This is a genomic window from Psychroflexus sp. MBR-150 (assembly GCF_053628795.1).
Genome location: NZ_JBRJHB010000002.1, coordinates 57,672 through 173,014, shown reverse-complemented (window position 1 = coordinate 173,014; position 115,343 = coordinate 57,672). Strand labels below are relative to the sequence as shown.

At 33.9% G+C, this 115,343-nt stretch carries 100 protein-coding genes, 4 tRNA genes, 1 other RNA gene and 1 pseudogene (1 of these 106 only partly in view); 58 read left to right on the top strand and 48 right to left on the bottom strand.

The genetic code is table 11. The annotated features are described in order from the left end of the window. The 3 genes in view from ACSSV5_RS01915 to ACSSV5_RS01905 are tightly spaced (at most 10 nt apart) and all read left to right on the top strand, a layout consistent with a single transcriptional unit that may run on beyond the window. A protein-coding gene (locus ACSSV5_RS01915; protein ID WP_211065546.1) for an LOG family protein crosses the window boundary here: on the top strand, positions 1-173 show its final stretch. Its footprint begins 514 nt before the window's first position; the window shows 173 of its 687 coding nt (coding positions 515-687); the start codon falls outside the window, past its left edge; the stop codon is at positions 171-173. A 10-nt stretch (positions 174-183) separates the two neighbouring features. Then, positions 184-1,434 (top strand): endonuclease/exonuclease/phosphatase family protein, encoded by a 1,251-nt coding sequence (locus ACSSV5_RS01910; protein WP_454244538.1) that lies wholly within the window; start codon positions 184-186, stop codon positions 1,432-1,434. Next, positions 1,431-4,235 carry a metalloprotease gene (locus ACSSV5_RS01905; protein WP_454244537.1) on the top strand — a complete coding sequence of 935 codons (2,805 nt, stop codon included), beginning with the start codon at positions 1,431-1,433 and terminating at the stop codon, positions 4,233-4,235. The genes ACSSV5_RS01910 and ACSSV5_RS01905 overlap by 4 nt, the downstream gene beginning before the upstream one ends. 22 nt (positions 4,236-4,257) lie before the next feature. On the opposite strand, the gene ACSSV5_RS01900 is transcribed toward ACSSV5_RS01905, so the two are convergent. Together ACSSV5_RS01900 and ACSSV5_RS01895 are read right to left on the bottom strand one after the other, a co-directional pair. Then, positions 4,258-5,190, bottom strand: coding sequence for a fasciclin domain-containing protein (locus ACSSV5_RS01900; protein ID WP_454244536.1), 933 nt, complete (start codon positions 5,188-5,190; stop codon positions 4,258-4,260). A gap of 255 nt (positions 5,191-5,445) precedes the next feature. Further along, positions 5,446-6,453: a 3-oxoacyl-ACP synthase III family protein gene (locus tag ACSSV5_RS01895; protein WP_454244535.1), complete on the bottom strand. Its 1,008-nt coding sequence runs from the start codon at positions 6,451-6,453 to the stop codon at positions 5,446-5,448. Between the two features lie 213 nt (positions 6,454-6,666). Between ACSSV5_RS01895 and ACSSV5_RS01890 the strand changes: the two genes are divergently transcribed. The 3 genes from ACSSV5_RS01890 to yaaA all read left to right on the top strand — a co-directional run bounded on the left by ACSSV5_RS01890 (position 6,667) and on the right by yaaA (position 9,141). After that, on the top strand, positions 6,667-7,239 hold the full coding sequence (locus ACSSV5_RS01890) for a PASTA domain-containing protein (protein ID WP_211065541.1): 573 nt from the start codon (positions 6,667-6,669) through the stop codon (positions 7,237-7,239). A gap of 14 nt (positions 7,240-7,253) precedes the next feature. Beyond that, positions 7,254-8,285 (top strand): RluA family pseudouridine synthase, encoded by a 1,032-nt coding sequence (locus ACSSV5_RS01885; protein WP_454244534.1) that lies wholly within the window; start codon positions 7,254-7,256, stop codon positions 8,283-8,285. A gap of 94 nt (positions 8,286-8,379) precedes the next feature. Then, on the top strand, positions 8,380-9,141 hold the full coding sequence (gene yaaA / locus ACSSV5_RS01880; RefSeq protein ID WP_211065539.1) for a peroxide stress protein YaaA: 762 nt from the start codon (positions 8,380-8,382) through the stop codon (positions 9,139-9,141). A 306-nt stretch (positions 9,142-9,447) separates the two neighbouring features. Here yaaA and der read toward each other — a convergent pair whose 3' ends face one another. Together der and ACSSV5_RS01870 are read right to left on the bottom strand one after the other, a co-directional pair. Continuing rightward, entirely contained in the window at positions 9,448-10,752 is a 1,305-nt protein-coding gene (der, locus tag ACSSV5_RS01875) for a ribosome biogenesis GTPase Der (protein ID WP_211065538.1), read from the bottom strand. Positions 10,753-10,940: 188 nt separating this feature from the next. After that, entirely contained in the window at positions 10,941-11,531 is a 591-nt protein-coding gene (locus ACSSV5_RS01870) for an acyl carrier protein phosphodiesterase (protein WP_454244533.1), read from the bottom strand. A gap of 93 nt (positions 11,532-11,624) precedes the next feature. Between ACSSV5_RS01870 and glmM the strand changes: the two genes are divergently transcribed. Then, complete coding sequence (gene glmM / locus ACSSV5_RS01865) at positions 11,625-13,007, top strand: phosphoglucosamine mutase (RefSeq protein ID WP_454244532.1); 1,383 nt, start codon at positions 11,625-11,627, stop codon at positions 13,005-13,007. A gap of 201 nt (positions 13,008-13,208) precedes the next feature. Here the strand turns inward: glmM and ACSSV5_RS01860 are convergent. The 15 genes from ACSSV5_RS01860 to rnpA all read right to left on the bottom strand — a co-directional run bounded on the left by ACSSV5_RS01860 (position 13,209) and on the right by rnpA (position 32,560). After that, a tRNA-Cys gene (locus ACSSV5_RS01860) sits at positions 13,209-13,279 on the bottom strand. Positions 13,280-13,322: 43 nt separating this feature from the next. Further along, entirely contained in the window at positions 13,323-13,685 is a 363-nt protein-coding gene (folB, locus tag ACSSV5_RS01855) for a dihydroneopterin aldolase (RefSeq protein ID WP_211065535.1), read from the bottom strand. Between the two features lie 14 nt (positions 13,686-13,699). Beyond that, positions 13,700-15,805, bottom strand: coding sequence for a gliding motility protein RemB (locus ACSSV5_RS01850; RefSeq protein WP_454244531.1), 2,106 nt, complete (start codon positions 15,803-15,805; stop codon positions 13,700-13,702). A gap of 107 nt (positions 15,806-15,912) precedes the next feature. Beyond that, complete coding sequence (locus ACSSV5_RS01845; RefSeq protein WP_454244530.1) at positions 15,913-16,623, bottom strand: energy transducer TonB; 711 nt, start codon at positions 16,621-16,623, stop codon at positions 15,913-15,915. A gap of 46 nt (positions 16,624-16,669) precedes the next feature. Then, positions 16,670-17,068 carry a VanZ family protein gene (locus ACSSV5_RS01840; protein WP_211065532.1) on the bottom strand — a complete coding sequence of 133 codons (399 nt, stop codon included), beginning with the start codon at positions 17,066-17,068 and terminating at the stop codon, positions 16,670-16,672. Then, positions 17,040-17,420 carry a glycine cleavage system protein GcvH gene (gcvH, locus tag ACSSV5_RS01835; RefSeq protein ID WP_211065531.1) on the bottom strand — a complete coding sequence of 127 codons (381 nt, stop codon included), beginning with the start codon at positions 17,418-17,420 and terminating at the stop codon, positions 17,040-17,042. Before gcvH ends, ACSSV5_RS01840 begins: the two co-directional genes overlap by 29 nt. A 20-nt stretch (positions 17,421-17,440) precedes the next feature. Continuing rightward, the gene (gene sov / locus ACSSV5_RS01830; RefSeq protein WP_454244583.1) at positions 17,441-24,619 is read right to left on the bottom strand and encodes a T9SS outer membrane translocon Sov/SprA; all 7,179 of its coding nucleotides are present in this window, start codon (positions 24,617-24,619) and stop codon (positions 17,441-17,443) included. Positions 24,620-24,693: 74 nt separating this feature from the next. Beyond that, a complete protein-coding gene (ruvA, locus tag ACSSV5_RS01825; RefSeq protein ID WP_211065530.1) occupies positions 24,694-25,275 on the bottom strand; it encodes a Holliday junction branch migration protein RuvA in 582 nt (193 codons plus the stop codon). A 116-nt stretch (positions 25,276-25,391) separates the two neighbouring features. After that, complete coding sequence (locus ACSSV5_RS01820; protein ID WP_454244529.1) at positions 25,392-27,683, bottom strand: NADP-dependent malic enzyme; 2,292 nt, start codon at positions 27,681-27,683, stop codon at positions 25,392-25,394. Between the two features lie 5 nt (positions 27,684-27,688). Beyond that, positions 27,689-29,209: a glutamate--tRNA ligase gene (gltX, locus tag ACSSV5_RS01815; protein WP_454244528.1), complete on the bottom strand. Its 1,521-nt coding sequence runs from the start codon at positions 29,207-29,209 to the stop codon at positions 27,689-27,691. Between the two features lie 334 nt (positions 29,210-29,543). Beyond that, positions 29,544-29,822 (bottom strand): Txe/YoeB family addiction module toxin, encoded by a 279-nt coding sequence (locus ACSSV5_RS01810; protein ID WP_454244527.1) that lies wholly within the window; start codon positions 29,820-29,822, stop codon positions 29,544-29,546. Further along, a complete protein-coding gene (locus tag ACSSV5_RS01805; RefSeq protein ID WP_454244526.1) occupies positions 29,798-30,034 on the bottom strand; it encodes a DUF2683 family protein in 237 nt (78 codons plus the stop codon). The genes ACSSV5_RS01810 and ACSSV5_RS01805 overlap by 25 nt, the downstream gene beginning before the upstream one ends. Positions 30,035-30,095: 61 nt before the next feature. Further along, positions 30,096-30,374 (bottom strand): TraR/DksA family transcriptional regulator, encoded by a 279-nt coding sequence (locus tag ACSSV5_RS01800; protein WP_211065526.1) that lies wholly within the window; start codon positions 30,372-30,374, stop codon positions 30,096-30,098. Between the two features lie 39 nt (positions 30,375-30,413). Further along, on the bottom strand, positions 30,414-32,042 hold the full coding sequence (locus ACSSV5_RS01795; RefSeq protein WP_454244525.1) for a S41 family peptidase: 1,629 nt from the start codon (positions 32,040-32,042) through the stop codon (positions 30,414-30,416). Between the two features lie 164 nt (positions 32,043-32,206). Further along, positions 32,207-32,560 carry a ribonuclease P protein component gene (gene rnpA, locus ACSSV5_RS01790; protein ID WP_454244524.1) on the bottom strand — a complete coding sequence of 118 codons (354 nt, stop codon included), beginning with the start codon at positions 32,558-32,560 and terminating at the stop codon, positions 32,207-32,209. Between the two features lie 89 nt (positions 32,561-32,649). Between rnpA and ACSSV5_RS01785 the strand changes: the two genes are divergently transcribed. The 5 genes from ACSSV5_RS01785 to ACSSV5_RS01765 all read left to right on the top strand — a co-directional run bounded on the left by ACSSV5_RS01785 (position 32,650) and on the right by ACSSV5_RS01765 (position 38,145). Next, positions 32,650-33,720 carry an anhydro-N-acetylmuramic acid kinase gene (locus tag ACSSV5_RS01785; protein ID WP_211065523.1) on the top strand — a complete coding sequence of 357 codons (1,071 nt, stop codon included), beginning with the start codon at positions 32,650-32,652 and terminating at the stop codon, positions 33,718-33,720. Positions 33,721-33,894: 174 nt separating this feature from the next. Further along, complete coding sequence (locus ACSSV5_RS01780) at positions 33,895-35,121, top strand: Glu/Leu/Phe/Val dehydrogenase dimerization domain-containing protein (RefSeq protein WP_454244523.1); 1,227 nt, start codon at positions 33,895-33,897, stop codon at positions 35,119-35,121. A 3-nt stretch (positions 35,122-35,124) separates the two neighbouring features. Further along, on the top strand, positions 35,125-36,510 hold the full coding sequence (nhaD, locus tag ACSSV5_RS01775; protein WP_454244522.1) for a sodium:proton antiporter NhaD: 1,386 nt from the start codon (positions 35,125-35,127) through the stop codon (positions 36,508-36,510). A gap of 153 nt (positions 36,511-36,663) precedes the next feature. Continuing rightward, positions 36,664-37,449, top strand: a complete 786-nt coding sequence (locus ACSSV5_RS01770) for a DUF547 domain-containing protein (RefSeq protein ID WP_454244521.1) — start codon at positions 36,664-36,666, stop codon at positions 37,447-37,449. Positions 37,450-37,452: 3 nt separating this feature from the next. Continuing rightward, a complete protein-coding gene (locus tag ACSSV5_RS01765) occupies positions 37,453-38,145 on the top strand; it encodes a TIGR04283 family arsenosugar biosynthesis glycosyltransferase (RefSeq protein ID WP_211065520.1) in 693 nt (230 codons plus the stop codon). 93 nt (positions 38,146-38,238) lie between these two features. Here the strand turns inward: ACSSV5_RS01765 and ACSSV5_RS01760 are convergent, their stop codons facing one another. From ACSSV5_RS01760 to ACSSV5_RS01750, 3 genes are read right to left on the bottom strand one after another with little or no spacing between them, the layout of a single operon-like run. Further along, positions 38,239-38,439 (bottom strand): hypothetical protein, encoded by a 201-nt coding sequence (locus ACSSV5_RS01760; protein WP_211065519.1) that lies wholly within the window; start codon positions 38,437-38,439, stop codon positions 38,239-38,241. 10 nt (positions 38,440-38,449) lie between these two features. Next, the gene (locus ACSSV5_RS01755) at positions 38,450-40,372 is read right to left on the bottom strand and encodes a T9SS type A sorting domain-containing protein (RefSeq protein WP_454244520.1); all 1,923 of its coding nucleotides are present in this window, start codon (positions 40,370-40,372) and stop codon (positions 38,450-38,452) included. Positions 40,373-40,411: 39 nt separating this feature from the next. After that, positions 40,412-40,858: a hypothetical protein gene (locus ACSSV5_RS01750; protein WP_454244519.1), complete on the bottom strand. Its 447-nt coding sequence runs from the start codon at positions 40,856-40,858 to the stop codon at positions 40,412-40,414. Positions 40,859-41,075: 217 nt separating this feature from the next. Here ACSSV5_RS01750 and dusB point away from each other — a divergent pair, with 217 nt between their 5' ends. Next, complete coding sequence (gene dusB, locus ACSSV5_RS01745; RefSeq protein ID WP_211066936.1) at positions 41,076-42,071, top strand: tRNA dihydrouridine synthase DusB; 996 nt, start codon at positions 41,076-41,078, stop codon at positions 42,069-42,071. Here the strand turns inward: dusB and ACSSV5_RS01740 are convergent. The 4 genes from ACSSV5_RS01740 to ACSSV5_RS01725 all read right to left on the bottom strand — a co-directional run bounded on the left by ACSSV5_RS01740 (position 42,068) and on the right by ACSSV5_RS01725 (position 47,302). Further along, positions 42,068-42,496 carry a lipocalin family protein gene (locus ACSSV5_RS01740; RefSeq protein ID WP_454244518.1) on the bottom strand — a complete coding sequence of 143 codons (429 nt, stop codon included), beginning with the start codon at positions 42,494-42,496 and terminating at the stop codon, positions 42,068-42,070. The two genes, dusB and ACSSV5_RS01740, sit on opposite strands and share 4 nt — an antisense overlap. A gap of 64 nt (positions 42,497-42,560) precedes the next feature. After that, positions 42,561-43,901, bottom strand: coding sequence for an MATE family efflux transporter (locus ACSSV5_RS01735; RefSeq protein ID WP_454244517.1), 1,341 nt, complete (start codon positions 43,899-43,901; stop codon positions 42,561-42,563). After that, the gene (gene hemH / locus ACSSV5_RS01730; RefSeq protein WP_211065516.1) at positions 43,898-44,938 is read right to left on the bottom strand and encodes a ferrochelatase; all 1,041 of its coding nucleotides are present in this window, start codon (positions 44,936-44,938) and stop codon (positions 43,898-43,900) included. The genes ACSSV5_RS01735 and hemH overlap by 4 nt, the downstream gene beginning before the upstream one ends. 399 nt (positions 44,939-45,337) lie before the next feature. Next, positions 45,338-47,302: a putative porin gene (locus ACSSV5_RS01725; RefSeq protein WP_454244516.1), complete on the bottom strand. Its 1,965-nt coding sequence runs from the start codon at positions 47,300-47,302 to the stop codon at positions 45,338-45,340. A gap of 90 nt (positions 47,303-47,392) precedes the next feature. Between ACSSV5_RS01725 and ACSSV5_RS01720 the strand changes: the two genes are divergently transcribed. Together ACSSV5_RS01720 and aat are read left to right on the top strand one after the other, a co-directional pair. Continuing rightward, entirely contained in the window at positions 47,393-48,745 is a 1,353-nt protein-coding gene (locus ACSSV5_RS01720; RefSeq protein WP_454244515.1) for a short-chain fatty acid transporter, read from the top strand. Positions 48,746-48,749: 4 nt separating this feature from the next. Beyond that, positions 48,750-49,394, top strand: coding sequence for a leucyl/phenylalanyl-tRNA--protein transferase (aat, locus tag ACSSV5_RS01715; RefSeq protein ID WP_211065514.1), 645 nt, complete (start codon positions 48,750-48,752; stop codon positions 49,392-49,394). A 286-nt stretch (positions 49,395-49,680) separates the two neighbouring features. Here the strand turns inward: aat and ACSSV5_RS01710 are convergent, their stop codons facing one another. Both ACSSV5_RS01710 and ACSSV5_RS01705 read right to left on the bottom strand, forming a co-directional pair. Then, the gene (locus ACSSV5_RS01710) at positions 49,681-50,631 is read right to left on the bottom strand and encodes a calcium/sodium antiporter (protein WP_454244514.1); all 951 of its coding nucleotides are present in this window, start codon (positions 50,629-50,631) and stop codon (positions 49,681-49,683) included. 64 nt (positions 50,632-50,695) lie between these two features. After that, complete coding sequence (locus tag ACSSV5_RS01705) at positions 50,696-51,670, bottom strand: c-type heme family protein (RefSeq protein ID WP_211065512.1); 975 nt, start codon at positions 51,668-51,670, stop codon at positions 50,696-50,698. A gap of 113 nt (positions 51,671-51,783) precedes the next feature. On the opposite strand from ACSSV5_RS01705, the gene ACSSV5_RS01700 reads away from it, so the two are divergent. From ACSSV5_RS01700 to ACSSV5_RS01670, 7 genes are all read left to right on the top strand, one after another. Next, entirely contained in the window at positions 51,784-52,233 is a 450-nt protein-coding gene (locus tag ACSSV5_RS01700; RefSeq protein ID WP_454244513.1) for a GatB/YqeY domain-containing protein, read from the top strand. 696 nt (positions 52,234-52,929) lie between these two features. Then, positions 52,930-53,003 (top strand) — tRNA-Arg (locus ACSSV5_RS01695). A 202-nt stretch (positions 53,004-53,205) separates the two neighbouring features. Beyond that, positions 53,206-53,685, top strand: a complete 480-nt coding sequence (locus ACSSV5_RS01690) for a DUF6495 family protein (protein ID WP_454244512.1) — start codon at positions 53,206-53,208, stop codon at positions 53,683-53,685. Positions 53,686-53,695: 10 nt separating this feature from the next. Then, positions 53,696-55,081, top strand: a complete 1,386-nt coding sequence (gene hisS, locus ACSSV5_RS01685; RefSeq protein WP_454244511.1) for a histidine--tRNA ligase — start codon at positions 53,696-53,698, stop codon at positions 55,079-55,081. Position 55,082: 1 nt separating this feature from the next. Beyond that, positions 55,083-56,045: a D-alanine--D-alanine ligase gene (locus ACSSV5_RS01680; RefSeq protein WP_454244510.1), complete on the top strand. Its 963-nt coding sequence runs from the start codon at positions 55,083-55,085 to the stop codon at positions 56,043-56,045. A 39-nt stretch (positions 56,046-56,084) separates the two neighbouring features. Then, positions 56,085-56,537 (top strand): pantetheine-phosphate adenylyltransferase, encoded by a 453-nt coding sequence (coaD, locus tag ACSSV5_RS01675; protein ID WP_211065508.1) that lies wholly within the window; start codon positions 56,085-56,087, stop codon positions 56,535-56,537. Between the two features lie 117 nt (positions 56,538-56,654). Next, entirely contained in the window at positions 56,655-58,892 is a 2,238-nt protein-coding gene (locus ACSSV5_RS01670) for a choice-of-anchor L domain-containing protein (protein WP_454244509.1), read from the top strand. 13 nt (positions 58,893-58,905) lie between these two features. Here the strand turns inward: ACSSV5_RS01670 and ACSSV5_RS01665 are convergent, their stop codons facing one another. Continuing rightward, on the bottom strand, positions 58,906-59,547 hold the full coding sequence (locus ACSSV5_RS01665) for an O-methyltransferase (RefSeq protein ID WP_211065506.1): 642 nt from the start codon (positions 59,545-59,547) through the stop codon (positions 58,906-58,908). After that, the gene (locus ACSSV5_RS01660; RefSeq protein WP_454244508.1) at positions 59,534-60,628 is read right to left on the bottom strand and encodes an amidohydrolase family protein; all 1,095 of its coding nucleotides are present in this window, start codon (positions 60,626-60,628) and stop codon (positions 59,534-59,536) included. The genes ACSSV5_RS01665 and ACSSV5_RS01660 overlap by 14 nt, the downstream gene beginning before the upstream one ends. Before the next feature lie 226 nt (positions 60,629-60,854). On the opposite strand from ACSSV5_RS01660, the gene ACSSV5_RS01655 reads away from it, so the two are divergent. From ACSSV5_RS01655 to ftsZ, 17 genes are all read left to right on the top strand, one after another. After that, positions 60,855-61,187 carry an ArsR/SmtB family transcription factor gene (locus tag ACSSV5_RS01655; protein WP_211065504.1) on the top strand — a complete coding sequence of 111 codons (333 nt, stop codon included), beginning with the start codon at positions 60,855-60,857 and terminating at the stop codon, positions 61,185-61,187. 45 nt (positions 61,188-61,232) lie between these two features. Continuing rightward, positions 61,233-61,706, top strand: a complete 474-nt coding sequence (locus tag ACSSV5_RS01650; RefSeq protein ID WP_211065503.1) for a DUF6428 family protein — start codon at positions 61,233-61,235, stop codon at positions 61,704-61,706. Positions 61,707-61,709: 3 nt separating this feature from the next. Next, positions 61,710-62,720, top strand: a complete 1,011-nt coding sequence (gene arsB, locus ACSSV5_RS01645; protein WP_454244507.1) for an ACR3 family arsenite efflux transporter — start codon at positions 61,710-61,712, stop codon at positions 62,718-62,720. 3 nt (positions 62,721-62,723) lie between these two features. Further along, complete coding sequence (locus ACSSV5_RS01640; RefSeq protein ID WP_211065501.1) at positions 62,724-63,326, top strand: low molecular weight phosphatase family protein; 603 nt, start codon at positions 62,724-62,726, stop codon at positions 63,324-63,326. A gap of 746 nt (positions 63,327-64,072) precedes the next feature. After that, positions 64,073-64,531, top strand: coding sequence for a division/cell wall cluster transcriptional repressor MraZ (mraZ, locus tag ACSSV5_RS01635; protein WP_211065500.1), 459 nt, complete (start codon positions 64,073-64,075; stop codon positions 64,529-64,531). Continuing rightward, positions 64,515-65,423: a 16S rRNA (cytosine(1402)-N(4))-methyltransferase RsmH gene (gene rsmH / locus ACSSV5_RS01630; RefSeq protein WP_454244506.1), complete on the top strand. Its 909-nt coding sequence runs from the start codon at positions 64,515-64,517 to the stop codon at positions 65,421-65,423. Before mraZ ends, rsmH begins: the two co-directional genes overlap by 17 nt. A gap of 2 nt (positions 65,424-65,425) precedes the next feature. Further along, positions 65,426-65,746 (top strand): FtsL-like putative cell division protein, encoded by a 321-nt coding sequence (locus ACSSV5_RS01625; protein ID WP_211065499.1) that lies wholly within the window; start codon positions 65,426-65,428, stop codon positions 65,744-65,746. Beyond that, a complete protein-coding gene (locus tag ACSSV5_RS01620) occupies positions 65,743-67,704 on the top strand; it encodes a penicillin-binding protein (RefSeq protein WP_454244505.1) in 1,962 nt (653 codons plus the stop codon). Before ACSSV5_RS01625 ends, ACSSV5_RS01620 begins: the two co-directional genes overlap by 4 nt. Then, positions 67,701-69,167, top strand: a complete 1,467-nt coding sequence (locus ACSSV5_RS01615; RefSeq protein WP_454244504.1) for a UDP-N-acetylmuramoyl-L-alanyl-D-glutamate--2,6-diaminopimelate ligase — start codon at positions 67,701-67,703, stop codon at positions 69,165-69,167. Before ACSSV5_RS01620 ends, ACSSV5_RS01615 begins: the two co-directional genes overlap by 4 nt. A gap of 2 nt (positions 69,168-69,169) precedes the next feature. After that, positions 69,170-70,384, top strand: a complete 1,215-nt coding sequence (mraY, locus tag ACSSV5_RS01610) for a phospho-N-acetylmuramoyl-pentapeptide-transferase (protein WP_454244503.1) — start codon at positions 69,170-69,172, stop codon at positions 70,382-70,384. Next, positions 70,384-71,718: a UDP-N-acetylmuramoyl-L-alanine--D-glutamate ligase gene (gene murD / locus ACSSV5_RS01605; RefSeq protein WP_454244502.1), complete on the top strand. Its 1,335-nt coding sequence runs from the start codon at positions 70,384-70,386 to the stop codon at positions 71,716-71,718. Before mraY ends, murD begins: the two co-directional genes overlap by 1 nt. 5 nt (positions 71,719-71,723) lie before the next feature. Beyond that, a complete protein-coding gene (locus ACSSV5_RS01600) occupies positions 71,724-72,956 on the top strand; it encodes an FtsW/RodA/SpoVE family cell cycle protein (RefSeq protein ID WP_454244501.1) in 1,233 nt (410 codons plus the stop codon). After that, positions 72,953-74,047 carry an undecaprenyldiphospho-muramoylpentapeptide beta-N-acetylglucosaminyltransferase gene (murG, locus tag ACSSV5_RS01595; protein WP_454244500.1) on the top strand — a complete coding sequence of 365 codons (1,095 nt, stop codon included), beginning with the start codon at positions 72,953-72,955 and terminating at the stop codon, positions 74,045-74,047. Before ACSSV5_RS01600 ends, murG begins: the two co-directional genes overlap by 4 nt. Further along, the gene (gene murC / locus ACSSV5_RS01590) at positions 74,044-75,399 is read left to right on the top strand and encodes a UDP-N-acetylmuramate--L-alanine ligase (RefSeq protein WP_211065493.1); all 1,356 of its coding nucleotides are present in this window, start codon (positions 74,044-74,046) and stop codon (positions 75,397-75,399) included. Before murG ends, murC begins: the two co-directional genes overlap by 4 nt. Further along, the gene (locus tag ACSSV5_RS01585; protein WP_211065492.1) at positions 75,389-76,111 is read left to right on the top strand and encodes a cell division protein FtsQ/DivIB; all 723 of its coding nucleotides are present in this window, start codon (positions 75,389-75,391) and stop codon (positions 76,109-76,111) included. The genes murC and ACSSV5_RS01585 overlap by 11 nt, the downstream gene beginning before the upstream one ends. A 3-nt stretch (positions 76,112-76,114) precedes the next feature. Beyond that, entirely contained in the window at positions 76,115-77,452 is a 1,338-nt protein-coding gene (gene ftsA / locus ACSSV5_RS01580; RefSeq protein WP_211065491.1) for a cell division protein FtsA, read from the top strand. 19 nt (positions 77,453-77,471) lie between these two features. Beyond that, positions 77,472-79,391, top strand: a complete 1,920-nt coding sequence (ftsZ, locus tag ACSSV5_RS01575; protein ID WP_454244499.1) for a cell division protein FtsZ — start codon at positions 77,472-77,474, stop codon at positions 79,389-79,391. A gap of 278 nt (positions 79,392-79,669) precedes the next feature. Here the strand turns inward: ftsZ and rlmB are convergent, their stop codons facing one another. The 8 genes from rlmB to ACSSV5_RS01535 form a co-directional block, all read right to left on the bottom strand. After that, entirely contained in the window at positions 79,670-80,389 is a 720-nt protein-coding gene (gene rlmB / locus ACSSV5_RS01570) for a 23S rRNA (guanosine(2251)-2'-O)-methyltransferase RlmB (RefSeq protein WP_454244498.1), read from the bottom strand. A 60-nt stretch (positions 80,390-80,449) separates the two neighbouring features. Then, the gene (locus tag ACSSV5_RS01565) at positions 80,450-81,394 is read right to left on the bottom strand and encodes a hypothetical protein (protein WP_454244497.1); all 945 of its coding nucleotides are present in this window, start codon (positions 81,392-81,394) and stop codon (positions 80,450-80,452) included. Positions 81,395-81,397: 3 nt separating this feature from the next. After that, a complete protein-coding gene (locus ACSSV5_RS01560) occupies positions 81,398-82,240 on the bottom strand; it encodes a hypothetical protein (RefSeq protein WP_454244496.1) in 843 nt (280 codons plus the stop codon). 12 nt (positions 82,241-82,252) lie between these two features. After that, positions 82,253-83,794 (bottom strand): SusD/RagB family nutrient-binding outer membrane lipoprotein, encoded by a 1,542-nt coding sequence (locus ACSSV5_RS01555; protein ID WP_454244495.1) that lies wholly within the window; start codon positions 83,792-83,794, stop codon positions 82,253-82,255. Positions 83,795-83,812: 18 nt separating this feature from the next. Continuing rightward, positions 83,813-86,911, bottom strand: a complete 3,099-nt coding sequence (locus ACSSV5_RS01550; protein ID WP_454244494.1) for a SusC/RagA family TonB-linked outer membrane protein — start codon at positions 86,909-86,911, stop codon at positions 83,813-83,815. 120 nt (positions 86,912-87,031) lie between these two features. Further along, entirely contained in the window at positions 87,032-88,687 is a 1,656-nt protein-coding gene (locus ACSSV5_RS01545) for a hypothetical protein (RefSeq protein WP_454244493.1), read from the bottom strand. A gap of 42 nt (positions 88,688-88,729) precedes the next feature. Beyond that, positions 88,730-90,232, bottom strand: coding sequence for an OmpP1/FadL family transporter (locus ACSSV5_RS01540; protein WP_454244492.1), 1,503 nt, complete (start codon positions 90,230-90,232; stop codon positions 88,730-88,732). A 72-nt stretch (positions 90,233-90,304) separates the two neighbouring features. Then, entirely contained in the window at positions 90,305-91,408 is a 1,104-nt protein-coding gene (locus tag ACSSV5_RS01535; protein WP_454244491.1) for a hypothetical protein, read from the bottom strand. 102 nt (positions 91,409-91,510) lie between these two features. Between ACSSV5_RS01535 and proS the strand changes: the two genes are divergently transcribed. From proS to ACSSV5_RS01500, 7 genes are all read left to right on the top strand, one after another. Further along, positions 91,511-92,989, top strand: a complete 1,479-nt coding sequence (proS, locus tag ACSSV5_RS01530; protein ID WP_454244490.1) for a proline--tRNA ligase — start codon at positions 91,511-91,513, stop codon at positions 92,987-92,989. A 65-nt stretch (positions 92,990-93,054) separates the two neighbouring features. After that, positions 93,055-93,126: transfer RNA gene (locus tag ACSSV5_RS01525), tRNA-Glu, on the top strand. A gap of 26 nt (positions 93,127-93,152) precedes the next feature. Further along, positions 93,153-93,224: transfer RNA gene (locus tag ACSSV5_RS01520), tRNA-Glu, on the top strand. A gap of 38 nt (positions 93,225-93,262) precedes the next feature. Next, positions 93,263-93,514 (top strand): 30S ribosomal protein S20, encoded by a 252-nt coding sequence (gene rpsT / locus ACSSV5_RS01515; protein WP_211065479.1) that lies wholly within the window; start codon positions 93,263-93,265, stop codon positions 93,512-93,514. Between the two features lie 131 nt (positions 93,515-93,645). Then, the gene (locus ACSSV5_RS01510) at positions 93,646-94,131 is read left to right on the top strand and encodes an acetyl-CoA carboxylase biotin carboxyl carrier protein subunit (RefSeq protein WP_211065478.1); all 486 of its coding nucleotides are present in this window, start codon (positions 93,646-93,648) and stop codon (positions 94,129-94,131) included. Positions 94,132-94,150: 19 nt separating this feature from the next. After that, on the top strand, positions 94,151-95,602 hold the full coding sequence (gene accC, locus ACSSV5_RS01505) for an acetyl-CoA carboxylase biotin carboxylase subunit (protein ID WP_454244489.1): 1,452 nt from the start codon (positions 94,151-94,153) through the stop codon (positions 95,600-95,602). A gap of 6 nt (positions 95,603-95,608) precedes the next feature. After that, on the top strand, positions 95,609-97,150 hold the full coding sequence (locus tag ACSSV5_RS01500) for an acyl-CoA carboxylase subunit beta (protein ID WP_454244488.1): 1,542 nt from the start codon (positions 95,609-95,611) through the stop codon (positions 97,148-97,150). A gap of 269 nt (positions 97,151-97,419) precedes the next feature. Here ACSSV5_RS01500 and fsa read toward each other — a convergent pair whose 3' ends face one another. From fsa to ffs, 3 genes are all read right to left on the bottom strand, one after another. After that, positions 97,420-98,076 carry a fructose-6-phosphate aldolase gene (gene fsa / locus ACSSV5_RS01495; protein ID WP_454244487.1) on the bottom strand — a complete coding sequence of 219 codons (657 nt, stop codon included), beginning with the start codon at positions 98,074-98,076 and terminating at the stop codon, positions 97,420-97,422. A gap of 10 nt (positions 98,077-98,086) precedes the next feature. Then, a complete protein-coding gene (locus tag ACSSV5_RS01490; RefSeq protein ID WP_454244486.1) occupies positions 98,087-98,890 on the bottom strand; it encodes an SDR family oxidoreductase in 804 nt (267 codons plus the stop codon). 50 nt (positions 98,891-98,940) lie between these two features. Further along, positions 98,941-99,039: signal recognition particle sRNA small type (gene ffs, locus ACSSV5_RS01485), an RNA gene on the bottom strand. A 90-nt stretch (positions 99,040-99,129) separates the two neighbouring features. Here ffs and ACSSV5_RS01480 point away from each other — a divergent pair. From ACSSV5_RS01480 to ACSSV5_RS01460, 5 genes and pseudogenes are all read left to right on the top strand, one after another. After that, positions 99,130-100,158, top strand: a complete 1,029-nt coding sequence (locus tag ACSSV5_RS01480) for a glutaminyl-peptide cyclotransferase (RefSeq protein ID WP_454244485.1) — start codon at positions 99,130-99,132, stop codon at positions 100,156-100,158. A 73-nt stretch (positions 100,159-100,231) separates the two neighbouring features. Next, the gene (locus ACSSV5_RS01475) at positions 100,232-100,483 is read left to right on the top strand and encodes a type II toxin-antitoxin system ParD family antitoxin (protein ID WP_211065473.1); all 252 of its coding nucleotides are present in this window, start codon (positions 100,232-100,234) and stop codon (positions 100,481-100,483) included. After that, positions 100,476-100,775, top strand: a complete 300-nt coding sequence (locus tag ACSSV5_RS01470) for a type II toxin-antitoxin system RelE/ParE family toxin (RefSeq protein ID WP_211065472.1) — start codon at positions 100,476-100,478, stop codon at positions 100,773-100,775. The genes ACSSV5_RS01475 and ACSSV5_RS01470 overlap by 8 nt, the downstream gene beginning before the upstream one ends. 55 nt (positions 100,776-100,830) lie before the next feature. Further along, positions 100,831-100,938 (top strand): annotated as a pseudogene (locus ACSSV5_RS01465) (glutaminyl-peptide cyclotransferase); the annotation flags it as partial. A 26-nt stretch (positions 100,939-100,964) separates the two neighbouring features. After that, positions 100,965-102,527 carry a hypothetical protein gene (locus ACSSV5_RS01460; protein ID WP_454244484.1) on the top strand — a complete coding sequence of 521 codons (1,563 nt, stop codon included), beginning with the start codon at positions 100,965-100,967 and terminating at the stop codon, positions 102,525-102,527. 4 nt (positions 102,528-102,531) lie between these two features. Here the strand turns inward: ACSSV5_RS01460 and ACSSV5_RS01455 are convergent, their stop codons facing one another. From ACSSV5_RS01455 to ACSSV5_RS01445, 3 genes are all read right to left on the bottom strand, one after another. Beyond that, complete coding sequence (locus ACSSV5_RS01455) at positions 102,532-102,726, bottom strand: T9SS type A sorting domain-containing protein (RefSeq protein WP_454244483.1); 195 nt, start codon at positions 102,724-102,726, stop codon at positions 102,532-102,534. Between the two features lie 102 nt (positions 102,727-102,828). Further along, the gene (locus ACSSV5_RS01450; RefSeq protein WP_454244482.1) at positions 102,829-103,233 is read right to left on the bottom strand and encodes a DUF2059 domain-containing protein; all 405 of its coding nucleotides are present in this window, start codon (positions 103,231-103,233) and stop codon (positions 102,829-102,831) included. Positions 103,234-103,267: 34 nt separating this feature from the next. Continuing rightward, a complete protein-coding gene (locus ACSSV5_RS01445) occupies positions 103,268-104,554 on the bottom strand; it encodes a serine hydroxymethyltransferase (protein ID WP_454244481.1) in 1,287 nt (428 codons plus the stop codon). A 113-nt stretch (positions 104,555-104,667) separates the two neighbouring features. On the opposite strand from ACSSV5_RS01445, the gene fahA reads away from it, so the two are divergent. Then, on the top strand, positions 104,668-105,954 hold the full coding sequence (gene fahA / locus ACSSV5_RS01440) for a fumarylacetoacetase (protein WP_454244480.1): 1,287 nt from the start codon (positions 104,668-104,670) through the stop codon (positions 105,952-105,954). Positions 105,955-106,036: 82 nt separating this feature from the next. On the opposite strand, the gene pepT is transcribed toward fahA, so the two are convergent. Continuing rightward, positions 106,037-107,281 (bottom strand): peptidase T, encoded by a 1,245-nt coding sequence (pepT, locus tag ACSSV5_RS01435; RefSeq protein ID WP_454244479.1) that lies wholly within the window; start codon positions 107,279-107,281, stop codon positions 106,037-106,039. An 84-nt stretch (positions 107,282-107,365) separates the two neighbouring features. Here pepT and ACSSV5_RS01430 point away from each other — a divergent pair, with 84 nt between their 5' ends. From ACSSV5_RS01430 to ACSSV5_RS01420, 3 genes are read left to right on the top strand one after another with little or no spacing between them, the layout of a single operon-like run. After that, a complete protein-coding gene (locus ACSSV5_RS01430) occupies positions 107,366-108,388 on the top strand; it encodes a quinone-dependent dihydroorotate dehydrogenase (protein ID WP_454244478.1) in 1,023 nt (340 codons plus the stop codon). After that, positions 108,381-109,004 (top strand): LysE family translocator, encoded by a 624-nt coding sequence (locus tag ACSSV5_RS01425; RefSeq protein ID WP_211065466.1) that lies wholly within the window; start codon positions 108,381-108,383, stop codon positions 109,002-109,004. Before ACSSV5_RS01430 ends, ACSSV5_RS01425 begins: the two co-directional genes overlap by 8 nt. Next, a complete protein-coding gene (locus ACSSV5_RS01420) occupies positions 108,994-109,365 on the top strand; it encodes an MmcQ/YjbR family DNA-binding protein (protein ID WP_211065465.1) in 372 nt (123 codons plus the stop codon). The genes ACSSV5_RS01425 and ACSSV5_RS01420 overlap by 11 nt, the downstream gene beginning before the upstream one ends. Positions 109,366-109,691: 326 nt before the next feature. Here ACSSV5_RS01420 and ACSSV5_RS01415 read toward each other — a convergent pair whose 3' ends face one another. Further along, positions 109,692-109,910, bottom strand: coding sequence for a hypothetical protein (locus ACSSV5_RS01415; RefSeq protein ID WP_211065464.1), 219 nt, complete (start codon positions 109,908-109,910; stop codon positions 109,692-109,694). Positions 109,911-110,011: 101 nt separating this feature from the next. After that, the gene (gene pheT / locus ACSSV5_RS01410; RefSeq protein WP_454244477.1) at positions 110,012-112,435 is read right to left on the bottom strand and encodes a phenylalanine--tRNA ligase subunit beta; all 2,424 of its coding nucleotides are present in this window, start codon (positions 112,433-112,435) and stop codon (positions 110,012-110,014) included. 115 nt (positions 112,436-112,550) lie between these two features. Between pheT and ACSSV5_RS01405 the strand changes: the two genes are divergently transcribed. The 3 genes from ACSSV5_RS01405 to ACSSV5_RS01395 are packed head-to-tail and all read left to right on the top strand — an operon-like array spanning position 112,551 to position 114,327. Next, positions 112,551-113,312 carry a DUF6503 family protein gene (locus ACSSV5_RS01405; RefSeq protein ID WP_247653532.1) on the top strand — a complete coding sequence of 254 codons (762 nt, stop codon included), beginning with the start codon at positions 112,551-112,553 and terminating at the stop codon, positions 113,310-113,312. Positions 113,313-113,371: 59 nt separating this feature from the next. Further along, entirely contained in the window at positions 113,372-113,869 is a 498-nt protein-coding gene (gene parS, locus ACSSV5_RS01400) for a type II RES/Xre toxin-antitoxin system antitoxin (protein WP_454244476.1), read from the top strand. Continuing rightward, positions 113,869-114,327: an RES family NAD+ phosphorylase gene (locus ACSSV5_RS01395; RefSeq protein WP_454244475.1), complete on the top strand. Its 459-nt coding sequence runs from the start codon at positions 113,869-113,871 to the stop codon at positions 114,325-114,327. The genes parS and ACSSV5_RS01395 overlap by 1 nt, the downstream gene beginning before the upstream one ends. Here the strand turns inward: ACSSV5_RS01395 and ACSSV5_RS01390 are convergent. Further along, a complete protein-coding gene (locus ACSSV5_RS01390) occupies positions 114,324-115,214 on the bottom strand; it encodes an endonuclease/exonuclease/phosphatase family protein (RefSeq protein WP_454244474.1) in 891 nt (296 codons plus the stop codon). The two genes, ACSSV5_RS01395 and ACSSV5_RS01390, sit on opposite strands and share 4 nt — an antisense overlap. Positions 115,215-115,343: the final 129 nt, after the last annotated feature.

Here is a 115,343-nt window from a genome sequence, read left to right as displayed (position 1 = left end):
GCAAAGACTTTTGGTCTGGGCTTATTGATTGGATTAAATCAGTAATGGTGACTGAATTTGCAACGGTAAATGCAATTGACTTAGATTTGATTCATCTTGTAGATGATGAAGATGAAGTGATTGATATTTTAGATCAGTTTTACAACAAATACGAGCTTAGTCCGAATTTCTGATTTTAGAGAAATGCGAAGTGTGATATATGTTGGTTTGATGCTGTTTTGGGTTTTGACCGCTTGGTCTCAAAACACAGCTAAGATTATGTTTTACAATCTTTTAGATTTTCCTGAAGCACCACCTGATAATCGGGAATTGATTTTAAAAGATATAATAGACCAAGTGCAACCTGATGTGTTTATGGTTGCAGAACTACAAAACCAAAATGGAGCTGATCTAATTCTCAACCAAGCATTAAACGATACGCAAAATATTTATGCTGCTGCACCTTTTGTTTTTAATACTTCGGGTAGTGGTGGTACGATTAATCAATTGCTGTTTTATAATACACAAAAATTTGGTTTAGAGTTAACGGATATCATTCAAACTTCGCTACGAGATATCAATCGATATCAGTTGAAAGCTTTGACGGATCAAAATCAAACCAACCCGATAATTATTGATTTTTTTGTAGCACATTTTAAAGCCAGTCAAGGTGATTCTAACGAGCAAATTCGTTTTGATATGGCTTTAGATTTTACTAATTATATCAATGCCCATTTAAGTGCAAATGCCAATGTGATTTTGGCTGGAGATTTTAATTTTTACACTGCCAATGAAAGTGGATTTCAGCAATTATTTATTGGAAATACTATTATACCTATGCACGATCCCGTCAATCAATTAGGCGATTGGCATATCAATTCTACATATTCTGATGTGCATTCACAAAGCACAAGAGTAAGCAACTCTAACTTTAACGGTTTTGGTGCTGGCGGTGGATTAGATGATCGTTTTGATTTTATATTTGTTTCTGGAAATTTTTTAGATGTCAACAACCAAGCCCATTATATTGATGGCACTTATCAAGTTTTTGGTAATAATAGTAATTGTTTTAATAAAAATGTAAACGACACAACTTGTTCAGGGATTTTTTCTCAAAACATCAGAAATTTACTTTGGAATATGAGTGATCACTTGCCTGTTGTGATGGATTTAGAATTTGAACAAAATTTTCTGAACACAATCCATTTTTCTGATTCAAGTATATTCAAATTACCCGAAGGCAATATTGTTGACAATACTTTATTTTTAGAAATTTCAGCCACTCATATATCTGAAATAAAACAGCTCAATATCTACAACACTCTTGGACAACAAATGAAAACATTAGACGTTTTGAAATCAACAATGCGCATTTCTATGGATGATTTGTCAAATGGCATTTATATTTTGAAAGCCAACCGAGGAAATGCTTTAAAATTTGTAGTCTTACATTGAAAACATTCAAATTTTTATATCTCTTTTTTGGTATTACTTCTATTGCATTTTCACAACACGAGATGCAAGTTGAAGCTACTTTGTTGGATGATGCCAAAACCTTATCGATACAACAGCAGATAAATTTTAAAAATGAAACAGGAAAGCCTTTAGAATATATCTATTTATACGATTGGGTTAATGCTTTTTCTGATAAACAAAGTGCTTTAGGGCAGTGTTTTTCAGAAGAGTTTGTGAGAAAATTTCACTTTGCAGGAGAAGAAGAACGCGGTGGAACATTGATAAAAAGCCTCAACCATAATGAAAAAGAATTAATTTGGAAACGACCAAGCAAATATCCTGATGTTATTCAAATAAAACTTGATAAGACCTTACAAAATGAAGAGTCTTACAAAATAAACATTTCGTATTTTGTGAAAGTACCTGATGCCAAATTCACCAATTTTGGGGTTGATGGCGATCAACTAAAGCTAAAATATTGGCTATTAAAACCTGCATTTTATAAAGATCGATGGTTTATATATTCTCATCGACGGCTTTTTGATATGCCACAACAAGTTTTAGATTTAAAGTTAAAATTCAAAATGCCTTCATCTTATAATTTAGTTTCCTCTTTAAAAGATGAAATTGTTTACAAATCTAACAATCAAAACATTTACGAATTTCCAAAACAAAAGATTGTTGACACGGATATTTATTTACAACAAATTTCAGATTTTGACATCAATCAAACAGATTTTTCGACGCTGATCACCAATATCGATTCAGATGACCTTCAGCCCGAAGTCAAATCTATTATTTCTTATAGAGTTTTAGAGTTTTTAAATCAAAACCTAGGCAAATATCCATTTGAAAATATATTGGTATCCGAAGAAGATTATCAAATCGCCCCAGTATATGGGTTAAACCAATTACCAGATTTTATTCGTCCATTTCCTGACGGATTTCAATATGATATAAAATTGATGAAAGCCGTAACTGCAAAGTATTTAAAAAACACTATTCTTATCAACACTAGAGAAGATAAATGGATTATAGATGCCATCCAAATCGGGTTGATGATAGATTATGTCAACACCTATTATCCTGAAATGAAATTGCTTGGTAAGCTAAGTGATTTTTATGTTATCAAGTGGTTTCACGTAGCCGATTTAGACTTTAATTATCAATATGATTTTTTATATAAAAATGTAACACGCAACAATATCCAGCAATCTTTAAATACACCACAAGATTCTTTGATTAGATTTAATCAAAAAATAGCCAATCCTTATCAAGCAGGATTGGGGATAAATTTTTTAAAACATTACACCTCTAATGAAGAGATTAAAAATGGAATACAATCTTTTTATAAACAACAAAAACTTAAGTTTTCTCAAGTCGAGGATTTTAGAAATCACCTCAGCCAAAACACTTCAAAAAATATAGATTGGTTTTTTGAAGATTATATCAATTTAAAAAGCCCTATTGATTTTAAATTCAAATCTTTAAGACGAGACGATGATTCCTTGAAAATACAAATATCAAACATCAACAATACAAAAGTTCCCGTATCTTTATTTTGGTTAAAAGATAAAAATGTTTTAGATAAATTATGGGTTAAACCCTTTGATAGCATAGCCGAAATTACGGTAGCTAGAAAAAATGCCGACCGTTTAGCTTTGAATTATGATGGTGTTATTCCAGAAGTTAACCAAAAAAACAACTATAAACCCATCACAAAATTATTAGGTAAACCCATTCAATTTAAACTTTTTGATGATATAGAAAACCCAAAATATAATCAAGTTTTTGCTATACCAGAATTTTCATACAATATTTATGATGGCGTTTCTATTGGACCTAAATTTTTTAATGGTAGCGTTTTGCCTAAGCCTTTAGAATACAAAATTAAACCTAAATATGGATTGAAAAGCAATTCGATAGTTGGTTCATTGTCTGTTAATTATACATCTTGGCAATATGATCAAGATTTATATGGAATCACTATGGGTGCAAATGGATCGCGTTTTTCTTATAACTATGATTTGTTTTATGAGCGTTATTCAGGATTTTTAACCCTAATGTATCGCAATAATAAAGACCGTAGAAGCAATAAACGACAGTATTTTACCATTCGTTCTGTAAATGTTCGTCGGGATAAGGATATCAGCAATACAGTTGATGATCCAGATTACAATGTTTTTAATGCAAGATATACTTATCAAAATAAAAATTTAGATCGATTTTTTGTGGCTTCAATCGATTATGAAATCGCTCAAAAGTTCAGTAAAGTATTTGCAACTGCTACTTTTAGAAGACTTTATGAAAACAATAGACAGATTAATATGAGATTGTTTTTAGGAACATTCTTATTTAATGACACCCGTGATTCTGACTTTTTTAGCTTTGCTTTAGATCGGCCTTCAGACTATATGTTTGATCTAAATTATTACGGTCGTAGTGAAGAAAGTGGATTATTTAGCCAACAATTTATTATGGCAGATGGTGGTTTTAAATCTAAATTGCAACCTAGTTTTGCTAACAAATGGATAACTACACTCAATACAAGCACTACGATTTGGAATTGGATTTTTGTTTACGGTGATGCCGGTCTTGTAGGTAACAAATATGAGTCAACCAAATTCTTATACGATTCAGGGATACGATTAAATTTTGTAGAAGATTATTTTGAACTATATTTTCCCGTTTATTCAAGTCAAGGCTGGGAGTTTCAGGAAAATTATGACGAAAAAATCAGATTTATTGTCAGTATTGATTTAAAAACTTTATTCAAATTATTTACCAGAAAATGGTATTAGAATTATCTATTCCGATAAAAAATTAAGGTAAAATAACTTTATCTACAACATGCATTACCCCGTTAGTGGCTTGTATATTTGTGATGAAAATGTTGATATTTCTACCACTTTGATCAGTAATAGTATCGGTAGATGCATCAATATTAAAACTACTTCCTAATGTTTCTACAGTAGTATTGGCTGAAAAATCTTCGGCTCTGATAACATTTGAAGCCACAATATGTGTGTTTAGTGTTGAAGTCAATGTATTGGCATCCATATCCATGAGTGACTCAAGTTCAAGCTCTACAAATAAGTCTTCAAAAGCCTGATTGTTAGGAGCAAATAGTGTGAATGGAGCTGGGTTGTCTGAGCTGCTCAAGGTGCTGATAAAATCTGGTTGATTTTCTTGAGTTAAAGCCGATACTAATGTTGAAAAATTGTTGTCAGCATTCAAAAAAGTTACAATACTTGGCTGTGGTATAACTTGATCTACAACATGCACCACACCATTTGAGGCATTGATGTCTGGTTCTGTAACATTTGATGAACCGTTTAAGCTTATTCCAGCATCAACATTGACATAAATATTCAAAAAATCAGAATCACCTGTTATAGATTCTGTGGCATTGGTAAATTCGTATCCTGTTTCAAGGTCTGTTGATTCTGCTTTGCCACTCAAAACATGATTGAGTAAAATTTGAGAAATCTCTTCATTGCTAAGATTTGCTATATCTAAAGCTTGAAAGGCTTGATCTGTTGGAGCAAAAATGGTAAAGACACCACTATCTATAGTTTGGTCAAGTTGTGTATCAATTAGTAATTGCTCTAAGGTGTTATGGTTTGGGCTTTCTGCAATAATTTCAAAAATTGAAGGTGTATTGTCTATAATTTGACCAGCTTCATCATCGCTACAAGAAGTCATTGCTGATATCACTATAAAAATAGCAATTAGTGTTTTGATTTTACATTTCATAAGTGAAAAATTTGTGCAAATTTAATTATGTTTTTGTTTGTTTGATGTATAACCTTTGTTAATACCTAAGAAATTATTAAGAAATAAAAAAAAGTTAAATTGATATTATATCAGGTTAAATATTGTTAATAAAAGTAACTTATTTCAATAAAAATCGTTTCATATAATAAGACATTGCATTTATTTGAATTAGCCTTTAATAGATACAATTTTTTTAACATTAAACCTTTGATAATATCATCAAGGGTTTTTTGTTTACCACTTTATGATGGCGCTTGCCCAAGTAAAACCACTTCCAAAAGCTGCTAAAACTACAATGTCATCTGTTTTTATCTTATTGTTTTCCCAAGCTTCTGTAAGAGCAATAGGTATAGATGCTGCAGTAGTATTGCCGTATTTTTGAATATTGTTGTGCACTTGGTCGTTACTCAACTTAAATTTTTTCTGAATAAATTGAGCGATTCTCAAGTTAGCTTGATGCGGAATTAACATATCAATATCTTTAGCCGATAAGTTATTATGAGCTAAACCTTCGTTGATGACTTCTGAAAATCTTACAACAGCATTTTTAAACACCAATTGACCATTCATTTGTGGATAATACGGAATATTTTCTTGTGGATTTTCTTTAATTATTTCAGGCACCCAATATTTTGTGCTCGGTCCAATTAGCGATAACTCTTCAACAAACTTACCTTCAGAATGTAGATGTGTAGATAAAACACCTTTGTTTTTGTTTTCACATCGGGTTAAAACAGCAGCACCAGCACCATCTCCAAAAAGCACAGAAACGTTTCGACCTCGTGTGGTCATATCTAATCCACCGCTGTGATTTTCACTTCCAATGACAAGAATATTTTTATACATCCCTGTTTTGATAAATTGGTCGGCAACAGATAAAGCATAAACAAATCCGCTACATTGGTTTCTGACATCTAAAGCAGGACAAGTTGATATGTCAAGCATATCTTGGACTTGAACTCCGCAACCAGGAAAATAATAGTCTGGACTTAGTGTAGCAAAGACAATAAAGTCGATATCGTCTTTATCAATATTTGCACGTTCAAGTGCGATTTTTGCAGCTTTGTATCCCATAACCGCCGTGGTGTTGCCGTCGCCTTTTTTGATATGTCTTCGTTCCTTTATGCCTGTGCGTTCTTGGATCCATTCGTCAGTGGTATCCATAATTTTTGTAAGATCGTGATTGGTGACAACGTTTTCAGGAACGTATTTGCCTACTCCAGATATTTGTGATTGATACATATTTTATTGAATTGAAAATGCAATGTAAGTATATTTAGGTTTTTAAAATCAGTTAAATTCTAACAATAATTATGCACGCATAATAAATATATGATTAGATTTAAACCTGATCCTTGTAAATTCCTCAATCAGATCTTGAGATTTTTATTTTCGATAGAATCAAAAATCATTCATAACTTCATTTCACTATATTTGCCTTATATAATTTAAAATATGAGTTTTTTTAATTTTTTATTCAGTAAAACGTTTTTAAAAAATCTAGTTTTAGCTGTAATCCTAACTATCGTTTTAATCATTGGCTTGTTCTATTGGCTGAATTATTACACCAACCATGATGAATATATAGAAGTTCCAGATTTGAGTAAATTAGAAATGGATATTGTTGAAAAAAAATTAGACCAACTCAATTTGAGGTATGTCATTATGGATTCAACCGCTTACAATCCAGATTATCCCTCGTTTTCTGTTGTAGAACAAGATCCCAAACCAGGTCAATCGGTCAAAGAAAACCGTAAAATATATTTGACCATAAATCCGAAAGATTACGCTTTAGTGAGCATTCCAGAAAACATCATCGGAAATACCAAAAGACAAGTTTTGCCAACCTTAAAATCTTTAGGATTTAAAATTGGTGAAATTACTACAAAACCAGACATTGCAAAAGATGTAGTTTTAGAGCTGAAACATCAAGACAAAACATTAAAACCAGGCGATAAACTTAAAAAAACTAGTGTTGTAGATATTGTTGTAGGCGATGGGAGTTTAGATTATTCAGAATCAAATTAGATAAAATTCAAATGATGATGAATGACAATCAAAACGAAAACAACGACGATCTTTTTGAGCACTATCATTTTATTGCTGCAAAAGGTCAGGAGCCGTTACGAGTGGATAAGTTTTTGATGAATTTTATTGAAAATGCCTCAAGAAATAAAATTCAAAAAGCTGCAAAATCGGGTAATATTTTTGTCAATTCAGAAACCGTTAAACCCAATCATAAAGTTAAAGCTGGCGATGAAGTCAAGGTTTTAATGTCTTATCCACCTTATGAAAATTTATTAGAACCCGAAAATATTCCTATTGACATTGTTTATGAAGATGATGATTTGTTGGTGGTCAATAAAGAAGCAGGAATGGTAGTTCATCCAGGGCATGGCAACTATTCAGGCACGTTGATTAATGCACTGGTATATCATTTTGATAACCTACCCAACAACAGCTCAAACCGACCAGGTTTAGTGCATCGCATTGATAAGGAAACCAGCGGACTTTTGGTGGTGGCCAAAACCGAAGAAGCTATGACGCATCTCAGCAAACAGTTTTTTCACAAAACCAGTCAACGCGAATATGTGGCTTTAGTTTGGGGCGATGTTAAAGATGATGAAGGTACAATAGAAGGCAACATTGGGCGACATCCCAAAAACAGATTACAAAATACAGTTTATGAAAGTGATAAAGCTGAATATGGCAAACCGGCTATCACACATTACAAAGTTATTGAGCGTTTCGGCTATGTGACTTTGGTGTCTTGTCAACTTGAAACAGGGCGAACCCATCAAATTCGTGTTCATATGAAATACATTGGCCATACTTTGTTTAACGATTCCCGCTATGGTGGCGACAGAATTTTAAAAGGTACTAGCTTCACAAAATACAAACAATTTGTAGAAAACTGTTTTAAAGTTTTGCCACGACAAGCACTTCACGCTAAAACCTTAGGATTTGAACATCCAAAAACAGGTGAATATTTATCATTTTCAACAAACTTGCCTGATGATATGCAAGCTTGTATTGACAAGTGGCGAAATTATGCAAAACACGCTAAACATTAAGATCATTAGATTTCCCTATTCTAATATCTTAATTTTCTATAAAACAAAATCGTTTTGATGCTGTTTTTCTATTAAATTTACATCAAAAACGATTATGAAAATATTACTTTCTCCTGCTAAATCTTTAAATTTAGAACAAGATTTACCGACAAAAAACTATACAACACCACAGTTTTTAGATAAAACTGAAAAAATACATAAGGTTTTAAAACAATCTTCCAAAAATGATTTAAAAGATTTAATGTCAATCAGTGACAAATTAGCTGAATTAAACCACACAAGATTTCAAGATTTTTCTATAAATCATCAGCCTCAAAATTCTAGACCCGCAATTTACACCTTTGATGGCGATGTGTATGACGGTATAGATGCTTACCAATTATCGAAAAGTGATATCAATCGTTTGCAAGATAGGTTAAGAATATTGTCTGGATTTTACGGCATGCTCAAACCCTTAGATCTAATACAGGCTTACCGACTTGAAATGGGAACGTCATTAGAAGTTGAAAACGCCAAAAATTTATACGAATTTTGGAAAGAAACCTTAACAGAAACACTTAATAATGAATTAGAAGAAAATGAATTGGTTGTTAATTTAGCGAGTAAAGAATACTCTAAATCTATTCAAAAATCAAAATTGAAAGGACAATGGGTTGAACCTGTTTTTAAAGATTATAAAAACGGTAAACTCAAAGTGATCAGTTTTTATGCCAAAAAAGCCAGAGGCTTAATGACCAAACATCTCGCAAAAATTGACAATCCTAGTTACGAAGATATTTTAAAATTTAATGACGATAACTATGCTTTCAGCAAATCTGAAACAAAAAACAAAAACCAACCAGTTTTTGTGAGATAGCATTTTGTTTTCAATTAAACACTAAAATATAAATATTTGATTTATAATAGTTTATAAAATATTCTATTTCAATCTAAAAACGTACAATTAACCTGATATCAATTCAACCAAATTGAGTCAATTTGAATGAAATTCTGATACGAATTTTGTATCGAAACTTAACATTTTGGTTTCCAAAATCACATTCTAAAGTTATGCCAATTAAAATGATTAATTTGGTTAATTAAGGTATTATAATACCGACGTGGCAGGCAAGTATTTCAAGAACTCTGTACATTTTAGAGACATTTAAAATAACATTCAGTGTTATTTCTTACGCATATAAATATCTATAGGAACGCCTTTAAAATCAAAGTTTTCTCTGATTTTATTTTCAAGAAAACGCTTGTAAGGCTCTTTGACGTATTGCGGTAAATTGCAGAAAAATGCAAACTGCGGATGATGTGTGGGTAATTGGGTGATAAATTTTATTTTTACATATTTACCTTTCACTGCAGGCGGTGGAAATTTTTGAATCAAAGGCAATAAAACATCGTTAAGTTTACGGGTTTTTATGCGTTTACTTCTGTTATGATAAACTTCAACTGCTGTTTCAATAGCTTTAAAAATACGTTGTTTGTTAATGACTGAAATAAAAACAATTGGCACATCGGTAAAAGGTTCAATTTTTTGAAGAATGTGGTTTTGAAACTGTTTTAAAGTGTTGGTTTCTTTATCGACTAAATCCCATTTATTGACTAAAATTACGATGCCTTTCTTATTCCGCTGAGCCAACCAAAAAATGTTTTGCACTTGTCCGTCAAAACCACGTTGAGCATCGACAAGCACTAAGCATACATCAGAACTTTCAATAGCTCTTACGCTACGCATTACCGAGTAAAACTCAAGGCTTTCTTTCACCTTAGCTTTTCGTCTAATACCAGCGGTATCGACCAAATTAAAATCAAAACCAAAACGATTGTAGTGAGTGTCAATAGAGTCACGCGTAGTTCCAGCAACATCAGTAACAATGTAGCGTTCTTCTCCAATCAAGGCATTGATAAACGAAGATTTTCCAGCATTTGGGCGGCCAACAACGGCAAACTTGGGTAAACTTTCTTCCTCTTTGATTTCTTCTTCAGGAAGTGCTTTGACCAAGTCGTCTAACAATTCGCCCGTGCCACTGCCGTTGATGGCAGAAATATTGTAATATTCGCCAAGACCTAAGGCGTAAAACTCCATAGCATCTTGAATATTTTTGCTACTATCAACTTTATTGATAGCAAGAAAAACGGGTTTTTCAGCTTTTCTTAAAATTTTAGCCACATCTTCATCCATAGGAGTGAGACCTTCTTGAACATCAACTAAAAATATAATGGCATCGGCTTCTTCAATGGCGAGATGCACTTGTTTATCGATTTCATTTTGGAACACATCATCGCTGTTTTCTACATAACCGCCAGTATCAATCAATGAAAAGGCCTTGCCATTCCATTCAGATTTTCCATAATGACGGTCGCGTGTTACGCCACTTTCAGCATCAATAATGGCTTCACGCCTTTGAATCATACGATTAAAAAACGTGGATTTCCCTACATTTGGGCGACCAACAACAGCAACAATATTCGACATGGAATTTTAAAATTTTTGCAAAGGTAAGGTTTTTCTTAGTTCTTTTATCAATATGCTAATAAGTGAAATTTTTATGATATCAAATAAACTCTGATTATGGATGTTCGGGTAATTGTTTAAAAGGTGAGTTCGATTTAATAATTCACATATTTTTAATCATTTATAGAATATTTATCTCTTTTTGTCACTTATTTTTCTAAAGATTTAAGCATTTTAGGTTGCTCGTTTTGAATTTCTCTAAAAAATTGTGTAAACTCATTTTCAAAACTATCATAATGTTCAATCAATAAATCTACAGAATCATCCAGCTGTGTTTTGAACTTGGTTTTATGATTCATTTGATTGAGAATATCTCTAAGATCATCAGTGTTTTTATAGCTTACCAACCAATTATATTGTTTCATCACAGGAAGAATTTGATTCACTTTTTTAGGTAATTCTTTACGCCTTTTGTCTAAAGAATTATAAAAAGATGTGGCAAAATGAGTTAAATCTTCTGAAGAATAATTGTCAAAATTTTTAGCTAAGAAATGATCATAAAACATATCGACAATCACGCTGCTGTAATGTCTGAATTCAGAAAATAATCGTTTTTTGCTTTGTCTAAAAATAGGATGTGCATCGGTGTAAGTATCAATAGCACGATGAAGAAGTATGCCTTTTTGAATATTGGTAGAATAATTTTGATATCGACTTCCATAAATAAAATCAGCGATAAAATTACCGATTCTGATGTCTTCATTTTTTCCAGAAAGATATATGTGAGCCAAATAATTCATAGTTTAAAAGTAGAACAAATTAATGTATCATCCTTATAATTTATGTATTTTTGAGTAAGTTTTAGAAAATCAATTCTTTTTTTAATTTAATTTATGACACTAATCAAATCTATTTCAGGAATCAGAGGTACTATTGGCGGTAAAGTTGGTGATAATTTAACACCGATTGATGCGGTTAAATTTGCTGCTGCTTATGGCACTTGGCTAAAATCTTATCGCAAAAAAGACAACTACAAAGTGGTTATAGGTCGCGATGCCAGACCATCGGGCAAAATGATACAAGAACTCGTTATCAACAGCTTACAAGGTTTGGGTATTGATGTGGTTAGTTTAGAACTATCAACTACGCCAACCGTTGAAATGGCGGTAAAACTCGAACATGCCGACGGTGGCATTATCATCACCGCAAGTCATAATCCTGTGGAATGGAATGCTTTAAAATTGCTTAACGAAAAAGGTGAATTTTTAGATGGCAAAGAAGGTAAAGCCATACTTGACTTGGTTGAAGCCGAAAATTATAATTTTTCAAAAGTTGAACATCTCGGTCAAAGAACAAATCACAATTCTTATATCGACTTACATATTGAAGAAATTTTAAATTTAGATGATGTTTTAGTCAAAGATATCAAGCTTCAAAAATTTAAAGTGGTTTTGGATGCTGTCAATTCTACAGGTGGAATTTCTATTGTGCCACTTTTAGAGCAACTTAACGTAGAAGTTATTCAATTATATTGTGAACCAACAGGTCAATTTCCACATAATCCTGAACCGCTTAAAAAACATTTAACCGAGTTATCTAAAACCGTAATTAAAGAAAATGCAGATTTTGGAATTGCTGTTGATCCAGATGTTGACCGCTTGGCATTTATGGATGAAAACGGCGAGATGTTTGGCGAAGAATACACTTTGGTGAGCGTTGCAGATTATATTTTGTCTCGAAGAAAAGGCAATACGGTGAGCAATCTATCTTCATCTCGAGCCTTGAGAGATGTGACTGAGAAACACGGCGGTCATTATACAGCAAGTGCAGTTGGAGAGGTTAATGTGGTCAAAACAATGAAAGACACCAATGCGGTAATTGGCGGCGAAGGCAATGGCGGAATTATTTATCCTAACTTGCATTATGGCAGAGATAGTTTAGTGGGTTTAGCTTTGTTTTTATCACACCTGAGTCAAAAACAAATGAAGGTTTCTGAACTGAGAAAAACTTATCCAAGCTATTTTATGGCTAAAGAAAAAATTCAATTAACCCCACAAATTGATGTTGATCAAATCCTTAAAAAGGTTGAAAAATTATACCAAAATGAAGAACTTACAACAATAGATGGTGTGAAAATAGATTTTAAAAATTCTTGGGTACATTTAAGAAAGTCAAATACCGAGCCTATTATTAGAGTTTATACCGAAGCCCAAACGCAAGATGAAGCTGATCAATTAGCCCAAAAAATGATTTCTGAAATTAAGACATTGACTTAAAAGTTTAAAAAACTGTTTAGCCCGAATTATTCAAAGGAAATTTTCTATTGAATAATGACGAAAAATGCTCAATTATGAAAGATTATGTTTCAATGAATAATTTGGGTTAAATTTTCGATATTTGAGCAATAATGTAGGTCAAGAGAGAAAAACAAAAAACCCAAATGTATTGGACATCAGGGTTAAGTGTGTTTTTGTTAGAGGTGTCGAGCGGATTCGAACCGCTGTACAAGGTTTTGCAGACCTCTGCCTAGCCACTCGGCCACGACACCTTTTAGGATTTGCAAATTTAGTTATTTTATAATAAAATAAAGACTATTCTCTACGTTTTATCATTTTTACACTGACAGATTCTACATCACCTATAATCGGTGGATTAAGTTTTGCGACTTGTGTTTTTATACGTTTAACTTTCGAAAATTCTTTGAAAACTCTACTATTAATTCTTTGAGCAACATGTTCTAATAGTTTTGAAGGAATAGACATCTCTTGTTTTACTATTTGATTAAGAATCACATAATCTACAGTATCCTTTAGCTTGTCTGAATTTGAAGACAGCTCCAAATCTACATCAACTTCTACATCAACTCTGTAATTACTTCCAATTTTAGATTCTTCATCAAGACAACCGTGGTAGGCATATACTCTGATATTTGATAAAATAATTTTGTCTAACATAAAATTTAAAAACATTAATAGTCAAAATACCAATTAAACAAATCGGTTCTTAAACCAAAATTGACCCAAGCTGTATTGTTATCAAAAGTTCTGTCGTTTTGTATAGTTGCATTAAAATCACGACCAATAATGTTTAGGTAAACCTTAAAGTTTGTTGCTGGATTGATGAGATAGCCTGCTTCTAATTCGGCATAATATGAATTGACCCGATTACCTTGGCCAATGGTATTACCCGTTTCACTAAACAAGTTATCTTCTGTTCCAAACAAATCTGAACCGTAAAAAGGATCAAGATCAGCTTCGGGTTCAAAACCACGCTCGCCAAATATCAATTTGGTATGACCAAACCAACGGTTTTTGCGGTAGCGTACAATAGCGATTATTTCCCTAAAATTTGCACCCCAAAGATGAGCTAAAGATTGACCGTTATGGGTATAATTTGTGCTAATTTTATTATGCGAATATGTAAAAGGTCTAACTTGATTGTATTCTAATTGAAGGTCAAAGTCTTTAATTTTAAAAGCATCAAAATATTTAACCCCAAGCTGCAATCCAAATTTGTTTTTAAAACTATTGTTGCCATCAAAAACATCATTAAACGAAAGTTCATCTATAAGCAATTGTCCATAAGAATAAATATTGTCTGTCCATTTGTATTTATAGTTAGCTCCAACCATAACTTTACCACCTTCAGTGCCTGTAGAAAACTCAACCATTTGATAGAACAATAAGGGGTTGAGATAGCTGATATCAAAGCCGCGTTCTTTTTCATTATCCCAAATAGCAGCTTCAAACAAGCCAATGTTAAGCCTTTTATTGACGTTATAACTCAAATGATGAATGGCCATAAATTTAGTTTGATAGGCTTCGCTCTCAGTTAATAAGTTAGTGTTTCTAGTTTGCATCCAAATATTGGTATATTTGATTTTCCAAAATTTGGCATCGACTTTAACGTATGGATAAGGACTTGCGTTATCGCTTAAAAATAAAGACCGATAGCCGTCACCTATAAAATTTTTATAATTGCCTAACTGAATATTAAAATTATCATTGAAACGGTAATTGATATAGCCTACTGTTACAGGGTAATCAAAGGCATCAGAATTAAATTTTTTAGCCACTCCACGACCTGGTATAATAGCTGGATTACCATCTATTGGTGCTCTTGAGCGTGCTAAACGATTATAGTAATCAGCAAAACGACCTTGACTTTCAAAGATAGCACCGTAATATGTTAGTTTATTTCCAACACCACCTTGAACAAATCCTATTCTCGTGTTGTTGTAAGTGTTTAGACTGTTGTCTGTATCTCTTCCTAATTGCAAATCAACCCCAAAATCTAAGGCAAGCCAATAATTATTACCACTGACTGTGGCGAGATGTTCATCAAAAAGTTTTCGTCCAAACCAAGAGTTTTTATTAAAAGCTAAATCGCTGTTTTTTTCTTTAAAATCGTAATATGGCTTTACATCTTTGTAGGTAAACGGTTTTTGTGAAGTATGAGAATTTGTTCCTATTAAATTCATTTCTCTGTCAAAACGATTGTAGATTTCGTGAGATAATGGGATATAAGCATAACTAGAAAACAACTCAGCATCATATTTTTTTGTTTCATTATCTACCGCTTCAAATTCTTGTTTTGCCTTTATTAAAGACTCAGAAAGTTGTGTTTCTTGAGGTTTTATTTGTGGGTGAGTTGAAGAAATTGCAGATTTATCTAAACCATTTTTATGAAAGGGATAAATCAAATCAACACTAAATTGCATAAAGCTAGGATTACCATAAGTTTTAGCTGGCTTTACTTTTGGCAAACTGTCAAAGGCTTTTTCAAAATTCTGTTTTACTGTTTGACTATCAGCATCTATAAAGATAAGATTGAATTTACCATTTTTATCAACATCAAATATCAAAGAAACTTTTTGAGATTTTGGTAAACTATCATTAGATGTGTTTTTTAAAAGCTGTTTTAAATGGTTATTAAAATTAGTTTCAAAACATTCTTTTTGGAGCTGAATTTGATCAACCTCGCTACATTCTTCAAATATTGGGTATGATGTATCTTGTGCTTTTGCAGTAAAGGTTATAGCTATAATGATTAAAAGATTGAGTAGTAGTTTCATTTTATTTTTAGATTGGTCAAATTTAATGAATTATAAGTCAAAGTCGTTTATAAAAAAACCTAAGCCTATTCAGGGCTTAGGTTAATAATTTATCATTATATTTAAAGTTATTCTTGAACAAAAAAGTTGATTGGTAAGCCATAAAGTACACCAACTTTTTGGCCTCTTTGTTCGCCAGGTATCATTTTGGGAAGTCCTTTGATAACTCTAATAGCTTCTTGCTCTAATCTTGGATGAGGTCCACGAGCTTTAACGTCAACCACGTCTCCATTTTTATCGATTTTAAATTGAACACTTACTCTATTTCTACCTGTTAAACCAAGTTCTGAGCCTAAGCTTCTATCAAAATTTTTATCGACATACTTGCTGATTTTTTCATTCATGCATTTCTTTTTGTCCTTGGCATTTTCGCAACCTGGAAAAATTGGCACTTGCTGAATAATAGCAAAAGGAACATCACCTATTTCTTCTTCAACTTCTTGAACATCTTCTACTTCTACCACTTCCATTTCTGTAGTTTCTGTAGATTCAATAACTTCTTCTTCAATTTCAGAGTCATCTTCTATAACTTCAATAACTTCAGGAGCTGGTGGCGGTGGTGGCGGTGGCGGTGGCGGTTTATTTTGCATTTCTGTAATCGGCACATCTTCTTCTTCAAGCATGTCTAAATTTACAACTCCAGTATCGATATCTTCCTTGTCGTAAGTCTTCCATTCAATTGCTCTCCAAGATATTAATAGCATAAGTGCTAAACCAATCTGAAAAAACAGTAAGCTTTTATTCCTAAGGTCTTTGTCTGGATTTTTTTTAGTTTCCATAAATTTTTAATTTGAGATTACTAAATTATATTTATTTTTCTAAATATCAAATGTTTTTATTGATAAAATATTTTTCAATAGGTAAAAATAAAATCAAACCGCACATTATACCTAAAGCGTTTGCTAAGATGTCTAACAAATCAAAACTTCGATAATTTGTTAATACCAATTGCATAACCTCAATAATGATACCAAACGTTAATATTAGTGATGCTATTAGAAATTTTAGTTTATTTTGAATAGATTTATTTTTATACTTAAAATATATTAACCATAAGAATATCATCAATAAATATGATAATGTATGGTAAATTTTATCATTAATTTTAAGGTTAATAACTTCTAACTTACTCTGATTGATGAGTGATAAAAACAATATAAGGAGACTAAAAGCTACAGCAAAAAAAAGAGATAGCTTAACCTTCAATGTGTTTTTGGTATTCATCGGCTGTGAGTAGGTCAGATATTTGGTTAGAGTCGTTTAGTTTTATTTTTATAATCCATCCTTCATCATAGGGTTTGTCGTTTACCAATTCTGGTTCGTCTTCTAGTTGTTCGTTAAATTCTATTACTTTTCCTGATAGAGGCATGAACAAATCTGAAACTGTTTTAACCGCTTCTACAGTTCCGAATACTTCTTCGCTTTTAAGTTCTTCATCAATAGTTTCAACTTCAACATAAACAATATCTCCAAGTTCATTCTGAGCAAAATCAGTAATACCAACTGTGGCGATGTCTTTGTCTAGTTTAACCCATTCGTGGTCTTTTGTGTATTTTAAATTTTCTGGTACTTTCATTTTATATATTTTAAGGTTGTTTAGTTTCCAAAGTTATATGTCAAGCGTATTCCAGTTCTGATAGTGGTTTGAGGAAAAATAGTCGATATGGCATTTTGAGAAAAAGTATGGTCGTAAAAGAATGCGGCATTTAAATTTCTTGTCAACCCATAATCTGCTGTAAAGTTGATAGTCCAAATATCTTGTCCTGAAGTTGTGCGATTGTTTAACACGTCAAGGCTTCTTATAATAGTTTCGTTTCGTCTAAAAGAAACATCGGCTTTTAGATTTAAATCACTGGAGAGCACTCGCCTATTTCCTTCAAATTTTGTAACAATGCGTAAATCTCTTATCCTGTAGCCTAAACCCAATCTGTATTCATCACCTTGCATTTCTGTGAGTAAATTATTATTAAAACTTAATGACAAAACTCTATCTCTTTTAATTTCTGCTAATATACTTATAGAATTTTTCATCTCAAAATCTACTTTTACTAATGGTGAAAATTGTTCTGAAAGATTTATATTTCCAATTAAAAGTTCATTGATAAAATTGCCGTTTTGGTCTTTATTAAACTCTCCAAAAGGGTCAATGCGGTCATATTCAAGGTTATTTTGAAATTGATTGATAGTGTAATTTGATATATAACCATGCTCAATAGAAAACCTGTTAAAATTATCTTGAAACCATTTGATACGCATAAGTCCAGTATATTTTATGTTCCAGTTGGGAATTGGCGTATCTCTAAATGCACCAAGCTTGACAGATGATGCATCTTGTCCAGTATAAGCTGCTAAAAATGCTGGCAAAAGCACTGATTGGTTGGTTTTGCCAAAACCTTTAGGGAAGCCATCTTCATCTAAGTTATCAGGATTATCAGGATTTATGCCTGCCTGAGAAGCTAATCTTCTAGCAATAACCAATCTATTTTCTCTAAATTCTTGAAATGTAGGTGAGTTTTCTGCGGTTGATGTTTCAAAAGCGGTTCTAATTAAATTTGTAGTAATATTGAAGTTGCCAAACAAATTAGGCGTTAAAGATTGATATTGAAGTGTTTCTGGATCTACTTTGAAGTTTTCAGTATAGGTATCCATATACATTCTATTGGCTAATAAATCTATGGTCAGACCTGGCAGGAGTTTTAAACCAGCTTGTAAGTCTAATTGCTCTGTGAGATTTCGAGTATATTGATCGTTAAAATCTTGAAAAAGCGTTATCCAACCTTTTCTCGCTGCTATTTCTCTGATATCTCTTTGTCCTCCAAAGACAAATCCAGCAGTAGGTTTTAGCGTACCAGCAAAACCAACATTGTTAGTATATCCTGGCAAAAATATTCCTCGACTTTCTGAATAATTAAACTGAACATTATCTAATGCTCTTAGTATTGTTACTCCTGTGTTTAAAAGCTCTATGCCAAAACCATTGTCATCATCACCATCTGTATTTTGTGGTTGGGGTTGTTGATTTTGATTGGGTTGCTGACCTCTTTGACGACGACTTCTTTGATTGTTTAATCTTTGGTTTGTATCAGTTTGTCCCTTTTTCTTTAAACCGATATAATCATAAAATGTCGCCATACTTAAATTTCCATTAATTTGATGTTGAGAAGAGTTTTGGATAGAGTTACCCAAATCTGGTATTCCTTCTAAGTCTCTTAAAATTTCAGAGCCTTTTTGCCATAAAAAATTTCCTGTATATGAATATTGTGCATTGACAAATTTTAGTGCTGGTATTTTGTTAAAAGGCAAATTATAATTAATCTGCAAGGCTTGTGAATGTCTATTAGGAATACCTGTATCAAAAAAATCAGTCCAAATTCCTACACTTTCATCTTGTTGATTGTTTTCATCAATAAAATTTCGAATGACTCTATTTTGACTCGAGCTAAAATTAAAATTCAAAGATTCTGTTAATTGATAATCTAATGCAAATTGCCAATCAAAAAAGTAATTGCGTTGATAAAGTTTTGGTAAACCTAAACTGCCTTCGGGTAAATTAAACTCTCTAAATTGTAGCTCACTATACTGTCTGTTTATTGTTGTGCTAGCAGAAACGCTAGTTGGTAATGCATTAAAATTAAAGTCTTTTATCAAATCAAAATACGGACTTTTTTTCAAAAACTCGTTGTCTTTTAGGGGTTCAACTTTCACTTGCGGAAAAGCATAATTGTATGTAGCATTAACGTCAACGCTTTGATCTACAGACTCTTTAATTTCAAAGTCTCTATGATCGATTTGATTATAAGTACCAGAAAAGGCAAAGTTTTCAACATCATAAGGCATCGGGGTCTTTGTGGTATTGGTTCTTTCTTTTCTCAGCCCAATAACACTCACGCTTTGACGCCTTGTATAATCTTCGGCTCTTTCTCTCAATTCATCTTCTGTTTGTTGGTCTTGTGCATTGTCTAACAAGGTTTCTAACTCTATATCTCTCAATACAGGATCAAACTGTGGTGTGATTAAGGTTTCACCACGGCTATAAGAAAATGGGATTTTTATACCCCAATCTTGTGGCAAAAGCTGCCCAACATTTATACCAGTTGTAACATCATATTCTTGAATATCTTCTCGACTTCTTTGATTAGGACCATCTTCTATATTACCAAAACCAATTGTGCTTTGCCTTCCTGTAGCAGTAATCGTAGCAAAATCAGCTAAGTTGGTATCTAAGTTTAAAAGACCTGCCCAACCGCCTTGATTTTGTAAGCCAGATAATCTCAATTCATTAAACCAAACTTGACCTGATATGTTTTGAGCAGTTTGGTTTTTGACCCCTAACATCAACACTCTTATGTCACCAAAACTTGGGTTTCCTTTTATACCAATTCTTAAGTCTTCGGTTTGTTCAGTGCCAGTAACAGGTTCTAAGTTTTCATTAAAAAAGTTAAGCTCTAAATTGCTATAAGCATCATTACCAATTACTAAAGCTTTAATTTCTTGAAGCAAATTCAATGGCAAATTAAGGTCATTTTCTAAAGGCCAAACACCACGTGGCGTAAAATCACCACCTTCACTAACTTTTAAAGGGATTTCTATTTGATAATAGTTGTTTGTAAAATCTAATCCCATTCTAATAAACGCTACCATTTGATTATCTTGTAGCTGAATAGCAGGTGGCGGTAAAGCTTGTGCGTGTAAAAACATTTCTAAGTTTTCATACTGACGCATATCAACTCTAAAATTTTTAAAAACGCCTCTTGAGTCTTGAGATTCTAAGTTGTTTATCAGTAAAGCTAAAGACTGTTCATCTTCTCTTACACTTTGGTTATTGTTCACCAATTCTTCTCTTACAACACCTGGTGGCGAAACATATTCGGTGGTATTTTCTTCGCTTACTGATTGTGCACTAAAGGAGGTTGAACCGTTGGTTTCAGGATCTGATCCATTTGGCAAAATGGGTTGTTTGTAGGTTAAATAATCACCTCTAACAAGGTCTAATGATCCAAGTCTTAGATGTATTTTTCTATCAAAATCGGTAAGATACATCCGCATGAACCTAACCGATCTTAAATCAGCTATTCCACCTACAGCAAATTCTTGACTTGTATTGAGAGGAACTCTGAATTGAACCCACCTTACTGGCAATTGTTCGCCGTTGGGAAGTGTTGCTGTTGTTTCTCTCACATCGGTTATATAATCTTGATTAATACCTGGTTGTGTACTGGTATTGTTATTCACACTCATATTAGGAAATACAGGGACTTTGTATTCAAAATAGCTATCAATAGTGTTCATCGTATTATCTCTATTGACATCTTCAACATCAGGAAATGCAGAATTTCCTCTATTGTTTTGAGAAACTTCGGTTATGTTATTACCTTGAGTTCCATTATAATTTTCGTAACGTTCTACAATATTTCCATCACGATTTAAATAATAAATATAATCATCATTTGATGGATCGTTTAAATTTGCGAAGTTTGTAAACTTTTGGGCTTCTTGAGCATTGTTTAACCCATCAAAACCTGCATCTTGATTGGTTCTTTCTTGACCATCTGTATCAAAAGCATAAACTAAAGATTGTTCGGTTGGTAATTTAGAAAATTCTGTTGTTATGGTATTGGCTTCGCCACCATCTTCTGGCAAGCCATTTTCGTATTGTTTTCTACCATCTTTAAGTATATCTTCTGTGATACTTCCTAAGTTCAAAACCATTTGGCCACCATTATTGCCAGCATTTTCTGGATAAATAAAAGGATCCATTACCCAAAATTCGATAAACTGGACATTGGCACGTTCAAAATCTGTAGTTTGAAGCCCTCGCATTATACCACCAAAATTTTGTTCTGGATTTGGCAAGGTATTATTATTTGCAGCAGCAGAATTATAATTAAACATTCCACGTCGAGTTGGGTCAAAAGATAAATCAAGGGTAAAAATGGTTTGAATCTGACCTGTTACGATATCTGTATTAGGAAACAATTCATTGACTAAAATTCTTCGCGTTTTATAATCAGACAAATCTTGATCGGAAATGGCAGCTGGTCTTTGTGTGCTGTAAAAAATAGGATCTATAGAATACCAATTTAATTTTGCTCTAAAATCATTAATTCTTATATCGTTATTGGTTTCAAATGACCCATTAATATCGTTTGGTCCACGAAAACCTATTGGAACACTTGCCAACTTCCAAGGGTCAGGATTAAGTAGTGAAATTGAAGTTTGCGAGCCTTCAAAGTCATCGACATAAGATGTAGTTTCTCCATTAAAATTATCAGCTTTTGGTGAACCTGGGCTTAAATAAGCAAATTCGCCTCTCAACGATAAGTTTGATGGCACATCTGTATCTATGTTTGGTAGCTTGTTGACAAGTCTTGTGAAAAAAGGCACTTCAGTGTTATAATTAAAGTTAAACCCGTAAATCGTGTTATTGATCGGCTCTTGATTAAAATCAGCTTTCTGAGTTAATGGTCTTTCGTTTAAGTTTAAAAAAGTTGCCCCTAAAAGTAACTTATCACTAAACTGATGTTGCACATCAATGCCAGTAAACCGTTTGGTTTGTCGCCCAAAAAGAGCATTGTTTTCTGTTGAAACTTGAATTGGTGTATTGGATGCCAAAAGTGCGTCATCTAAGATTTGAACTCTACCCAACTCGTAATCTACAACATAATCTACGCCTTCTTGTAGAGTTCGTCCGCCTGCTGTTACTGTAACCGAACCCCGAGGGACATTAAATGCCCCTAAAGGAATGCCGTTTTGACCCGAAGACTTGTAACGTCCTTTAATTTGAAATTTATTTTTTTGAGCTTCGTTTTGTAAAGCCTGAGTTTTTGTGGTTGTATATAATGAACGAAATACATAAAAGTCTTGATTGTCATTATAAGTTGTAGGGTCGTTGTAATCTTCTGGTCCAGAATTGGGCGTGTTATCCAGTTTGTTGAATAGAAACTCACCAAAAGGCTCAACTTTTGTAAATTTTATGACACCATTTTGGGTATCAATAGTAATTCCTGGCACAAAATCGAAAAAGCCATCACCAGTGCTAATAGGGTCTTGATTAGCATTAAGTTGGTCAAGTTCAAATACACTTAATAGGTTTTTGTCTGCTACACCATCGGGCAAAGCCAAACTTCCACCAGGTGCTGGGTTAATAAAGTTTAAAGGTTGTGGATCTGTGTATAAAATATTCATCTTAAACCCGTCTTGCTCAAGGTTTGAACCATTCAAGTTGTAAAAGTTTTTCATCATCAAATCCCAAATAGGTTCGTTGACATTAGTCACGGGACTTTTTAGCATTTTAACCACCAAAGCTTGGTTTTGAGCAATTTGCTGGTCTTGTTGGTTAGGATTTTGAATATTTTGAGAAGCATCAATACCATCGTTAGCAAACTCACCAACTTGATAGACTTTTCCATTAGTAGTAAATTGAAACGCAACACCCAAAATTTCGTCGTTTGATAAACGTTGGTTTAAAGTAATATAGCCCAATTCTCTATTTAAAGTATATTCGTTGGGTTGTAATTCTCGAGCATTTTCTAAAACACCATAGTCTCTGCCTTCTTGAACAAAACTTGAAGCTGATCCAAAGCCTTGACCTACTGTTGCGATTTCTCTAATTTGCTCCGTTAAAACTGAATTGGAACCCGAGCCGATTCCAAAAGGGTTAAAGTCATTGTTTGGGTTATCGGGAAAATTACCTGGATTGTTTAAAAAGTTAGCTAAAGGTGGCGGAATAGGATTTCCATTATCATCTAAAAAGAAGCCTAGTTTGTCTGGTTCAGATTCACCTAAGTCTTGAATGGCTACAATATTTCGAGCATTGGCTATGGTTTGTGGATTGTTTGTCCGATTGGTTACCCAAATTTGCACACGCTGAATTTGCACTCTTGAGTTGATAAAAGGATAATTCTGTAAAGCTCTATCATATTCATCTCTAAAAAATTGAGCTAAGAAAAAGTGTCGATTTTCATCGTAATCTAAAATAAATTTGTCGTATTCTCTTACTGTTCCACCGCCTTCAACACTTACGTTTTGGCGTTCTGAATTCATTTCTGAAAACACACTTGTAATGGTTGTTTTTCCAAATTTAAATTTTGTTTTTACACCAAATAAACTTTGCGAGCCTTGAATTAAGGATGAATTTAGTGGCATATTGACATTACCGACTTGAATGTCTTGTAAAATATCATCTTCATCTGGTGTGTATTGTAATTTGATTTGATTTTGAAAATCAAAAGTTGATTCGGTGTCAAATTGTGCATCTACGGTTAGCTTTGTTCCAACTTTTGCTTGTAAACTTAATCTAATAGCTTGATTAAAGTCAAATGAAAGGTTACTTTGATTTCTAGGAGATAATGTAGGATTATCTTGTTTAGAGTAAAGAATTCCCATATCAATTCCCACTGAACCTTGAGGATTAACTTCTACTTGGTTACCACCAAAAATGGTTTCAAAAAAATCGTTATTGACGTATAAAATGGGTAACAAATCGTCTTGATTTTCTTCATCACGTCCTTTTACTACGTCACTTTTTTCTTTAAAATATGACATCATTTTTTCTCTTAACACCAAGTCTTGATATTCTTCTCGGGTTAGGACTAATGGATAGATGGTATTGATGTCATCAATTTTTTCTGTATAAATGTATCGGTCTAAAATGGGGTCATAGGTATATTTCGATTCTATGCTTTGTGGGTTTGGCATTTTAATATTGCCTAAGCTATAGCCTGTTTTAGTCGTATCTGTTGGGGTTTCATCTTGAGAATAGCCTAAAACACTCATAAGCAATGCGATGAGAACTATAGCTTTTTTTGACGTAAAAATTGAATTAAATCCTTGATGTAATTTCAACTTATTTATAAGTTTTTAAGCGCTGTTTTTATAATATTTTCTATGCTAGCCTCAGGGTCATCTTTTAGTATTTTCTGAACAGATTTTTCAGCTTGTTTTTTAGAATACCCAAGAGTTACCAATGCAGATAACGCCTCATCTTTATGTGTATTGTTTTGAATCGGTAAAACTTCATTTGCAATATCAACTTTTGTGATTTTATCTTTTAAATCTACAATAACTCTTTGAGCTGTTTTAAGACCTATGCCTTTAACGCTTTTTATGGTGTCAACATCTCCATTTGCAATGGCATTAACTACTTCTTCAGGTGATAATGACGAAAACATCATTCGGGCAGTGGAAGCACCAATTCCTGAAACACTGATGAGTTTAGTGAAAACATCTCTTTCAGATTTGTCCATGAACCCATACAAAATTTGAGCATCTTCACGAACTTGTAGAAAGGTGTAAATGCTTATAGCTTCATCTTTAGGCAACATTCCGTATGAATACAATGAGATATTAACTTCATAACCTACACCATGGCAGTCAACAACTATTTGTGTTGGCGACTTTTCTACCAACTTACCTCTCAAAAAATTAATCATAAATAAACGTTAAAGGCATCAAAAATAGTAAAATAAATGAAAGTAATGCTATTAAAAATAATTTATGGACGTTTTAATCTTAGATTATATACAGAAAATAGAGCTACCAACAAAAATCAAGTTTTATTCTTTCTTTTAGCCTTTTGCTGTGCATCTACTGCTGCTACTGCCGACATATTAATCATTTCTTCAACGCTTGCACCGAGTTGAAAAATATGTGCTGGTTTGTTTAAGCCCATTAAAATTGGCCCGATAGAATCTGCAGTATTAAGTTCTTTCAACAACTTGTATGTGCTATTTCCCGCTTCAAGGTTTGAATAAACCAAGGTGTTAACGCGTTTATCTTTTAGTTTGCTAAATGGAAACTTGCTGTATCGCAATTTTCTATTTAGAGCAAAATCAACCTGTAATTCTCCATCAACACAGATATCTGGAAAATTTCTGTGCAAATAACTCACAGCGTCTTTAATTTTCTTTGCTGAAGGGTGATTTGATGAGCCAAAATTACTGTAAGACACCAAAGCTACAATAGGTTCTATGCCAAACATTTTGACGGTGTAAGCTGTCATCTGAGCAATTCTTGCCAACTCAATAGCATTTGGATCAATATTTATTGATGTATCACTGATAAAAATAGGTCCTTTAGTGGTATTCATTAAATTGGTAGCGGCAATTCTTGAAACCCCTTTTTCTTTTTCTATAATTTCTAAAATAGGTTTTAAAACCTTAGGATAAGAACGCGAATAGCCAGAAAGCATCGCATCGGCATCGCCTTCAACAACCATCATAGCTGCAAAGTAATTGCGTTCACGCATCAATGTTTCAGCCTCGTAAAGCGTAATTCCCTTGCGTTGACGTTTTTCCCATAAGGTTTTTGCATATTTTTTTAAGTCAGGAAGTTGTTCATCTGATTTTGGGTCTATTATTGTGATATTTTCACTATCAAAATCTAACTCTTCCATCAATTCTAATATAATTTCTCGTCTGCCAAGCAAAATAGGAATAGCAATTTTATCTTCATATACTTGTTGAGCTGCTTTTAATACATCAATATGGTCAGCTTCGGCATAGACAATCTTTTTTTGATTAGATTTGGCTTTATTCATCAACAATCTGGTGATTTTATCTTCATTGCCCATCCGTTCGAGCAATTCTGACTTATAGGCGTCCCAATCTGTTATTGTGTTTCTTGCCACACCACTATCTATAGCAGCTTTTGCTACAGCTACTGGAATTTCACCGATTAGTCTTGGGTCAAATGGTTTGGGAATGATGTAATCTCTACCAAAGTGAAGTTTGGTTTCGCTATAAGCAATATTAACTTGTTCAGGAACGGGCTTTTTGGCCAGGTCAGCAAGTGCTTTTACGGCAGCCATTTTCATTTCTTCGTTGATCTTGGTAGCTTCAACATCAAGTGCACCTCTAAAAATAAAAGGAAAGCCGAGCACATTATTGACTTGATTAGGAAAATCTGAGCGTCCAGTTGCCATAATGACATCTTCACGCGTTTTGGTTGCTAAATCGTAATCAATTTCTGGATCAGGATTAGCCATAGCAAAAACGATTGGATTGTTATTCATGCTTTTCAGCATTTTTGCCGAAACCAAACCACCGATAGATAAACCGAGAAACACATCACTTCCTTTCATAGCATCAGCGAGCGAATTGTATGACTTATCTGTAGCAAATTCTTTTTGACCTTCAGACAAACCTTCCTGCCCTTTTTTTAGTGAACCTTTACTATTAAACATCACTATGTTTTCTTTTTTGGCACCAAGTAAAACGTAAAGTTTTGCACAAGCAATGGCGGCTGATCCTGCACCTGAGACTACAATTTTAACTTCGTCTATCTTTTTTTTTGCCAACTCTAATGCATTCAACAAAGCTGCAGCAGAAATGATGGCTGTTCCGTGTTGATCATCGTGCATAATGGGAATATCCAACTCAGCTTTAAGGCGTTCTTCAATTTCAAATGCTTCAGGAGCTTTGATGTCTTCTAAATTTATTCCCCCAAAAGTTGGAGCTATATTTTTAACGGTATCGATAAATTTTTGTGGATCTTCTTCGTCTATTTCAATATCAAAAACATCGATATCAGCAAAAATTTTAAACAATAGGGCTTTGCCTTCCATCACAGGTTTTGAGGCTTCTGGTCCAATATTGCCTAGACCTAAAACGGCTGTACCATTTGAAATCACGCCAACCAAATTACCTTTGTTGGTATATTTATAGGTTTTGTGTTTATCTTTTTCAATTTCTTGACAAGGAATGGCTACACCTGGTGAATACGCCAAACCCAAATCGCGTTGCGATGCATATTTTTTGGTTGGCACCACTTTGATTTTTCCTGGTTGAGGAAACTCGTGATAGTCTAATGCTTCTTTGCTTTGTTTTTTACTTACAGCCATGTGTGTTATTTTAATGTGTTTTGAGCAAACTCTAATCTTTTGATGAATTCGTCTTTACCTAATAAGGCTATGATTTCAAAAACATCTGGTCCTTTCATATCGCCAACAAGCGAAAGCCTAAGCGGTTGCATCACTTTTCCAAAACCAATTTCTTGAGACTGAATCCAGTTTTTGATAGTTGATTGAAGATGTTGTTTTGAAAAATTGTCTTGTTTACTAACGAGTGTTTTTACATTTGAAATGATTTCAGATGTATCATCTTTCCATGCTTTTTTAGAAGCTTTCGGATTGAATTCTTGTGGAGCTTCAAAAAAGTAATAACCTTCTTCCCAAAAATCTGGAACAAAAGTGATACGCTCTTTTAAAAGACCTACGACTTGACGAAGGTATTCTATTTTACTGTCAATTCCTTTTTCGATTTTAAGCCATTTTTGAAATTGATTGGCTAATGTTTCTTCATCAACTTTTTGTATATATTGATGTTGAAACCATTGGGTTTTTTCGGGATCAAATTTAGCACCAGCTTTGTGAACTCGTGTTAAATCAAATTTATCAACAAGTTCATTTAAACTAAATATTTCTTGGTCTGAACTGTCATTCCAACCGAGAAGTGCTAACATATTGACGACGGCTTCTGGCAGATAATAATCTTCTCGATAACCTGCAGAAATCTGCCCCGTTTTAGGGTCTTTCCACTCTAAAGGAAATACAGGAAACCCGTGTTTTTCGCCATCTCTTTTACTGAGTTTACCTTTGCCATTTGGTTTTAGAATTAAAGGCAAATGGGCAAATTCTGGTGCATTCCAACCCAAAGCATCATAGAGTAAAATATGCAATGCCAATGAAGGCAACCATTCTTCTCCACGAATAACGTGTGTGATTTTCATCAAATGATCGTCAACAATATTGGCCAAATGATAAGTAGGTAAACCATCGCTTTTAAATAATATTTTATCATCCAAAGCATCTGTTCTTACCTGAATATTTCCCCTGATAATATCACTGATAAGCAATTGCTTGGCCATTGGCATTTTAAACCGAACCACATAAGGTTGACCTTCATCTAAACGTTTTTGGCATTCATCATCAGAAAGGTTTAAACTATTGTTGAGATGCGTTCGGTTTTGAGAGTTATAAGTAAAGGTTTCGCCTTTGCTTTCGCGTTCTTTTCTAAGCTTATCGAGATCTTCAGCAGAATCAAAAGCATAATAGGCGTGACCAGAATCTATCAGTTTTTTTGCGTATTCTTTATAAATATGTTGCCTTTCGCTTTGCTTGTATGGACTAAAATCTCCAGGTTTATTTGGTCCTTCATCTATAGTTAATCCACACCAATCAAGAGCATCTTTGATATATTGTTCAGCACCTTCTACATAGCGAGATTGGTCGGTGTCTTCTATTCTTAAAACAAATGTGCCGTTGTGTTTTTTTGCAAATAAATAGTTGTAAAGTGCGGTACGCAAACCACCAATGTGAAGTGGTCCAGTTGGACTCGGTGCAAATCTGACCCTTACCGAATTTTTCATAGTCAAAATGTTTTATGCAAATATCATAAAATAAAAAAGAGCTGATGATGCATTAGTGAATATTTTATGCTTTGATAGTTTAGGTTAAAATCCTTGAGAATTTACCAACATAAAATAACGTGAGTTCGATATAAATTCCAATAAAATATATTTATATAAAATACAGATATTTAATCATTTGTCATGTCGATAGAGCAAAGCATGAGCGACGAGACATCTCAGTAGGATAAGATTTCTCCTCATTTTTCGTTCGAAATGACAAAATTTACTAACAAAAAGATGTAATCATCTGATTTACAGCTTTCAATAAATCAAACTCACGTTAAAAATAGTATTATTCATAATGTCCTAAAGCAGAAATTATGACCACATTTTTGTCGGGTTCTTCTTTAATTTCATAAATTAATCGGTCTTTTTTATTTAACCGCCTGCTCCACAAACCTGATAGATTGTGTTTGAGTTGTTCGGGGCTACCGATGCCGTAAGACGGATGAATAGATAACTCTTTAATGACTTTTTCAAGTTTTTTAATCAAAGGTTTATCACCTGACTTATAAATTTTTTTGAAATCTTTTCTTGCTTTTGATTCTATTTCAAGCCTAAACTTCCCCATAAATCGTCAGGATTAATTTCTACCACATTACCTTCTTTGGCACTTTTTTGGCGCTCAAGAATTTTTTTTACAAATTCTGGGTTGTAGGGACTTTCTTCAGATTTTGAAGATTTTTCAGAAGAATCAGATGAAAATGAAACATCAAAAGCCTTTAAAAACTGTTTAATGGCTTTGGCTTTTTTAGCTTCGGTTTGAATGATAATCGTTTCCATAATAACAAATTTAGGCAATTTTTTTAAGCCTTCAAATTAATATTTTGTGAAAGCTTTATTTCTAAGATGTAGAAGCACATTTTACACAAAATCGGCTTTCGGGCATAATCATTAAGCGTTGAAGCGGAATTTTGTCGTGACATTTAGCACAAATCCCAAAGTCTTTATCGTCAATTCTGTCATAAACTTTTAGCATACTGTTGTAGCGTTGTTCAGATTTTCGCAAGGCGTTTTCCAACACGCTTTTGTTGTTGATAGCATCCATTCTTGAGACTCTTCCTATGGCGTTTTCTGGGGCAATAGGTTTGGTGTCAATCAATTTGTTTTTTGAGTCGTTCAATTTCTTTATCTAATTGATTTTTAATTGCTTTCTTATCCATTAAGGTTTTAGTATTGTTTTGTATTTATTTTGATTTGACAAAATCTCAACAGCTTTTTGAACCACTTCTGCTTGATCTAAATTATGTTGATAAACGCCTTGATTATAAGCGTAATGTTTAATGATTTGATCTGATATTAATGCTGATATTTGCGATTGATATGTTTTAAATAAATCCGCTTTTTCAGCTTGAATTTCAGATTTTAAGTTGTTGAGTGTTTTGATAAACTTCTCATCAAAATTGTCAGCTTTTGCAGACTTTACAAAAGTTTCAAAAGTTTCATCGGTTTCTGTTTTAGGCAGATATTTTCTGTATTTCACATAATCTAAAAACTGATTGAAAATAGTATTATCAACTTCAAATTTTTTCCAATCTAAATCAGGATTTTGGTTGGCAAATTGGGTTGAAAAGTCAAAAATCACTAAGTCGTCTATCAAGGTTTGCGTAAAATCGCTGATCTGTTCGGCTTCGATTTTCACATCGGGTTTTATGCCGCCACCATCATAGACCGTTCGACCGTTTTGGGTTTGAAAAGCGGTTGAGTTTTCAATAGATTTTCTAATCGATTTTCCGTTTTCATAATCTAAAGCTTGAATACCGCGACCACTTGGTAGAAAATATCGTGAAATCGTAATTTTTACTTGCGTGCCATATTTTAGTGGTTTTGGGCGTTGCACCAAACCTTTACCAAAACTCCTGGCACCAACAATCACAGCGCGGTCAAGGTCTTGCAAACTACCAGACACAATCTCACTTGCTGAAGCACTTCTGTCATTGATTAAAACCACCAATGGAATTTCAGTATCAATGGGTTCTCGTCTTGTGGCATAAGTGGCATTATAGCTTTCAATTTGCGATTTGGTGTAAACAATGAGTTGATCTTTTGGCACAAAAATATTACTCACATTCACAGCTTCAGAAAGCAAACCACCCGGATTGTTTCGCAGGTCTAAAATCAACTGTTTTGCTCCTTTTTCTTTGAGTTCAAGGACTGCTAATCCGACATCTTTTGAAGCTGTACGAGTGAATTGACTTAATACTATGAAGCCTGTTTTATCATCTGCCATACCATAAAACGGCACCGCAGAAGGTTGGCTTAAGATGCGTTTTAGTGAAATAGTCTTGGTTTCATTTTGACGTTTTATCTCAAGATTGATAGTGGTATTTGGTGCACCATTAAGGACTTCGCTAAGGTCGTTTTGAAGATTGCTTATGGGTGAATTTTCTATTTTAAGAATTTGATCGCCTAACTTTAATCCTGCTTGATCGGCAGCAAAATCTTTTATCAATTCAGTCACAACCACTTTGTTTTCAATTTTTTTGAGTTGAATTCCGAGATTGGCATAATTGGCAGATTTTTGTATTCTGGCGTCTTCTACATCTTGTTCGTTATAGAAATTGGTATAAGGGTCAAGGTCTGCCAACATCTTAGTTATAGCCGTATTCATCAATTCAGCAGGATTGACTTCATCGACATAATTCATATTAATTTCTTTGAATAAAGCTGTAAAAATTTCAATTTGTTTGGCAATTTCAAAAAAATCAGAGCGATACACGGTGTAACTGCTTAGTATAATCGCTGCTACTGCTGTGAGTAAAATGTATTTTAGTTTTTTGATAGTTTTCATTTGGGACTATTGTTTGCTATTGTTGCTATTGTTGCTATGGTTGCTATTGATACTATTGTTGCTATGGTTGCTATTGATACTATTGTTGCTATGGTTGCTATGGTTGCTATGGTTGCTATGTGTCATTTTGAAAAATGTGATTTTAGGAGCATTTGTTCAGAATTTCATCTACTTATTTCTTTCAATAATTTTTTTAGAGCCTTTTCAATCTCTTGATAAGATAATTTTTCAGAAGTTGAATATACAAACATCATATGAAAATGATGGGTTTCAGATTGAATAAGATGTTTATTCAGTCTATATGCTTCACGCATTTGTCGTTTTAGTCTGTTTCTATCTACTGCTTTTTTGAATTTCCGTTTAGGCACACTAACGCCACAAAGATTTGTTCCATAATCTTCAAATTTTAAATATTTTACACTTAGTGGTGATGCCTTTTTAGTTTTTCCACTTTTAAAAAGTGGCTCAATATGTCGTTTTAACCGCAGTTTTTCTGATTTTGGAAACTTGTAATTCATTTTGTAAAATTAAACATTTTAGAATTCATGTTTTACAAAACCCTATTTCCTTTTTTAAAGCTTTATTTTTACTGACTAATTATTGGTAAATGAATTTAAAAAAAACATACCGTGTTATTGGTGTGATGAGCGGAACTTCACTTGACGGTGTAGATTTATGTGAAGTTGAATTTTTATATCACCAAAAAAACTGGACTTATAAAATTAAAAAAACACAAACCATTCCTTATAATTCCGAATGGAAAAATAAATTACAAAACGCCCACAAATTATCTAAAAAAGATATTGGAATTTTAGACGAAAAATACTGCAAATTGTTAAGTCAATATATCTTAGATTTTATAGATGATTTTACAAAAATAGACATGGTCTGTAGTCACGGTCACACCATTTGGCATCAACCCGAAAAAAGGTTTACCTATCAGATTGGCAATCTTGAATTGCTGGGTCAACTCATCAAAAAAACCGTGGTTTGTGATTTTAGAACTGCTGATGTCGCTCTATGTGGTCAAGGTGCACCATTGGTTCCTATTGGTGATAAGTTGTTGTTTTCGGACTACGATTATTGTATCAATATTGGCGGTTTTGTCAACATTTCTTATGAAAATGACGGTAAAAGACTGGCTTTTGATATTTGCCCTGCCAATAAAGTGCTTAACGTTTATGCAGAAAAAGAAGGCTTTGAATATGATGATAAAGGGCAAATTGCAGCTCAAGGTCAATGCCACCAACAACTTCTAAAAAATCTAAATGATATAGATTTTTATTCAGAAAGTCCACCAAAATCTTTAGGCGTAGAATGGTTAGAACAAAAAATGATGCCAATTTTAAACAGTTTTGAGCTTTCTAATCAAGATTTTCTCAATACATTATGCCACCATATTGCTTATCAAATTTCAAAATCTCTAAATATAAAAAACACCAAAACCTTAATTACTGGCGGTGGTGCTTATCACGATTATTTAATAGAATGTATCAAATATTACTCACCAAATACAGAAATTCATATTCCAAGTTCTGAAATCATCAACTATAAAGAAGCACTTATATTTGGTCTTTTAGGGGTTTTAAAATTTAGAAATGAAATTAATGTCTTGAAGTCAGTAACGGGAGCATGCCGAGACCACAGTTCGGGAGTTATATTTGAGTTTTATATTTGATGTTTATAAGGTAAAAGGTTATGAGCTTATTTGTTAAGACTCTTTTTTAATGTTAAAAATCAAAACTTATAAATTCATAAACTTTTTTTAAGAAACATTATCCTTGAAACTAAAGCTCTAACAATTTCCTTGTCTTATATTTGTAGCACTAAAATCTACAGAACTATTTTTTTAATGAAAGACCTTCTCAAAACCTACGAAAACAAAGAACCCGAAATCGTTTTTCACTGGAATGATCCAGAAACAGAAGCCAAAGGCTGGACAGTTATCAATTCACTACGCGGTGGAGCTGCTGGTGGTGGCACAAGAATGCGAAAAGGTTTAGACCTCAACGAAGTGGTTTCACTTGCCAAAACTATGGAAGTGAAATTTACCGTGTCAGGTCCAAAAATAGGCGGTGCAAAATCTGGTATCAATTTTGACCCCAAAGACCCGAGAAAACGCGGTGTTTTGGAACGTTGGTACAAAGCCGTTTCGCCATTATTAAAACAGTATTACGGCACAGGTGGCGATTTGAATGTTGACGAAATACACGAAGTTATTCCCATTACAGAGCAATGTGGCGTTTGGCATCCTCAAGAAGGTGTATTTACTGGACATTTTCAACCTTCCGAGGCCGATAAAATTAATCGCATAGGACAGTTGAGACACGGTGTGATTAAGGTTTTAGAAAATGTAGATTATTCACCAGACTTGAGTCAAAAATATACCGTTGCCGATATGATTACGGGCTACGGAGTTGCTGAGTCTATCAAATATTATTATGATATTTATGGTGGTGATATCAAAAGCAAACGCGCCATCATTCAAGGCTTTGGTAATGTGGGGTCTGCAGCCGCTTTTTATTTATCAAAAATGGGCGTTAAAATAGTTGGTATCATAGATAGAGTTGGTGGTTTAATCAATGAAGACGGCTTTGATTATGAAGATATCAAAACTTTATTTTTAAACAAAGACGGGAATACTTTAAATGCTGAAAATTTGATACCTTTTGAAGAAATCAACCAAAAAATATGGGATGTTCCAGCAGAAATTTTTGCCCCTTGTGCTGCTTCAAGATTAGTTTCAAAATCTCAGATTGACAGTTTAATTGATAATGGTGTTGAAGTCATTTCTTCAGGTGCTAATGTGCCTTTTGCTGATAAAGAAATATTCTTTGGAAGTATTATGGAATACACAGATGCTCGTGTAAGTTTAATTCCAGATTTTATCGCCAATTGTGGAATGGCAAGAGTTTTTGCCTATTTTATGGAAAGGCGAGTTCAAATGACAGATGAAGCGATTTTTAATGACACTTCTATCACGATTAGAAATGCCATTCAAAACACCTATAACCACAATGATTCAAAATTGAACATCAGCCGAACAGCATTTGAAATAGCATTGAATCAACTTTTGTAACTAATGATAACACTCCTGATTGTTCTTTTTATTATAGGTTATATTTCTATAACTTTAGAGCACAGCATACATTTAGACAAAGCTGTGCCAGCTTTACTTATGGCCACGCTGATGTGGGCAGTTTTGGCTTTTGGTTTTAATCAAGGTTGGCTTTCGGTAATTAATCATCACGGTGATGTTTTTAATGTTCTAAAATCAACATCAGAGATTTCAAGAGAACAAGAAGGATTTAAAAATATTTTAATACACCATTTCAGCAACACAGGTGAAATCTTGTTTTTCTTAATTGGTGCTATGACCATTGTTGAAATTATCGATTTACATCGTGGGTTTGGTATCATCAAAAAATTTATAAAAGCTAAAAACAAAAAACATTTATTATGGACATTGGGCTCGTTGGCTTTTATACTTTCAGTGGTAATTGATAACCTTACCACAATCATTATTTTGATAGCTTTATTGCGTAAAATTTTAGTCCGCAGAAAATATCGCATTTGGTATGCCAGTATGATGGTTATTGCTGCCAATGCAGGTGGTGCTTGGTCACCTATTGGCGATGTTACAACCACTATGTTGTGGATTGGCGACAAAGTTACCTCTCTTGGGTTGACCGAATATGTTGTTATACCTTCAATAGTTTGCTTTGTAGTGCCGTTTTTTATCGCTACTAAACTCAAGCCCTTTAGAGGTTATGCTATGCGAAAAGAGATGATAATTGACAAAGATGCTGAACGTCTTTTAAGCAGTAAAACTATGCTTATTGTTGGCCTATCAAGCATTGCTTTTGTACCAATTTTCAAAGCTATCACTGGACTACCTCCTTATCTCGGTATGATGTTTAGTTTGGCTATAGTATGGCTGGTTTCAGAATATGTTAAACCAGAAAAAAATATCAGCCAAAAAGATAAATTCAGATATTCTACACACAAAGCCTTGTCTAAAATTGAGTTTTCGAGTATCCTTTTTTTCTTAGGAATTTTACTCGCTGTTGGGGCTTTAGAAACTGTGGTTTTTGGAGAAATTGATGGAAATCTTGTAGGAACTTTAAGATATGCAGCCGAATCATTATCTAATGCCATTCCTTCGATGAATATTGTCATAATACTTTTAGGGTTAATGTCTTCTATTATTGATAATGTTCCACTCGTTGCAGCATCAATGGGTATGTATAATTTTCCTATTGACAACCCGATTTGGCACTTTATAGCCTATTCTGCTGGTAATGGTGGTAGCATACTGATTATTGGATCTGCTGCAGGTGTTGCTGCAATGGGTATGGAGAAAATTGATTTTATTTGGTATTTCAAAAAAGTATCTTGGCTTGCTTTTCTCGGATTTATAGCTGGATGTGGCGTTTTTATTTTTATTGAAACTTTCTTTTATAGTTAGAAAAGTTGCTGTCTTAAACTCCTTTCAAAAATTTTATCAGCTATATAAATTTTGTTAAGTCTTTATAAACTTTGTAAGGCTTTTGTATCTTAATTGACTTAGTTGGTGAATTTAAATATTCATTTAATTTTGTTATTTAAGAAATCGTATTATATGAAACTATCGCTTTATACTTTTAGCTCTATTTTTTGTATTGGTTTAATATGCAATGTCATCGCACAAAATGACTATCAGAATTTTTCTTTTAAAAACGCTGTCACTACTAAACCCTATCAAGTTGATTACTCAACTTGGGATGATCTTTTGCATAAACATGTTAGTGATGAAGGCTTTGTAGATTACAAAGGTTTTAAAGAAGATAAGCAAAAACTTTTAGAATTCACAAAGTATTTGGAAGAAAACACACCTCAAAAAAACTGGACAAAAAATCAAAAAAAAGCATATCTAATCAATGCATATAATGCTTTCACAATTCAATTGGTGGTAGAACATTATCCAATAGAAAGTATAAAAGACATCGGTGGTTTTTTTGATAATGTGTTTAAAAAAGATTTTATTAATTTCAATGGAGAAATGATTTCTTTAGATGATATTGAAAAAGGCATGCTTCTTCCAATGGGTGACCCTCGTGTGCATTTTGCTGTCAACTGTGCTTCTTATTCGTGTCCTAAATTAGATAACAAAGCATACCAACCAAAAAACATCGACCAACATCTCGACCAAGTTGCAAAATCATTTATCAATTCACATCGCAACGCTCTATCTCCTGATAAAATAAAACTCTCTAAAATATTTAAATGGTATGAAAACGATTTTGAAAAAGAGAACCAAACTGTGATTGATTTTATCAACAAATATTCTAACATTACTATCAAAAGTAGTGCTGATATCGAATATCTATATTATAATTGGAAACTCAACTCACAAGATAAGGCTTAACAATTGAAAATAAGCATCATCATACCTACTTATAATGAAGCTCAAGAAATACATAGAACACTTTGTGAATTAAAGAATAGACAAAGTAAACATTCATTTATCGATGAAATTATAGTTGTAGATGGGCAAAGTCTTGATGAAACCCAAAACATAGTTTCGCAGTTTGAAAATGTAACTTGTATTATATCTGAAAAAAGTCGTCCTCAGCAAATGAATAAAGGTGCTAAACATGCAAATGGTGAGGTGTTATATTTTTTGCACGCCGATTGTTTACCTCCAAAAAACTATGATTACCATATTGTTAAAGCAATTCGTAAAGGGTATTTAGCTGGATGTTTCAGGATGAATTTTGACCATAAACACCCTTGGATAAAATTTATCAGTTGGCTAACAAAATTCAAGTATAGAGCTTGCCGCGGAGGCGACCAAAGTTTGTTTATAAAAACGTCTTTATTTTCTGAAATTAAAGGATTTGATGAGCGTTACCAAATATTTGAAGACCACGATATTTTAGCTAAAATCTATCGCAAAACAAAGTTTTATGTCATCCAAAAGCCTTTGATTTCTTCTGCTAGAAGATTTAGAGATAAAGGAATTTTGAAACTTCAACTTTTATTTTGGACAATATATTTTAAAAAATGGTTAGGAGCAACGCCAGAAAACTTATTTAGCTTTTATAAAAAGCATATCAATTGAAAGTATAATATCGCTGATAAAAAGATGAAAGTATAATACCAATAATATTTTAAGGAGTGCTAGTGCAATATTTAAAATATACGTCGGTATTATTTACTTTTTAAGTTTTCTAATACCAATTGTTGCACCTGCAATCACACCCAAAGCGACCAATCCAGATATAGGAGCTGGAGCTGTTGTATCATCTACATTAGTGTCGCCAAATCCTGGTGGCAGTTGTGCATACAATGCTGAACTTGAAATCAATATTACCACTAAAACTAAACTTGTTTTTAATACTAAATTTTTCATCATCTTGTCTTATTTATTGAATGATTATTTTGCTTTTAAAACTTTGGTTTGCTTGTATCAACTCAACCAAATATACACCTGTTGATAAGATACTCGCATTTATATTAACTTCACCGTTGGGCTGTGTTTTAAACCCTTGATTTAATACTTCTTGACCTGATAAGTTATAAACTTTAACCTGAACATTATCAGAATTTAAGCCTTGAGTTTTGATACTAAACATACCGTCTTTTGATGGGTTAGGATATAGGCTAAATCCTTCAGCAAAAGTGTTATCATTAACACTTAAAGTAGTATTGTCAAACTTCAAGCTAAAACGGTCTGAAGCTACACTTTCAGGAATACTACTATCCACGCTAAAGCTATAAGCTTGATTAGCATCAATAAGAGTTTCTGTATCAAGATAGCTATCGACTATGTACACATCAATATTATCATCCCAATTTGAAAGACTCAATCTCAATTCATATTGTGTAAATTGGTATTGATTTACGAATAATGGTATAATTTCATTGTCTTGTGGAATGTCACGGCGCTCAATACCTAAAATTGTATTAGAATTTTCTGAGGCTAAATTTTCAGTTGGGTTGCTCAATTTTCCACCGTCAAAATCATCAATTCCATTGTTGGCTCCCGATTCAAATCTGAACTTCAGCACATCTAATTTGATATTATTAGAGTTGAAAAGTTCTAAATCTGCTATTGCAATTTGGCTGTTGTCAAAAACATTAGTAACCATACCTGAAGGGTTTTTAGCCACTTCGGTATATACAATTCCAGGTGCTGTTGTCACCATAGCTGAATTTTGCACAAAGAAACTTTGACCAGGCTGAATCATTTGTTGTGCAGGCACGGTATTGTCTATAATTTCATAAGCACCTTCAGTTGAAGCATTTGGATTCCAAATGTAAAGATTATTGGTGTTAATATCACCAGTAAACGTTATAGCGTTAAAATCTACAATAGCTTGATATGGATTTCCTAGTAAACTCCACTCACTATCACCAGGAGCTAAATCTGCAGACAAATCTACATTTCCTATAACTAAACTACCCGTTGCTCTTAAAGTGGTGTTAGTCGGTGTTTGTGATGCACTGGTCAAATCTACACTTCTATCACCTCGCACAAATAAATTATACCCATTTCCGACTTGAAGAGAGTTAACATCTGTATTATCAATCGAACTCCAAGTTTGAGTCGCATTATCAAAAACTAACAAAGATGGATTACCAGATATGGTACCATCAAATCCATTTTGCCCATCAACAGTTGAACCTGTGATATGAGTCCCAAATCCTGGGTCAGGATTATCAGTATTACTTAAAGCCCCTTCTTGCCAATTCATTCTAATAGAATTTGCTGTGTTTACAGGTGAAGCAAGAAATCTAAAAACTCTTCGATTGTTATTGCCAGCTGGGATAAAACGCTCTGTAGTATAGTTTCCAGAACCTGACATCGTGCCGTTAAATTGACCAAGCTGGGCACTACCTGAAGCATCACTTTTAAAAATAAAGCGTCCATCGTTTACAATGTTGCCAGACAAATTTAAAACAGCAGATGAACCAATATTTAATTCAGCTCCTGTTTCAATAGTAAAATCTCTAAGAGATGTATTATTAGACAAGGTTGCATTACCTGATTCTACAGACGCATCTCTTGCAGTTTGAGTAACTCCATCAGGATTTGACGGTGTCCAGCTTGTACCGTTATAAACATAATAATTGGGGTAATTTCTAAAACTTGTAAATGTAACGTTTGCAGATCCTGGATTACCTGTTGGCAAACCGTCACCATAACCTTCATCAGACAAAAATCCATTGCCAGAATTTAAGTAAGTGATGACAAATTCAAATTTGTCACTTCCAGTTAAACCAATATCACTCCAATCAAAACTAAATGTAAAACTTGCAGCAGTGGTATTTGCGGGATTACCCACAGTTTTTATATAAACTAAACCGTTATCACCAACACTACCTTATGAAGGTATAGACCATAAACCGCCAAATGTGACATCAATAGCTATGGCGTGTGTGGCTTGAAAACCAGGAGGAAATGTTATGTCCGAAGCATCAGTTCCAGCAGATGAAATTGCTCTTCTCAAATTATCGCCTTGATCGTTTACAGTGCCATCTATAACAGAACGACCAGCGGCACCAGTAGAAATATAAACTACCATAGCATCATTAAAATCACCTGAACCCTTGGTAAATACTCCAGTTATAGTTGTACCATCATCACTAAATTCTAAGGTGCTACTCCCAACAACATCACCAAAACCAGAATTCCCATTTCCATTATAGGTTGTTTGGGCTAAAACAGTATTGGTATAAAATACTGTAACAAACATTAAACATAAAAAAACTTTCATATGCAACAAAATCGTTTTCAGATAAACACCAAAACCTTGTAATTTTATTTTCATAATAAATTAATTTAGAGTTAAAAATAAAAGTAAACAAATAACTATATATAGACAGCACATTCTAAGTTAAATATTTTACTAAAACGTTTTCGTATTGATAACTTTCTCACAATCAGAATCATTTATGCTGGATAAAGCTTAATTATTGTAGGCTAATCTACGGTAAGATTTGTTTAAGTCGATAAATTAAAAGACTTTTGCAATGAATTGTATAAATATGGTAAAAATCGGCAACATAGAATTAGAGGATTTTCCTTTGCTTCTCGCTCCTATGGAAGACGTGAGTGATCCACCATTTCGAGCCTTGTGCAAAGAAAATGGGGCTGATGTGGTTTATACAGAGTTTATTTCTTCTGAAGGTTTAATCAGAGATGCCACCAAAAGTGTTATAAAACTTGATATTTACGAAAAAGAGAGACCAGTTGGTATTCAAATATTTGGAGCAAATTTAGAGGCTATGCTCAAATCGGTTGAAATCGTTGAGAAAACACAACCTGATATTATTGACATCAATTTTGGTTGTCCAGTAAAAAAAGTCGTCTCCAAAGGTGCTGGTGCTGGCATTCTCAAAGATATAGACTTGATGGTTTCGCTCACCAAAGCCATGGTCATGCATACCAAAATCCCCATAACTGTTAAAACACGCTTGGGCTGGGATCACGATTCTATCAAAATAGTTGAAGTTGCCGAACGATTGCAAGATGTAGGTTGCCAAGCCATATCTATTCACGGCAGAACTCGAGCTCAAATGTATAAAGGCAATGCCGATTGGCGTCCCATTGCAGAAGTCAAAAACAATCCAAGGATGCATATTCCAGTTTTTGGCAACGGTGATGTTAATACACCTGAACGTGCTGTAGAGATGCGAGATAAATTTGGCTTAGACGGTGCTATGATTGGTCGAGCAAGTATTGGTTATCCTTGGTTTTTTAATGAAGTAAAACATTACTTTAAAACGGGAGAACACCTACCATCGCCTACAATTGCTGAGCGTGTTGATGTCGCCAAAAGACACTTACAAATGTCTGTTGACTGGAAAGGCGAAAAATTAGGAATTCTTGAAACAAGACGACATTACACCAATTATTTTAGAGGTATTCCAAATTTTAAGCCTTATCGCAAAACACTTGTAACCTCTGAAAGCCTCAATCAAATTTATGAAACTTTAGATGAAGTAAAACAGGTTTTTAAAGAAACTGAATTTTTGGTTTAATTCTTATCGTAAACTTCTAAGAGCGTTGCAGAACGTTCAATTTCAAGTTGATTGTTATTGTTTATCAATCTTAAATTTAGAACTTCCTGCTCAAAGCTTTGTGAAGATGGCGTCAACTCAATGACATTGTCTTCAATGGCTTCCCAGTTGCCATTAAAACTTACAGAAATTTCACAGTTTTCACCATTGTTAGAATCCGTAAAAAGGGTTTTAGAATAAGTTCCATTGCTATTAAAGGTGTATTCAATATCTAAATCACAAGGTACCTCAGTGACTAAATTCCCATCCTCTTGAAAAAAACTCATATTCCAAGTAGCATAAACCGCACTTGGAACTATTGGACCACTTGGTGCATCATCATCGCTTGAACATGATGTAAAAGATATGAAAATGATAACTAAAGTGCTTAAAAGAAAGGTTTTCATAAAAAAATTGTTTATTACGAATTTAATTAAAATTTATCAAAATTGAATATTGTTATCTTTTATTTTAAAATAAAGTCCGCCTTACTTCACGATGTAAAAAATATCCCGTGACTATAGTCGATAATACATCCGCAAGTGCAAACGAAATCCACACCCCAAATTCATTGTAAAGTGATGGCAGAATGAGTATGAGCGGAATAAAGAAAAAGCCCTGTCGTGTCAGGGTTAATAAAAATGCTGGTCTTGCTTTTCCTATAGCTTGAAAATATGCCGACCCAATGAGCTGGACAGACACAATAGGAATAGCCGCAAACACCCAACGCATTGCCGATGGTGCTTGAGCTATAATTTCAGCATCGCCTGTAAAGGCTTTAACGATGGGTTCGGCAAAAATCATAATACTGACAAATACCAACAAGCCAAGCCCTGTAGCATAAAGAATGGCTTTGTTGATGCTTTCTCGTACACGTGACTTGAGTTCAGCACCGTAATTGTATCCTGCAATTGGCAGAAAACCTTGTGTAATACCCAAAATCGGGAATAAAGCAAACATCAACATTCGGGCGATAATGGCATAAGTTGTCACTCCAGCCTCACCACCGAGTTTAAATAAAATATTATTCAATAATAAATATGTGATGCTGACCACAGCCTGTCTTGCTAAAGTTACAACCCCTAATTCACTGATTTCTCTTAAAATGTCTGCTTTAACCCCAAAATGCGAAAAGCTGATTTTTAGCTCTGAATGCTTTGACAAGAAAAACCAAATGATAAAACCTAAACACAATACATAAGAAATAGTGCTTGCCCATGCCGCACCATACATACCCATATCAAAACCTTTGATTAAAATAAAATCTAATACTATATTGCCTACCGAAGGAATAATCATAGCTATCATTGAAAACTTAGGTTTACCTTCTGCACGCATGACCGTATTTCCTAACATACAAAAAGCCAACAACGGCATTCCGTAAAGCAGAATTTTATAGTAAATTTTGGCCGGAGCAAAGATATCTCCTTTACCGCCAAAAGCTGGAATCAATTCATCAGCAAAAGTTAAACCAACAACAACCATTGCTACCGTTAAAATAAAAGTAACCGTAATTTGATTGCCAAAAGTGACTAAAGCTTTGTTTTTGTTATCTGCACCAAAAGCCCTTGAGATGATAGAAGATCCGCCAACCCCAATTGCCGTTCCAAGTGCTGCAATAAAAAAAGAAATCGGTAAAACAACATTGATAGCTGCTATGGCAACCGAGCCTATCCAATTTCCAACCAAAATGGTATCGACTAAAATATTGATAGACATCACCAAAACACCAATAGAAGCTGGCACGGATTGTTTTATCAATAGTTTACTGATGGGTTTCTCGCCTAATTCTTTAGAGTTTAGGCTCTTCATACTGTTTTTGGGTTTGGTTGTTTTTGTGTGGCCCATTCGTCAATCCAACGGCTTAGGGTTTTAACCCAATCTTGTCTGTCGTTTAAACACGGTATAAATGTAAAGTTTTTACCTCCATTTTCATAAAATAGTTCTTTGCCTTGCATGGCAATTTCTTCTAAGGTTTCTAAGCAATCAGAAACAAACGCTGGCGTAACAATTGCTATGTTTTCAGAGCCTTCAAGAGCTAATCTCTCAATAGTTCTATCCGTATATGGTTTTAGCCAAGGATCAAAGCCTAATCGAGATTGAAACGACGTGCTATAAGTATTTTCTTTTAGTTTTAAAGTTTGAGCTACAAGTCGTGTGGTTTCATAACATTGATGACGATAGCAAAACTGATGTGCTTTTGATGGTGTTTGGCAACAGCTATCATCGATTTTGCAATGCGACTTGGTGATATCGCTTTTTCTGATATGTCGCTCTGGCACGCCGTGATAACTGAATAATAAATGATGATAGTCCAAATCTTTAATTTTCTGATATATGCTTGCTGACAAGACATTGATGTAATCTGGATGATTGTAAAATGGTGGAATCGTAGTCAAGTTCATCTCTGAAAAATACTCGTCTCTCAGTTTTTCGGCTAAAACCAAAATGGTTTCAGTCGTTGCCATTGCAAATTGCGGATAAAGTGGCAAAAGCAAAACTTCATCTACGCCTTTATCATGCAATTCTTGAAACCCTTGATGAATGGATGGTTCGCCATAGCGCATTGCCAGAGCTATAGGAACTTGTGTGAAAGCATCAATTTTTTCTTGAAGTCTTTCAGAAAGCACAATCAACGGTGAACCTTCGTCCCACCATATTTTTTCATAGGATTTGGCCGATTGCTTTGGCCGTGTATTGAGAATAATGCCATTGACTAAAATTGCCCTTAAAACGTAAGGCAAATCTATCACGCGTTCGTCCATTAAAAATTCACCCAAATATCGTTTTACATCTTTAGGATCTGTTGATTTTGGCGAGCCTAGATTTACCATCAAAACACCTTTCATATATTCAAATTTTGTTTAGTGAAAATGAAACTTCTAAAATTATATCTCTTTAAATTTAACTGCTCTAAAAAATCATTATTTCGATAACCTGCAAGTTTGATAAGCCATTTTTTTAAAACTTTTTAAAATATCCTTTGTTTTAAGTTCGAGAGAAATCGAGAACGACTCACATCTCGCCTCCGCTCGATGTTTAAACAATTGCTCGGATTCGCACTATATTCAAACAATTGTAATGATATAATGTATCAAATCAAACTTCATCATTTCAAGGATTCGCAAATATCTTTCTTCAAATTAATAAATGATTTTAAATAAAATTGATTTAATTTCATTTCACATTATAATTTTATTCAAAGTTAAAACAAGACGGGTGAACAATCATTAAATAAAAATGAATGTTTACAAAAAGAAATTCCAAACCAATCCAAAGCGAATAACAGCATCGCGATACGGATAATAAGGTGCAGAAAAACTAGTGTTGGTTTCAAAAAGAGTTGTTAAATTTTCATATTTCAAATAAATTCGTGCTTGTCTGACTTTCATATTAAAGAAAAAATCGACGGTAAAAAAATCATCTAATTCTTCAAAGTTTTGTACTACAAATTCAGATAGAACTGGATCGTAAGCATTGGCGTTGTATCCTGTGAAGTATTTAAAATTGAATCCCGTTTGCAAAAACAAAGCTTTTTTAAACCAACGATCGGTGTAAAATAAAGACTGGCGCGTTACAAAATCAGGTACTCTAAAGACATCTTCTCCATCCAAAACATTTTGATACATTATAGTATTTGCCAAAGAAAACTTGCCATATCTCAAGGTTTTTTCGAATTTTAATTTCAAATATCTCACATCGGTATCAGACTGAAATGGTCTGACCAAAGAATCGGCGACGGCATTTGTATCGGGATTATCTATAAAACCAAAATAAGCATAATCTTGAATTTGTGTGATAGACGCATCGAGTTTACCAAATTTTTCTGAATTTATTTCCGCCTGTAAATATTGGGTTTTGACATTGTCAAAATCATTAAACCAATTGTAATTTTTATAATCGCTTTGATGCAAAAGTTTATTGTAGTTTGGTGCATGTGAGTTGATATGCAAACGTGCTGTGGCTTTCAAATCTTTTGAAAATTGATAATCAGCTTGGGTTTTGATATAGTTACCGTCAAAATCGCCAGAGAAATTATATTGGACATCGCCTTGAAGTTTAAATGCTCCTATTTCACCAGAATAAGATCCGCCAGCAGCTAAAATATCACCTTTTAGACGGTTTGGAACAACGCCTTGATCGCCTACAAACACAGATTGATAGCCATAATTGTAATTGCTGTGCGAAACATTAAACCCAAAAACACCTAATGGATTAATTTGATAACTCAAGCCTAAAGTATTAGTAACATCTTGAAACTGTACTTCTGTATTTAAGTTTTGAGTTTCTAAAGCTGATCCAAATAAATCTGAAGCTTGGGTTTGGGTATATCTAAAGGTTTTATCCTTAAAAAAAAGCTGATGTTTCAATTTGATTTGACCATTTTGTGTTGAATCATTCCCTTTTCTGAGTTTATAAAAGTGATCGACGTAAAACCGTCGGCCAACAAACTTGTTTTCAGCATCTTGAAATTGCACGTCTAAAGATGGTCGATTATCAAATTCAGAATCACCATTAACAAATTGCTGTCTTGCTGTAGATGTGAGACCACCGTTTTCTTCAACGGTAAAATCTTGAGATGTAAAATGGGTTTTTAAATAATAACGGTCGTTTTTTGTGCTATAAGCCACACCAATTCTGAAATGCCCATTGGAAGTTGCTGAATGTCGATATTTTCCTAAAGACCTTAAACCTTTATAGGCGATATAAAAGTTAAATCGCTTGGTAAAATTACTGGTAAAAGACGCGTCCAAATTTTGACCTTGTTCAAAAGTAGTTTTAAAATACAAATCGGTATAAGGTGTTGGCACATAAAAATAGTTGATGTCTTCGGCTTCAATATAATAAAATCGTCGGGCTTGAGCACCAAATTGCGGTCTGAGATGAACTTTATCAAACGAATAGCCTAAGCTATTGTAGGTTTGTCCAATGTTGTGAAACGGCAAAAGTTCAAAATCATCTTTGCGTAAATAATTGTATTTGTAGGCCTTTTGAATAGTTAAACTCGTATCCGCTATAATGGTATCATTTTTTGAAGTGATAATTTTGTATTGATCTATTGGCGGACGCTCTTTGGTTTCTTTGACAGATTGAGCATCTTCAACATTTCTGTTCATATTACGATTTCCTGAATCGGCTCGTCTCAGCTCTCTGACTTGAGCCATTGTGCTTGTAATACATATAAAACCAATAAAAAAGAAAAGATATTTCATCAAAACCCACTAATTCTGTGCAAAAGTATCATTTTTTCGATGAACTTTTTTACTTTTAGGTTTTTGTATAACGCAAAAAGTTTTGCCTTATTGAAAAACTCAAAAACGATAGAAGATTATTTTAAACGCTTTTTCCCATCGCCGTTTAGTATTGCAGTGATATTGACCTTTGTGGTCATGGTGTGGGCAAGTTTGAGTATGACTTCGGGTAGCGCTTCTCAAAATTTTATACAAGTATTGAGTTATTGGGAAAACGGCATTTGGAACCAAAGTCTGTTGGTGTTTGCCTATCAAATGATGTTGATTTTGGTTTTGGGACATATTTTAGTGCTTAGTCAACCTATGCAAAAGTTACTCGATGTCCTTACCGCACCAATAAATTCAACGGCCAAAGCTTTAGTTGTTGTTACGGTTTCTACCATGTTTATGGCGTTTTTAAATTGGGGTTTAGGCTTGATTTTTGGAGCGATTTTGGTTCGTAAAATCGGTGAATCTTCTGCAAAAAAAGGCTTTAAACTCAATTATCCTTTACTCGGTGCTGCGGGCTATATCGGTCTTATGGTTTGGCACGGTGGTTTAAGCGGTTCAGCACCTTTAAAAGTTGCAGAAAGCGGACATTTGGCGAGTTTAAGTCAATTGGTAGTGCCTAACTTTATAGCCACCAGCGATACCATTTTAAGTTTTGAAAATCTTCTGATTTTTGGACTATTACTTGTGCTTATGCCAATGCTGTTTTTGATTTTAAACAAAAAGTCTAAATCCATTTTAAACTTTAATTATTCTTCATCTAAAACTAAATCAAAACCCGATCAAGACGATATCATCAAGTTTGAAAAAAGCCGTTGGCCAGCCATAGTTTTTGGAATTCTGATGCTTTTAGCTTTTGTGGTTCAGTATAAAGATATGCTTTTAAACTTGAGGCTGACACCAAATATGCTTAATTTTTTGATGTTGGGTTTGGCGTTTATCTTACACGGTAATTTTCATCAGTTTTTAAAAGCGCTTAAAATTTCAATAGGCGATGTGAGTGGCATTTTAATTCAATTTCCTTTGTATTTTGGTATTATGGGCATGATGAAAGACAGCGGTTTGGCGATTAATATTGCCGAATTTTTTGTGAGTATTTCATCAACAGAAACTTTGCCTGTTTTTACATTTATGAGTGCAGGATTACTCAACATTTTTGTGCCAAGTGGTGGCGGTCAGTGGGCGATTCAAGGACCGATTATTATAGAATCATCTAGTCAACTCAATGTACCTTTGCCTAAAATGATTATGGCAATGGCTTACGGCGATCAAATCACCAATATGCTACAACCTTTTTGGGCTTTGCCTTTGTTGGCTATTACTAAACTAAAAGCCTATCAAATTTTGCCTTTTACCTTGTGGATGTTTTTAATTGGCAGCTTGATTTTTATCTTTGGTTTAGTATTTATCTATTAGATTTATGGTATTTCTCACTTCAGAATTGTGGTTTCCACATCCTCAAAACGCTGACGAATCTGGCGTTTTGGCTGTTGGCGGCGACTTGTCTGCCGAGCGGTTGATGTTGGCTTATCGCAATGGGATATTTCCTTGGTATAATGAAAATGAACCCATTTTATGGTGGTCGCCTGACCAACGCATGGTGTTGTTTCCTGAAAAACTTCACATCTCAAAATCTATGCGACCGCTTTTAAATCAAAATAAGTTTAAAGTAACTTTTAATCAAGCTTTTGAGAAAGTAATTGCCGCTTGTGCAACAACGCCCCGCGAAGGTCAAGACGGCACGTGGCTCAGTGATGAAATGATTAAGGCTTATACCAACTTACACAAAAAAGGCTTTGCCCATTCTGTTGAAACTTGGCAAGACGATGAATTGGTTGGTGGTTTATACGGCGTTTATTTAAAATCTTGTGGTGTGTTTTGTGGCGAAAGTATGTTTGCTCATCAAAGCAATGCTTCAAAATTTGCTTTTATAAAAATGGTGGAACATTACAAAACTTTAGGGCTAAAACTCGTGGATTGTCAAATATACACGCCACATTTAGAGCGACTTGGTGCAGAGTTGATAGATCGAGATGAGTTTTTAAAGGTTTTACGCAAGAACTAATTCCTTTACAATTTTTTTTTTTTAGTGGTAGAGAAATCACTCACTTACATTTTTTGAAACCTCCAGAGATTTCTTACCGCAAGGTTCGCTAAAGACAAAATAGATTTTTACTTTACCAAGTTTTTAAAAGTACCTTAGCGAAACCACTTGTGTATTTTGAGGTCTTCCTCGGCTTAGGGATTGAGGCATTGTTGGAGCTCTTGCCACGCCAAAAAGCGTGGCAAAGCGACTGCCGAAAGCCCGACCACGCTGCAAGCGTGGGAAGCCCCAAAACAGAGATTTGATATTATCTAAAAAACGTCATAAAAATAAATACCATATAGCCAATTAGAAGGATAATCCCTTTAAGACGGTTGATGTAAAAGCGCTGAGGAATGAGCAAGGCTAAAGGCATTAAAACAAAGGCGAAAGCTATCATCCAAATCAGGTCTGAGTTTAGCATTTCCGTGGATTCGAGTTGTAATGGATGAATGAGTGCCGTGATGCCTAAAACACTGCCAATATTAAAAATATTTGACCCGATGAGATTGCCGAGTGACAAATCTTTTTCTTTTTTGATAGCTGCCATGATAGATGCGGCCAATTCTGGAACACTAGTGCCGAAAGCTACCATAGTTATGGATATGACGCGGTCACTAACACCAAGGTCTAAGGCAATACCTGTTGCACCGCTCACAAGCCATTCTGAACCGTAGTATAAACCTATAATACCTAACAACAACCAAATAATAACCTTAAAATAACTAACTAATTTAAGTTTTTCGTCAACATCTTCTATTACAATGTTTTTTTTGGTGCGTGTCCTGATGATTAGAAACAATAAATAAATGACGATACCGATCAGTAATATCAAACCTTCGAAAGCACTTAAAATTTGTTCTGTAGATAGAAAGTAGTATAAAAAAATGGAAAACAACATCATAATTGGCCAGTAAAACCGATTAAAATCTTTGTCCGTTGAAAGTTTATGAATGATTGCTGTAACGCCAAGAACTAAGCCAATATTGGCAATATTTGAACCCACCACATTGCCTAAGGCAAAATCTGGTTTGCCTTCTAAAGCTGCAAACACACTTACAAATAATTCTGGCACTGAAGTAGCAAAAGATACCACGGTTAAGCCGACAATCATTTTTGAAATGTTGAGTTTTAAGGAAATAGAAACCGCAGATCTAACGAGAAATTCACCACCTATGACCAATAAACTTACGCCTAAAAACAGCAGTAGATAATCCATGAACGCTTAAAATTTTTGCAAATATAAAATTAAAAGCGTCAACCCGAGTTTATGAATTATCTTTTTAAAACTCAATATGCCAAATCCCTCTAACTTGGTTAACATCATAACCAATCGCTTTATCTTCTGGATATTTAAGTTTAATGGTTTTGTAGGTTTCAGATTTTATGGTTTTACCAACCTCTCCGTGACATTTTAGGCACATACTGTTGGTAACAATAGGATAATAAAAATCAAATTTGCCATTGTTTTTTTCTATGATAGGTTCAGGGCTTTCACCTTTAGCTATCATTTCTTTAAAAGTGTTTATATAGATTTCTTCTCTTGTTGTAGCCAAGTTATTAGGATTCCGAGGTCGGTCAGAGGCACGTTTAATTTTAGCATTAAATTGTTCTTCTTTTTCTGAGGTGATAGGTATGGCTTTTAAATTGCAAAATTCTACAGCATTGGTTGCTCCTTTTTCATTTAGGGCTTTCATTAAGTTTTTGCCCAATTCTTTTTTTGTAGCCATTGCTATATTCATGCCTTTTTGTTTTGGTCCTTTTCTTTTTTGCATTTGAAGTTGTTTCCCTTTTTGCTTAAAAGGCGACATTCTTCCTTCTTTAAGATGCTCATCAAACCATTCGGGTTTATCGAGCTTATAATTAAACATATAGGAAGCAATAGCCTTAATATCAGCTTCATTAAATTTTTGATAAGGCATTACACCAAAACGTTTAACTGCACCTTTCATTTTTGATTTTTCTTTAGTTGGCTTATTCACAAAATTCAAAATTGATTGCGTAAATTCATCCTCAGTTGTATCATCACGCAGATAATGCATTTTAACAGCTATCATAGGTGGTGCTATAAGGTTATCTTGCTCTGTTTCAGGATTATGACAGGTATAGCATTGTGTTTTCATCAGTTCATAAGCTTTAGAAGCTTGACTTTCACTCATTGTACTTTTTGAATTTAAGGCTTTGTAGTCTGTTTTTGGTTGTTTATCAGACTTGCAGGATAAGATTGATACGACTAATAAAAGAATGAGATATTTCATCGGCACTAAATTTTTATAAAAGTAAGGAATCAATAAGTTATTTTATGTAACTCAAGTTACAGTATGAAGAAGTTTGGACAATATTTTAGTATTTTTGTCAAAAAATTGAAATTATGAGTTTAGAAAAACAAGTGATGGACAAAATGAAGGTGGCAATGAAAGCTAAAGATACAGTAGCTTTAACTTCTTTGCGTTCTATAAAAAGTGAAATTTTGAAAGCCAAAACCAGTGGTGACTTTAGTGGTGAAATGACTGAAGCTGAAGAGCTTAAACTCATCCAAAAGTTAGTGAAACAACGCAAAGATTCCGCAAAACTCTATCAAGAGCAAAACCGAGATGATTTGGCTGAAGAAGAATTGAATGAAGTGAAAATACTTGAAGAGTTTTTGCCTGAGCAAATGAGCGAAGAGGTTATTGCTAAAGAAGTCAAGCAAATTATAGAGCAAACTGGTGCAAGTAGTATGAAAGATATGGGAAAAGTGATGGGCATTGCCAGTAAACAGATGGCTGGCAAAGCTGAAGGTGCTATGATTTCTAAGATTGTGAAGCAAGAGTTGGCTTAGATTGCGTGATTATTGTTTTATATCTTATGTGTCTGTGAGACGTGTGAGGTCTTGTTAATTTTAAATTTGGTTGACAAAAGATGCTTTCTTAAGACTATGATGCGTTAATCAGAATAATTGCAAGTTTTTAGTTTTTGAATATTTAAAAGTCTTATTTATTTTGCCACGAATACACTAATTTTATTTTGCCACGAATGCACTAATTTTATTTTGCCACGAATGCACTAATTTTATTTTGCCACGAATACACTAATTTTATTTTGCCACGAATACACTAATTTTATTTTGCCACGAATACACTAATTTTATTTTGCCACGAATGCACTAATTTTATTTTGCCACGAATGCACTAATTTTATTTTGCCACGAATGCACTAATTTTATTTTGCCACGAATGCACTAATTGATTTTAAGATTATAGAACTGAGAAGAAAAAGAATTTAACGAAGTACGTGTGTTAAAAATTAGATTCAAATCAGTTCTGTATCTTAACTGAATAGTCCTGCCTTTGCGAAATTGACTCCAAAATAAAAAAACTTAAAAACTTCACATAGTAAGCAATATTTCTTGTAATTTTGCAAAACTTTTTAGCTCGGTAGCTCAACTGTCTCGCACATGTGGAATGGATTTCGGCTACTTAGTAAATAATAAAAGTACATTTTAGCATAATTTTTATGCATTATATTTTGAAATAATGGCCCTGTAGCTTAACTGAATAGAGCTTTGGATTTCGGCTCCAACGGTTGGGGGTTTGAATCCCTCCAGGGTCACTTTACAAACATTAAGCCCTTGATTTTCATGGGCTTTTTTATTATATACTAAAGAATCTATATTGATAAGTTTAAACTCTTCATTGAATACCTAAAAAGCCAACCTAACAGGTTTTGAAACTTCAAATAATATCTCACTTTTTAAAATCAAAAATATAGAACATAAACAGCTATACAAATCAATTTCTTTACTTTTGCAAACATGAAATACGAAAGATTAACCAAAGAGCAATTTGAAGAATTGCATCAGGAATTTATCAATTTTCTCGCCACACAATCTATTACTGCTGAAGAGTGGGCAGACATTAAAAAAAACAAACCCGAAGTGGCTGAAGAAGAACTCGATATTTTTAGCGATTTGGTTTGGGAAGGTGTGCTCAAAAAAGTAGAATATCTCGAACATATTTCAGCAAAATATATGTTTTTGTTCAGGTTTACCGAAGTGCAAATTGATTTGATAAAAATAGAAGTCAAACATCCTGATATTGACATCACGACTAAAAAAGGCTACCAATGGCTACAAAATAATTTACTCGCCGATGAAGTCGAAATTCACGAAGCCACCAAAGCTTTGAGTGATGATAGAAATAAAGATATCTTTGCATTGATCAAACAAGGTGCAAATATCACAAAAGGCGAGTTGTTCAAGTATTTTAACAAGTGGATTAACGCCCAAAACTAAAACCAAATTAATGGCTCAAAAACCCGCTATACCAAAAGGCACAAGAGATTTTAACGCTGAAGAACTCGCGAAACGCAATTATATTTTTGATACGATTAAGCATCAATTTCAGTTGTTTGGATTTCAACCTATTGAAACTCCAAGTTTTGAAAAGTCATCAACCCTTATGGGAAAATACGGCGACGAAGGCGATCGGTTGATTTTTAAGATTTTAGATTCAGGTGATTATTTGAAAAAAGTTGATAATAAACTTTATGAAACCAAAGACGCAACTCAAATTACATCAAAAATCTCGGGCAAAGCCTTACGTTACGACTTAACCGTCCCATTTGCACGTTATGTGGTGCAACACCAACACGAGTTGAATTTTCCGTTTAAGCGTTTTCAAATTCAGCCGGTTTGGCGTGCAGATCGACCGCAAAAAGGTCGTTTTAGAGAGTTTTATCAATGCGACGCCGATGTGGTTGGAAGCCATAGTTTATGGCAGGAAGTAGAGTTTATACAACTCTACAATGCTGTTTTTAATCAACTAAAACTAAAAGGTTGCAAAATCAAACTCAACAACAGAAAAATTTTAAGCGGTCTGGCAGAAATCATTGGCGAATCTGATAAGCTCATTGACTTTACAGTGGCTTTAGACAAGCTTGACAAAATCGGTAAGGACAAAGTGATTGAAGAAATGTTGGAGCGAGGTATTGATCAACAAGCCCTTGAAAAACTCAATCCTATTTTTGAATTACAAGGCGATATGCAAACCAAGCTCAACCAAATTAAAACTTTATTGTCATCTTCAGACATCGGTTTAAAAGGTGTAGAAGAATTAGAATTTATCGTCAACCAAACTCGCGATTTAGACTTAAAAGCTTGTGAGTTAGATTTTGATGTTACCTTAGCACGCGGTTTGAATTACTATACTGGAGCTATTTTTGAAGTTCAAGCTCCTGAAGGCGTAAAGATGGGTTCCATTGGTGGTGGTGGTCGCTACGATGATTTGACGGGTATTTTCGGTCTTAAAGATTTAAGCGGTGTTGGCATTTCTTTTGGCTTAGATAGGATATTTTTGGTGATGAAAAGTTTAAATTTATTTCCTGAAAACCTTGTCAAAAATAATCGTTTGTTGTTTATCAACTTTGGAGAAAATGAAGCTCGTCATTCCATTAAGTTGATTACAAGACTTAGAAATAATGGTATTGCAGCAGAATTGTATCCTGATGCTGATAAACCAAGAAAGCAATTGACTTACGCCAATAAAAACGAATATCAATACGTAGCTTTACTTGGCGAAAATGAAATTCAAAACAAAAATTTGACACTAAAAAATATGAACAGTGGCAAACAAGAACAAATTCAGCAATCGGATTTGGTCAATGTGATGACTGAAAAACTTAATAACTGATATGAAAAAAACCATCGCCATCGCTATGGGTGGCTACACCAGTGAATGTGATGTTTCCATACAAAGTGGAGAAAATGTTTATGAGCATCTAAAAAACGATTATAATGTTTACCAAGCTCATATTTTAAAAGACAATTGGTATGTTTGGCACGACGCCCAAAAATATCCCATTGACAAATCCGATTTTTCTGTTGTAATCGATGGACAAAAAATCACCTTTGATGTCGTGTTTAATACCATTCACGGCACGCCAGGCGAAGATGGTTTGATACAAGGTTATCTTCAAAATTTAAACATCAAACAAACGGCTGCTGAATATTACAATGCAGCTTTAACCTATAACAAAAGAGACTGCATCAGTGTTTTAAAAGCCTATGGCATACCAACTGCCGAAAATTATTTTTATAATCAAGGTGATGTTATTGATGCTGATGATATCATCAAAAAAGTAGGTTTGCCTTGTTTTGTCAAAGCCAATCGAGCTGGTAGTAGTTTTGGAATTACTAAAGTTAAAACCAAAGACGAAATCCCACAAGCGATAAATCACGCTTTAAAAGAAGACGACGAAGTGATTATTGAATCCTTTCTCGATGGTCGAGAAGTTTCCGTTGGGGTGATAAATTATCAAGGAGAAGTTAAGGCTTTGCCTGTTACAGAAATTATTTCAGAAAATGAATTCTTTGATTTTGAAGCTAAATATTATGGCAAATCTCAAGAAATCACACCAGCCAATTTAACAGAAAATGAAACCCAATCTGTTCAAAATTTAGCGGTTAAAATTTTTAAAATATTAAAGATGAAAGGTTTGACACGTTCAGAATTTATTTTTCACAATGGTCAACCGCATTTTTTAGAAATCAACGCCTGTCCAGGTTTGACCAAAGCCAGTATTTTACCTCAACAAGCTAAAGCTGCTGGCATTTCTTTATCGGCTCTTTTTAGTAATGCTATTGAGATGGCTTAGACGCTTTTATTTTATTATCTTTACCCAAAAAGTTTTGTTATGAAACGTGCGGTTTTTCCTGGTTCTTTTGATCCTTTAACGATAGGGCATTACGATATTATTTGTCGTGGAATGACCTTGTTTGATGAAATTATCTTAGCTATTGGCGTGAATGCCAACAAAAAATATATGTTTAGCTTAGAACAACGCAAGCAGTTTTTGATAGATACTTTTAAAGATGAACCCAAAATAAAAGTCGATACTTATTCAGGACTAACCGTTGATTATTGTATTGAAAATGAAGCTGATTTTATCTTAAGAGGTTTGCGTAATCCCGCTGATTTTGAGTTTGAAAAAGCTATTGCACACACCAACAGAAAATTACAAAAAATAGAAACCGTTTTCTTGCTAACTTCAAGTGGCAAAAGCTATATCTCGTCTTCAATTGTGAGAGATGTCATCAGAAATGGTGGCGATTATACCGTTTTGGTACCAGATAGCGTTAGGGTTTAAACTAAATGGCTTTTTATAAGTCTTAATTCAAAATTATTTGTGTTGAATCTTATACGTTTTAGCTTATTCATTGCTTCTCTTATTTTTACTCTATTTTCTTTTAGTCAAAATATCAGTGTGAGTTCTAACACATTTTCAGATCAACAACTTGTTGAAGACGTGTTGTTTGGCACTAATTGTGTTGATAACATCAATGTGACTAACACGGTTTCTGGCAATTTTTCAAACGGTGAATTGAGTTATGGATATTTTGATGCCAACAACGCTAACTTTCCTTTTGACAACGGCATTGTTTTAACCACTGGTCGGTTAAGCAACGTGCCTGGACCAAATAATTCCCTAAGTGATGATGATGCAGCCAATTGGTCTGGCGATCAAGATTTAGAAAATATTCTCGGTATCAGCAATACCATCAATGCTACAATTTTTGAATTTTCGTTTGTACCACAAGCCAATAGCATCAGTTTTCGATATCTATTTGCTTCCGAAGAATATCGAGAAAACAACTCTTCAACTTGTGATTTTTCTGACGCCTTTGCTTTTTTGATCCGACCTGTTGGTGGACAGTTTCAAAATTTAGCACTTGTGCCTGGCACTAACACTCCTGTTCAAGTGACCACAGTTAGACCTGAAATTCCGGGTGCTTGTGATGCGATTAATGAAGAATTTTTTGGACAGTTTAATGATGTAAATGCTCCGATAAACTTTAATGGACAAACGGCAATTTTAACCGCTGAAAGTGATGTTATAGCTGGTCAAACCTATGAAATCAAATTAGTGATTGCTGACGAAACTAACTTTAGATATGATTCTGCCGTTTTTATAGAAGGAAACAGTTTTAATATTGGCGTAGATTTGGGTCAAGACCAAACCCTTTGCCAAGGCGAAACCTTAAATCTTCAGGTAGAAAATGATGAAGTTACAGCGATTAGGTGGTTTTTTGACGGTCAATTGATTAATGATACCGATGACAATATCACAGTTTCTGAAGCTAATTTTGGTGCAGGTCAATACAGTGTTGAAGCTGATTTAACAAGTGGTTGCACGGCTATTGATGAAGTTCAAATCAGTTTTGATCAAATGAGTTTACCACAAGATTTAAGTCTCAATACTTGTGTTGATGCTAATGGATTTGGAGTCTTTAACTTATTTGACGTGAGTAATCAAATAGATAACAGTTTGCAAATTTTAAATTTTTATTTAACCCAAAACGAAGCTGAATTAGGCATCAATCCTATTCAAAATCCTAATACATTTGAAAATACAACGTCTAACCAAAATGTTTTTGTTCGTGTCTTGAACGCTAATAATTGCACTGCTGTAGCAAGTGTTCAGTTGAGTGGAAACAGTCAAGTTTTTGATGAAATTACGTTTACAGTTTGTCCTGTCCAAGAAACCAGTCCGACGTCTTTTACCAATCAAGCCATTCAAAATCAAGTTTTAAGTGTTCTTGGAATTCAAGCTCAAAATATAGAGTTATATTTTTCAGAAAACGATGCCATCAATCAAACCAATTCAATTAACACAGGTTTTATAGAAATAGAAACTGAACTTTTGCCTTTAACAATTTTTGCTCGTGTAGAAGCTGACAATTATTGTTTAGGTCTTGTTCCTGTTGTTCTTCAAAAAATTGATGCTCCTATTTTTAGTAATGTTGAATCTGAATTTTTAATTTGTGAAAATTCTGATGACAATGTAACGCTTGATGCCAGCATAGTGAACACGCAAGGCGAAACATTCTATGAATGGAATACTGGTGAAACCACAGAAAGTATTCAGGTGAATGAAGCAGGAAGTTTTAGTGTTGAGGTCACAAGTGTTCAAATGATTGATGGTCTTGAAGTGGTTTGCACAAACACTAAAAATTTTAATGTTAATGCTTCAAGCTTACCTGAAGTGAGTTTTACTCAAACTGGTTTTGCGGGAAATGGACAAGTTATAATCAATGCCCAAGGCAGTGGTGACTATGAATTTGCGTTAAATGATAGTGGTTTTACAAACTCCAATACTTTTGATATTAATCAAATTGAAAACACCATTATTGTCAGAGATAAAAATGGCTGTGGTGAAGTAACATTAAATTTTATTGCACTTCAAATCCCTGATTTCTTTACACCAAATAATGATGGGATTAATGATTTTTGGCAAATCAAAGGCATCAGACAAAGTGAAAACGACGTCAAAAATATTTTTATTTTTGACAGGTATGGCAAATTGCTGGATAATATTTCACCTTTACTGATTGGTTGGGATGGCACGTATAATGGCAAAACAATGCCGTCACAAGATTATTGGTATAAAATTGAAATGAATTCTGGACAAAGTGTTTCAGGGCATTTTACTTTAAAACGTTGAAAGTTTAAGTAAATCAATCTTTTAATCGACTAATGCTTAATCCATCTCTAATCGGTAACAATACCGTTTCTAATTGTGAATGTGTAATGAGTTTTTCATTATAAGCCCGTAAAGCCAGCGTGTCTTCATCGTGGATTTGTGGGTTGACGACTTTGCCGTCCCAAAGCACATTATCTGATAAAATAACGGCTTTAGGATTGAGTTTAGGCATCACCAAATCTAAATACAGACTATAATTTTGTTTATCGGCATCGATGAAAACCAAGTCAAATTTAGCATCAATTTTAGGAATAATGTTTTGAGCATCACCCAGATGGGTTTTGATATTTTGATAGAACGGAGAGTTTTTAAAATGTTTTTGCTGAATGTCAACCAACTCTTCATTAACATCAATAGTGTGTAATACGCCATTTTCAGCTAAGCCTTCAGCAAGACAAAGGCTTGAATATCCTGTGTAAGTGCCTATTTCTAAAATGCAACTCGGGGCGACAATTTTTGAAATTAAACTCAATAATCTGCCTTGATAAGCACCGCTGAGCATTCGTGGTTGAAGCACTTTTTGCCAGGTTTCTTTGGCAAGGGCTTTTAGAAATTTTGGCTCATTTTCGCTGTGCTCAATACTGTAAGCTTCTATGCTTTTGTCAATTATTTTCATGGTGACCAATACGTTTATAAAAATCAGTTTTTAGTTTTTCATCTTCTCCAAACAACCAAGTTACCACATTGTTACTCCAAATTTCGTCGCGTTCTTTAGCTGAAATAATATTTTGCTCAACAGCCAAATCCAAAAGTTTGCCAGGATAGGATGATTGCGGTTGGCTTTCCATTTCACCAAGTGGATAAGGATCATCAAGTCCAGCGATAATTTGTTTGCTTTTTTGATTTTCTAACAGAAGTTTAAATGATTTGGTGTCGTGCACCAAAGTATCAAAGAAAATATTTTTATGACCTACTGATTTTCGCGGGTGAACTTTGCCTTTAAATAAATCAGGACGTCCATCAAAACCCTGAATTCTTCGCCCTAAATTGATTTGTGCGAGTTGTCCGCCATGAGCAAAACAAACCCGCATATTTGGGTATTTGTCAGGATAACCATTAAGGGTTAAAAAGTGATAAGCATCAGCACATTGAGCCAACATCCAAATCAGATGAAAGCGCCAAGCGGTGTTTTCAAGTTTGATAAATTTTTCACCATCATACGGATGAACTTCAACCGCAAGATTATATTTGCTGGCAAGCTCAAAAATAGGTTCGTTTTCTTCGTCAAAAATACAACGCCAAGTGCCGATAGAGTCCATGTAATGAGTTGGTAAGCAAAGAATACGCATATCGAGTTCTTCTACGCAGCGTTCAATTTCCCACAAAGCACTTTTGACGAAACCCGGATGTACCACAAAACCACAAGTAAATTTTGTGGGGTTTTCTTTTTGAACTTTTGCATTAAAATCGTTTTGAAATCGCAAAGCTTTTTTCATTTCTTCCACACGTAGTCCGTTACCATAAAGTTGAGATAGATTCAGCACCACCGCATGGTCAATATTATAACGCTCCATCCATTCTAACTTATCATCAAGAAAAAAACTCGAATCGGTTACGGGGCGTTTCCAGTTTTTTTGAAGCATAAATTTACGTTCATCGTCCACCCAAAAAATGCCTTTTTCTTTCATAAACTTAGGAATCTGTTCGGGATAAGGTAATAAGTGAGAATGACCGTTTATACGTAGTTTTCGTTTCATATGTCGTAAAAATACATCAATTAGTTGGGTTAAAATTAAAGAAATTGTAAAATATAAGAGAATATTTATACAGTTCAAAACTTACATTTTGAAAATAAAATAATTATTACTTTTTTAGTATTGAATATTAATCGTAATATTGCAATGTAGTAATAGTAGTGAACAGTGAGCAGTGAGCTGTGGTTAGTAAGAGTTTAATATAGGCTAAGTGCTAAAAAATCAAAACATGGGTTTAACCAAAACAGAAAATTTTACAGCGGAACAAAACCAAATTGCATCTATAGCTAAGGCATTAGCCCATCCGGCTCGAATAGCAATTTTACAAGAAATATTTAAAGCACAATCTTGTATTTGCGGAGATTTGGTCAGTCAAATTAATTTAGCACAACCGACCATTTCTCAACATCTTAAAGAACTTAAAAATGCTGGATTAATCAAAGGTAATATTGAAGGCACGAGCGTTTGCTATTGTATTGATGATGAACAATGGACACAATTAAAAAACACACTCAATGCGTTTTTAGACCGCAATATTTCCGTCAATGACGACTGTTGTTAAATCAATACCGACGTATATTATTAAATCAAATTAAAACATAAAATTATGACACTCTCTGAAATTAAAAATCATTTAAAGCAAATTGAAAATCTCAAATTTATTTTACCCAATGGTACAGAAGTGCCTTCGCACTTTCATGTGACAGAAGTTGGTAAAGTTACCAAACATTTTATTGATTGTGGTGGCACAGAGCGTTTTCAGGATATCATCAATTTTCAACTCTGGACAGCCGATGATATAAATCACAGACTTCAAGCTGAAAAATTAAATAAAATTATCGAACTTTCTGAAAAACAACTCAAACTCAATGAGGATTTAACAATAGAAGTGGAATACCAAGGTCAAACCATTGAAACTTATGGTTTGGATTTTGACGATTCAGTTTTTAAACTCATACCATTACAAACCGATTGTTTGGCTAAAGACAAATGTGGAGTTTCAGCGTCAAAACCTAAAGTTAAATTAAGTGAATTGCAAGCTTCACAAGCCTGTTGTTCGCCTGAAAGCGGTTGCTGTTAAGCTATGGGAAAATTTGAAAAATACCTGAGCGTTTGGGTTGCTTTGGCTATCTTAGTTGGCATTGGTATAGGACGACTGTTTGGCGATTCTATTCAATTTTTAAGCGATTTAGAAGTTGCAAAAGTCAATATTCCAGTTGCCATTTTGGTGTGGATGATGATTTATCCGATGATGGTGCAAATTGATTTTTCATCCTTAAAAAACGTTACTAAAAATAACAAAGCTGTAGGTTTAACTTTAGTCATAAATTGGTTAGTCAAACCTTTTACCATGGCATTTTTTGCGTGGCTGTTTTTAGATCAAATTTTTAGTGCCTATTTATCGCCAGAAGATGCAGAGCAGTATATCGCTGGAGCTATCATCCTAGGTGCTGCACCTTGTACGGCTATGGTTTTTGTGTGGTCGTATTTAACCAAAGGCGATGCTAATTATACACTCGTTCAAGTGTCTTTAAACGACATTATTTTATTGGTGCTTTTCATTCCAATTGTCAAATTTTTGCTTGGGGTAACTAATATTCAGATTCCTTATGATACTTTGATTTATTCAGTTGTTATTTTTGTCGTTATTCCACTCACAGCAGGTTATGTTTCAAACAAATATTTAATAAAAAGATACAGTATAGATTGGTTTAAAAATGTGTTTTTACATCGTCTGAAACCTGTCTCTATGATTGCCCTCATCACGACTTTGGTCTTGTTGTTTGCCTTTCAAGGCGATAAAATTTTAAACAAACCTTTTGATATTTTATTAATTGCCATACCATTGACCATTCAAACTTATTTTATCTTTTTTGTCACTTGGTTTATCGGTCGTTATTTAAAACTAAAACACAGTGTTTGCTCGCCATCGGCTATGATTGGTGCGAGCAACTTTTTTGAACTGGCTGTTGCGGTAGCCATTTCGCTATTTGGTCTTAATTCTGGTGCATCTTTAGCGACAGTAGTTGGTGTATTGATTGAAGTGCCAGTGATGTTATCGCTTGTGGCTATTGCTAACAAATGGAAATATTAAAACATGAATAATTCAATTCAATCGCTTCTACAACAATTTGAAAAGGAAGACCATCAAATTGACCTTGAAAGAAAACATCAAATTAAAGCCATTGCTGAAACTTTAAAACAGCAGCATTCATCAAAGCCTTTTCAACTCATTTTTGTTTGCACACATAATTCACGTCGGAGTATATTTGGTCAAGTTTGGGCAACAGTCCTTGCCGATTATTATGATATTGCTTTAGAGTCTTATTCTGGTGGCACAGAAGTTTCAGCGGTTAATGATAACGCGATAAGTTGTCTAAGATATTTAGGCTTTGACGCTCAAAAATCCCAAAACACAAGCAATTCAATAGTTGAAGTGAATTACGGAAATTCTAATGTTATCAAGTGCTTTTCAAAATTATATAACGATGCTCAAAATCCGAGTGATAACTTTTATGCCATTATGCTTTGTGAGCAAGCCTCGGAAAATTGCCCATTTATTCCAAATGCCTTAGAGCGTTTCAATTTGACCTATCCCGATCCAAAACAATTTGATGGCACAACTCAGCAGGATGAAAAATACAGGGAAGTGGCTTTGACAATTGGGCTTGAGTTGAGTTTTCTGATCAGGCAGTTATAATATTTTGCTTTCTGATTTATATAAATTAACGTGAGTTCGATATAAATTGCAATAAAATATATTCATATAAAATACAGATATTTAATCATTTGTCATGTTGACAGAGCGAAACATGAACGACGAGACATCTCAGTAGAATGAGATTTCTCCTCATTCTTCGTTCGAAATAACAAAATTTGCTTACAAAAAGATATAACCATCTGATTTATAGCTTTCAATAAATCGAACTTACGTTAAATTAAATTAGGGTTTATAAGAAAGTTAGAATTTAAAGTCAGAATTTAAAGTTATAGATATCGGATTTGTTATAAATAGAATGGCTCCAATCCAACTATTTAAAACCGTTGAAACGCTTAGGATTGTGCATTGGCTATGGTTTGCAAATATTCGATTGTGAATGGATTTATCCATTTTCAATGATTTCAATTTCTTTCCTGTAAGTTCTAAGTTTTACTGCGATATGGTCTCGCAGTACTGAAATTGTTAAGTGTATTTTATCGTATGCAAAGTTATTATGCAATATATATTCCCTCGCATTAAAACAACAAATTTATTGACTTATCTTACTGAAATTTAGTGGTTTATATAAGAATAAGGATATCCTAAATTAAGACTTAAAAACTCTGCATTTACTGTTTCTTCCAAATAGCTATAAGTGCTACTTTCAAAAAACTTATCAACAATGTGGTAAAAAGTGGTAAATTGTGGTAATTTTTTTGATATATTTGACCTAATTATTGAGGTCAATGACAAACTACATCGGAACATATGAGTGCAAAATAGATGCAAAAGGAAGGCTATTAGTGCCTTCTGCCCTAAAAAAGCAAATGCATTCCCACTTAGAAGATGGCTTTGTTTTAAAGCGTTCTGTGTTTCAAAAATGTCTCGAACTCTACCCAATGCAGGAGTGGAATGTGTTAATGCAAAAGATTAATGGTCTCAATAGATTTAAAAAGAAAAACAACGATTTTATCAGAAAGTTTACTGCTGGTGTCAAAGTTGTTGAAGTCGATACCAATGGTAGATTACTGGTTCCAAAAGATTTAAAAACCTTCGCTGATATCAATAAAAACTTAGTGCTGTCTTCAGCCATCAATATTATAGAAATATGGGATAAAGACCTCTACGAATCTTCAATTGAAGATGTCGATGATTTTGCAGATTTAGCCGAAGACGTAATGGGAAACAATGATGACACAGAATGACTATCACATACCCGTTTTGCGCAATGAAAGCGTTAAAGGTCTCAACATCAAACCCGACGGCGTTTATGTTGATGCCACATTTGGTGGTGGTGGACATTCTTATGAAATTTTAAATCAACTAAATTCTAAAGGAAAATTAATTGGTTTTGACCAAGACGAAGCGGCATTACAAAACAAAATTGATGATGATAGATTCCTTTTAATTCCAGAAAATTTTAGATATCTCAAACGCTTTTTAAAATTTCACGGTTTTGAATCTGTCGATGGAGTTTTAGCCGATTTTGGTGTGTCTTCTCATCAATTCAATACTGCCGAACGTGGCTTTTCAATACGATTTGACGCTGATTTAGATATGCGGATGAATCAGAGCCAAGACCTGACAGCCAAAAAGATTGTTAATGAATATTCTGAAGACAAATTGATTTCAATTATACGACAATATGCAGAGTTGAGAATGGCTCCAAAGTTGACTGCTGCAATAATTTCAGCAAGACAACAACAGCCTATTGAAACAACATTTCAGCTAAATACAATTTTAGAGCCATTATTACCACAAACCAAAATCAATAAATTTTTAGCTCAAATTTACCAAGCTTTACGCATAGAAGTCAATCAAGAAATTGAAGCACTTAAAGAATTTTTATTGCAAACAACTGATGTTGTAAAAACAGGTGGCAGACTTAGCTTGATTTCATATCACTCTTTAGAAGATAGGCTTGTGAAACATTTTATCAGAAGTGGAAATTTTGAAGATGACATTCAAAAAGATTTTTATGGGAACATCAAAAAACCCTTTAAAAAAGTTGGCAATCTCATTGTGCCAAGTGAAGAAGAAATAAGACAGAACAAACGCTCTAGAAGTGCAAAATTAAGAATTGCAGAAAAAATTTAATTATGAGCAAAGGTGCAATTGATATCATAAAAGGCAAGTTTTTAATTCAAGACGGTGCGTTTAAAAATTGGAGCTTTATCTTGTTTTGTGCCGTGCTAGCACTTGTTATGATTGCCAGCTCTCACAGTGCAGATCGAAAAGTCTATAAGATTGCTGAACTCAAAACCAAAATGAAAGCTCTTAGAAGCGAGTTTGTCGATACCAAAAAAGATGTGATGCAACTCAAAATGGAGTCAAACGTTACCAAAATTATGACCAAAAGAGGTATTAAACTTTCTGAAGAACCACCTTTCGAAATCATTGTAAAATCAAAATCAGAATGATAGCACAAAAAAACATTCTTAAACGATTTTATGTCATCCTGGTAATGCTGGTTTTATTTACTGGCATAATCGTTTATAAAATTATTCAAATTCAAATCATTGACGGCGAGCATTATAAATCTATCGCCAATCAAAGTGTGTACAAAAGCTTTATCATCGAGCCTAATCGCGGTAATCTTTACGATACCAATTTGAATTTATTGGCAACCTCTGTCCCAGTTTACGAGATTAGATTTGATGCCGTTACAGTGTCTGAAAAAGACTTTGATAAAAATCTCATATCACTTTCAAAAGCGCTTTCAGATTTTTCAGATTTACCTGTTTCTTACTACAAAAACAAACTTCTCAATGCCAGAAAACAAAAAAATCGTTATCTGCTTATAGCCAACAATCTGGACTACAGTGAATATCAACAATTTAAAACTTTTCCACTTTTCAAATTAGGGCCATACAAAGGTGGTTTTATTGCCGAGCAAAGTATTGAAAGAGTGCATCCTATGGGCAAAGTTGGCCGACGAACTGTTGGCTATAACAACGTTGGTCTTGAAGGGGCTTTTGATGAATACCTTAAAGGCAGAAAAGGAAGACAGTTCAAACAAAAAATATCTAAAGGTCAATGGAAACCGCTTAATGATGGAAATAGTATTGAGCCTGAAGATGGTTTAGATGTGGTTTCTACCATTGATGTCAACATTCAAGATATTGTGCATCATGCTTTATTGAGACAACTCGAAAAATTCAAAGCCGACCACGGTAGCGTGATTGTTATGGAAACCAAAACAGGTGAAATCAAAGCGATTTCTAATTTAGGTCGAACCAAAAACAACACTTATTTTGAAAAAAGAAATTATGCCGTGTGGGAAAGCCATGAACCTGGGTCAACTTTTAAATTAATGAGCCTTGCTGTAGCTCTAGAAGATAAGGTAGTCGATACTTCTACCGTAGTTGATACTAAAAATGGAGTTATTAAATTTTATAATCGAACTATAAAAGATTCAAGAAGAGGTGGCTATGGAAAAATCTCTGTGGGCGATGCTTTAAAAGTCTCATCTAACACAGCATTTTCTCAAATTATAAATGATAATTATAAAAATAATCCTGAAAGGTTTGTCGATCGATTGATCAATATGGGATTGAATAAAAAAATTGGTCTTGAAATTAAAGGCGAAGGTCAACCATCTATTCCACATCCTGATGATAAAAACTGGTATGGCACTACTCTGCCCTGGATGTCTTTTGGTTATGGCGTGTCTATGACGCCTTTACAAATCTTAAGTTTTTACAATGCTATAGCAAATGATGGCATAAGAATAAAACCCAGATTCATTAAAAAAGTGATGAACAAGGGTGAGAATATAAAAAATTATGACAAACCTATCATACAAAACAGTGTTTGCTCAAAAGAAACAGCAAAAATACTTCAAGATTTACTAAAGCAAACGGTGGAAAAAGGAACAGCTAAAAACATTTATAACCAAAACTTTTCTATGGCAGGAAAAACCGGCACTTGCCAAACTGAATATTGGATTGAAAGTGGCAGATATATCGCCTCCTTTGCGGGTTATTTTCCAGCTGATAATCCTAAATATTCTTGTATTGTAACAGTTCATAAGCCTGATACAAAAATCGGGTTTTACGGTAGCCAAGTTGCTGCTCCTGTTTTTGCAGAAATTGCCGAAAAAATTTATACCAAAACACCGATAAAAGATGAAATCACAGCAGATAGCATCCAGTTGCTTCAAGATGAATTGATGGTTCATAAAACCATTGCCAAAGCAGAAGAACACATCAATACTATGCCAAATCTAAAAGGAATGCCACTAATGGATGCCATAGCGGTGATAGAAAATCTAGGATTGAATGTTCAATTTGTCGGTGAAGGAAAAGTGTTAAGACAGTCTATTGCTAAAGGGCAAAAAATAAAAAAGAATCAAAACGTAAAACTCATATTAGGTTGAATACATTAAAAGACATATTGTATAAAGTCAGTTTAGAAGCCGTTGAAGGTTCTACTAATCAATCTTTTATCAACTTACATTTTGATTCTAGAAAGGTGGGCTTAAACGATATTTTTGTCGCCATCAAAGGTACGCATTCAGATGGACACCACTATATCAAAAATGCCGTTGACCAAGGAGCTATCGCTGTGGTTTGCGAAGAATTTCCAGAGCTTAAAATCAATGGTGTTACTTATATAAAAGTGAAAGATTCCCGTGAAGCTTTAGCCTATATGGCTTCTAACTTTTTTGATAATCCATCTTCAAAACTCAAGCTGATTGGCGTAACAGGAACCAATGGTAAAACTACAGTTTCTACTTTACTCTATCAATTGTTTCTAAAATTAGGTTATTCTGTAGGTTTGATATCAACCGTTAGAATTCTTATTAATGACGAAGAATTTCCAACCCGATTGACTACACCAGATTCTATTACCATAAACCAATACATCCACCAAATGTATGAAGCTGGTATAGAATATGTTTTTATGGAAGTAAGTTCGCACGGTATTGAACAGAAACGCAGCCTAAGTTTAGATTTTGATGCTGCTATTTTCACTAACTTGTCTCACGATCATCTCGATTATCACAAAACATTTGAAGCTTATAGAGATGTAAAAAAACGCCTGTTTGACCAACTCAAAAAATCGGCTTTTGCCATTACTAATAGTGATGACAAAAATGGAGAATTTATGATACAGAATTGTAAAGCAAAAACCTACACATATGCCTTAAAATCCTACGCTGATTATAAAGCCAAAATTATTGAAAATAGTTTTAGTGGTTTACATCTTAAAATCAATGATCAAGATGTATGGACAAAAGTCATTGGCGAATTTAATGCCTATAATCTACTTGCTGTTTATGCTGTCGCCAATCTGTTTGAATTAGATGAGTTAGAAAGTCTAAAATTTTTAAGTCAACTACAACCTGTTGAAGGTCGTTTTGAACATTTCAAAAGTCAATCTGAAGATATTTCAGCCATTGTAGATTATGCCCACACACCTGATGCACTAAAGAATGTTTTAGAAACCATTAATAGCATACGAACCAAAAACGAAACTCTAATTACCGTAGTAGGCTGCGGTGGCAATAGAGACAAAACCAAACGCCCAAAAATGGGTCAAATTGCTGCAAAATACAGTGACCAAGTCATATTTACAAGTGATAATCCGAGAGACGAAGATCCCGACGAAATCATCAATGATATTGAAAAAGGAGTTGAACCTCAACATCAACAAAAAATATTGAGCATCACCAACAGAAAAGAAGCCATAAAAACCGCTTGCAAAATAGCCAAACCCAATGACATTATTCTCATTGCTGGAAAAGGACACGAAACCTATCAGGAAATAAAAGGAAAGCGAAAAGATTTTGATGATATGGAAATTGTGAAATATTATTTAAACCGCTTTAAAAAATAACTATGCTATATCATTTACTAAAATATCTCGATAGTTTATATGATTTTCCTGGAGCAGGTTTATATCAATATTTATCGTTTAGAGCTGCTATGGCCACCATTTTATCGCTTTTGATTTCATTGATTTTTGGTAAACGCATCATTAATTTTTTACAAAAACAACAAGTTGGAGAAAGCATCAGAGACTTAGGTCTTGACGGTCAAACTCAAAAAGCGGGAACACCAACTATGGGTGGTTTGATTATCATTTTTTCAACCTTGATTCCTGTTTTGCTATTTACAGATTTAAGTAATATTTATATTATTCTATTAATTATCACCACCTTATGGATGGGCAGTATTGGTTTTTTAGACGATTACATCAAGGTATTTAAAAAAGACAAAAAAGGCTTAAAAGGTAAATTCAAAGTATTCGGTCAAGTGGGACTTGGCATCATTGTAGGTTTAACCATGTATTTTCACAATGATATTACGGTGAGAAATGATATTCAACTCAATCCTGAGACCAATCAAATCATAGAAATTGCAGATGAAGAAAAATCAACCACCACGACTATTCCTTTTTTAAAAAATAATGAACTTGATTATTCTAAAATCATCACTTGGATCAGTGAAGATTTAGCACCTTACGCTTGGTTAATTTTTATACCTATTGTCATTTTTATAGTTACCGCAGTATCAAATGGTGCCAACCTTACCGATGGCATCGATGGACTTGCTGCAGGCTCTTCAGCTATTATAGTTTTGACTCTTGGCATTTTTGCTTGGGTTTCAGGCAACGTTATTTTCTCTGATTATTTAAACGTAATGAACATCCCTAGATCTGGCGAAATGACCATTTTTATCGCAGCTTTCACAGGTGCATTAATTGGATTTTTATGGTATAATACATTTCCCGCTCAAGTATTTATGGGCGATACGGGAAGTTTAACGATTGGCGGAATTATTGCTGTAATCGCCATAGCCACAAGAAAAGAACTTTTATTACCCATACTATGTGGAATTTTTCTGGCCGAAAATTTTTCTGTCGTAATGCAAGTGGGTTGGTTTAAATATACCAAGAAAAAATTAGGAGAAGGCAAACGCATTTTTCTGATGTCGCCTTTACACCATCATTTTCAAAAGAAAGGATTTCACGAAAGTAAAATTGTGGTGAGATTTTGGATTATAGGCATTCTTTTAGCTGTCATATCAATCATAACCCTAAAAGTGAGATAATGCAAAACATAGCAATTTTAGGAAGTGGAAAAAGTGGTCTTGGTGCTGCTATTTTGGCATCGAAAAAACAATACAACGTATTTTTAAGTGATTCACAAAAGATTTCTGCATCTAATATTGAAACCTTAAAAAATCTCAATATTGAGTTTGAAGAACACCAACACAGTTTAAACAGACTTGCTGATGCCGATTTAATAGTAAAAAGTCCAGGTATTCCCGATGACGCTCAAATTGTAAAACAGCTCAAAGAAAAACAAATTCCTATAATTTCAGAAATTGAATTTGCTTTCCAGCATACCAAAGCCAATATCATTGGTATCACGGGTTCAAACGGCAAAACAACAGTTGCCTATATGGTGTATCATTTATTAGAAGATGAACTTAAAGAAGTGGATTTGGCTGGAAATATTGGGTTGAGCTTTGCTAAATCCGTCGCTGAAAAAGATGCTAAACATTATGTTTTAGAAATCAGTAGTTTTCAGTTAGATGGTATAGAAAATTTTAGACCGCATATTGCCATTATAACATCAATAACGCCTGATCACTTAGACCGTTACCAAAATAACTTTGATTTATATACGGCTTCAAAATTTAGAATAGCCAAAAATCAACAACCCGATGATTTTTTAATCTACAATGCCGATGAAAATCACCTCTGCAATTGGCTTAAAAATCATCCTGTAAACGCAACCTGTATTCCTATTTCAACTGAAAAAGAATTGAAATATGGAACCTATCTCAAAGACAACGAAATTATTATAAACCTCAATAAAAAAATACATATTATGCCAATAACCGCTCTACAAGTCGAAGGAAAACAGAATACTAAAAATGCAATGGCCGCTTCTACCGTTGCTCATTTACTCAAAATCAGGAAGGAAACCATCAGAGAAAAATTAGAAACTTTTCAAGGTGTAGAACATCGTTTGGAACACGTTTTAAAAATCAATAATGTCAACTATATCAATGATTCTAAAGCGACAAATATTAATGCCACATTTTATGCTTTGGACTCCGCAACTTCAGACGTAATTTGGATTGTTGGTGGTGTTGACAAAGGCAATGTTTATGAAGATTTATTGCCTTTGGTCAATGAAAAAGTCAAAGCCATCATCTGTCTTGGCGTTGACAACCAAAAAATTATTAAAGCTTTCAAATCTTGTGTAGATGAAATTTACGAAACGCAATCTATGCAAGAATGTGTCAAAATAGCCTATCATCTTGCCAAAGCTGATGATACGGTTTTGCTGTCGCCAGCTTGTGCCAGTTTTGATTTATTTGACAATTATGAAGATCGTGGAAGACAATTTAAAGAAGCCGTGCAAAACCTATAAATCCAATGAAAAATTCTTTAGTCCATTTTTTTAATAACAATTTGAGTGGTGATAAAGCCATTTGGGCTATAGTGGCTTTGTTGGCTGTGTTTTCATTTATTCCTGTATATAGTGCAAGTAGCAATTTAGCTTACCTTAATGGTGGTAATGGCAACACCATAAGTTATCTTATCAAACATTTTGTGCATTTGTTTATGGGGTTTGTTATCATATTTGCGGTGCATAAAATTCCTTATAAATATTTCAGGGGAATTTCTATTTTACTACTTCCGTTTACTATTGTTTTATTGATTTTTACCCTGTTTCAAGGCACAACCATCAATGGTGCTTACGCCAGCCGTTGGATAACTATTCCTGTGTTTAATATGAGTTTTCAAACATCAAACTTTGCTGCTGTTGTGCTGATGGTTTATGTAGCGAGATATTTATCAAAAATAGCCAACAAACAGGTAACTTTTAAAGAAACCATTTGGCCACTTTGGGTGCCCGTTTTAACAGTTGTTGGTTTGATATTTCCAGCCAACTTTTCAACGGCGGCTATCATATTTTGTATGGTTATGCTTCTGGCGTATTTAGGCGGTTATCCTATAAAGTATTGTGGTTATATTCTTGGTAGCACTCTAATTATTGTTAGTTTATTTATTTTAACATCAATGGCTTTTCCTGGTTTACTTCCAAACCGTGTTGATACGTGGACAAGTAGAATAGAAAGTTTTGTTTCTGACGATGAACAACAAGAACAATATCAAGTTGAAAAAGCTAAAATTGCTATTGCAACAGGCGGTTTAACAGGAAAAGGCGTTGGCAAAAGTGTACAGAGAAATTTTTTACCACAGTCGTCTTCAGATTTTATTTATGCTATTATCATTGAAGAAACTGGCTTAATCGGTGGTTTTTTTGTGCTTCTGCTCTACCTGTTTATTTTGTTAAGAATCGCCATTATTTTCACGAAAAGAGATTCCGTTTACGCCAAACTTCTCATTGCAGCAGTGGGTTTACCCATTATATTTCAAGCCTTTATCAATATTGGAGTTGCTGTGAATTTATTTCCTGTAACTGGACAAACTTTGCCTCTAATCAGTAGCGGTGGTTCTTCAATTTGGATGACTTGTGTAGGCATCGGAATTATTTTAAGTGTAAGTTCAAAATCAAATGAAGATTACAGTGAAAACGAACTAAAATATAAAGAAAACGAAGAACAAGAAAACCCCTTAGATGTATTGAGTCAAACTTTATGAAACCTTGGAAAATAATCATATCAGGCGGTGGAACTGGCGGTCATATTTACCCAGCAATTGCGATTGCTCAAGAAATAAAAAACAGACAGCCCAATGCTGATATTTTGTTTGTTGGTGCTAAAGACCGTATGGAAATGCAAAAAGTACCAAAAGCAGGTTTTAAAATTATTGGCTTGTGGATTAGCGGAATTCAAAGAAAATTGACATTATCAAATTTACTGTTTCCTATTAAGCTGTTGTTTAGCTTGATAAAAGCAAGACAAATTATCAAAAAACATCAACCTGACATTGTTATTGGCACAGGTGGTTTTGCAAGTGCACCGTTGTTAAAAATGGCGAATATGATGAATTATCCAACTTTGATTCAGGAACAAAATTCTTATGCAGGCGTAACTAATAAATGGGTCGCCAAACAAGCTAATGCCATTTGTGTGGCTTATGACAATATGGATCGTTACTTCCCAAAAGACAAAATCACTTGGACAGGCAATCCTGTTAGACAAGACTTAATTAACAATAAACTCTCAAAAGAAGAAGCACTTTCTGAATTTAATTTAAACCCTGACAAGCAAACCTTATTGGTGATTGGTGGTAGTTTGGGTGCGTCAATTCCTAACAAAACCATCGCAAAGCATTTAGAGCTAATCGAGCAACTCAACTGCAATTTATTGTGGCAATGTGGAGCTTTTTATTTTGAAGACTATAAAAATTTAGCAAACGAGAACATTAAAATATTAAAATACATAGAATATATGCAAGCCGCTTATGCCGCAGCAGACATCATTATTTCTCGTGCTGGTGCTGGCTCAGTAAGCGAATTGAGTTTAGTGGGTAAACCCGTCATTTTTATTCCATCGCCTAATGTTGCAGAAAATCATCAATTTAAAAATGCACAATCTGTCGCCAAACATCAAGCCGCTATTTGTTTAGAAGAAACAGAATTAGATCAAATATTTGAGAAAACCTTAAAAGATTTAATTCAAAACCAAGCACAAAGAGAGCGTTTATCAAAAAACATAAAAACCTTAGCTAAGCCCAATGCAACGAAAGATATCGTTGATATTGTAGAAAACATTATCAATAACAAATGAAATTAAATTTAGCACATATCAATCAAGTTTACTTTATCGGCATTGGCGGTATTGGTATGAGTGCCTTGGCTTTTCATTTTATAAAACTAAGAAAAACAGTTTTGGGATATGACAAAACACCAAACGAGATGTGTCATAAGTTGGTAAAACTTGGTGCAAAAATTGAATACGATGAAAGCCTAAAGTTGGCAAAAAATCTAAAGAAATCCGACACACTTGTTATTTACACACCAGCTATTAAAGAAAATCATCCTGTTTTTCAATTCTTTAAAACCAATAATTTTAATATTTTTAAAAGAGCTCAGGTGTTGGGTGATTTAAGTTCTAACAAAACTTGCATTGCAGTTGCTGGCACACATGGCAAAACCACGATTACAAGTATGTTGGCATTTTTACTTAAAGAAAATAACCAACCCGTTACAGCATTTCTCGGTGGAATAGCACAAAACTATAATTCAAATTACATTCATAATGGTGATGACGTTTACGTGATTGAAGCTGATGAATTTGATCGGTCTTTTTTAAACTTAAAACCAGATTATGCATTAATTAGCAACATAGATGCAGATCATTTAGACATCTACAATACCAAAGAAGAACTAGAAGAAAGTTTTAAAGATTTTGCAAATCAATTGAAAGATAAAGCTCAATTATATCATCAAAATCAATTGGATTTTAATGGAAAAACGATTAGCGTAAATGAAAATTCTGACTTTTATGCTGAAAATATCAGTATCAAAAACGGTGCTTATCATTTTGATTGGGTAAGTCCAAATCTGCATCTGAAAAATTTACAACTTAATATGCCAGGTTACCACAACTTGTTTAATGCCATAAGTGCATTAGCTTTGTCGGTAGCTTATATGCCAGAAAAAGCCGAAAGTTTTGCAAAATCTTTAGCCAATTTCAACGGTGTAAAAAGAAGATTTAATTATATCGTCAAACGGTCAGACTTAACCATAATTGATGATTACGCACATCATCCATCCGAAATAAAAGCGGTTTATCAAGCTGTAAAACAAATGCATCCAAATCAAAAAGTGATGGCGATTTTTCAACCGCATTTATTTTCAAGAACACAAGATTTTGCTGATGATTTTGCTCAAGAACTCAGTCGCTTTGACGATGTGAAACTCTTGGAAATTTATCCTGCAAGAGAAGAACCGATAGAAGGCATAAATTCAAAATATTTATTGTCTAAAATAAAACTGTCAGACAAAGCAATGATTCAAAAAAATGATATATTATATGCTATCAGAACCAGTAAATGTTCAGTCATAGTTTTTATGGGTGCTGGCGATATTGGCATTGAAGCTCAACGCATTAAAAATTATTATAGCGATGAAAAATAATTGGATTTACATAAAAATCAGCTTGATGCTCATCTTGATGGTATTCTTGGTCAGCTTTACAAATCATCGGCACAGTAGCATGAATATCAAAGCTATAAATATTACATACCAACAGGAAAATCAACTGTTTGTAGATAAAAAAACGGTTAATAAATTGTTAATACAAAATAAAAAACACGTTGAGAAATTAAGCTTAGAACACTTAGATTTGAATATTGTAGAAACCCAACTTGAAGCACACCCAATGATAGAAAATGCGGAAGTTTTTTTGAATATTGATGGCACACTATATACTGAAATTACCCAGCGTAAACCCATTGCTCGAGTGATTAGTAGTGAACAATATTATATTGATTCAAACGGAAAAAAAATGCCATTATCTCCAAATTATTCTGCAAGAGTTCCTATAATTTGGGGTATAAAAGATCAACAGATCAGTGATGTTTTTAAGCTTTTAAAATATATTCAACACGACTTGTTTTTAAAACAAAACGTCACTGAAATAAGAACCTATCCCAATGCACAATTTGGATTGAATTTTAGACAGCAAAATTTTAAAATATTTATTGGTAAAATAGATAACCTCAACAAAAAGTTTATGAATTTTAAAGCGTTTTATGTCAAAGCTAAAAAAGATAAACTTTTAGACAAATACAAAAGAATCGACTTGCAATACGGCAACCAAGTTGTTTGCGAAAAAATTGAATCTTAAACTATGGAAAACGAACATATAGCAGTAGGACTTGATATTGGCACAACCAAGATTGTAGCTATGATTGGTCGCAAAAATGAGTTTGGAAAGTTAGAGATATTAGGCTTGGGTAAAACCAAAAGTTTAGGTGTTCATCGTGGTGTGGTCAATAACATTACGCAGACTATTCAGTCCATCCAACTGGCTGTTAAAGAAGCTGAAGAAAGTTCAGGAAAAAATGTTTCTGCGGTCACCGTTGGCATTGCAGGACAACACATCAGAAGCCTACAACACAGCGATTATATTACCAGAAAAAATGCAGACGAAGTCATCAGCGAAGACGACATCAATGCACTTTGTGATCAAGTACATAAACTTGTGATGCTTCCTGGTGAAGAAATTATTCACGTCTTACCACAAGAATACAAAGTTGACGGTCAAGCCGAAATCAAAGAACCTATCGGTATGTATGGCGGTCGGTTAGAAGCTAATTTTCACGTGGTTGTCGGTCAAATTTCATCTATTAGAAATGTTGGTCGATGCATCAAAAGTGCTGGTTTTGAGCTTAGTGGCGTGACTTTAGAACCGCTTGCTTCTGCCAACGCCGTATTGAGTCAAGAAGAAAAAGAAGCTGGTGTAGCACTTATTGATATTGGTGGCGGCACCACGGATTTAGCTATTTTTAAAGATGGCATTATTCGTCATACAGCAGTAATTCCATTTGGTGGAAATATCATTACTGAAGATATTAAAGATGGCTGTTCTATTATAGAAAAACAAGCCGAATTGCTTAAAATCAAATTTGGCTCTGCTTGGCCTGGCGAAAATAAAGAAAACGAAATTGTTTCTATTCCTGGTTTACGCGGTCGTGAACCCAAAGAAATTTCGCTTAAAAATCTCGCTAAAATCATTCATTATCGAGCGGTTGAAATTATTGAGCAAGTTTTCTTAGAAATCAAAAATTACGGTCACGAAGAAAAACGCAAAAAACTCATTGCTGGTATTGTTATCACTGGTGGCGGTGCACAACTCAAACATCTTAAACAACTTGTTGAATACATCACAGGTATGGACACAAGAGTCGGTTACCCCAATGAGCATCTCGCTGGCGATACAAATAAAGAAACCGCAAGTCCAATTTACGCTACTGCTGTTGGATTAGTGATGAATAGCTTAAACAAACAAGAGCAAATCGAAAAAGATAAATCTGAAGAAACTCAAGAGAACACTGAACCTCAGAGCAAAGACGAACAAACAGAAGAAAACACAGAACAACAAAAAGAAACCATCCATAAACCGAGAAAATCGTTTATGGAAAAGTTTGTAGATAAACTTAAAGATTTTTTAGATAACGCAGAATAAACGCATAAAATACAATATTATGAGCACAGAAGAATTAGGCAACATTTCTTTTGATTTACCCAAAAATCAATCTAATGTCATCAAAGTAATTGGTGTTGGCGGTGGTGGCTCAAACGCCATTAACCATATGTTTAAACAAGGTATCAACGGAGTTGACTTTGTCATTTGCAATACCGATGCACAAGCTTTAGAAAATTCACCCATTCCAACCAAAATTCAACTCGGTGTTAACCTTACAGAAGGACTTGGCGCTGGTGCCAACCCAGAAATTGGTGAACAAGCTGCTGTTGAAAGCTTTGAAGACATCAAAGATTTATTGAATAAAAACACAAAAATGGTTTTCATCACTGCTGGTATGGGTGGCGGAACAGGCACTGGTGCTGCACCAGTGATTGCCAAACAAGCCAGAGAAATGGAAATTCTTACCGTTGGTATTGTTACCATTCCATTTCAATTTGAAGGCAAAACCCGAAACGAACAAGCCCAAATTGGTGTAGAAAAATTAAGAGACAATGTAGATTCTCTTATCGTCATCAACAATAATAAACTCAGAGAAGTTTACGGCAACCTCGGTTTTAAAGCTGGGTTTTCAAAAGCCGATGAAGTTTTAGCTACCGCTTCTCGTGGTATAGCTGAAGTTATTACGCATCACTACACACAAAATATTGACCTTAGAGATGCTAAAACGGTTTTAAGCAATAGTGGCACTGCCATAATGGGATCTGCAAGTGCTTCTGGAACCAATCGCTCGAGATTGGCTATAGAAAAAGCCTTAGATTCACCTTTACTCAACGACAACAAAATCACAGGTGCTCAAAATGTGTTGTTGCTCATCGTATCTGGTAAAGACGAAATCACAATTGATGAGATTGGTGAAATCAATGATCATATCCAAAATGAAGCGGGCAACTCTGCCAACATCATTATGGGTGTCGGCGAAGACGAAGACTTAGATGATGCTATTTCAGTTACAGTAATTGCCACGGGGTTTAATTCTGAACAACAAGATGATATTACAAACACTGAGACCAAAAAAATAATTCACACACTTGAGGACGAACAAAAAGCTGAAATTGACTTAACTGAAAAAAATGATGATTTTCAAAACAGACCTTTGGGCTTAGAAGATGATAAGCATGAAAAACAAACCAAAATTGTTCATCGACTTGAAGATGTTGAAGATGATCAAGATAAAAATCAAACTCAAAAAGCAGAGAGCAATCCTATAATAGAAACCACTGAAAAGATTGAGAATATTGAAGTTGAAGCTGAATTTTTAGAGATTGAAGATTTTGAAATTACAGATAAAACTGAAAATGAAGATAACAAAAGTGAAGACAGTGAAAATCAACATTTGAGTTTTGACTTATTTCATCAAGAATCACAAAATTCTTATGAAAAACAAAATTCATCTCATAAGTATCAATCTCAAAAAGAAACTCAAGATCAAAAAGTTGTTTTTGATTTAGATAAAGACATCAGGTCGATTGAAGTGAATGAGCCCGAAGAAATCAAACCTGAATCAACCGAAAAGGTAAAAACCTATCAATTAGAAGACTCTGAATCAGAAGATGCAACACAAAATTCTGTGAATGAAGAAGATGATGAAAATCTCAAATTTGAAACTAAAACTCAACCTCAAGAAAAACCTATCGATGATGAAGCACCTAAGGATATTGATCCTTTGAATGCATCTATCACAGAGTTAAAAGCCCGTGCAGCAGAACGGCGAGCAAAAATGAAACAATTTAACTATAGATTTAGTCAAAATCAAAACATTGATGAAATTGAAAAACAGCCCGCATACAAACGTGCTGGCGTAGAGCTTGATGACCCAAAAGACAATCAAAATAAACTCTCACGCACAACATTACATAACGAAGATGATGAAATAACGCTGAGGCGAAACAATTCGTTTTTGCATGATAATGTAGATTAACGTAAGTTCGATATAAATTCCAATAAAATATATTCATATAAAATACAGAAATTTAATCATTTGTCATTTCGACTGAGCGAAGTATGAGCGACGAGACATCTCAGAAGGAGGAGATTTCTCCTCATTCTTCGTTCGAAATGACAAGATTTGCTGGCAAAAAGATGTAATCATCTGATTTACAGCTTTCAATAAATCAAACTCACGTTAACCTAAACAGATTATATTTGAAAGACTCAAGTCATAATACATCTAAAATATCGATATGGGATAGCTAAATATTATCTAACAAGTTCATAAAGGAATAAACCAGCAGCCACGGCAACATTAAGCGATTGTGTTTTTCCTTTCATTGGAATATAATAAGTATGATCAAGCATTTTTATAATGCTATGGTGTATTCCAAAACCTTCGCTACCCATAACCAAAGCAACTGGCTTTATGATATTAGCATCAAACAAAGATTGATTTGATTTTTCACTTGCTCCAATAAGCTTAACCTCGTGTGCTTGAAGAAAATATATAGCATCTTTTAAATGATTAACTTTGCAAATTGGGATATTAAAAATAGCTCCTGCAGAGGTTTTTACCATATCTTCGTTAATTCTAGCTGTACCTTGTTGAGGCACAATAACAGCACTAACTCCAGAAGACTCAGCTGTTCTTAGGATACTTCCAAAATTTCTTACATCCGTAACACCATCAAGTAATAGAAATATAGCATCAGAATTTTTCATTAAGGCATGTTCTACAGTAGATTCAAAGTCAACAAAATCGATTGGAGCTATAAAAGCCACAACGCCTTGGTGGTTTTTAGATTGGTATTTTCTAAATTTCTGGTGAGGCACAAAACTCACTTTAATATGAAGTTGATTAGCGAGGTTTAAAAGTTCTTGCGTGTTTTCAGAACCTTTCAAAATTTGAATTTTGTCTATAGGTTTATTGCTTTTTAAAGCTTCTAAAATTGGGTGGATTCCGAAAATGGTGTGTTGTTCTTGCATAATGTAAATATAAAAAAACCCGCCATGTGGCGGGATTTAAAATAAAAGAATAAACTATTTTTATTGTGGTCTTCCCTGAACTATAACTTCACTTGTATCTGGGTCAGTGACAGTAAAAGTAGAGCCTTGTATATTTAACAATGCTACGTCAAATAAATAAGCATCTATATTACCCTCGCCAGCTCCAAAAGCAAAGTTTGACCATGCTGGGACTTCAGTCAAATCAAAAGTGTGAGTAAAAACGCCTGGTTTTGATACAGTCATAGTAACAGGAATATTTTCAGCATCAGCAGGTGTTGCTGCACCTCCTTGAGACCAAAAGCTAGGGACAATGAAATAATCTCCATCAGGTAAATCACCTGGAGCTATCAAAATTTCCTCAGGGCAACTAGAATAACTTGTAGCCACAATTTGAAAAGTTGTAGCATTATATAACTCTAAATCCATATCAAAGTCACAAAAGCTATGTTCATTACCGTCAACATCTACATAAATTGCATCCCACTCTACTCTAGATAGAAAATTATCACTTGGTTCTATGTTAATGGTAATTCTTTGAGTGTTTCCTTCAAATAAAGCTGTTCTAATACCAACCGCCTTAAGATCAATTTCAACAGTATTATATGTATCATCACTTGGAGCTTCAAGAGCTGTAAATGGTATTTCAAATGTTTCAACAGTAGGAGGAATATCCGCAATAAAACTTTCATCAGGATTACCAAAGTCTGCTGATATATCGCCATCACCTGCAACATAATCTATACCTTTTCGAGCAGTTCCTCCTGTGACTAAAAGTTCAACAGGAATCACATTATTAATTGGTCTACTGATACTTATCGGTATCCCAATTGTTTCTCCTCTTTTAACTGTAAACTCAGTTTGTGTAGCAGTAAGTATTGGTTTTTCATTAGATGGTGTTACATTAGTGTCATCATTTACACATGATGTAAAGATGAATAAAGTTACCAAACTAAAATATTTTAAAAAATTTAATGTCGTTTTCATATATTATAATTTTTCGTAAGTGTGTATGTAAGTTTGATTACCAGAAGGAAATTCAATTGTAACGGTAATTTGAATATTACCAGTTTCTGGATCAACAGAGCCTGAGCCATAGACTTGATTTGAATAAGTTCCATTAGCCAAGCCTTGTTTAGACACAGTAATATCGCCACAAATATCAGTAAAAGTAAATCCATTTTGACTTGCTATTGGACCACCAGCTGAATCTGGACCATATGGACCAGTAGATTCTGTTCTAAAGAAATTAACCTCTAGTTGTTCCAATGATTCAACACCAAATTTAACTAGGGCATTATCACTTTGTCTAACGGTAGTTACTTGATAATCATATAAATCAACAGTTGATTGACAACCAACAAAGGTAATCTGTAAAGTATTATTAAGACTTGATATCACACTACCCTCAGAATTGGTAGAAGTAAGCTTAAGGATTAAAACTGTTGGTTCATCAGGATTTAGTCCACCTGTTAATATTTCTAACGGAAAACCAACAAAATCACTTCCTGCAGGTATAGTTAAAGAAGTCCCTTCAGTTAAAAAATTAAATTCTTGTCCTTGAGTTGCTGTAGAAGCGGGATCAATTTCAAAATTAACCGTGATAGGTTCTTCTAATAGTCTATTATCTTGCCCACCTAATACATCAATGGGATAAGATTTTTGGACAGGACCAATATCTTCAAAGAAACTTTCTGCGGCTAAATCACTTTTAAAGCCGATTACATAATCACTTTGATTGTATTTTACATCTACACTATCATCAACAACACAAGAATTGAGTAGTGTGGCTGATATAAATAATGTAACAAATATTTTAATTGTATTTTTCATTGTTTTTATATTTTAATTTACGTCCCAGAATATTTTTGTTGTAAAAGCATCCTGTTGTGTTTGATTAGGTACGTTCTCAGTATTTGTAGAAAATTCTGAAACAGGATAAAGCAATCTATTAGGCTTAGCTGGCTTGGTAGCTGTTATGGCAAGAGGTATATCTGGGTAGCCAGTTCTTACATAATCTATCCAAGATTCTATGGCAGTAAAGCTATTAGTAGCAATCCATTTTTGTGTCATAATAGCTTCAATTTTATTTGCACTTCCATCCCAACCTATTAAGTTAGTATTATTACTAGATGCTATATAATTATCAGCTTCTGCATTAGTTAAGCCTAGTAAACGAAAAGATGATCGGATACCGTCTTGAAACAAAGATTTAGCATCACCACCGAGATAACCTCTAAATACTGCTTCAGATTGTAAGAAAAAACTTTCAGATGCAGTCATAATAATTCCGTCTTGTTCAGAGCCTTTAAGAACGCCAGGACCTAGTTTAGAAAGTTCGCTTGGTGCCGTAGTGTTGTCGGCTCCTTGTTGAACACCAATAACTTCTCCTCCTATTTGTGTAAAAAGTTGATTAACTCTTTTATCAAATACGCCCGTCTGTATGCCATTTTCGGTTTGCTGACCTTTTAAGAATTCAGCACAATAATCTGATGGAACAATTAATTTTCCAGGATCTGTAACATTACCTTCAGAATCAGCACCATAAATAGTATAAAATGGGTTCTGTTTATTTACATCATTGCTATACCCAGGATTAATTGTCACGTTTTGTGTGATAAAATCATTTTGTAGGTTAGCAAATTGCTCATTTAAATAGGTTTGAGTAGCACCATCAGTTTCAGCTAAATTAGATTGTCTTATCAATATTTTTAACTTAATAGTGTTAGCAAACCTAATCCATTGACTCATATCACCTTGAAAAATAATATCCTCACCACCTACAAGAGCATCTTCATTATCAGCAGAATTAATTTCGCTTATAGCGAAATCTAAATCCTCTACTAAGGCTCTATATACATCAACTTGATTGTCATAAACTGGTGTTAAATTATCCCCACCTTGTAATGCCTCTGTATAGGGTAAATCACCATACAAATCAACAAGTCTCTGAAAATAGAAACTCTTCATAATACGAGCAATAGCTTTGTGATTATCAAAATTTTCTGAAGGTTCATCAATAATCAATTGATGTGTTGCCAAACCTCGATAGGTTTGATCCCAAATTCCATCATAAAAATTAGATGTAATATTTGATAGCTGATATTCATCAATAAAAGCAGCCGTAAAATTATTAACATCGCCTGCCCAGTTATTCATAAATACATTACTAAAATCTGGCATAAGCCCATTTACAGGTCCTATAGATCTATCTGTTCTTCCTATTAAGTCACTATAAGGTTTAGATAAAGCTGAAGCTAATAATAAATCGGGCTTTATAGTTTCAGCCGTAGGGTTATTTGGACTCGTATTGACATCCAAATAGTCTTCACATCCTACTAAAAGGAATGCAAAAAACAATATTGAAAAGATTTTTAATTTATTCATTGTTGTTAGTTTTTTTTTTTAAAATGAAACATTAATTCCTATACCATAAGAACGTGTTGGTGGGTATTGTCCAGTTGACGAAATACCTTGTGAGTTACCTGTTGCAGTAAAGTTTGATTCTGGATCATTATATCCTCTATTTTCTTCAGGTAATATAGTCAAAATATTTCTACCTATCAAACTAATACTAGCACTAGAAATAAAGGTGTCTTTTAACATATTTTCAGTAAAATCATATCTTAATGAAAGCTCTCTTAATTTAAAAGCAGTTGCATCTAAAACTGAATTTTCAGCAATTCCTGCCATATTGCTACTCCAAAATGAGATATAACTACCAGCTGTTGTTCCTCCACTTGGTAAATTAGTATTAGGCACATATCCTCCATTACCATCAGGTATTACTGAGTTAGGAAAGATAAAAGCACCTCTACCTCCTTCTGCTGTTGCAACATCATGTCCAGACCAAAGTAGCTCTCTTTTGGTTCCTGAATAAAACACGTGTCCAGTTCTGTAGTCCATTGTAGCGGCAAGTGTCCAGTTTTTGTATGAAAATCTTGTGTTGATATTCAACACATAATCTGGAGTAGTATTACCACTTATTTCTGGTCCGCTAGTTTGCTGTGGATTTCCATCACTATCTAAGATTACTCTTCCTTGAGCATCTCTTAGATAATTAACGGTTTTTAACATAGGAAACTGCTCCCCTTCTATTGCAAATACTTGTGCAAAACCAGTAAACCCGCCTAAAGCAACTTCTCTTGCTTGATCCGAGACTTTGTCAACTTCCGTGTAACTTCTTGACAAACCAAAATTTAGATTCCATCTAAAATCTTCGCTCTTTACTGGCACGAGACCTAAATCTATTTCAAAACCATAACCACTAGTTTGACCTATATTAATAGTAGATCTACTCAAACCAGAAGCCGAAGAGGTAGATATACCAGTAATCAAATTATCTGTTGTAAAGTTATAGTAGGCTACATCTAAAGTTATTCTGTCCTTTAAGAAACCAGCATTTAAACCAAATTCAAATTGTTCGGTAAATTCTGGCTCAAGATTTGGATCAGTTATATTTTCAGGTGCTTCAAAAGAGTTCAAACCATTAAAAGGAAATCCAAAACCTTTATTAACAACTTGATTGACATCATAAGGGTCAACACCACCATCGTTACCAACTCTAACAAAACTACCTGATAATTTAAGGTAATTTAATACGTCGCCACCAAAATCTTCAAAAGCTTCGGTTGGTATAAAAGAAAGCCCTACACTTGGATAGAAGTAAGATTGATTTCCATCGCTAAATACAGAATTCCAGTCATTTCTGGCTGTTGCATTTAAATATAAATAGTCTCTAAAACCAAGATTTACACTTCCAAAAACCGAATATCTTCTTGACTGATCTTGGAAATCGAAAGTTACTGCTTGATCAAAATTACCTGATAAATTTTCTGAAGTGTATATCCCAGGAACAGTAAGCCCTGTTCCTCCTACACCAGTTTGACTATTTTTAACATATTGATTATTAAGACCAACAGAACCATCTATTCTTAAATCTTCATTAATATCATAATCATAATTAACTAAGAAATCAGTATAATATCTTTGATATGATGTGTTAAATCTATTAAAAGACGAAGGCTCATCTCTTCTATTACCTGTTATATCAATAACTGATTGTGGCTCGGTATAACCATTATTATAGTTAAGACCGCTTCTGTTAGTAAAGATACCGTTAGACCTTAAAACAAAAGTTATATTATCATTAAGGTGATATTTCAAATCTGCTAAGATGTTGAATCTGTTAGTATCTCTTTCACTTCTATCGTTATTTACAATCCAATATGGGTTCAAGAAATAACCATTCCAGTGACCTTCATTACCAGAATTTTTAAAAGCTTCGATTGGGATGTTTGTTGCAACTTGATTAAGCTCACCATACAATCTTGAATTAGCCTCTTCAGTAGCCGTGTAAGTATAAGTAACATTACCGCCAACTTCCCATTTTCCGAGGGTTTTTCCAGCTCTAAAATTAAAAGACGACCTTTTCAATTCATCTCCATTAATAATAAACTCAGTTTGTTCATTTTGAGCAGACATAAAAACATAACCGTTTTTATCGCCAGAGGAAATATCAAAAGAATTCTGAAGAGTTATACCAGTATCAAAAAAATCTTTAATATTATCTGCACCTCTTGAACTATATGGTGCAGTAATAAAAGAACCATCAGCTTGTGGCAAACCAACTCTTACGGGTTGACCATCAAATTCTGGACCCCAACCACCATTTTCATAAATAATATTAGCAAAGCCTTGACCTAAATCCCAGCCTTGACCATATCTTGTTTGGTGCTCAGGCACATAGTCAACAACAGTAAAATCAGCAGTGCTTTTGAAATTTACTTTCATTTTTTCTTCTTTGGTCCCAGACTTTGTTGTTACGATAATAACACCATTAGCACCTTGAGAACCATAAAGCGCAGCACCATTAGGACCTTTAATAACGTTTAAAGATTCAATAGTGTTTGGGTTTAAAGTTCTTAAAAAGTTAGCTGTTGAAATAGCACCATCTATAACTATTAAGGCTTCATTGTTACCTGTAATAGAACGACTACCACGAAGTGTGATACGTGTTTCACCAGTTACCCCATTACTCGTCTGTTTAATATTCAGACCAGAAACTTTACCAGATAAACTGTTTACAACATCGGGATTATTAGCCTTAACGATATCCTCACTTTCTACTACTTGATAGGCAGAAGTGATTTCATCTTTTTTACGCTTAACCCCTAAGGCTGTCACAACAACAGCTTCTAATTGTTCTACATCAGGTACCAAAGTCACATTTATTGTGCTTTTAGCTCCAACTAAGATTTCATTAGTTTTGTACCCAACATAAGAAAACACTAAGGTTTGATCAGAACTAGCAGTAATACTATAATTCCCATCAAAGTCAGTTTGTGTTCCAGAAGTTGTGTTTTTGACAAACACATTCACTCCAGGAACGGGTAAATCATTTTCGTCAACCACCTTCCCGGTGATTGTTTTTTCTTGTGCAAATGTCAGTTGCACAACAAACGCTAAAAGTAGCGTAAGAATTCCTCTAAACTTTGTTCTCATTTTTTAATTTATTTGAATTAGCCAATGCCAAAAATCATAATAAATAGTTAATCAAACAAATTTTTTTTACTTTAATTTAAAAAAAGAGTGTTAAAAATTAACCTTAAAGACATCTCGAGCTTAAAAAATAGTCAAAAATTTAAGGTGAATTTGGGTGTTTTTAAATTCTAGGTTTTGCGTGTCAGACCCGCCGTTGGCAAAGATTAGCCTTAAAACACCTGCTCGGGTTTCTATGCCAAAACCTATACCAATGCTGTATAAATTTTCACTAAACCGATTGATGTCATTTTCGTAAAAACCATAGTCTAAAACACTATGAATATACAGGTTTGAGCCTAAAATATAGCGATATTCGGTCTGAATGGTTCCAAATAAATTCGCAAAAAAGCGATTTTCGGCAAAACCTCGAATAGAATTGATACCACCAAAACGATATAATTCATTACTGAAATATTCATCTGAGTTTAATAAACCAGAATTTATACCTATATATATGTATTGCCTTTTATCAAGTTTAAATATCTGTCGTGCTTCTAAACTTAAATATTGTTGGTCTGCATCTATATTTTGAGTTTGACGGTTTCCTATACCGAAACTCAAATTAACGTATTGATTGCTTAAAAACAGATCAGAAAAACGCTTAGGTTTATTATAAGTTGCTTCAATTCCAAAACGAGTCTTGTCAAAATCTTCAATATCGTTTATTTGTGTTTCATCATCTAACAAATTTGTTGAAGTTTCAAAGGCAGCTGTAAGACCAACATTGATATTTTGAGTAACTTGATAATCTAATTTAATTTGTTGTGTATTGTTTGAAAACGTAGAATCTTGCTTAAAAAAACCTAATCCTGCTTCGAGCGAAAAACGAGACTTAAATATATATGGCAATCTTACACCTACATCAAACCATTCTTGTGCGTTGCCGTCGTTTTTATAATTAAGATTGATTTCTTCACCACCGTGAAAGTTATTGATGAGCTTTAAATCAATATTACCGTTGAGCTGAAAATCATTTTCATCTGAATTATTAAAGCCTAAAAATCCATCAAAACTATTGGCTTGAGAGCGTTTAAGGTAAAGAAACAAGTTGGTAGAGTCTTTGGTAAATTGAACTTGTGGGGTTTTGGTTTGATTTACAAATCGCAGTGCATCTATTTTTTCTGACTGATTGATCAATTGCTCTCTATTAAAAACCGAACCTATTTTTAAATTTGCATAATTTTTTAGAAAAACTCTTGGAAATTTATCATAACCTCTTATTATGACTTTATCTAAAGTCCTCTTATCAGATTCATAAAGGTCTAATTGAGCTATTACGGTATCGCTTTTATTAAATTCTACTTCTTTTAGTCTTATTTGACTAAAGGGTTTGCCTTGTTGAGACAATTGATTTAAAATAGCATACAAAGTATTTGGCAGATTTTCAACCTCAACATAAGGTTTTAAATTTCTAAAAACATTTGGAAAAGAAGCGTGATTTTTGAGATAAACTATATTGTATTGCTTTCTTAAATTAAATTTAAGTTGAAACACCGAGTCATTTATGATCTCTAAGTTCTCTGCTCTCAAATTCAAATAGCCCTTGAGTTGAAGGTCAGTAATTATTTTTTTTGAAGCTTCCTCTAAGCTTTCAAAATCCTTATAAGATTGCTTCGGATTCAAAGTCTTGATTATGCTATCTTGCTGAGCATCTTCTGTAAGTAGTTTCAAGTATAGGTTTTGAGAAGAAGCAAAACTAAAACAAAGCCCAAGTGCTAAGAGTAAAATATACCTCATACATATTTTAACGCTCAAAGCTAATAAATGGTATGAAACTGTCTAAAAACCTAATGAAACCGTCAAAAACAAATTAGAAATATTAGAGTCTATTTGAGCTGTTTGATTTAATCCTGTTTGATACAAGCGGTCGTTACGATCTAAGCTTGCTAAACTGTAAGCTAAATCTATATTCACATTTTTTATAGTATAACCAAGTCCCAAACTAAAACCTTCTAAATCGCCTTGAATAAAATCATCTTCATAAGGAGTTTCTTGTAAAAAGTAACCGCCTCTAAACTTAAATTGTTTAAAAACATATTCTCCACCTATATTTAAATTAGCCGCCGAAGTCAAATTTTGTTCTATGTCGGTATTCAAAAACTCAAGACTATTAGTTGTAAATTTAGCATTAGAATAATCTTGCAAGCTATAATCAATACTCAACAAACCTCGTCCTTTAAATATATAAGACAAACCTGCTGTCCATTTACTTGCAGTTCTATAATTGTAATCTGGAAAAACATTAAGCACCCTAGGGTTAACACTTGCTGGACCATACTCATCACTACCTGTTCTGATAAATTGTGAAGTTTCGTCAGATACATCATACCACGTAGGTGAATTATAAGATAGTGCAGCTCTGAATTGATCTGTGATTTTAACTATACTTCCCAACTGAAAAGAAAAAGCATTAGCACGTGTTCTCAATCTATTATCAAAGCGAATACTGTTGATTTCACTTGTCGGATCAGAATTTGATTCAAAAAATGAAGTAAACCTGTCATATTCCATATAATGTGCATTGAGATTTAAACCGAAGTAAAATCGTTTATTAAGTTCTAAACTAGCGTTAAAAGAAAATTTACCATTATAACCATCTTCCTGAATAAAGTAATCTTGTAAAAATTGGTTAGCCGTAACATTTGAAATATAATCCATATTATTAAAATCATCCGGATTTACAGGATCTATAACAAATGATTGAAAACCCAGCAAGGCATTTTGAGCTGTAACACCTTCAGTTTCTCCTAAAAAGGTATATAAATCTGCAATAGACTCTCCGTTTAATGGGGTTAACAAATCCAGTGGAATTCCATTTGCACTATCAACAAAAAACTGATCTATCGATTGATTATTGTTACCTCTTGCTACATAAGAATTATCATAATCTGCTACTTGTTCATACGTAAACCCGTAAGCATATTTTGATAAAGTAACATCTTCGTTGTTTGCAGCAAAAACAAAAACGATTCCCAATTGATTCAAATCAAAAGTGGTTTCGGTTTCATCTGTAAAACCATCGGTAAAATTTACATCGTTGTTTTTGATGTTTAAATTAAGAGTTCCTGAAGCGTGGTTGGTTAAAAATACTGACGATCCGGCTGGATTAAGCTTGAGTGCTGACAAATCACCACCGAGTGAACTAAATGCTCCTGCCATTCCTGTAAATCTTGCGGTTCCCATAAGATCTTCTCTAGAAAACCTAACCACATCAGTTAAATCTTGAGCATAAATAAAACTTATAGGCAAGCAAAACAGTAAAAATAAAAATTTGACTTTCATTTTTTTATGATTAAAAAACTGCCCGAAAATCATTGAAATTTTCAATAAATTATCAGACAGCTAAATTGGTTATTATTTTCTTCTACCTCGACTACTTCTTCCACTACTTCCAGAAGATCTTGAACTACTACTTCGACTTGTGCTTTTTACACTTGAACTACTTCTTGTAGAACGAGTGTTAGGTTGTGTTGATGGAGTGTAACTTCTATTGCTTCGGTTTATTGTAGAATTTCTTTGAGTTGAATTACTGTAAATACTTTGGTTAGAGTAACCTGAACGCGATCTTTGAGTTGAATATATACTTCTATCATTAGATCTTCCATTTCTAACACGTGCATTGACATTGCTAGAATTTCTTATTCTTCTTCCATCAGAATTAACATAACTTCGGTTACTACGAGCAGCAGAGTTTATTCTACTTCTACTATCAGAAGACCGACCTCTAATGTTCTGATTACTCCTTACACCTCTTCTTGAATCAAGGCTTGAGCGTCCTCTGTTATAAGCATAAGCATTGTTTCTATAATTATTATGGTAAGCATAAGCGTAATAAGGATTTCTATAGCCATAATAATATGGTGAATATCCGCCCCAGTAATAACCATAATAACCGCCCCAGTAAGGATATCCATATACAAAAGCATTATGATAAGACCAACCACCCCAATATGAGCCGTAAAAACCACCATAACCTATACCAAAGCCCCAATAAGAACCATACCAAGGTCTGTAATACCCACCCCAATATGGGCTATAAAAGCCATTATCTATATAGTTGATAGTCACAGAAGTAGGCTGAGTTCCCCAACCACCATAAGAATTATATTCAGTTTCATTTTCATCTACAACAATATCGTCTTGTTGCACACTATCTTCACTATTAGACGAATAATTTTCAATATCAGTAAACACCTCATTTTGTTCTCTAGCTTGAGAAATCAATTTGTCTTGTTGTTCAAAATAATTTTTATAAAAATCGTTATTATTTTGAGAGTCATTGTTGTTTGTGTTTTCTCCTTGAGTTGCCTTATTGGCTAAAGCATCATCATTAGCGTAAATACCGTCGTTTTGAACACTTGCGTTTTCATAAGACGAACCGCATGAAGATACAAAAACCACCAACATTAATCCTGCTACAAATTGAACAGATTTGAAAAAATTTAATTTTGGTCTCATAACTTGTGGTTTTAAAAGATTTTATATAGTGCAAAATACTTAGTTTTGCGTAATTTTTAATTTCATATACATAGATACAACATCTATGCCAAATATCAAAATATGTCTAAACACTTAACAAAACGTTCAGATAACTATTCAAAATGGTATAATGAATTAGTCGTCAAAGCAGAATTAGCAGAAAACGCTGCTGTACGTGGTTGCATGGTCATCAAGCCTTATGGTTATGCTATTTGGGAAAAAATGCAAAGCGAACTCGACAGAATGTTTAAAGCTACAGGTCATGAAAATGCTTATTTTCCACTCCTCGTGCCAAAACACCTCTTTGAAGCTGAAGAAAAAAATGCGGAAGGTTTTGCTAAAGAATGTGCTGTCGTTACGCATTACCGACTCAAAAGTGACGACAACGACAAATCAAAACTTATTGTTGACCCCGAAGCCAAACTTGAAGAAGAACTTGTAGTAAGACCTACTTCTGAAGCTATTATTTGGAGTACTTATAAAAATTGGATTCAGTCCTACAGAGATTTGCCCATAAAAATCAATCAATGGGCTAATGTGGTAAGATGGGAAATGCGGACACGCCTATTTTTAAGAACCACTGAATTTCTATGGCAAGAAGGTCACACCGCTCATGCTACAAAACAAGAAGCTATAGAAGAAGCAGAACTTATGAATAGTATTTATGCCAAATTTGCTAAAGATTTTATGGCTATGCCAGTTATTGAAGGAACTAAGTCTGAAAGTGAAAAATTTGCAGGTGCTGAAGAAACCTATTGTATCGAAGCCTTAATGCAAGACGGCAAAGCTTTACAAGCAGGAACTTCTCATTTTTTAGGGCAAAATTTTGCTAAAGCATTTGATGTAAAATACACCAACAAAAAAGGCAAACAAGATTATGTTTGGGCAACCAGTTGGGGCGTTTCAACACGACTTATGGGGGCATTAATTATGTCTCATAGCGATGATAATGGTTTGGTTTTACCTCCAAAACTCGCTCCTTATCAAGTGGTTATTGTACCTATTTATAGAAACGATGAACAGTTCAGCCAAATTTCTGAAAAAGCACAAGGCATCATCAAAGAATTACAAGCTAATAATATCAGTGTGAAATTTGATGATAGAGATACACATAAACCTGGATGGAAATTTGCAGAATACGAAATGAAAGGAGTTCCACTAAGAATTGGCATCGGTCCAAAAGATATAGAAAACAAAACCGTTGAGTTGGCAAGAAGAGACACGTTAAGTAAGTCATTTATCAAGCAAGATGAATTAATTGAAACCATTAAGCAAACCTTAACCGATATTCAAAACAATCTTTTTGATAAGGCTCAAAAGTTTACAAATGACAATACTCGTCAAGTAAAATCATACGAAGAATTTAAAACCCTAATCAATACTAAAGGCGGTTTTGTGGAAGCTTATTGGGACGGAACTTTAGAAACTGAAGAACACATAAAAAATGAAACTAAAGCAAGCATTCGTTGTATCTTAGAAACCGATGTACCCAAAGGAAGCAAATGTTTGTATTCTCAAAACCAAGCCGTCGCTAAAGTGCTTTATGCCAAAGCCTATTAAAATTTTATATTAAATATTGCAACATAAATAAAATAATGTATTTTTGCACCCGCAAATAAATGTGCGGTCCGTTCGTCTAGTGGTTAGGACGCCAGGTTTTCATCCTGGTAACAGGGGTTCGATTCCCCTACGGACTACTAAACGTTCAAAACAATAATCACCTGGTCCGTTCGTCTAGTGGTTAGGACGCCAGGTTTTCATCCTGGTAACAGGGGTTCGATTCCCCTACGGACTACAATAATAAATTAATCAAGTAAGACAAAAAAATATATTATGGCAAATCATAAATCTGCTTTAAAAAGAATTAGAAACAGCGAAACTAAAAGATTACGTAATCGCTATCAACACAAAACAGCGAGAAATGCTGTTAGAAAATTAGAAAACACTTCAGACAAATCTGAAGCTAAAAAAATGTTTAATGATGTTATTTCTAAAGTTGACAAACTTGCAAAGAAAAACATCATTCACCCTAACAAAGCTGCTCGTATCAAATCGAGACTGACCAAGCACGTTGCTTCACTTTAATAAATTTAAAGTCTTACTTATTATAAACAAACCTTGTTCAAATGAGCAAGGTTTTTTTTCTTTTAAACTATTCTTCTTTTTATTTTTAGTCATTCCTTTTATATTTACCGTTCAAAACAAGCTCACTAAATATGACAAAATCCTATCAAACCCAAGTAAACGGTGAATACGAATTTGATTTTACCGATGAAAAAATACAACATCAAGATATAATAAGTATTTCAGAGTATGATTTTCATATACTTTATCAACACCAATCTCATCAAATTCAAGTTCTGCATAAAAATTTCCTTGAAAAGACTTACCATATTAAAATCAATTCTAACATCTACGAAGTTAAAATTTCAGACTCACTAGACCTTTTAATAAAAAAACTTGGGTTATCACTTGGTAAAACCCAAATAGAAAATAAAATAAAAGCACCTATGCCGGGATTAATTTTAGAAATTAATGTCAAGGAAAACCAAGTTATCAAAGAAGGTGAGTCTTTATTAGTTTTAGAAGCTATGAAAATGGAAAATACAATCACAGCTACTAGTAACGCAACCATCAAAAGTATAAAAGTCAAAAAAGGTCAATCCGTCTCCAAAAATGAACTATTGATTGAATTAGAATAAGCTTGAAAAACAAAAACACATGAAAAAAATACTTGTTGCCAATCGTGGTGAAATTGCTTTAAGAGTGATGAAGAGCATCCAAAAAATGGGAATCAAAACAGTTGCTGTTTTTTCAGAAGCTGATAGACATTCACCTCATGTTAAGTTTGCTAATGAAGCGGTTTGTATTGGCCCAGCTGCATCTTCAGAATCTTATCTCAGAGCTGATAAAATCATAGAAGTTGCCAAAAAACTCAATGTTGATGGCATTCATCCTGGTTATGGCTTTTTAAGTGAAAATGCAGAATTTTCAGCACAAGTCGCAAAAGAAGGAATCACATTTATCGGTCCCAAACCTCATGCTATCCGGGTTATGGGAGATAAACTCGCTGCCAAAGAAACCGTTAAGTCCTACAATATTCCCATGGTACCAGGTATTGATGAAGCAATCACAGACATTAATAAAGCAAAAAAAATTGCCAAAAACATTGGTTTTCCTATTTTAATCAAAGCCTCGGCAGGTGGTGGTGGAAAAGGTATGCGTATTGTAGAAGACGAAAAATCATTAGAAGAACAAATGAAACGTGCCATTAGTGAAGCTAAATCAGCGTTTGGAGATGGCTCTGTATTTATAGAAAAATATGTAACTTCACCACGACATATAGAAATCCAAGTACTAGCCGATACACACGGCAATGTCGTCCATTTGTTTGAAAGAGAATGTAGTGTGCAAAGACGACATCAAAAAGTCATTGAAGAAGCTCCTTCTTCCTTACTTAACCAAAATTTACGCCACAAGATGGGAGAAGCTGCTGTCAATGTGGCAAAATCTTGTGATTATATCGGTGCTGGAACAGTTGAATTTTTAATGGACGCAGATCTTAATTTCTACTTTCTTGAAATGAATACACGCCTACAAGTTGAACATCCTGTAACTGAATGGATTACTGGCGTTGATTTGGTAGAACAACAAATTAAAATTGCCAGAGGTGAAAAATTAAGCATCAAACAAGATGACTTGCAAATTAATGGTCATGCTTTAGAGCTTCGTGTTTATGCTGAAGATCCAACTCAAAACTTTATGCCCAGCGTTGGTCACCTCAAACGATATCAATTGCCCAGTGGCAAAAATATCAGAGTTGACAACGGGTTTGAACAAGGCATGGATGTGCCAATTCACTATGACCCAATGCTTTCAAAATTAGTGACTTATGGCGATACCCGCGAAGCTGCTATACAAAAAATGATTGAAGCCATAGATCTATACGAAATCGAAGGTGTTGAAACCACATTAAGTTTTGGGAAATTTGTTTGTCAACATGAAGCATTTCGGTCTGGAAACTTTGATACACATTTTGTTAAAAAATATTATACCCCAGAAAAGCTCAAAGAACAATACAAAAATGAAGCCCAACTAGCATCCATAATTGCTATAAAAACATATCTCGAAGAATGCAAGCTTTTAAAAATTCCTGATGCCAACAAAAATTAATATGTGATGACAACAAACAAAAATAATATTCAAGATAAAATTAAACAAGCTAAACTTGGTGGCGGTAAAGAACGTATCAAAAAACAACACGATAAGAAAAAACTCACTGCTAGAGAGCGTGTAGAATACCTTTTAGACGAAGGAAGTTTTGAAGAATCTGGTATGTTAGTCACGCATCGCACCACTGATTTTGGGATGAATAAACAAATCTACTACGGCGATGGTGTGGTAACAGGTTTTGGTCAAATCAACGGCAGATTGGTTTGTATTTACGCACAAGATTTTACAGTTTTTGGCGGTGCACTATCAGAAACCCATGCTGAAAAAATTTGTAAAATTATGGATCATGCCTTAAAAGTCGGCGTGCCTATCATTGGCTTAAATGACTCTGGTGGTGCTAGAATTCAGGAAGGCGTTCGATCTCTTGGTGGCTATGCCGATATATTTTATAGAAATGTTCAGGCATCTGGTGTGGTACCACAAATATCTGCCATTATGGGACCATGTGCTGGCGGAGCTGTTTATTCGCCAGCCATGACGGACTTTACAATTATGGTACAAGATACCAGTTATATGTTTGTAACTGGACCACACGTGGTCAAAACGGTTACAAACGAAGATATCACAGCAGAAGAACTCGGTGGAGCTTCAGCTCATTCTACAAAATCAGGTGTAACTCACTTAACAGCTTATAACGATATTGAGTGTTTAGAAAACATCAAAACCCTACTGGGTTATTTACCACAAAGCCACAAGAGCAAACCCAAAAAATTGGAGTACAAATTAGGGGAAGAATACCGACCAGAACTTGAAAATGTTGTACCTGAAAACGCTAATAAACCTTATGATATGCACGATGTTATCAATGGTATTATTGATAAAGATTCTTTTTTTGAAATTCATAAAAACTACGCAGACAATATCATAGTTGGATTTTCGAGACTCGGTGGAAGAAGTGTAGGCATTGTTGCCAATCAACCTTTGAGCTTGGCTGGTGTGCTTGATGTTGATGCTTCTAAAAAAGCAGCACGATTTGTAAGATTTTGCGATGCTTTTAACATCCCTCTATTAGTACTTGTGGATGTACCAGGATTTTTGCCAGGAACCGACCAAGAATGGAATGGCATCATTTTGCACGGTGCCAAATTGCTTTATGCTTTAAGCGAAGCTACGGTTCCTAGAATTACATTAATTACACGTAAAGCCTACGGTGGTGCTTATGATGTCATGAACTCTAAGCATATTGGTGCCGACCTCAACTACGCTTGGCCAACGGCTGAAATTGCTGTGATGGGTGCTAAAGGTGCAAGCGAAATTATTTTTAGAAAAGAAATTAAATCAGCCAAAGACCCAGAAGCAGAACTAGCTAAAAAAGAAAAAGAATACGCTGACATGTTTGCCAACCCAATGCGAGCCGCTCAGCGAGGATTTATTGATGAAATTATAATGCCTCAAAATAGCCGAAGAAAACTAATCAAAGCTTTTGCTACTTTTGAACACAAAACTGTTTCTCGTCCAGATCGTAAACACGGCAATATACCTCTATAATGATAAAAGATTCAAATGGATAACCATAGATGTATTTAGATATCCACTTTATAGCTCGAAGAATAATTCTTGGAATGTTACAAGATATGTTGCTTATAACACAGGTCTCTTTATCTATTTGAGTATTTTTTAATTTCATATAAAAGCAAGACTGTTCATCTATATTTATTTTTGTATCAGTCAAATCACTTAAAACCTTTTATATTGAACCCAAATAATTAGATAACTATCAGATAAAATTTTCAAAAGATTCCATATAAACAACAAAACTATCCATTGCTCTTCTTATAATCAGCCAAAAACTTTTCTAAACCACTATCGGTTAATGGATGTTTGAGTAAACCTTCAATAGAGCTTAATGGACCTGTCATCACATCTGCACCAATGAGTGCACAATCAATCACGTGCATCGTATGTCTTACTGAAGCGGCTAATATTTCGGTTTCAAAACCATAATTATCATAGACTTGTCGGATATCGGCAATCAGATTTAAGCCGTCGGTAGAAATATCATCAAGTCTTCCTATAAAAGGAGAAACATAACTCGCACCTGCTTTAGCCGCGAGCAAAGCTTGACCTATAGAAAATACTAAGGTACAATTGGTTTTGATACCGTGATCTGAAAAGTATTTAATGGCTTTAATGCCGTCTTTAATCATTGGTACTTTAACCACAATTTGGTCGTGAAGTTGAGCCAAAGCTTCACCTTCTTTTACAATACCGTCAAAGTCAGTTGCGATAACCTCTGCACTGACATCACCATCCACAATTTCACAAATGTCAATATAATGTTGTTTGATATTGGCTTCGCCAGTGATGCCTTCTTTAGCCATCAGAGAAGGATTTGTTGTTACACCATCAAGAATACCGAGGTCTTGGGCTTCTTTAATTTGGTCGAGATTAGCGGTATCAATAAAAAATTTCATAGCTTATGTTTTAAAGTTTGTAGTGTTTTAATAATATTTTTTCAAATAATTTCTGAGGTAAAAGATGCTTTAAAGTTACAGAAAAACTTTGTAAAAACGCACCAGATTTATAGTTGACTTTTGGATTTGAATTCTGAATGATTTGATGAACTTTCTTGGCAATTTTTATGGGATTTTCTCCTTGATTCACATCTTCGTCCATCAATTCAAGTGAGGCTTTATAATTTTTGTAGTAAGGAGAATTTTCTTTTAAAGGCGAATGGAATCTACCTTGAGCAATATTGGTAGCAAAATCGCCAGGAGCAAGGTTCACCATTTTAATATTAAACTCTTTGATTTCCATCCGGTAGGCTTCGGTCACTTTTGCTAAAGCACTTTTAGACGCCGAATACATCCCGCGAAAAGGCAAACCCATATGGGCGGCAATTGAAGTAATATTGATGATTAAACCATTGTTTTGCTCTCGCATAAATGGCAAAATGGTATTGATTACTGTCAATGGACCAAAAAAATTAGTATCAAAATGAGCCTTAGCTTCTTTTAAAGGTATTTCTTCCATTGCACCTGTTATGCCAACACCAGCGTTGTTGATAAGAATGTCGATACGTTTTTCTGTACTAATAATATTTTCAACACAAGATGTTATGGTTTCTGGTTTGGTAACATCTAATGCTTTAAATATTACACCATTAATTTTATCAGATTTAGGATGTCTTGAAGTACCGTAAACAATATAGTCTTGTTTAGTTAGATATTCAGCAATGGCTTGACCTAATCCAGAAGATGCGCCAGTAACCAATACAACTTTAGGCATAATTTATTTTTTGGTAAATATCGGAATTTCTATTGACATCAAGGCATAAAAAAAGGCAAGCGACCTACATCACACCGCTACGACCATCTACCTTTGCTGCGTTCCCGCCCTGGAGGATTCGACAGGAGCTGGTTGTGTAGGACTTGCCGATTGCAAATATACAACCTTTATGACTTTTGCCAATGTTTTTGTTTTTAAATTTGTCTAAATTTGTATCAAATTCTTTTAAAGTTTTACAAATGCGTAACTTATTATTTATCTTATTTATATTGCCTTTGGTTTTAAACTCTTGTAAAGATGTGAACCATTTTAAATTAGATTTTAAAACTCCTGCCGACAACTTAAAAATCGGTCAAACTTTGGAAGCTGAAGCTGTTCCTCTGACTGGTAAAACCATTGATTCCATTGATTTTCAATTTCAAGATAAATCAGGCGTTACTTCAAAGCAAATAGATTTGCCTTTAAAAAACATGTTGTTGGGAAAGCATGATTTAAAGCTAAAAATTTATGCCGATAATGAAGTGTTTAAAATGACTAAAACTGTTAAAATATTTAATAATAAACCTCCTAAAATTTTGAGTTATGAAGTCATTAATGCTTTTCCACACGACATTAAGGCTTATACACAAGGTTTAGAATTTTATAAAGACACTTTGTATGAAAGTATTGGTCAATATGGAAAATCGGAATTGCGAAAAGTTGATTATAAAACCGGTAAAATTTATAAAAAACATCAATTAAAAAAACATTATTTTGGTGAAGGTCTAACTATTTTAAATGATAAGATTTATCAACTCACTTGGCGTGAAGGTGAAGGCTTGATTTATGATGTTAATAGCTTTGAGATTGTAGATAAATTTAGATATGACAAAAGCGAAGAAGGTTGGGGTTTGTGTCACGATGAGAATTATATTTATAAAAGCGATGGAACTGATAAAATTTGGCGTTTAGATCCGCAAACTTTGAAAGAAATCGATTACATCCAACCGACAACGCATAATTCTATTTCTGAAAAACTCAATGAGTTGGAATATATCAACGGAAAAATTTATGCCAACACATACCAAAAAGATGGCGTTGCTATTATCAATCCCGAAAATGGTGCTATTGAAGCAGTTGTTGATTTTAGAAAATTAAAAAAACAAGTGCGACAACATCCAGATTTAGACGTGTTAAATGGTATTGCTTATCATCAAAAAACTCAAAAATTTTATGTTACAGGTAAAAACTGGAACAAATTATTTGAAGTGAAAGTCATTTCAAAATAATAGTATTGAGCAGTTTAAAAGAAATTTTGCATACATACCAGTTTTTGGTATATTTGAAAAAAATAGTTGTCAAATGAGCAAAAACACATCAATATCACTCGGAAATTATTTTGACCAATTCGTTCAAAACCGTATAAGTGAAGGAAGATTTAAAAATGTTAGCGAAGTAATTCGTGCTGGATTGAGACTTTTAGAGGAAGAAGAAAATAAGGTAATTGCCTTGAAAGCCTCAATACAAGAAGGAATTGACAGTGGCATAGCTCACGACTTCGACCCCAAAAAACACCTTGAATCTCTAAAAGCGAAAAAGCACTCGAATGGCTAAATATAAGTTGACGAACAAAGCTGTCGAGGACTTATCAGTAATTTGGAATTACACTCTTGAAGTTTGGTCTGAACAACAAGCGAACAAATATTACGACGAACTAATATCAAAATGTGGAGAAATTGCTGAAAATCCTAGATTAGGGAAAAATTTCAGCGGAATATCAAAACAACTTTTCGGAATGAAAACAAATCGGCATATAATATTTTACAGGACTAAAAATGAAAATTATGTTGAAATAACAAGAATATTGCACGAAAGAATGGACTTAAAGAAAAGAATAGCTGAATAAAAAACTGCGCACTACAAGAGGCTATAAATAATGAGGGTCTTTTGGCAAAATCTAAGATTTAGACGTGTTAAATGGTATTACTTATAAAGTTAAAACTCAAAAATTCTATGTTACAGGTAAAAACTGGAACAAATTATTTGAAGTGAAAGTCATTTCAAAATAATATTAAAACTCTGTCGTTTTTAAACTATGATAAAATTCTGTAAAACCTACTTTCCGTTGCTTTTAATTTTAGCTGTTGTGTTAATGTCTTCTTGCCGAGAAGATTTTGATTTTGAACCGAGTTCAGGAAATCTCGAATTTTCAACTGATACTTTATTCCTTGATACTGTTTTTACTAACATCGGATCCAGCACGTTTCAATTTAAAGTCTATAACCGAAGTGACAACGACATCTCTATACCAAGCGTAAGTTTAGCAGAAGGCGAAAATTCAAAATACAGATTAAACATTGATGGTTTGCCAGGCAAAACATTTGAAAACATTGAAATACAGGCAAATGATAGTATTTTTGTCTTTGTAGAAGTGACCGCAAGTATTGAAGAACTCGCTGCTCAAAACAACCAGTTTTTGTTGACTGATGAAATTCAATTTGATAGTGGCGACCGACTTCAAAAAGTCGATTTAGTCACGTTAATTCAAGATGCGGTGTTTCTTTTTCCTGAACGTTTTGAAGATGGTAGCAACGAAACCATTTCTTTGGGTATGAATGAAGAAGGCGACGAAGTGCTGATTGATGGCTTTATTTTAGACGACTCTGAGCTTACTTTCACAAACGAAAAACCTTATGTCATTTTTGGTTATGCAGGTGTGTCAAGTGGACAAACCTTAGAAATACAGGCTGGTGCAAGAATTCATTTTCACGAAAACAGTGGCATTATAGTTGCCGAAAATGCGTCTTTACACGTCAATGGGCAGTTGAGCTCCGATCCTGAAATTTTAGAAAACGAAGTCATTTTTGAAGGCGATAGACTCGAACCCGAATTTTCTGAAGTGCCAGGTCAATGGGGAACGATTTGGCTAACCGCAGGAAGCACCGATCATCAATTTGATTATGCCACCATAAAAAATGCCACAGTTGGAATTTTAATGGACTCAAATGACGGTACAGAAAACCCGACTTTAACCCTGAAAAATACACAGATTTACAACTCATCTAATGTGGGTTTATTAGCTAGAACAGGTTTTATAGAGGCTGAAAATTTTGTGGTTAACAATTCTGGTCAAGCTTCTGTTAACCTGTCGCTTGGTGGTCGATACAGTTTTAAACACTCTACCATTGCTAACTACTGGCAAAATTCTTTTAGACAATTTCCAGCTTTATTGATTGAAAATCAATTGGAAACACAAGATAATCTTTTTGTTTCTGATTTGGTTGAAGCGACGTTTTCAAATTGTATCATTTATGGCAATGAACGCGTCGAGATCCTGTTTAATCGTTCAGAAGATGCTGCATTTAATTTTAAATTTGAAAACAGTTTGTTGCATATTGACCCGTTTAATTCTCAGCCCTTAGAAGAACCAGAATTTGATTTTAACAATACAAATTTGTATGAAAATATTGTTTTAAATCAATCTCCTGGGTTTTTAGACACACAACTTAATCAATTGAATATCAGCGAAGAATCTGCTGCTAATGGCATTGGTAATACGCAAACCTCTGCGGAAGTGCCATTTGACATATTGGGCGTAAACCGTTCTCAAAACCCTGACGCTGGAGCTTATGAAAGTGTTGTGTTTGATGAGGAGTGACATATCAATTCCTAACAATCAATTTCTGCTTAAATGAACGAGTTTTATCTTGTAATTCTAAAATATAAATTCCGTCGGCGAAGTTTTGAATATCTAAATTGATATCCGTTTGATTATATTTTTTTTTGAAATAATAATTCACCTTGTAAAGAGTAAACACTGAGTTTTTTAATTGGGTTAATTGAGCTAATATTGACATCAGAAGTTGCTGGATTAGGAAAGATTTTGGGTTGGTTCAAATATAAAAAAACCGCCTCTTTTTGAGACGGTTTTGAAAAATAAACTTTTCTTAATTCTAAACTTACTTCGTATATTTTTGAATCAATGGCATCAATTTCATATTGAGTTCTTGTGCCATTCCCATAGATTCTTTAGTCATTTTTTCTTGAACTTCAAGTGTTTTTTGACCGAGTTCACTATTATAAAAGTTTAATAGCTCTTTGACTTCATCGTGAGTGTAATATTCAGTACTCTTTTTGGCCAATTTCATATAAAAATCATCCATAATAGGTTGGAGTTCTTTTTTGAAAGCCTCTACATTATCTTCAGGAATCATTGTGTAAATTTGACTCATATTGGCTTCTACAGCACCAGAAGATAGTTTAGTGAGTTTGTAAGCATCTTGAACAAAAGCTTCGTCTTGATCTTGTGCATAAATAAATGTTCCTAAGAACAAGGTTAAGGTTAATAAAATGGTTTTTTTCATCATAAAAATATTTAAGGATTAATAATTAATTAGGTTACGCAATTTGGGTTTCTACAAACAAAGGTTTGTTTTTAACCTTTGTTTCGAGAGTTTGTTTTAAAATTTCTAAAGCTTTATTATCGTCGTGATTTGTGATGACTTCATCTATCAAGTCAACCACCCATTTCATATCAGATTCAACAAATCCTCTTGTAGTAATGGCGGGCGTGCCAACACGAATACCAGAAGTAACAAACGGCGATTGGTCATCAAAAGGCACCATGTTTTTGTTGACAGTGATACCGGCTTTGCCAAGAGCTTCTTCAGCCGCTTTACCTGTGATGTTTTTATTTCGCAAATCGATTAACATCATGTGGTTATCAGTTCCATTAGAAATTAAATTGTAGTCTTTGTCCACAAAAGCTTTTGCCATGGCTTCCGAATTTTTCTTGACTTGGATTGTGTAATGTAAAAATTCGTCAGTCAATGCTTCACCAAATGCTACGGCTTTGGCAGCAATAATATGTTCTAATGGACCGCCTTGATTGCCAGGAAAAACACCAGAATTCATCAGAGATGACATTTTTTTAAGCTTTCCACTTTTAAACTTTTCACCAAATGGGTTGTCGATATCTTCGCCGATTAAAATAATTCCACCACGTGGACCACGAAGTGTTTTATGGGTAGTTGAAGTTACCACGTGACAATGCGGAATAGGGTCTTGAAGCAATCCTTTTGCAATTAATCCTGCAGGATGTGCTATATCGGCTAACAAAATTGCACCAACCTTATCGGCAATTTGTCTAAAGGCTTTATAATCTATTTCTCTGGAATAGGCTGAAGCACCAGCGATAATCATTTTAGGTTTTTCTTTGAGTGCAACGCTTTCAACTTGGTTATAATCAATTATTCCCGTTTCTTTATCAACGCCATAAAAAACAGGATTGTAAAGTTTTCCAGAAAAATTTACAGGTGAACCATGCGTTAAATGACCGCCATGCGATAAATCAAAGCCTAAAATTTTATCACCTGGTTGTAAGCACATTGAAAAAACAGCCGTATTAGCTTGAGAACCCGAGTGTGGCTGAACATTAGCAAAACTTGCTCCAAACAAAGTTTTGGCTCTATCTATCGCAATTTGTTCGACTTGGTCAACAATTTCGCATCCGCCATAATAGCGTTTGCCTGGATAGCCTTCGGCGTATTTATTGGTCAAAACAGAACCCGCTGCTTTTAGCACGTTTGGGCTAACAAAATTTTCACTGGCAATAAGTTCTAATCCATTTTTTTGTCGAGATTCTTCTGCTGAAATAAGCTTAAATATTTCTTTATCTTCTGTCATAATAATTTATCGTTAAAACTGATTCAAAAATAATAAAAGCATTCGGTTAATTAACATAAAATAATATATTTGAATAATGTTTAATCTTTTTATTTACACTATAAAACTTTAATATGAGCTTATTGGCCAACGATCCCAAACGAAAAACCTGGTTAGAGATTCCTGATAACACTGATTTTCCAATACAAAATATTCCTTTTGGTGTGTTTCTAACTCGAGATGATATTATCACTATTGGTACACGAATTGGCGATTACGCTATTGACCTTGGTGCTTTACATCAATTAGGGTATTTTGAAGGCATTCCTTTAACTGATGATATTTTTCTTCAAGATACTTTAAATGATTTTATTGCCGATGGTAGAAAAACTTGGCGAAGTGTCAGAAATAGAATAGCTGAAATATTTGATGCCAATAATCCTAAATTAAAAAATAATAAAGATCATCGCCAAACGGTTTTGTTTAAGCTTGATGAAATCGAAATGCAGATGCCTGTTCAAGTTGGTGATTACACTGATTTTTATTCTAGTAAAGAGCATGCAACAAATGTGGGTAAAATATTTAGAGATCCAGAAAATGCTTTGTTACCCAATTGGCTTCACTTACCTGTAGGTTATCATGGTAGAAGTTCATCGATTATTCCTAGCGGTATTCATGTGCATCGTCCTCAAGGTCAAAAATTACCAAAGGGAGCTAACGAACCTATTTTTGGTCCTTCACGATTGGTCGATTTTGAATTGGAAATGGCTTTTGTAACCACCGCAGCTAATCACTTGGGACAGCCTATTCCTATTGATGATGCCGAAAACAATATTTTTGGTATGGTCATTTTTAATGATTGGAGTGCACGTGATATTCAAAAATGGGAATATGTGCCACTTGGTCCGTTTTTGGCCAAAAGTTTTGCCTCTTCAATATCACCGTGGATTGTAACTCTTGATGCTTTAGAGCCTTTTAGAACTGAGAGTCCAAAACCTATTAAACCACTTTTACCTTATTTAAAATCAAAAGACAACAAAAAGAGTTTTGATATCAATTTAGAAGTTGGAATAACACCTAAAAACGGTACTGAAACCGTCGTATCACATACCAATTTTAAATATATGTATTGGAATATGAGTCAACAATTGGCACATCATACCATCAATGGTTGCCCAGTTAACAGCGGTGATATGATGGCTAGTGGAACCATTTCTGGACCAACGCCAGGTTCTTATGGGTCAATGTTAGAATTAACTTGGCGTGGAGAAAAACCTTTAAGGTTAAATGATGGTAAGGAACGAAAATTTATTGAAGATTTTGATACTGTAACGATGAGAGGTTATTGTCAAAACCACGAGGTTAGAATTGGTTTTGGTGAGGTCAGTACTCAACTTTTACCTGTTTTTAAAAACAAATAAATTTTTCTGTTTCTTATTTTGAAGATTTGATATAGGTTAAAAAATAATCTAAAATCAATTTTTATTAAAATGCCTCGAATATTTAATTATTCTGTGCATAAGTCTCTGAAGTTATTTCTGCAATTTTGATAATGACTTCTGTGGCTTTTTGCATACTTTCTAATGGAACATATTCATAAGGACCGTGAAAATTATGCCCACCAGCAAAAATATTAGGACAAGGTAAGCCCATATAGCTTAATTGAGCACCATCAGTTCCGCCTCTAATTGGTTTAATTAATGGCTTAACCCCACATTGTTCCATAGCTTTTTTAGCAATATCAATACTATGCATCACGGGAACAATTTTTTCTTTCATATTAAAATATTGATCCTTAATTTCTATTTGAACTGTGTTAATACCATATTGTTTATTAATTTCTGAAACGATATCTCTTAAAAGATGCTTGCGGTTTTCAAATAAATTCTTATCGTGGTCTCTAATGATAAAATGAAGTTCTGTTGAGCTTACATCTCCATTAATTTTTGTCAGATGAAAAAAACCTTCACGACCTTCAGTTTTTGCTGGAATTTCTGATTCTGGCAAGACACTAATAAGTTTTGCTGCTATTAAACTGCTGTTAATCATTTTGTCTTTAGCATAGCCTGGATGAACACTTTTGCCATTTATTCTGATTTTAGCTTCTGCTGCGTTAAAATTTTCGTATTCTAATTCACCAACTTGACTGCCGTCCATGGTATAAGCCCATTTTGCCCCAAACTTTTTAACATCAAACTTGTGTGCACCACGACCAATTTCTTCATCTGGTGTAAAACATACTCTTATACTACCATGCTTAATTTCAGGATGTTTAACGAGATATTCCATTGCAGAAACAATTTCTGCAATACCAGCTTTATCGTCAGCACCCAGAAGTGTTGTTCCGTCTGTAGTGATTAGTGTTTGACCTTTATAAAGTTTAAGATCTTCAAAATAATCTGGCGACAAGACTTTTTCTTCATTAAGTTTTATAGCCTCGCCATCATAATTTTTATGGATTTGTGGATTGACATTTTTTCCTAAAAAGTCTGGTGAAGTGTCAAAGTGAGATACAAAACCTATACAAGGAACATCATTTTTGATATTTGAAGGCAAAGTTGCCATAACATAGGCGTTCTCGTCTATACTAACTTCTTCTAAACCAATTTGCACGAGTTCATCTTTAAGAAGATTTGCTATTTCCCACTGCTTTTTGGTGCTTGGCGTGGATTTGTTGTTGGGATTACTTTGAGAGTCTATTTTGACGTATTTAATGAAACGATTTAGGAGAGCTTCTTTATTTATCATAATCAATTATAGTTTTAGTATTTCAAATTTAGGGTTTTTTGTTCAGTTTGTTTATTAAACCTTATTTTTGATAAAAGTTTTTTTATGTATAAACAGCTTATTAGACCTGTCCTTTTTAGTCTTGATCCTGAACGCGTTCATCATTTAACTACAAGTCTATTAAAATTGATTTTTAAAACCCCACTTCTTTCTATACTTTATAAAAATCATTATAAATATGAGTCTGAAAAGCTTCAAACAAAAGTTTTTGATTTAATATTTAAAAATCCAGTTGGCCTTGCTGCTGGTTTTGATAAAAATGCAGAATTTTATAAAGAGATGTCTGCTCTTGGGTTTGGGTTTATTGAAATAGGAACGGTAACACCAAAACCACAACCTGGTAATCTAAAAAAACGGTTGTTTAGATTAAAAGAGGATAAAGCCCTGATCAATAGAATGGGGTTTAATAATAAAGGTGTTGATGCTGCGGTGAAGGCTTTAAAAAACAAAGGTAACATCTTAATTGGTGGTAATATTGGTAAAAACAAAACCACGCCAAACCATAAAGCTGTAGATGATTATGAAATTTGCTTTAAAGCTTTGTTTGAAGTTGTCGATTATTTTGTGGTAAATGTGAGTTCGCCAAACACACCAGATTTAAGAGATTTACAGGAAAAAAAACCGCTTTTAAAAATTTTAAACCGCTTACAAGACCTCAACTTATCTCGACCAAAACCCAAACCCATTTTACTTAAAATTGCACCAGATTTAAATGAGAGTCAACTTTTTGATATTCTCAACATTGTAGAAGAAAGTCAAATTGCTGGAATCATCGCAACAAACACGACCATCTCAAGAAATAATTTAAAATCTAAACATCAAAATGAAACTGGTGGCTTGAGTGGTCAACCTTTAAAGCAAAGGTCAACCGAAGTTATTGAGTTTCTAAAAACAAATACAAAAAACGATATTCCAATAATTGGGGTTGGTGGCATCCATTCTGCCAATGATGCCCTCGAAAAATTTAATGCTGGTGCGTCTTTAGTTCAGCTTTATACAGGGTTTGTTTATGAAGGGCCAAAGTTGGTGAAAGATATCAAAAAAGCTTATGTCAATCGCTATGTTTGAGATTATCCTGCAATTTTTGGTAGCTTCAGTTTTATTGACGTTATCGCCAGGTCCAGATATTATTTATGTGTTGGTCACTGGTTTAAGTCGTGGCAAAAAACAAGGCTTATTGCTGAGTTTGGGTTTGGTTTTAGGAATTTTAGTTCATACCTCGTTAGTTGCTTTTGGTGTTTCGGCTTTGATTACGGCTTCTGATATTTTATTTCTGATTATAAAATTAGCTGGGGCTTTTTATTTACTTTATCTCGCATTCAAAATATATCAAGAACCTGCTTCGATTGAGTTAAAATCTAAGCCCATTACAAAAACATCTCAAAATTATTTAAAGCAAGGCTTTTTGATGAATGTGCTTAATCCTAAAGTTACTTTGTTTTTTATGGCTTTTTTTCCTCAATTTTTATGGAACAAAACCGAAAACACAATCTTTCAGTTTTATTTTTTAGGTTTTATTTTTATGCTTCAAGCTTTTATTATTTTTGGGGTTATTGCCATATTTGCTCATAAATTTTATAATTTTATCCAGAACTATTCAAAATCTGCTTTTATATTTAAATACTTACAAATTACTGTTTTTGTAGGTATTGCACTGTATATTATTTTTAGTCATGACTATTGAAGAGTATAGAAATTATTGTCTATCAAAACCTGGCTGTTCAGAGTCCTTTCCCTTTGATGATGATACTTTAGTTTTTAAAGTGATAAATAAAATGTTTGCTTTAACCTCTCTAAAAAAGTGGGAAGCAGGTGAGTGCAGTATTAATCTAAAATGCGACCCCAAAAAGGCTATTGAGCTACGAGAAAAATATCCAGACTCCATTTTTCCAGGCTATCATATGCATAAAAAACATTGGAATACTGTAGTTATAGAAAACTCAGATTTGACTGAAAAATTTATCAAACATTTGATTAATCACAGTTATGAGCTTGTGGTGAGTAAACTTGCTAAAAAAGACAGGTTGAATTTAGACCATAAATAGCCTAATAACCAAGGTTTTAATTTATATCTTTTTCAAGTTTGTTTGGGTCTTGTCGTGTATCAAAAATAGTGATTATCTCGATTTCATTCGATTTTTTTGATATTCTATAATAAAAGGTAGTTTGTTTTGTTACTACGCATCTATAAAGACCTTTAAATTCTGTTGATTGTGGACAACTCTCCGGTTATGCTGATATTTGATTGATTTTATCGGTTAATTTAGATATGAACTTATCTCGAGTGTTCAAATTCCATTCTTCTAAAAGATATTGAGATAACTTAAGAAGTTTTTTTTTCAGCAAGCTTGGACAAAAAAACATTCATTCATTAGGATATTTTCTTTAAAAAAGATTGATATGAAACCCTTTCTCCGTCATTCAATTCTTGAATACCTTGTTTTATTTCTTGTTGCTCAGAAGTATTTAATTTATTCCAAAAATCAGCTTTTTCTTTACTTACAAAATCAGCAATTTTCAGGATAAATTCTGAATTTTCATTCTCTAAAATAGTCTTAACCAGTTGAAGCTTTGTTGCTTGAATATCCATATTTTCAGATTTTACCAAATTTACAAAAAAACTTATAAATTATACTTTAAGCATGTAAACAAACGCGATAAAGTTTATTTTAAATGAAATTTATTCAACAATCACCTCAACTCTGCTTGCAATTGTGTTTCAAATTGTTTTTGCAGTTTAGCCATGATTTTATCTACTTGTTTATCTGTTAGTGTTTTGTTTTGGTCTCTAAAGGTAAAACTGACGGCATAACTCTTTTTATCATCGGGTAAATTTTCGCCTTGATAAACATCAAACAGGTTGACTTGTTGCAGGAGTTTTTTATCGGTTTTTTTGGCAATATTCTCAATTTGCTCAAATGAAATATTTTCATCTATAAGCAAGGCAAAATCGCGTCTTACTTCTGGATATTTTGGAATATCTTGAGATTTAAACTTAATCTTAGATGTTAGATTTAATAGTGTATCCCAATCAAAATCTGCGTATAAAACTTCTTTTGAAACATCAAAAGCCTCTGTAATTTCTTTTTTAAGCCGACCAAATTTTACAAGGGTTTTTGTCTTGACTTTATAAGATAAGCCTTCTGCAATGGTATCATCTTCATTTGGAGCAGATATAAAATTTAAACCTAATTTTTCTAAAACACTTTCAACAATACCTTTTAGGTAAAAGAAATCGATGTGGTTTGAAGATTTTAACCAGTTTTCTTCTACTCTATTTCCAACGACAAAAAGAGAAAGGTGTTTTTGTTCAGCTATTTTTTTATCAAACTTATGATAACTTTTGCCGAATTCAAAAAACTTGAGATTTTCATTTTTTCGATTTAGATTATAACTGATATTTTCTAAACCAGAAAACAATAAACTCTGTCTCATCACAGCTAAATCTTGACTCAATGGATTGATTATTTCAACATTGTTGCGTTTTGAAATTTGGCTACTAAATTCTGTATAATCTGAAGTTGTCAAGGAATTTGCCATAGTTTCGTAAAAGCCTTTAGACACTAACATATTAGCGATAATGTTTTGAATTTTATAATCTTCAAATTTTGAAGAATTGGCTACAGAAACATTAAATTTGTTATCTAACTTTATTTTATTGTAGCCATAAACTCTTAGAATTTCTTCAATCACATCTACTTCGCGTGTTACATCTACGCGATAAGCTGGTATGGTTAGACCCATTCCACTTTCAGAAACATTATTGACTTTGATGTCTAAAGATGTCAAAATTGATTTTATAACTCCAGAATCCAACTCTTCACCAACAAGCGAATTGATTTTATCAAAGGTGAGAAAAACCTGGTGGTCTTCAATTTTTTTAGGGTAAAAATCATCAATTTCACTACTGATTTTACCACCTGCAATTTCACTGATTAAAATAGCTGCTCGTTTTAAAGCATCTTCTGTAATGTGTGGGTCAATGCCACGTTCAAATCTAAACGAAGCATCGGTATTGATTCCGTGTCTTTTAGCTGTTTTACGCACACTTACAGAATTGAAATAAGCACTTTCTAAAAAAATGCTTTTTGTTGTTTCAGAAACGCCTGAATTTTCACCACCCAAAACACCAGCAATGCAGAGCGGTTTTTCTGTATCACAAATCATTAGATCTTCTGAAGAAAGTTTTCGCTCAACACCATCTAAGGTGGTAAATAAACTGCCTTCATCTAAGGTTTTGACCATAATTTGGGAATCTTTAATTTTGTCAGCATCAAAAGCGTGCAAGGGTTGACCAATTTCGTGCATCACATAATTAGTGATGTCAACGATATTGTTTTTAGGATTGACGCCAATGGCTTTCAATCTATTTTGAAGCCATAGTGGGGAAACGTCAATATTTATATCTGTTATTGTTATGCCACAATATCTTGGTGCTAATTCAGAGTTTTTAACTTCTATTTTAGTTCGTCTTGAACGATCTTCAACGTGAAAATTACTTATTGAAGGTGTATTGATTGGTAGGCTTTTACCTTGATGCATAATACCAGCTCTCAAATCGCGAGCTACGCCCCAATGGCTCATAGCATCAGCACGGTTTGGGGTCAATCCGATTTCAAACACTTTGTCTGTTTCAACAGGAAAGACCGTATTTAAAGCTTGACCAGGTTGAAAGTCACCTTCTAAAACCATAATACCGTCGTGTGATTTGCCCAAACCAATTTCATCTTCGGCACAAATCATACCCATACTAACTTCGCCTCTTATCTTGCCTTTTTTGATTTTAAGAGATTCTCCTTTTTGATTGTAAATGGTTGTGCCAACAGTTGCGACAGGAACCCACTGATTTTTATTTACATTTGGTGCACCACATACAATTTGAACTGGGTCTTTTTCGCCAATATCAACTTGAGTTAATTTTAATCGGTCGGCGTTTGGGTGTTTTTTGCATTCTAAAACTTTCCCAACTACAAGACCTTCTAATTGTCCTTTTATGGATTCAAAATTTTCTATGCCTTCAACTTCTAAACCTAAATCTGTAAGAATGGTTTCAATTTTTTCAGCTGACCACTTTATGTCAATAAAATCTTTTAACCAATTATAAGATATCTTCATGCAATCAGTATTCTAAGCTCTAAAGCTTATATTAATTTGAATTTGCAAAGATAATAAAACGAGTGTGTGCTGATAAATAATAATGTGTAATATTGTAAATATAATTCTCTACGATATGAAACCTAATATTTATATTATATCACTATTAGTCATAATGATTAGTTGCAAATCTAACAATGATACTCGTCAAAGTGCTCAAAGTATTGTAGATAAAGCTATTGAAGTTTCTGGTACAGATGCTTTTAAACACTCAACTGTCAGCTTTACATTTAGAAACAAAAAATACACCAGCCAAGGTCATTGCAATCATTATATATATTCAAGAATTTTTCGTAGTGCTGACTCCTTGATTAAGGATTACTATGAACCTGATAAAAGTTTTAAGCGCTATATCAATGATTCTTTAGTGCAAATTGCTGATACTACTGCACAAAAATATGCCGAATCAATAAATTCTGTGCATTACTTTGTGCAGTTGCCATTTCGATTAAATGATAAAGCAGTTAACAAAACTTATCTGGGTTTAGATACCATAAAAAATAAAATATATCACAAAATAGCCGTAAATTTTGATCAAGTTGGTGGTGGCTCAGATTTTCAGGATAAGTATTTATACTGGTTTGGAAAAGATGACTACAAACTCGATTATTTGGCATATAGCTTTATGGTCAACGGTGGTGGCATTCGATTTAGAGAAGCCTATAACGAAAGATATATTGATAGCGTCAGGTTTGTAGATTATAAAAATTATCGACCAAAATCAGAAAATATCAAACTCGAAAACATCTCAAAAGCCCTTAAAAATCAACAGCTCGAATTAGTTTCTAAAATTGAAAACGAAAAAATACAAGTCAAAAAGTCTAAAGAAAAATGTTAAAGTTTAGACTATTGTCTTAATTTTGAAGACATTTGTATATATTTGTAAATAAACGAGAGATGAAAAAATATAGCACCCATACCGAGCTACAAGTTGTTAATGAAGCCGTTTCAGCATACATTACCAAAGATATCAGACCTTTTCATGACATCAAAAATTTTTCATTTTCTGACTTTATCAATGACAAAATTTTAGTGATAAAGTCCATCAGAAAGGGGTTATCGTATCAACTTTTTAAAACAGTAATGTTGTTTTCACCTTTTTCTGAAGATGAATGGGCCGAATATCTCAATATTTCTACCAAAAGTTTACAACGCTACAAGAAAACTAAAGATTTTCATTTCAAACCCATACATTCTGAAAAAATCCTTGAAATTGCAGAAGTTACGGCTTTTGGAAAGCAAGTTTTTGACAATAATACACAGTTTTACGATTGGCTCAATACACCATCTTTGGTTTTTAATAACCTCACACCAGCAGAGTTGCTTAAAGATTCATACGGCAAAGCTCTTGTTATGGATGAGCTCAACAGAATAGACCAAGGCATTTTTGCATAGTGGAGGTTTTCAGGTTAACACGGTTAAAATATTCTAAATCTTTAAGTGGTAATGGTGCAGCTTTATCTGGCAATCGATGGAACAGCAAAGGCGTTGAAATGATTTACACTTCACAAAGTAGAGCCTTGGCTATGGCGGAAGTTTTGGTGCATTTGCCTTTACACCAACTCCCAAGCGATTTCAAAATGATGTGTATCAAAATTCCACAAAACATAAGTGTAGAAACTCTCGCTACCAAAGACTTACCAAAATTATGGAATGCTTTACCGCATCATATGAGTAGCCAAAAAATTGGTGATGATTTTATTATGCAAAATCAAAGCTTAGTATTAAAAGTGCCAAGTGCTGTGGTTTATGGAGATTTTAATTATCTTATCAATCCTTATCACGCTGATTATAAATCTATAAGCATCAAATCTGTTGATGATTTTCCGATAGATCAGAGGTTGAAGTCTTAGGTATCATTTCTATTATCTGACTCTACCGCTTTCCCCTCTTTAATCATTTCTTTTATAGTTTCTTTTTCATCTTCAGAAGGTCGGTCAGTATTTGTGTCTTGTTTTTGAGCTTTGTGTTGGACAACAAATTCTCCATACAAAGGAAAATGATCAGAGTTGATATGTTTTTCAGTTTTTAGGTTCTGAATATAAACGGATTTTGAGTGAAAAATCAAATCAATCGGAAACCTAAAAAACAAATACTTGGCGTGAAACGTAGAGATAAAACCACGTCCAATTCTGGGGTCGAGCAATTGGGTTGTTTTTTTGAATAATTTTGAAGATTTTGACCAAGCTACATTATTAAAGTCGCCAACTACCAAACAGGGCTTTTTCAGAGTTTTTATTTTTTGACCTAAAGCTAAAATATCAGCGTCTCTTTCTTTTGATGTTTCTTCTTCCGTAGGACTTGGCGGTGGCGGATGAATACCAAAAAATGTAAATTCATCACCATCTTTTGTTTCTAAATCGGCTTCAATACTAGGAATATCCTCTGCAACAAAATAGTTGACTTGTATTTTGTTTGCTTTGAGCTTAGTGTAAAAATGAATGCCGTAAGTATTGTCTTGTGGCACTTTTTTAGAATATTGAAATAAATCTTCTACTTCTTCTAAGGCTTTTTCCCAATTTTTATCGCTTTCCATCGTTAATAAAATATCGGGTTGAATACGTTTAATCAGCTCAATAAGTAGATGATATTGTTGATTATATTGATACACATTAACTGACAAAAAACTTACCGCTTCTTTTGATGTTTCAAGTCTTTGGCTTTCTCTGTGATAAATTGAAGTGTAAGGCAGGAGAATAAAAAGATTATGTAACCACAACAATAAAATTATTGCACTCAAAATTATACTTAAATCACTTAAACTTGAGAATTGTGTTAAAAGAATAGCTATGACAATAGTCTGAATAAAACTCAATTGAATTTTTGCAAAAGCCAAAGTGCGAAATACCCAATGTTGAAATGGCCAATA

Coding starts and splice junctions, on each gene's coding strand:
- ACSSV5_RS01425 (WP_211065466.1), top strand. CDS start 108,381: ATGTTTGAGATTATCCTGCAATTTTTGGTAGCTTCAGTTTTATTGACG.
- ACSSV5_RS01480 (WP_454244485.1), top strand. CDS start 99,130: ATGCGTAACTTATTATTTATCTTATTTATATTGCCTTTGGTTTTAAAC.
- parS (WP_454244476.1), top strand. CDS start 113,372: ATGAAAAAATATAGCACCCATACCGAGCTACAAGTTGTTAATGAAGCC.
- ACSSV5_RS01460 (WP_454244484.1), top strand. CDS start 100,965: ATGATAAAATTCTGTAAAACCTACTTTCCGTTGCTTTTAATTTTAGCT.
- nhaD (WP_454244522.1), top strand. CDS start 35,125: ATGATAACACTCCTGATTGTTCTTTTTATTATAGGTTATATTTCTATA.
- rlmB (WP_454244498.1), bottom strand. CDS start 80,389: ATGCAAGAACAACACACCATTTTCGGAATCCACCCAATTTTAGAAGCT.
- ACSSV5_RS01840 (WP_211065532.1), bottom strand. CDS start 17,068: ATGAATACCAAAAACACATTGAAGGTTAAGCTATCTCTTTTTTTTGCT.
- ACSSV5_RS01555 (WP_454244495.1), bottom strand. CDS start 83,794: ATGAATAAATTAAAAATCTTTTCAATATTGTTTTTTGCATTCCTTTTA.
- pepT (WP_454244479.1), bottom strand. CDS start 107,281: ATGATAAATAAAGAAGCTCTCCTAAATCGTTTCATTAAATACGTCAAA.
- ACSSV5_RS01890 (WP_211065541.1), top strand. CDS start 6,667: ATGAGTTTTTTTAATTTTTTATTCAGTAAAACGTTTTTAAAAAATCTA.
- ACSSV5_RS01500 (WP_454244488.1), top strand. CDS start 95,609: ATGACAACAAACAAAAATAATATTCAAGATAAAATTAAACAAGCTAAA.
- hisS (WP_454244511.1), top strand. CDS start 53,696: ATGGCTCAAAAACCCGCTATACCAAAAGGCACAAGAGATTTTAACGCT.
- ACSSV5_RS01705 (WP_211065512.1), bottom strand. CDS start 51,670: ATGAAATATCTCATTCTTTTATTAGTCGTATCAATCTTATCCTGCAAG.
- ACSSV5_RS01690 (WP_454244512.1), top strand. CDS start 53,206: ATGAAATACGAAAGATTAACCAAAGAGCAATTTGAAGAATTGCATCAG.
- fahA (WP_454244480.1), top strand. CDS start 104,668: ATGAGCTTATTGGCCAACGATCCCAAACGAAAAACCTGGTTAGAGATT.
- ACSSV5_RS01655 (WP_211065504.1), top strand. CDS start 60,855: ATGGGTTTAACCAAAACAGAAAATTTTACAGCGGAACAAAACCAAATT.
- ACSSV5_RS01665 (WP_211065506.1), bottom strand. CDS start 59,547: ATGAAAATAATTGACAAAAGCATAGAAGCTTACAGTATTGAGCACAGC.
- ftsA (WP_211065491.1), top strand. CDS start 76,115: ATGGAAAACGAACATATAGCAGTAGGACTTGATATTGGCACAACCAAG.
- rsmH (WP_454244506.1), top strand. CDS start 64,515: ATGATGACACAGAATGACTATCACATACCCGTTTTGCGCAATGAAAGC.
- ACSSV5_RS01565 (WP_454244497.1), bottom strand. CDS start 81,394: ATGAAAACGACATTAAATTTTTTAAAATATTTTAGTTTGGTAACTTTA.
- murG (WP_454244500.1), top strand. CDS start 72,953: ATGAAACCTTGGAAAATAATCATATCAGGCGGTGGAACTGGCGGTCAT.
- ACSSV5_RS01805 (WP_454244526.1), bottom strand. CDS start 30,034: ATGGAAACGATTATCATTCAAACCGAAGCTAAAAAAGCCAAAGCCATT.
- ACSSV5_RS01680 (WP_454244510.1), top strand. CDS start 55,083: ATGAAAAAAACCATCGCCATCGCTATGGGTGGCTACACCAGTGAATGT.
- ACSSV5_RS01760 (WP_211065519.1), bottom strand. CDS start 38,439: ATGATGAAAAATTTAGTATTAAAAACAAGTTTAGTTTTAGTGGTAATA.
- ACSSV5_RS01795 (WP_454244525.1), bottom strand. CDS start 32,042: ATGAAAACTATCAAAAAACTAAAATACATTTTACTCACAGCAGTAGCA.
- ACSSV5_RS01455 (WP_454244483.1), bottom strand. CDS start 102,726: ATGTCAATATTAGCTCAATTAACCCAATTAAAAAACTCAGTGTTTACT.
- ACSSV5_RS01405 (WP_247653532.1), top strand. CDS start 112,551: ATGAAACCTAATATTTATATTATATCACTATTAGTCATAATGATTAGT.
- ACSSV5_RS01625 (WP_211065499.1), top strand. CDS start 65,426: ATGAGCAAAGGTGCAATTGATATCATAAAAGGCAAGTTTTTAATTCAA.
- der (WP_211065538.1), bottom strand. CDS start 10,752: ATGTCGAATATTGTTGCTGTTGTTGGTCGCCCAAATGTAGGGAAATCC.
- ACSSV5_RS01490 (WP_454244486.1), bottom strand. CDS start 98,890: ATGCCTAAAGTTGTATTGGTTACTGGCGCATCTTCTGGATTAGGTCAA.
- ACSSV5_RS01895 (WP_454244535.1), bottom strand. CDS start 6,453: ATGTATCAATCACAAATATCTGGAGTAGGCAAATACGTTCCTGAAAAC.
- ACSSV5_RS01510 (WP_211065478.1), top strand. CDS start 93,646: ATGACAAAATCCTATCAAACCCAAGTAAACGGTGAATACGAATTTGAT.
- ACSSV5_RS01415 (WP_211065464.1), bottom strand. CDS start 109,910: ATGGATATTCAAGCAACAAAGCTTCAACTGGTTAAGACTATTTTAGAG.
- sov (WP_454244583.1), bottom strand. CDS start 24,619: ATGAGTGTTTTAGGCTATTCTCAAGATGAAACCCCAACAGATACGACT.
- ACSSV5_RS01545 (WP_454244493.1), bottom strand. CDS start 88,687: ATGAGGTATATTTTACTCTTAGCACTTGGGCTTTGTTTTAGTTTTGCT.
- ACSSV5_RS01820 (WP_454244529.1), bottom strand. CDS start 27,683: ATGGCTGTAAGTAAAAAACAAAGCAAAGAAGCATTAGACTATCACGAG.
- ACSSV5_RS01535 (WP_454244491.1), bottom strand. CDS start 91,408: ATGAGACCAAAATTAAATTTTTTCAAATCTGTTCAATTTGTAGCAGGA.
- pheT (WP_454244477.1), bottom strand. CDS start 112,435: ATGAAGATATCTTATAATTGGTTAAAAGATTTTATTGACATAAAGTGG.
- ACSSV5_RS01620 (WP_454244505.1), top strand. CDS start 65,743: ATGATAGCACAAAAAAACATTCTTAAACGATTTTATGTCATCCTGGTA.
- rpsT (WP_211065479.1), top strand. CDS start 93,263: ATGGCAAATCATAAATCTGCTTTAAAAAGAATTAGAAACAGCGAAACT.
- ACSSV5_RS01430 (WP_454244478.1), top strand. CDS start 107,366: ATGTATAAACAGCTTATTAGACCTGTCCTTTTTAGTCTTGATCCTGAA.
- ACSSV5_RS01740 (WP_454244518.1), bottom strand. CDS start 42,496: ATGAAAACCTTTCTTTTAAGCACTTTAGTTATCATTTTCATATCTTTT.
- aat (WP_211065514.1), top strand. CDS start 48,750: ATGGTATTTCTCACTTCAGAATTGTGGTTTCCACATCCTCAAAACGCT.
- fsa (WP_454244487.1), bottom strand. CDS start 98,076: ATGAAATTTTTTATTGATACCGCTAATCTCGACCAAATTAAAGAAGCC.
- ACSSV5_RS01770 (WP_454244521.1), top strand. CDS start 36,664: ATGAAACTATCGCTTTATACTTTTAGCTCTATTTTTTGTATTGGTTTA.
- ACSSV5_RS01475 (WP_211065473.1), top strand. CDS start 100,232: ATGAGCAAAAACACATCAATATCACTCGGAAATTATTTTGACCAATTC.
- proS (WP_454244490.1), top strand. CDS start 91,511: ATGTCTAAACACTTAACAAAACGTTCAGATAACTATTCAAAATGGTAT.
- ACSSV5_RS01445 (WP_454244481.1), bottom strand. CDS start 104,554: ATGACAGAAGATAAAGAAATATTTAAGCTTATTTCAGCAGAAGAATCT.
- ACSSV5_RS01640 (WP_211065501.1), top strand. CDS start 62,724: ATGAATAATTCAATTCAATCGCTTCTACAACAATTTGAAAAGGAAGAC.
- ruvA (WP_211065530.1), bottom strand. CDS start 25,275: ATGATTAATTTTTTGAGAGGTAAGTTGGTAGAAAAGTCGCCAACACAA.
- ACSSV5_RS01560 (WP_454244496.1), bottom strand. CDS start 82,240: ATGAAAAATACAATTAAAATATTTGTTACATTATTTATATCAGCCACA.
- ACSSV5_RS01900 (WP_454244536.1), bottom strand. CDS start 5,190: ATGAAATGTAAAATCAAAACACTAATTGCTATTTTTATAGTGATATCA.
- ACSSV5_RS01700 (WP_454244513.1), top strand. CDS start 51,784: ATGAGTTTAGAAAAACAAGTGATGGACAAAATGAAGGTGGCAATGAAA.
- ftsZ (WP_454244499.1), top strand. CDS start 77,472: ATGAGCACAGAAGAATTAGGCAACATTTCTTTTGATTTACCCAAAAAT.
- ACSSV5_RS01735 (WP_454244517.1), bottom strand. CDS start 43,901: ATGAAGAGCCTAAACTCTAAAGAATTAGGCGAGAAACCCATCAGTAAA.
- coaD (WP_211065508.1), top strand. CDS start 56,085: ATGAAACGTGCGGTTTTTCCTGGTTCTTTTGATCCTTTAACGATAGGG.
- mraZ (WP_211065500.1), top strand. CDS start 64,073: ATGACAAACTACATCGGAACATATGAGTGCAAAATAGATGCAAAAGGA.
- ACSSV5_RS01750 (WP_454244519.1), bottom strand. CDS start 40,858: ATGAAAATAAAATTACAAGGTTTTGGTGTTTATCTGAAAACGATTTTG.
- ACSSV5_RS01810 (WP_454244527.1), bottom strand. CDS start 29,822: ATGGGGAAGTTTAGGCTTGAAATAGAATCAAAAGCAAGAAAAGATTTC.
- ACSSV5_RS01785 (WP_211065523.1), top strand. CDS start 32,650: ATGAATTTAAAAAAAACATACCGTGTTATTGGTGTGATGAGCGGAACT.
- ACSSV5_RS01845 (WP_454244530.1), bottom strand. CDS start 16,623: ATGGAAACTAAAAAAAATCCAGACAAAGACCTTAGGAATAAAAGCTTA.
- ACSSV5_RS01660 (WP_454244508.1), bottom strand. CDS start 60,628: ATGAAACGAAAACTACGTATAAACGGTCATTCTCACTTATTACCTTAT.
- murC (WP_211065493.1), top strand. CDS start 74,044: ATGAAATTAAATTTAGCACATATCAATCAAGTTTACTTTATCGGCATT.
- ACSSV5_RS01710 (WP_454244514.1), bottom strand. CDS start 50,631: ATGGATTATCTACTGCTGTTTTTAGGCGTAAGTTTATTGGTCATAGGT.
- hemH (WP_211065516.1), bottom strand. CDS start 44,938: ATGAAAGGTGTTTTGATGGTAAATCTAGGCTCGCCAAAATCAACAGAT.
- gltX (WP_454244528.1), bottom strand. CDS start 29,209: ATGAAAAATTCGGTAAGGGTCAGATTTGCACCGAGTCCAACTGGACCA.
- ACSSV5_RS01870 (WP_454244533.1), bottom strand. CDS start 11,531: ATGAATTATTTGGCTCACATATATCTTTCTGGAAAAAATGAAGACATC.
- ACSSV5_RS01450 (WP_454244482.1), bottom strand. CDS start 103,233: ATGAAAAAAACCATTTTATTAACCTTAACCTTGTTCTTAGGAACATTT.
- ACSSV5_RS01585 (WP_211065492.1), top strand. CDS start 75,389: ATGAAAAATAATTGGATTTACATAAAAATCAGCTTGATGCTCATCTTG.
- ACSSV5_RS01550 (WP_454244494.1), bottom strand. CDS start 86,911: ATGAGAACAAAGTTTAGAGGAATTCTTACGCTACTTTTAGCGTTTGTT.
- mraY (WP_454244503.1), top strand. CDS start 69,170: ATGCTATATCATTTACTAAAATATCTCGATAGTTTATATGATTTTCCT.
- gcvH (WP_211065531.1), bottom strand. CDS start 17,420: ATGAAAGTACCAGAAAATTTAAAATACACAAAAGACCACGAATGGGTT.
- ACSSV5_RS01470 (WP_211065472.1), top strand. CDS start 100,476: ATGGCTAAATATAAGTTGACGAACAAAGCTGTCGAGGACTTATCAGTA.
- yaaA (WP_211065539.1), top strand. CDS start 8,380: ATGAAAATATTACTTTCTCCTGCTAAATCTTTAAATTTAGAACAAGAT.
- ACSSV5_RS01540 (WP_454244492.1), bottom strand. CDS start 90,232: ATGAAAGTCAAATTTTTATTTTTACTGTTTTGCTTGCCTATAAGTTTT.
- ACSSV5_RS01885 (WP_454244534.1), top strand. CDS start 7,254: ATGATGAATGACAATCAAAACGAAAACAACGACGATCTTTTTGAGCAC.
- ACSSV5_RS01650 (WP_211065503.1), top strand. CDS start 61,233: ATGACACTCTCTGAAATTAAAAATCATTTAAAGCAAATTGAAAATCTC.
- ACSSV5_RS01850 (WP_454244531.1), bottom strand. CDS start 15,805: ATGAAACTACTACTCAATCTTTTAATCATTATAGCTATAACCTTTACT.
- ACSSV5_RS01780 (WP_454244523.1), top strand. CDS start 33,895: ATGAAAGACCTTCTCAAAACCTACGAAAACAAAGAACCCGAAATCGTT.
- folB (WP_211065535.1), bottom strand. CDS start 13,685: ATGTTAGACAAAATTATTTTATCAAATATCAGAGTATATGCCTACCAC.
- ACSSV5_RS01725 (WP_454244516.1), bottom strand. CDS start 47,302: ATGAAATATCTTTTCTTTTTTATTGGTTTTATATGTATTACAAGCACA.
- ACSSV5_RS01600 (WP_454244501.1), top strand. CDS start 71,724: ATGAAAAATTCTTTAGTCCATTTTTTTAATAACAATTTGAGTGGTGAT.
- murD (WP_454244502.1), top strand. CDS start 70,384: ATGCAAAACATAGCAATTTTAGGAAGTGGAAAAAGTGGTCTTGGTGCT.
- rnpA (WP_454244524.1), bottom strand. CDS start 32,560: ATGAATTACAAGTTTCCAAAATCAGAAAAACTGCGGTTAAAACGACAT.
- accC (WP_454244489.1), top strand. CDS start 94,151: ATGAAAAAAATACTTGTTGCCAATCGTGGTGAAATTGCTTTAAGAGTG.
- dusB (WP_211066936.1), top strand. CDS start 41,076: ATGGTAAAAATCGGCAACATAGAATTAGAGGATTTTCCTTTGCTTCTC.
- arsB (WP_454244507.1), top strand. CDS start 61,710: ATGGGAAAATTTGAAAAATACCTGAGCGTTTGGGTTGCTTTGGCTATC.
- ACSSV5_RS01420 (WP_211065465.1), top strand. CDS start 108,994: ATGACTATTGAAGAGTATAGAAATTATTGTCTATCAAAACCTGGCTGT.
- glmM (WP_454244532.1), top strand. CDS start 11,625: ATGACACTAATCAAATCTATTTCAGGAATCAGAGGTACTATTGGCGGT.
- ACSSV5_RS01910 (WP_454244538.1), top strand. CDS start 184: ATGCGAAGTGTGATATATGTTGGTTTGATGCTGTTTTGGGTTTTGACC.